This is a genomic window from Pseudomonas weihenstephanensis, assembly GCF_001043055.1.
Taxonomy (GTDB): Bacteria; Pseudomonadota; Gammaproteobacteria; order Pseudomonadales; family Pseudomonadaceae; genus Aquipseudomonas; species Aquipseudomonas weihenstephanensis.
This window is the reverse complement of sequence record NZ_JYLF01000003.1, coordinates 459908-574291: the sequence shown is the minus strand read 5'-3', so window position 1 is coordinate 574291 and position 114384 is coordinate 459908. Positions and strand designations below refer to the sequence as shown.

Here is a 114384-nt window from a genome sequence, read left to right as displayed (position 1 = left end):
CCGACGAATGCGGCGCGCCCGAGTTTTTTTCCAACGGCTCAAAACTGCTGATCGCACGCACTGAAAACGGCAAGATCACCCCCGAGTCCATCCGCGAAATCGCCCTCAAGCGCAAAGACATCCACTACCCCAAGCCACGCGTGGTGACCATTACCCAGGCCACAGAAGTGGGCAGTGTCTACCACCCCGAAGAAATCCGCGCCATCAGCGCCACCTGTAAAGAACTGGGCTTACTGCTGCACATGGACGGCGCGCGTTTCTCCAACGCCTGCGCGTTCCTCGGTTGCTCGCCTGCCGAGCTGTCGTGGAAAGCCGGGGTCGATGTGCTGTGCTTTGGTGGCACTAAAAACGGCATGGCGGTGGGCGAAGCGATTCTGTTCTTCGATCACAACCTGGCTGTGGACTTTGACTACCGCTGCAAACAGGCCGGGCAACTGGCGTCGAAAATGCGCTTTCTGTCAGCGCCGTGGGTCGGCCTGCTGGAAAACGACGCCTGGCTTAAACACGCGCGCCACGCCAACCACTGCGCACAGCTGCTCAGCGAGCTGGTGAGTGACATTGCAGGGGTGGAGTTGATGTTCCCGGTAGAAGCCAACGGTGTGTTTTTGCAACTGTCGGAACCGGCGGTTGCCGCGCTGACCGCCAAGGGCTGGCGTTTCTACACCTTTATTGGCAAAGGTGGCGCACGGTTCATGTGCTCATGGGACACCGACGAAGCCCGCGTGCGGGAATTGGCAGCCGATATTCGCGAAGTCATGGCAGGCTAAGCCCCCCGTAGCCGCTGCCGCCAGGCTGCGGCTACGCAGAGCGTGGCGAATTCTCAGGACTGCCCGAGCGTTCGCTCTATCACATCGACCGTGGCGCTGACTTGCTCTTGATAACGGTCGAGTTCCTGCTTGTGGCTCAGTTGCAGTTCAATCTGTTGCGAACACAGATTCAATGCTGCCAGCACCAACAGCTTGTCCCCGATCAGGCTCGGGTACTTTCTTTTCGTTTCGGCCAGGGCGGCTTTCAACATGACTGTGGCGGCCATCAGGGTCTTTTGCTCCCCCTCCGGTGCCTTGATCGTGTAGTCGTTACCCAGAATCGAGACGACATTTACACCGTCTCTGTCCACGCTCATGCGTTGACAGGGCTCACGCTTACGCGCTCAACCAATGCCTGAATGCGGGCTGCGGTGGCGCCTTGCTTCTCTTCCTGTTCCATCAGGCTCAATTGCAGGCTTTCGTTTTCGTCTTTGGCCTGGGCCAGTTCGGCGCTCAGCTGCGTGTTGGTGTCCAGCAGCTCTTGCTTTTGCTGAACCAGGTCGCTGACCAGTTGTTCCAGTTTGCTAAGGGATGACTCAATCATGGGGAAGATCTCAAGCAGTTTCAGAGGGCGCGTACGATAAAGAAAAGTCACCTTCTAAGCTAGGGTTATTCAGGCCCAAAGGCCCGATTTAGCGCGGGGCGACCTTCCTTTGCCCCTTAAAGACTGTGCTTTGTGAACTAGGTTCCCGCCCCCGGTCGCCCAAGGTCTGTGTGCGACAAAATCGCACATGGCATTCAAGACTTTAGTCTTATGACCGATAGGTCATATACACCCCGCATTGACGCCGCACGGATTGCGCCTCTTCCCCCAGGAAACATCATGTCTTTACGCAATATGAATATCGCCCCGCGCGCCTTTTTAGGGTTTGCGTTGATCGGCACACTGATGCTGATTCTGGGTGCAGGCGCACTCCTTCAAATGAGCCAAATCCGTTCTGCCGCCGAAGAGATCAGCACCAGCAGCGTGCCGAGCATTCAAAACCTGGACGAGTTCACTCAACTGGCCCTGCGCCTGCGGGTGTTGTCGTACCGCTTGCTGATTAACCGTGAGCCGGAAGTTCAGCAAAAAACCATGGAGTTGCTGGACCAGCGCAATCAGCAAATCCGCGATGCCCAGAATGAGTACGAAAAGTACATCAGCGGTCCTGATGAACAGGCGGTATACGACCACTACCAGACGCTGATGAGCCAGTACCGCCAACTGGAAGACCGCATGCGCAGCTTGTCGCGCAACGGCGAAGTCGACAAATTGCGTGATTTGCTCAACACCGACCTGTTGAACAACTCCGAAGCTATCAACAAAGAACTCAACGACCTGATGCGCATCAATGGTCAGCAGATCAGCGATGCCAATCAACACGCCAGCGACATGTACGCAGCGGCCATCAAACTGGTGGTATTCCTGCTGCTCCTGGCCACCGCTCTGACCGTTCTGTGCGCGTTGCTGCTGACCCGCAGCATCACGCAACCTATCGCCCAGGCGCTGGAAGCTGCCGAAGCCATTGCTGAAGGCAACCTCACGCGGCCGATTAAAGTGGACGGCAGCGATGAAGCCGGGCGCTTGCTGCAAGCGATGGCCAAGATGCAAAGTAAGCTGCGCGACACTTTGCAGCGTATTTCGGGCTCGGCCACTCAACTGGCCTCGGCGGCGGAAGAGCTGAACTGCGTGACCGAAGAAAGCGCCAAAGGGCTGACCCAGCAAAACAACGAAATCGAACAGGCCGCCACCGCCGTCAACGAAATGACCAGCGCCGTGGAAGAAGTCGCGCGTAATGCCGTCAGCACCTCCGAAGCCTCGAAAAGTGCAACGGCGTCTGCCGGTGATGGTCGCGACCTGGTACTGGAAACCGTCAGCGCCATCGAACGCATGAGCGGCGATGTGCAAAGCACTGCCACCTTGATTGGTAACCTGGCGGCCGAGTCGCGGGACATCGGCAAAGTGCTGGATGTGATTCGCGGCCTGGCCGACCAAACCAACCTGCTGGCCCTGAACGCAGCCATCGAAGCCGCACGCGCTGGTGAAGCGGGCCGTGGTTTTGCCGTGGTTGCAGACGAAGTACGCGCCCTGGCCCATCGTACTCAGCAGTCGACCAGCGAGATTGAACGCATGATCGGTAGCATTCAGGGCGGCACCGAACATGCCGTGGACTCGATGCGCAACAGCACTGAGCGCGCTGAATCGACATTGAACATCGCCAAAGGCGCCGGGTTGGCGCTGGAGACCATCAACACCGCGATTGTGGAAATCAACGAGCGCAACCTGGTGATCGCCAGCGCGGCCGAAGAGCAGGCGCAAGTGGCACGCGAAGTGGACCGCAACCTGGTCAACATCCGCGACTTGTCTGTGCAATCGGCGACCGGTGCCAGCCAGACCAGCTCCGCCAGCAATGAGCTGTCGCGTTTGGCCGTTGACCTGAACAGCATGGTTTCGCGGTTCAGCCTGTAAGGCCAAAGCCCCTCACCCTCACCCTCCGGGAGAGGGTGAGGGCAAACAGGCGCCCTAAAACTCAATCCGCACGTCGCCCTTGGGCACGCTGCAACACGACAAAATGTAGCCCTCTGCCACGTCCTCATCGGTTATCCCGCCGTTGTGCTCCATGTCCACCTCCCCCCCCAGCTTCAACACTTTGCAGGTCCCGCAGATGCCCATGCCGCAGGCTTTGGGAATCATCAGCCCCAGTTTGGCCGCCGCTGCATGCACGGTTTCTGCGGGGCCCACGCGAATGCTTTTGCCTGACGCCGTGAACTCCACCTGGTTCAAGTCCGCCACATCCAGCTGCGGCGCATCGGCGGCTTGTTCGGCTTGCTCCACGGCATCGGCCCGCACTTCAGGGGGTGTCGCGCCAAACGATTCTTCGTGGTAACGGCTCATGTCGAAACCATTGGCTTGGAGCAGGCGCTTGACCGCGCTCATGTACGGCGTCGGCCCGCAACAAAACACCTCGCGCTCAAGAAAGTCGGGCGCCATCAGCTCCAGCATTTTGTGATTCAAATAGCCGCGATAGCCCGCCCACGGCTCGCCCAGCCCGTGCTTTTCGCAGATCAAGTGCAGGCTGAAGTTATCGATGCGTGAAGCCATGTGCTCCAGTTCACGGTGGTAAATGATGTCTTTGGGCGAGCGGGCACTGTGGATAAACACCATGTCGACATTGGCGTTGGTGTCGTAAAACCAGCGCGCCATCGACATCACGGGGGTAATGCCCACACCACCGCTGAGGTACAACACTTTGGGGCTGGGGGCGTCGATGGCATTGAACAGCCCGACCGGGCCGTGCACCGCCACCTCCTGACCTTCGGCCAAGGTGTCATGCAACCAGTTCGACACGCGCCCGCCCGGCACGCGCTTGATGGTCACCGAAAAACTGTACGGCACCGATGGCGCGCTGGAGATGGTGTACGAGCGCATCACTTGTTCGCCGTCGATCTCAAGTTCCAGGGTCACAAACTGCCCCGGTTTGAAAAAGAACAGGATCGGCTGCTCGGCCATAAAGCAGAAGGTGCGCACATCCCAGGTTTCCTGAATCACTTTCACGCAGCGAACGGTGTGGCGGCCGTTGGCCCACGTCTGGGTGGTAACCGGGTTCAGAAAGCTATTGGACATGCGCTTCTCCACGGCCGACTGCCAGCCTCTTATGGGCGATTCTGCGCACGGGCCGGGGCGGGCATTTATCTATTCACGACATTCACATGCTTATCGCGACCAGCCCCTGAAAACAGGCGCTCAAGCGTCGGGAACAGATGGGGCCATGTCGCCCGCAGATATGGCCTCGCAGCACTTGGAACGCACACTCAGCGTCAATGGCTTTACCTTGCGTCGCACCCTTGATCAGCCACTTGAAGGCCGCACCCCATGGCCATGAGGACTACACGATGGACGTCACCGCAACCTTGAGCCTGGGCGATCCACTGGAACCTGCACGCAAGGCCACCGCCCAGATGTTGCAGAACCGCGAGCGCACCTTTTCGTTGCCACAGCCGTTCTACAACGACGAACGGCTGTTCGCCATCGACATGCAGGAAATCTTCCAGAAGGAGTGGCTGATTGCAGGCATGACCTGTGAGATACCGACCAAGGGCAACTTCATGACCCTGCAAGTGGGCAACAACCCGATCATCGTCATTCGCGGGGCAGAGGGGCAGGTGCATGCGTTTCATAACGTCTGTCGCCATCGCGGCTCGCGGCTTTGCACCACGGTCAAAGGCAAAGTCGCCAAACTGGTGTGCCATTACCACCAGTGGACCTATGAACTGGACGGGCGACTGTTGTTCGCGGGCACTGAAATGGGCGCAGGCTTTGACATGGCGCAGTACGGCCTCAAACCGGTGAACGTTAAAACCGCTGGCGGCTACGTGTTTATCAGCCTGGCCGAGCACCCACCGGCCATCGACGAGTTCCTCGCCACACTGAACCACTACATGGAACCCTACGACATGGAAAACACCAAGGTGGCAATCCAGACCACCCTGGTGGAGAAAGCCAATTGGAAACTGGTGCTGGAAAACAACCGCGAGTGCTACCACTGCAACGCCTCGCACCCCGAGCTGTTGAAAACGTTGCTGGAGTGGGATGACGTCACCGACCCGCGTGCCGATCAGGCGTTCAAGGACCACGTTGCCGCCAGCGCGGCGGCGTGGGACGCCGAAAAAATCCCTTACGCGCACGCCAGTTTCGGCCTGCGCAACCGCATCGTGCGCATGCCGTTGCTCAAGGGCACCGTGTCGATGACCCTGGATGGCAAACAGGGCTGTGCAAAACTCATGGGGCGGATCAAAAACCCGGACCTGGGTTCGATGCGCATCCTGCACCTGCCGCACTCGTGGAACCACTGCATGGGCGACCACATCATCGTCTTCACGGTGTGGCCGATCAGCGCACAAGAAACGCTGGTGAGCACCAAATGGCTGGTGCACAAAGACGCGGTAGAAGGCGTGGATTACGACGTGGAGCGCATGCGCAAGGTATGGGACGCCACCAACGATCAAGACCGTCGACTGGCCGAAGAAAACCAGCGCGGCATCAACTCCAGCGCCTACCAGCCGGGTCCGTACTCCACCACCTATGAATTCGGCGTGGTCAATTTTGTGGATTGGTACAGCGAAAGGTTGCTCAATAATTTGGGGGCAGCGCCTGCGCCCTACCTCAAAGGGGTGGTCGCGCAGTAGTGCGGACCTCACCCTGAGCGCCCCTGATCATTTTTTAACCAAAACCGTACAGAGCACGCAGTGAGTGGCCCGCAGCCACTCACGAACACGTTATCCACAGGCACACCCACAGCAATTGTGGGGAAGTGGATAAATCATCCCTGAAACGTCAATTGGTTGTTTTTCATACAACGAAGCCAAAGCCACGTTCTACATGGCCTGTAGCCAACCGCGAACATGTTATCCACATATCCGCCAACAGAGAATGTGTGCAACTTATTCACCGGACCTTCGTGCTGTGGAAAAGCGGCGCAAAGCACTGGATTTCAAGGCTTTAGTGACGCATCAGTGGATAACCACAGCATTTGATCGTTTTTTAGCCAAAAGCTTGAAAGGCCCGTTTTATATAGCGCTTAGCCGACAACGAACATGTTATCCACATAAGCGCTAACAGACTTTGTGGGCAACTCTCAGCGCAGCACACCCTCTTCAATCAGCAGGTTCAAAATAGCCTGTGCACTGTCTTCGGCGCAGATCCCTTGCAGCACCTGCCCTTGCCCGCTTGTCGCCTTGGCGGTAGCGGCTTTCATGCGCTCGGCGCCGCTTTTAGCTTTGATCACCTTGAGGCGCTTGGGCCTAGGTTTTGCCGGTTGCAAAACGGGCGATGTGGATAAGTCCCCGTCCGTTACCTCAACCGCCTGAGCGTCGACCGATCCGCGAATCGCAGGGCCATACGCGCTTTGCCGTGCTTTGGGGGCCGCGTTATCCACAGTGGCCATGAACGGCAGGCGCACACAAAGCCGACGACGCTGGCCACGGGGCAACGCTTGCAGCACATGGGCCATGCCGTTGTGCACAGATTCAATTTGCGCCACGCCCACCAGGAGCGGCCAGCCCAGTTGCTCGGCCAACAGATACGGGAGCATGCCCGAGCCTTCACCGGTTTCGGCCTGGCTACCGGTCAGCACCAGTTGCACGCCGGCTTCGCGCAGGTATTCGCGCAAAACCGGCAACGCATCGGCGCCAGCGGGCTGTTCAAGGACGTGAAGCTCGTCCAGGCCCATGCCCAGATAGGCGCGCAAAGCCGGTTCCTGAGGGTTGCCTGCATGCAGCACATGCAGGTTATCCCCAGCCAGTTGCAGGCCCATTTCGACCGCACGGGCATCTTGTTCAGCCCGCCGGGGGCGACCCGAGGCAGGGTGGACACCGATTGAAACCAATACCACGGTGGGAATGCTCATCCACTCTTCTCCCAATCAAAAGCCCCTCACCCCAACCCTCTCCCACCGGGATGGCGTTGGGGTGAGGGCGTCATTAAGCTGCATCACGTTTAACACCCCGGCGCCACTTATCCACAGCCGCAATCAAGGCTTCAAGAACCGCCGTACTGTCGCCCACCACCGACAAGTCCGCGCGCTTCACCATGTCGCAGGCTGGGTCTAAATTGATCGCCACCACCTTGTCGCACGCAGCAATCCCTTGCAGGTGCTGGATTGCGCCACTGATACCGACCGCCACGTAAACTCGCGCCGTGACCCACGTACCACTGGCGCCCACCTGCCGCTCACGGCCCATAAAGCCGTCGTCCACCGCCACACGCGAGGCGCCTTCTGTTGCGCCCAACGCGAGCGCCGCTCTGTGGAAAAGCCCCCAGTCTTTCACCCCGTTGCCGCCGCTGAGGATAAAAGGCGCCTCGGCCATCACAATCGCGGACGGGTCGACCTCGACAGCGCCCATGTCTTCAATCCGCGGCAGGCACGTGGTAACGGCTGTGGATAACTCAACCGCTTGCACCTCATGCCGGGTTTCGCTCACAGGCTCGGCGCATTCAGCCGCGGCCAGAATCAGCCGGGGAAGCGCTTGCTCCACGTCGTGCAAGCCCGCACCCGCACGCCCGACGCAGCGACCCTCGCGGATTTGCCATACCCGTGTAGCAGGCCGCTCGCCGACACAGGCGGCAAAACGTCGACCGCGCTCGGCACCCGCGTCCCGGCTGTCGGGGAACAACCAATGGCGCGGAGCAAATTGGTTATCCACAGCCCGTAGGGCCAGCATCTGGCGCTCCGGTGCATAACCGTGGTGGTCGAGCACCAACACGCGGTCAACCCCCGCCGTACTCAGCGTCGTGTCTTTGTGTTCACCCAACACCACCGCCAACACCGCGCCCTCGCTGCCCGCCAACTGGTGCGCCAACCCGAGCACATCGCGGTCATGGCGGCTCAAACGACCGCCCACCATGTCCGGCACCACAGCGATGTAGAACGCAGGCGACGCCACCTGATGCAGCGGCAATTGCACCTCAGCCCGGGCTGTGCGCCCACGGGCGCCCCCTTGCTGCGCACCGCTGCGATCAATGCGTTTAAGGCCATTGGGGCCAATGAAACCGACACCGTGCACGTTTTTACGCAGAACACCGCCCGGCCCCAGCCAACGCTGCAAAACGGGCTGCACGGCGGCATGCAGTGGGTGCAGGCGGTTGCGGGCAATCCACTCGGCACGCGGATCGCGGCGGATCAAGTCACTCATGCGATCACCTCAGGCGCTGCTCTTTTCAACGGTTTGAGACGGTTGGGTGCGTCAATCAAGGCATCCGCCACCAGCTCCGCGAGGTCTTTGACCAACGGCCGGGGTTCAACCACACCTTCAAGCATGGCGGTGCATTGCGGACATCCGACAGCCACCCGCTCAGCGCCGGTTTCGCGGATGTCAGCCATGCGCATGTCAGGGATACGTTGCTTGCCGGGGATGTCGGTAATCGGCGCACCGCCACCGCCGCCGCAACAACGGGAGCGCAACCCCGAGCGCTGCATCTCGATGACCTCAAGCCCCAAGGCGCGCAGCACCGACCGCGGCGCGTCATATTCGCCGTTGTAACGGCCCAGATAACACGGGTCGTGGTAGGTGACGCGGCCCCCGCTATCGGGCGCGAGGGTGAGTAATCCGGCCTCAATCAACTCGGCCATACAGGTGCTGTGATGCTGCACCCGGTAGTCACCGCCAAAGGCTGTGTATTCGTTTTTCAACACATGCAAGCTGTGCGGGTCGCAGGTGACGATGCGTGTAAAGGTGTACTGCGCCAGCGTCTGAATGTTGCGCCTGGCCAGGGCCTGGAACGTTGCCTCATCACCCAGGCGTCGGGCCACATCGCCCGTGTCGCGCTCCTCCAGCCCCAGCACGGCAAAATCGACCCCGGCCGCTTGCAGCACTTTGACGAAGGCGCGCAGGGTGCGTTGGTTGCGCATATCGAACGCGCCATCGCCGACCCAAAACAATACGTCCACCGACAGCTTGTCGCGCATCAGGTCCAGGTTCAGGTCGGCCGCCCAGTGCATGCGTCCACCGGGGGCGAAACCGCCGGGGTTGTCGGTGGCGATCAGGTTGTCCAGCACCTGCGCGCCGGTGTTGGGCGTCGCGCCTTTTTCCAACGTGAGGAAGCGGCGCATGTCGACGATGGCGTCAACGTGTTCAATCATCATCGGGCATTCTTCGACACAGGCACGGCAGGTGGTACAGGCCCATAACGTATCAGCGTCAACCAGGCCATTGACGATGGGTTGATGCGCGTTGCCGCCATGTTCGCCAAGCGGTTTGCCGGGGTAAGGGCTGCCCGCGAAGTGCGCATCAGTACCGCCTGCAAGCCCGACCACCATGTCCTGAATCAGTTTCTTCGGGTTTAACGGCTGGCCCGCCGCAAAGGCCGGGCACGCGGCTTCGCACTTGCCGCATTGCACGCAAGCGTCAAACCCCAGCAGTTGGTTCCAGGTGAAGTCTTTGGGTTTTTCCACCCCCAGTGGCGCGCTGCGATCACTCAGGTCCAGCGCTTTCAGACCGGTGGAACGCCCGCCGCCAAAGCGTTCGGGGCGGCGGTGCCAAGCCAGATGCAGCGCCCCTGCAAACGCGTGTTTCATGGGACCGCCCCACGTCATGCCGAAAAACAACTCAGCCACACCCCAGGCCACGCCGGCGCTTAACAGCGTGGCCAGCAGCCAGCCGCCAGTACCTTGCGGTAGCAGGCCTGCCACGGGCAGGGTCAGCATGAAAAAACTGGCGGCGAACACCATCAGACTTTTGGGCAGGCGCATCCACGGGCCTTTTGACAGACGGCTGGGCGGGTTCACACGCCGCATGAACACGCACACGGCCCCGATAAACATCAGCAGCGTGGCGCACAGCAAGGCATAGCCAAGGATGCGCTGATGCACCCCCAGCCCGTGGACCAAAATCGCCAGCAGGGCGGCCAGGACAAAGCCGCCAGCGGTGGCGACATGGGTGTTGGCCATGTATTTATCGCGCGCGACGACGTGGTGCAGGTCGACCGTGTAGCGGCGGGGCATGGCCAGCAGGCCGCCGAGCAGGTCAACCTTGGCAGGGCGGCCCTGGCGCCACAGGCGCAGGCGGCGAAAGGCGCCGATGAAGGCCAGCCCCAGCGCGGCGAAGATCAGGACGGGAAGCAGAACGTTCAGCATGGGAAGCTCCCGACAACAATGATTGTGAACACATACCCCTCACCCCAGCCCTCTCCCGGAGGGAGAGGGGGCTAAGTGCGGTGGCCTTGAGCACGCACTCGGCCCCCCCTCACCCACTGGTCAGACGAAGAAGCCGAATGACGGCACATCAATCCCCTCTCCCTTCGGGAGAGGGCTAGGGTGAGGACCGGGGTTCACCTCAAAAGTCCTTGCACAGCCGCAGCGCGTCATAGATCGCCGCGTGCACGTTGCGTTGCGCCACACAGTCACCGATGCGGAACAATAAATACCCATCCCCCGCCCCACTCAGGCATGGCTGCGGCTGGATCGCGAACAACGCTTCAACGTCGATCTGCCCTTTGTTACGCGAGTCAGGCTTGAGCGCGTAATACAAGGCTTCGTCCGGGCGCACGCCGTTTTCCACCACCACCTGGTCCACCACGCGTTCTTCCTTGGCCCCGGTGTATTCGTTCTCCAGCACCGCAATCAGCTTGTCGCCCTCGCGGTAGACCTTCTCCAGCATCATGTCGCCGGTCATGATCACGTCTTTGGGGTACAGGCTGCGGTAGTACGTGGGGAAAGACGTGCCGCCAATTGCCACGCCCGGCTTGGTGTCGTCGGTGACAATTTCGACCTGTGCGCCTTTGTCGGCCATGAAGTCCGCCACCGACATGCCGGTAAACTCGCAAATGGTGTCGTACACCAGCACGTTTTTACCGGGCGCAACCTTGCCGTCGAGCACGTCCCAACTGCTGACCACCAACCCCTGCGCTGCGCCCCAGTGTTCGTTTTGTTCGAGATAGGCATGCCCACCCACCGCCAGCACCACGATGTCAGGCCGCAAGTCGAGAATCGTGGCCGTATCGGCCGCCACGCCCACACGTAAATCAACCTTCAGGCGCGCCAGCTCCAACTGAAACCAGCGGGTGATACCGGCCATCTGGTCACGCTGCGGGGCTTTGGCTGCCAGGCTGATTTGCCCGCCAATAGCCTCACGCTTCTCGAACAGGGTGACGTCATGCCCGCGCTCGGCCGCGACTCGCGCCGCTTCCATGCCTGCAGGGCCTGCGCCCACGACCACCACTTTGCGCGTTGGCCCAATGGACTTCTGAATCAGGTGCGGCACACCCATGTATTCGCGCGAGGTGGCAGCGTTTTGGATGCACAACACGTCCAGCCCCTGATATTGACGGTCGATGCAGTAATTGGCGCCCACGCATTGTTTGATCTGATCGACCTGGCCCATTTTGATTTTCGCGATCAAATGCGGGTCGGCAATGTGCGCGCGGGTCATGCCCACCATGTCCACGTACCCGCCCTCAAGAATGCGCGTGGCTTGCGTCGGGTCTTTGATGTTTTGCGCGTGCAACACCGGCGCCTTGACCACCTCTTTAATACCGGCCGCCAAGTGCAGAAACGGCTCCGGCGGGTAGCTCATGTTCGGGATCACGTTGGCCAGTGTGTTATGGGTGTCGCACCCCGAGCCGACCACGCCAATGAAGTCGAGCATGCCGGTGTCGTCGTAGTACTTGGCGATCTGCTTCATGTCTTCGTGGCTCAAGCCATCGGGGTGAAATTCGTCACCACACAGGCGAATGCCCACGCAGAAGTCCGGGCCGACCTGCGCGCGCACCGCTTTAAGCACTTCGAGGCCAAAACGCATGCGGTTTTCAAAACTGCCGCCCCACTCATCCGTGCGCTTGTTAACCCGTGGGCTCCAGAACTGGTCGATCATGTGCTGATGCACCGCCGACAGTTCCACCCCGTCCAGCCCCCCCGCCTTGGCCCGGCCTGCGGCGCTGGCGTAGTTGCCGATGATGCGCCAGATCTCTTCAGGCTCGATGGTTTTGCAAGTGGCGCGGTGCACCGGCTCGCGTACGCCCGAGGGCGACATCAAGGTGGGCCAGTTGAACCCGTCCCAACGTGAGCGACGCCCCATGTGGGTAATTTGGATCATGATTTTGGCGCCGTGCTTGTGCATCGCATCGGCCAGGTTCTGAAAATGCGGGATGATGCGGTCGGTGCTGAGGTTGACCGAACTCCACCACTCTTGCGGGCTGTCGATGGCCACCACGGATGAGCCGCCACAGATCGCCAGGCCAATGCCGCCTTTGGCCTTTTCTTCGTAATACCGCACGTAGCGCTCGGTGGTCATGCCACCGTCGGTGGCATACACCTCGGCGTGGGCCGTACTGAGCACACGGTTGCGGATGGTCAACTTGCCGATTTGGATCGGCTCAAACATCGCTTCGAACGCCATATCCCGCTCCTCGTTTTACAACGGCTTGACGCTAAACAGGCCGTGCTCGTGGCCCTCTTCCGATGCGCTATACACTTGCTGCGCCACGGTGCGGATTTGACTGCCGCGCGCGCTCAAAATCTGATCGATAGCCCCCGCGAACCAGCCCGTGAACATGTAGTCGACCTTGCGCCCGACCTTGCCGTACACGTAGACAAAACAGGAGTGTTCGAGCTTGACCGTGGCCGTACCGGCGTCCAGGTCAATGTCCTGAATGTGAAACAGGCCCCAGCCACGTTGCGACAGACGTTTCATGTAGTGCTCGAACACCGCGACCCCTTCAAGAGCGTGGCATTCGGCTTCTTTTTCGCACCAGTGCCAAGCCGATTTGTAGCCCGCTTTGTAGAGGATGTCGGCGTAGGCCTGCGCGCCGATTACGGCTTCAATGCCCATATGGTTGTTGACGAAAAAATGCCGCGGCACATACAGCATCGGTAACGCGTCAGAGGTCCAGACGCCGGTTTCACTGTCGACTTCGATGGGCAATTGCGGGGCGATTGTTGCCATTGGGCATACCTCTAAAAAATGAGTCACTGCGTAGTCGCTGCGAAAGGCTGCGGGCCGTACCGCTACTCGCCCCACACGTCTTTGAGCACGTTGACCCAGTTTTCACCCATGATTTTGCGCACCACGCGTTCGCTGTGGCCGCGTTTGAGCAACGTCTCAGTGAGGTTGGGGAACTCACCCACGGTGCGAATGCCCAGCGGGTTGATGATCGTGCCGAAGCGGGTCAGACGCCGTGCATAGCCTTTGTCGTGGGTCAGCATGTCGAAGAACGCCTGACCGTGGCCCTGGGTGAAGTCGGTGCCAATGCCGATGGCGTCTTCGCCCACCAGGTTCATGGTGTATTCGATGGCCTCGGCGTAGTCGTCAATGGTGGCGTCAATGCCTTTGGCCAGAAACGGCGCGAACATAGTCACGCCCACAAAGCCGCCATGCTCGGCGATGAATCTAAGCTCGGCGTCGGATTTATTGCGCGGGTGCTCTTTGAGGCCCGAGGGCAGACAGTGCGAATAACAGACCGGTTTTTTCGACGTCAAAATGACTTCTTCGGAAGTTTTAGCGCCTACGTGGGACAGGTCGCACATGATCCCCACACGGTTCATTTCAGCCACTACTTCGTGGCCAAACCCCGACAACCCGCCATCACGCTCGTAACAGCCGGTGCCCACCAGGTTTTGCGTGTTGTAGCACAGCTGCACCACCCCCACGCCAAGCTGCTTGAAGATGTCGATGTAGCCCAACTGGTCCTCGAATGCATGGGCATTTTGAAAGCCCAGGATGATCCCCGTCTTGCCCTGCTTCTTGGCGCGGCGAATGTCTGCCGTGGTCTTGACCGGGAGCACCAGGTCACTGTTTTCACGCATCAGGGTTTGGCTGGCGACGATGTTATTGATGGTGGCCTGGAACCCCTCCCACACCGACACCGTGCAGTTGGCCGCCGTGAGGCCGCCCTTGCGCATGTCTTCGAACAGTTCGCGGTTCCATTTGGCAATGATCAGCCCGTCGATAACGATGCTGTCGGCGTGCAACTCGGCTGGGCTCATCAGGCGTCCCCTTATGGCGAATGCTGCGCCGAATCGTCTGCCGGCGCTTTGGGCCAGCATAGGCTTGGGGTTAAAAGCAGCCGGGTGCAAAAGCGACAGCGCGATTGCAGAAAGCGTCAAGCACAGTCAAAGCGCTCAGCAGGTAGGCAATTGGCCGATGTTGCGTGGCTTTTGACGCACGCTTAAGCCAGAATCCGTCCCAACTCTGGATTAGGAAGCCGCAATGAAATCGATTCTCCTGGCCTTGGCGTTGATCACAAGCGGCGCATACGCGGCCGATGATGCCGACTTCAACCCGTGTGATGCCGTCGAAAACGACCAGCAAACCCTCGCGTGTTCGGTGTACAGCCGCAACGCTGCCGAGCAGTTGTTGACTGAAAACTACGAAGCCTTGCAAGCGCGCATGACCTCGCTGTACGGCAGCAACGCGACCCAGCTCAACAACATCACCAGCAAAATCAAAACCGCCCAGTCGCTGTGGTTGCACCAGCGGGATGCCGATTGCTCGGTGGTGGTCTTCCCGGCCACAGCGGGGACAGAGGCGTTCAACATTGCGCAAAACGACTGCATTGCTGCCGTGAGCGATGACCGGTCGGAGTTTTTGGAGTCGATCGGCCAGCAATAACGTTCGCAGGCGTACTTCATTTACGCAGCATCAGCGCATTAATGACGGATTGGGGATTTATGACTATTTGCGGTATCGACATCAAAGGCAGCGAAGCCATCTTCGCCTTGGCCCGTCAAGGCCAGGCCGGCCTTGAGCACGTCACCATCAGCACCAAAAAAATCGCCCTCGACGACGATGAAGACGCCGCGAACGTCAAAGCCTTCGCCGCTCAGGTGGCAGCATTTGTCGCGGCCAATGGCATCACCCGCATCGCCATTAAAAAGCGCAGCAAAAAAGGCGAGTTCGCCGGTGGCCCTACCACGTTCAAGATCGAGGGCATCCTGCAACTGCTCGATGAATGCGAGGTGCAGTTGCTGTCACCGCAAACCCTGACGGCGCAATTCAAGAAATATGCATTCGAGCTACCGGCGTCGCTGAACAAGTATCAACATGACGCTTATAAAGCCGCGTGTGCGGCCTTGTTAAAGAAGGGCTGAATGTGCCGAGGGCAATGCGCACGCCTGGCGCTCGAACGCTGGGGGAATAGACAGGTCTTGTTCAAAGAACGCCTGCACGCTGTCGATGCTCACCGGGTGAGGATCAATCAACACAACATTCTGGCTGGAGCCAATAAAGACCACCGCATCGGCAGAAGGAATGTTGGCGCACAGATGCCGGTTATTAAAGTCCAGAATATGCGCCAATTTGTACGCGACTTCTGGCAAGCGCTCGTCACTCAGACGAGTGCCTCCCCATCCCCAATAAAACCCCATGACCAAAATCGAAAAAATAAAAAAGACTGCCGAACTCACCAAAGGCCCGGTCGGGAAATCTCCTTTGGCGACCGCCTTGAGCCACACCGCGATGATGAGGACGTGGACCAACGCCAGCAAACCAATCAAGAAAACGAACGGAGACAGGTATTTGAAAAATACAAAACCGGTCATGAACGTCAAACTCAGCGGTAATGCGGTTGAATCAACCCCGAAAACGCCATTGATAACCCCGGCGGCCTTGCCTGTAGAAAAAACCAGCAACGCTGAGGCACCGATAGACACTATGAGCTTGGTGAAGCCATACCCCCACAGCACTTTGAAAAAGGCCATTCGCTCGATCTGAATCATTAGAAAAATGAATGCCAGCAGGGTGCCCGTCAATTTGAAAGAAAAGCGTTTTTTATCCAGCCAAGCCCAGCCGCCGGCCTCTTGATTACCGAGAACAATCAGGGCTAAAGCAGCAACCCCCAATAGAATCAGCGCCCGCCAAAACTCCCCCTCTTTTTCCTCTACCTCATCCCGTGTCTTGTTCTTGGCGCCTCGCAGGTGCTCGACGATTTCAAGGACATAGGCTTTAAGGGTTTTTTGCATGACGGCAGAATCTTTCTCAGCGCCGCTGGCTAGCTCTTCATACAACGCCTCGACATGCTCTTTGGTATCGCCCGGTTTTTTGAACTGGTATTTGCGCTTGTGGCCTGATTTTTCTGAGAACACACTAATATCCTTATTTGGCGGACCGAATGTTTAGCATCCATCGACACATCACTGTTAGCCACCGCAATGTAGACGCGAGCTGGACTGTGGTGGCTTTATACGAAGGTCGAATGCAACAGGTGCCTGCACGCGAACAGGCTCGCACCCACAGAGTCGTGCCGAGTCACACCCTCACGCTGGCAAACGTTGACTCGTTGCGTGCCTGGTTCAACGCTGACATCGGCCCCGCAAGCGGACTTAACAGCACCGATTGCGCGATTGGCACCAGGCGGGTGTGTTGCGCAGTGTTGGAACCCACGCGTTCATCGCGTGGCGGTATGCCGAAATACTCGCGGTAGCATTTTGAAAAGTGTGGGGTGGACACGAACCCGCACACCGCCGCCACTTCTATAATCGACATCGGCGTTTGCTTGAGCAGTTGCCGCGCTCGTACCAGTCGCAGCTTGAGGTAGTAGCGCGACGGCGAACAGTGCAGGTATTTCTGAAACAGCCGCTCCAGCTGACGGCGCGACACGGTGACGTACACCGCCAGCTCATCGAGGTCGATGGGTTCTTCGAGGTTGGCCTCCATCAGCGCCACGATTTCCTGCAACTTGGGCTGGTTGGTGCCGAGCATGTGCTTAAGCGGCACGCGCTGATGGTCTTGCTCGTTACGAATGCGCTCGTACACAAACATTTCTGAAATGGCTGCCGACAACTCGCGGCCATGATCGCGGCTGATCAAGTGCAGCATCATGTCCAGCGGGGCTGTGCCGCCCGAGCTGGTGAAACGGCAGCGATCAAGGGTAAATAAACGCGTGCTCATCGACACCCGCGGAAAGGCTTCCTGCATCGACGCCAGGCACTCCCAGTGCACGCTGCAATCAAAGCCGTCGAGCAAACCTGCGTATGCCAGCGCCCAACTGCCGGTGCATACCGCACCCAAACGCCGGGATTGGCGCGCCTGCGTTTGCAGCCACGACACATGTTCGCGGGTGACGGTGCGTTGAATGCCGATGCCGCCGCACACCATCACCATGTCCAGCGCCGGGGCCTTATGCATGCTGGCGTCGGGGGTCACTTGCAAGCCGTCACTGGCCCACACCTGGCTGCCATCTGCACTGAGGGTGCTCCAGCGGTACAACTCGCGGCCGGACAATTGATTGGCCATGCGCAAGGGTTCTATCGCGGAAGCCAGGGAAATGAGCGTGAAATTGTCCAGCAGCAAAAAGCCGATGGATTGAGGCGCACGGTTCTGGGGTTGGGCCCCGGAGTTGAACGACGTCATCGCGGTATCTCCTCACACAATGCTGAGAATGGCCCAGGCGCAGGCTCTTGTTATTGCCCGCTTGGCTAGGGGCTTTATGATCACAACGCAAATGCCATGCCCAAACTTGAATGGCCATTCAATAAAACCTGAAAACGACGTCGCAAAGTGTCTGGGCGGGTCATGGCAAAACGCTGTTCAAAGACCCTTTAAACAGGCCGTTGGCGAGTCGCCAGGCACGGTTGAGCAAATAGGTAGCACTTGTGGGAAGCGTGTAGGAACGAAGGCAAGATGAAGTGTCACGAAAGGCACAAATGCGCCAAACAGGGTCGGCGTGCGCTTAAAAAGTGCTGGGGTTAAAGACGGCTCAGACGCATCAAAAACCGGCTATTGGCCCAGAAAATCTCCAGATACGACCTCTCCGGTATCAGATACGACCCTCCCTGTACTGGATGCGACGCCCCCTGTAGGCGTTTGATTTTGACTGTTACATGATCGGTGTCGACTCGATTGCAAGATGCTCGGTCAGCCCGTCGGCCCGGCATCGTCCAACCGCCACTGATACGTACGGTTTTACCCGCCAAAACCGCCCACCGAACTCCAGGAGTCGCCCCATGAGACATTCCCGATCAGTGTTGTTGGCTGCCCTGCTGAGTCTGCCGGTCATCGTCCAGGCAGCCGAACCCGCGCAATGCGCCACGGTTAATTTTTCGGATGTCGGCTGGACCGACATCACCGTGACCACCGCCGTGGCCAGCACCTTGCTGAACGCCTTGGGTTACAAAACCAAAACCACGATGATTTCCGTACCGGTCACCTACAAGTCGCTGGCCGATGGCAAGAACATGGACGTGTTTCTGGGCAACTGGATGCCGACCATGGAAAACGACATCAAGCCTTACCGTGAGGCTGGCACCGTCGACACCGTGCGCGCCAATCTGGAGAACGCCAAATACACCCTCGCCGTGCCCGAAGCCCTCTACAACAAGGGTTTGAAAGACTTTGCCGACCTGCCCAAATTCAAACAGGAACTGGACGGCAAAATCTACGGCATTGAGCCGGGCAACGATGGCAATCGCATGATCCAGACCATGATCGACAAGAACGCATTCGGCTTGAAAGACGCGGGCTTCAAAGTGGTGGAGTCCAGTGAGGCCGGGATGCTGTCGCAGGTGGAGCGCGCCCAGCGGCGTGGCACTGACGTGGTGTTTCTGGGCTGGGAGCCACACCCGATGAACACGCGTTTCAAGATGAAATACCTCACCGGCGGCGATGACTTCTTTGGTCCCAACTACGGGCAAGCCACCATCTACACCAACACCCGCAAAGGCTACGTCGAGCAATGCAGCAACGTGGGCCAGCTCCTGAAAAACCTGGTGTTCAGCCTGGACATGGAAAGCAGCCTGATGGGCGAGGTGCTGGACAAAAAAATCAAACCCGACGTTGCCGCCAAAGCCTGGCTTAAACAACACCCGCAGGTGCTCGACACCTGGCTGGCGGGCGTGACGACGATTGACGGCAAACCGGGTCTGGAGGCCGTGAAAGCCAGCCTCGCGCAGTAATTGCGGGCGCCGTACGGCCTCCCCGTGCGGCTCCGTTTCACTCCTCCTGCATGCGGATGTTCACTACCATGCTGATCGATCAAAAAATCCCTTTAGGCCAGTACATTGCAGGCTTCGTTGAATGGCTGACGCAACACGGCGCCAGCACGTTCGATGCCATTGCAATGACGCTGGAAACGATGATCCACGGCGTGACGTTTGCGCTGACCTGGTTCAACCCCTTTGTGTTTATCGGCTTGATCGCCCTGCTCGCCCACGCCATTCAACGCAAATGGGGACTGACGGTGTTTGTGGCGTTTTCTTTTCTGCTTATTTTGAACCTGGGTTATTGGCAAGAAACCATGGAGACCCTGGCTCAGGTGCTGTTTGCCACCTTTGTGTGCGTGATCATTGGCGTGCCGCTAGGGATACTCGCGGCGCACAAACCGATGTTCTACACCTTCATGCGCCCGGTGCTGGACCTGATGCAGACCGTGCCAACCTTCGTTTACCTGATCCCCACCTTGACCCTGTTCGGGCTGGGGGTGGTACCGGGGCTGATTTCAACCGTGGTGTTCGCCATTGCGGCGCCCATTCGCCTGACATATTTGGGCATCCGTGACGTACCGCACGAGCTGCTCGACGCAGGCAAAGCCTTTGGCTGCTCGCGGCGTCAGTTGCTCACGCGCATCGAACTGCCCCACGCCATGCCCAGCATCGCGGCGGGCATCACGCAGTGCATCATGTTGTCGTTGTCGATGGTGGTGATCGCCGCTCTGGTCGGCGCCGATGGCCTGGGCAAACCGGTGGTCAACGCGCTCAACACCGCCGACATCGCCCTGGGCTTTGAAGCCGGGCTGGCGATTGTGTTGTTGGCCATCATGCTCGACCGGATCTGCAAGCAGCCGGACGCCAAGAAAGGAGCTGACGCATGAGCATTGTCCGTTTCGATAACGTCGACGTGATTTTTGCCAAAGACCCGCGCGCGGCCCTTGGCCTGTTGGACCAAGGCATGAGCCGCGATCAGATCCTGAAAAAAACCGGGCAGATTGTGGGCGTTGAAAAGGCCAGCCTGGACATCGACAAAGGCGAAATCTGCGTATTGATGGGGTTGTCCGGCTCGGGCAAGTCCAGTTTGCTTCGCTGCATCAACGGCCTGAACACGGTGAGCCGTGGCCATCTGTACGTGGAGCATGAAGGCAAGCAGATCGACATCGCCGCGTGCACGGCGGCCGAGCTGAAAATGATGCGCACCCGGCGCATCGCTATGGTGTTTCAAAAATTCGCCTTGATGCCGTGGCTGACCGTGCGCGAAAACATCAGCTTCGGCCTCGAAATGCAGGGCCGCCCCGAAAAGGAGCGGCGTACGCTGGTGGACGAAAAACTGGAACTGGTGGGGCTGACCCAATGGCGCAACAAAAAGCCCGATGAGCTGAGCGGTGGCATGCAGCAGCGTGTAGGGCTGGCGCGGGCATTGGCGATGGACGCCGATATTTTGCTGATGGATGAACCGTTCTCGGCCCTCGACCCGTTGATCCGTCAGGGCTTGCAGGACGAACTGCTGGCGCTGCAACGCAAGCTGAACAAGACCATTGTGTTCGTCAGCCATGACCTGGATGAAGCGCTGAAACTGGGCAGCCGCATCGCGATCATGAAGGACGGGCGCATCATTCAATACAGCAAGCCGGAAGACATCGTGCTCAACCCGGCCGATGACTATGTGCGCACCTTCGTCGCGCACACCAACCCGCTGAACGTGCTGTGCGGGCGCAGCCTGATGCGTCCGTTAGGCAACTGCAAACGGGTGAGGGGTTCGGTGTGCATTGATCCTGGGGATGACTCCTGGATTGATCTGGCTGAAGGCAACACCGTACACGCTACGCAACAGACTGACTTGCAGAGCTGGACGCGGGGCCAAGCGGTTGAAAGCCTGGGCCGCAGGCCTACGTTGGTGGATGCAGGGATCGGGATGCGGGATGCGTTGCAGATTCGCTACCAGACCGGCAACAAACTGGTGCTGCACGACAATCAGCAGGTGGTAGGCATTTTGGGAGATACAGAGCTGTATCACGCGTTATTGGGCAAAAATCTGGGCTAGACGCGGCCCTCGCCCCAACCCTCTCCCAAAGGGAGAGGGAGCTGATCACACGCAAATTCAAGAACACCTCAAGTCAGTTCCCTCTCCCAAAGGGAGAGGGTTAGGGAGAGGGTGCCCTGAACCGCAATCAGCTATAAACCCGGCCAAGGAGTTGGCGATGGCTTTCAAACTGATCGAGCACGTCACGGGTGATTTGCTCATCCGTGAAGCCCATCAAGTCGTACTCCTGGCTGCCGTTGTGCAAGTACACTTCGGCACGGTAGTAACGACTGCGCACTTCTTCATCCGTCGCCGCGTCTTGCGTCGACTCGCTTGGCGCGGCCAGGTAACCGTCCAGGCTGACTTCGTAAACGAACGGGTTGCCCTCGTCCATTTCAACCCGCACACCCATGCAACGTTTGGCCTTGCCCAGCAGGGTCTGCACGCTCATGCCTTGGCTGCGCAGTTGCACGGCCGCTTCTTCCAGTGCAGGTGTGACGTGTTTGTCCATGAAGCGCTGCACCACCGCCTGGGTCGGTTGCAACTCCTGGGCGGTCAAACGCTCGCTGAAGAAACCACGACGACCACGCGCCGCCAACTCCGCTTGTTCCAGCTCCATTTGGGTGTCCTGACGCATTGCTTTGTGCAGGCCAAACATAAACAGAACCAGCACCACCGAGAACGGCAGCCCCGCCAACACCACCATGGTTTGCATCGCCGCAAAGTTACCGGCAAACAGCAGACCAATGGTCACCAGAGTGATCACGACCGACCAGAAGATACGCAACCAGTGCGGGGCATCTTCGTCCACATCACCGCCTTTGCACGACAGGTTGGCCATCATCACCGCGCCAGAATCCGCAGGGGTCAGGAACAACACAAAACCGACAAAGATCGACACGCCAATCACGATTTTCGACGCCGGGTAATGCTCAAGCAGTTGGTAGATCGCCATCGACGGCTGTTCCAGCGCCGTCTTGCCCAGCTCCACCGCACCGTGGTTAACCACCAGATCCAGTGCCGAGTTACCGAAGATCGACAACCAGACCAAGGTAAAGCCCAGCGGGATCAGCAACACCCCAGCCACCAGCTCACGCACGGTACGGCCACGGGAAATACGCGCAATGAACATGCCTACGAATGGGGCCCAGGAAATCCACCACGCCCAGTAGAACAGGGTCCACAGACCCAACCAGCCTTCGGTTTTTTGGGTGTCGCCTTCGTACACGTACAGGTCGAAGGTTTTCATGACGATACCGTTGAGGTAATCGCCGGTGTTCTGCACAAAGCCGTTGAGCAGGTGCAAGGTGGGGCCAAACAACAACACGAAAATCAGCAAGCCACTGAACAGCACGATGTTCAGGTTGGACAGGCGACGGATGCCGTTTTCAACGCCCGAAACGGCAGCGATGGTGGCCACGGTGCTCATCACGATGATGACGATCAGCAAATTGGTATTGCTGTGTTCCATACCGAACAGGTTTTCCAGCCCGGACGACACTTGCATCGAGCCAATCCCCAGGTTGGTCACCAGGCCGAGCAAGGTCACGAACATGCCGAAACCATCCACCGCATGGCCCGCAGCGCCTTTCACCCAACGCTCGCCCATCAAGGGGTACAACGCCGAACGCAGCGCCAGCGGCTGGTTATGACGGTAGGCAAAATAGGCCACGGCCAAACCGACCAGCGCGTAAATCGCCCAGCCGTGCAGGCCCCAATGCAGGAACGTCAGTTGCAGCGCCTGACGCGCGGCTTCATGGCTGCCCGACACGCCTTCTGGCGGATTGAAGTAGTGGTCCAGCGGCTCGGACGCGCCGAAATACAGCAACGAGATGCCGATACCCGACGAGAACAGCATCCCGGCCCACGCGCCATAGCTGAAGTCCGGGGTGTCTTGCTTGGTCCCCAGTTTCAGTTTGCCGTACGAAGAAAACGCCAGACCGACCACAAAGATCAGGTACGCGGCAATCACCACCATGTAGTACCAGCCAAAGGAGCGCGACAGCCACTCTTGGGCAATGCCCAGCAGGCGGCCGGCTTCTTGTGGCGCGGCAATCAAAATGGCAGTCAACAACAAGATCAAGGCAGTGGAGGTGTAAAACACCCAACCGTTGACCGTCACCTTTTGCGGTGGGGTCTTTATAAGAGAAGCAGAACTCATTGCACGGATGCTCCAGGCAGCGCGAGAGAAGAACTTGATGCAAAGCAACACCCGACCAAACGCTTAGATAGCGACCAACGGTCGAGTGATATAAAGGCACCGCAAAAAAACTGGACCCGTTCGTATGTTCAGCCAACGCACCGTGTGCAGGCGTGAGCTTGCTCGCGATCGTCCCAACAGCACCGTGCCTGCTCGGCTACCGCGCGTATCGGTAAAGACCTTCGCGACCACGTTCGCTCCTACAGACGTAAGGGATTCAGAAGAAATTACAGTGTCGTTTGGCGCCATTCATGCGTAGGGAAACGGCATCAATCGCGACGAATTGTCGCAGATAGTATTCTTTGTTGATTGAACGTTCAATCAAAACAAAATAGACTGGCCGCCGTTCAGTGATCTTTCCTGCACTGTCCGCCGGCCCAAGGAGATGAGCAAAAATGCCCAAGGTCGGTATGCAACCCATACGCCGTCAACAGTTGATCGAAGCCACCTTACAGGCCGTCGATCAGGTTGGCATGGCGGATGCCAGCATTGCGCTGATTGCCCGTTTGGCCGGTGTGTCGAACGGCATCATCAGCCACTATTTTCGAGACAAGAACGGTCTGATTGCCGCCACCATGCGGTACTTGATGAACGTCTTGATCGACAACGTCACCGAGCGCCGCCAAGCGCTGGACGACGACAGCCCGAGGGCTCACTTGCAGGTCATCGTTGAAGGCAACTTTGACGCCAGCCAAGTCAGTGGCCCGGCAATGAAAACCTGGCTCGCCTTCTGGGCTGCCAGCATGCACCAACCGTCGTTGCACAGATTGCAGCGGATCAACGATCACCGCCTGTATTCCAATCTGTGCTGCCAGTTTCGTCGTGTGTTGCCGCAGGCCGAAGCCCGCTCGGCAGCGCGCGGCCTGGCGGCCCTCATCGATGGACTATGGCTGCGTGGCGCCCTGTCGGGAGATGCTTTCGACACAGAACAGGCGCAACGCATCTGCTACGAATACATGGATCTACAACTGGCGAAACAGGTGAGTTAAGCCTCAATTAACGCTTAACCCCTGAACTGTCGTGAATCTGAGTTGCCCCAGTTAGATGGCATCCCGCTCCACGATCAACGCCAACCACTTATGCACTTGCGAGGATTTTATGGCCCGTTTCGAACTGCAAAAACTTTACATCGACGGCGGTTACACAGACGCCAGCAGCGATGCAACCTTCGATGCCATCAACCCGGCTAACGGCGAAGTCCTCGCACAAGTGCAACGTGCGACCAAGGAAGACGTTGAGCGCGCGGTTGTCAGCGCTGAAAAAGGCCAGAAAATCTGGGCTGCCATGACCTCCATGGCGCGTTCGCGCATCCTGCGCCGCGCGGTGGACATCCTGCGCGAGCGCAACGATGAACTGGCCGCGCTGGAAACCCTGGACACCGGCAAGTCGTACTCCGAAACCCGCTACGTTGACATCGTCACCGGTGCTGACGTGCTGGAGTACTACGCTGGCCTGGCGCCTGCGATTGAAGGCGAGCAAATCCCGCTGCGCGACACCTCGTTCGTCTACACCCGTCGCGAGCCGCTGGGCGTTGTGGCCGGTATCGGCGCGTGGAACTACCCGATCCAGATCGCCCTGTGGAAATCCGCACCGGCGCTGGCAGCGGGCAACGCAATGATCTTCAAGCCAAGCGAAGTCACCTCGCTGACCACCTTGAAACTGGCTGAAATCTTCACGGCTGCGGGCCTGCCAGACGGCGTGTTCAACGTACTGACCGGCAGCGGCCGTGAAGTCGGCACCTGGCTGACCGAACACCCGCGCATCGAAAAAATCTCGTTCACCGGCGGCACCGACACCGGCAAAAAAGTCACCGCCAGCGCCACCAGCTCTTCCTTGAAGGACGTGACGATGGAGTTGGGCGGCAAGTCGCCACTGATCATTTTTGACGACGCCGACCTGGACCGCGCGGCTGACACCGCGATGATGGCCAACTTCTACAGCTCGGGCCAGGTGTGCACCAACGGCACCCGCGTGTTCGTGCCGACTGCACTCAAAGCCGCATTCGAAGCCAAGATTCTGGAGCGCGTTGCGCGCATCCGCATCGGCAACCCGGAAGACGAAAACACCAACTTCGGCCCGTTGGTCAGCTTTGCCCACATGGAAAGCGTGCTTGGCTACATTGCCAAGGGTAAAGAGCAAGGCGCCCGCGTACTGTGCGGCGGCGAACGCCTGACCGAAGGCGACCTGGCCAAAGGCGCATTCGTGGCACCGACCGTGTTCACCGACTGCACCGACGACATGACCATTGTTAAAGAAGAAATCTTCGGCCCGGTGATGAGCATCCTCACCTATGACACCGAAGAAGAAGTGATCCGCCGCGCCAATGACACCGAGTTCGGTCTGGCTGCGGGCCTGGTGACCAAAGACCTGAACCGCGCTCACCGCGTGATTCATCAATTGGAAGCGGGTATTTGCTGGATCAACGCCTGGGGCGAATCCGACGCAAAAATGCCGGTGGGCGGCTACAAGCAGTCGGGCATTGGCCGTGAAAACGGTATCAGCTCGCTGGCTCAGTACACCCAGATCAAATCGGTACAGGTAGAGCTGGGCGATTACGTCTCGGTGTTCTAAACCCACCTGACAGCCGATTACTGGTCGTCGCTGCCGCAGGTTGCGAAGGGTTGCACAGCAATCCTTCGCAGCAGCCTTGGGCAGCGACTACAGCGTTCTTTATTTATACGAGGGTGCATTTTATGTCCCAAGAATTCGACTACATCATCATTGGTGCCGGTTCTGCCGGTAACACCCTGGCGACCCGTCTGACTGAAGACCAAGGCGTCACCGTGCTGCTGCTTGAAGCTGGCGGCCCGGACTACCGTTTCGACTTCCGCACGCAAATGCCTGCGGCACTGGCATTCCCGCTGCAAGGCCGCCGCTACAACTGGGCCTTCGAAACCGATCCAGAGCCACACATGGATAACCGCCGCATGGAATGTGGCCGTGGCAAAGGTCTGGGCGGCTCGTCCCTGATCAACGGCATGTGCTACATCCGCGGTAACGCAATGGACTACGACGGCTGGGCGAAAAACCCGGGCCTCGAAGACTGGACGTACCTGGACTGCCTGCCGTACTTCCGCAAGGCTGAAACCCGTGACATCGGCCCGAACGACTACCACGGTGGCGACGGTCCGGTCAGCGTGACCACGCCTAAAGCCGGGAACAACGTGCTGTTCCACGCCATGGTTGAAGCCGGTGTACAAGCGGGCTACCCGCGCACCGAAGACTTGAACGGCTACCAGCAGGAAGGTTTCGGCCCGATGGACCGTACCGTGACGCCGAACGGCCGTCGCGCCAGCACCGCCCGCGGTTACTTGGACACGGCCAAGCAGCGTTCGACGTTGAAAATCGTCACCCACGCCTTGACCGACAAAATCCTGTTTGAAGGCAAGCGTGCCGTTGGCGTGTCCTACATGGTCGGCGACAGCGACACCCGCATTCAGGCCAAGGCCCGTAAAGAAGTGCTGCTGTGCAGCGGCGCCATCGGTTCGCCGACCGTGCTGCAACGCTCCGGCGTCGGCCCGGCCGAGTTGCTTAACAGCCTCGACATCCCGGTGGTTCATGACCTGCCAGGCGTGGGCCGGAACCTGCAAGACCACCTTGAGCTGTACCTGCAATACGCCTGCACCCAGCCGGTGTCGCTGTACCCGTCACTGTTGTGGTGGAACCAGCCGGCAATTGGCGCTGAGTGGATGTTCCTGGGCAAAGGCATTGGCGCGAGCAACCAGTTCGAAGCCGGTGGTTTTATCCGCACCCGCGAAGAGTTCGAGTGGCCAAACATTCAGTATCACTTCCTGCCAGTCGCGATTAACTACAACGGCAGCAACGGCGTGAAAGAACACGGTTTCCAGGCGCACATGGGTTCCATGCGTTCGCCGAGCCGTGGCCGGATCAACGTGAAGTCCAAAGACCCGCGTGAATACCCAAGCATCTTGTTTAACTACATGGCAGCCGAGCAAGACTGGCAAGAGTTCCGTGACGGCATCCGCCTGACCCGTGAAATCATGCAGCAGCCTGCGCTGGACGCTTACCGTGGCCGTGAAATCAGCCCCGGTATCGACAAACAGACAGACGAAGAGCTGGACACGTTTATCCGCGAACATGCCGAGACCGCGTTCCACCCCTCTTGCTCGTGCAAAATGGGCACCGACGAGATGGCCGTGGTAGACGGCGAAGGCCGTGTGCATGGCATGCAGGGTCTGCGTGTGGTCGATGCCTCGATCATGCCGCTGATCACCACCGGTAACCTGAACGCCCCAACGATCATGATCGCCGAGAAAATCGCCGACAAGATCCGTGGTCGCCAGCCGTTGCCGCGCAGCACCGCTGACTACTACGTGGCAGGTGATGCACCGGTACGCGGCAAGCCGCTGCGTGACGTGAGCCGTACCGCGCAGTAACAGCGATCAATCGGTAGTCGCTGCCGCAGGCTGCGAAGGGGGGGTTGCCCCCCCGTATTCTTGAACCCGCCACACCCCTCATCGCAGCCTTCGGCAGCGACTACGGGGTGGGTGTCGTTCATTGTTTCATCTTCCCCCCGCTTGCCCCGGCCTCAACGCAGGCCTAATCTAGTGCCTCGTTTCGCGCCTCACCCCCCCGCCCCACCCGACACGCCAGCACCTGCCTGGCCAAGAGGTTTTCTATGTTTGATGTTGTCTCTTCGAGCAAATGGCCAACCGGCTTCCTGATTAATCCAAACGCAGAACCTCTCGATCCAAAATGGCTGACCGAGTTCAGCAAGATCCCTGCCGCCGCTGTCAGCGACTGCCTGGGCCGCAACGTTGGCGGCCTGGGTCTCAAGTCGTTCCACGGCAACCGCCCGATGCTCGGCAGCGCACTGACCGTGCGCGTGCGTCCCGGCGACAACCTGATGATTCTCAAAGCCATGCAAATGGCCCGCCCCGGCGATGTGCTGGTGATCGACGGCAGCGCCGACCTGACCCGCGCTGTATTTGGCGGCATCATGCGCGCCATGGCCCTTAAAGCCGGCATCGTCGGCGTCGTGATCAACGGTGCCCTGCGCGACCTTGACGAGTGGCAAACAGGCGAGCTGCCGGCTTACGCCATCGGCGGCGTACACCGTGGCCCGAGCACAGACGGCGGCGGCGAAATCAACGTGCCGATCTCGTGCGCGGGCATGTTGGTCATGCCTGGCGACCTGATGATTGGCGATGGCGATGGCGTGGTTGCCGCATCACGCACTGAGCTGCCAGAGTTGCTGATCCGCTGCCATGATCTGTTGGCGCGTGAACAAGCGACCCTCAAGGCCATTGAAGAAGGCACGCTGGACCCGGACCGTTTTGACGCCATCCTGCGCGCCAAGGGTTGCCCGGTTTAAATCGCTGCCCTGAGTAACCCTCACCCCAACCCTCTCCCTGCGGGAGAGGGTTGGGGTGAGGCCGCTTTCGCTCTCAACAAGGAGGTCTGTGCATGTTTGATTTCTACCCTCAGCTCAAGCAGCGCTTCGACGCGCTGCGCACCCGGGCCGAGTTCTTTTCGTTACGTTATGTGCGCGAGTCCGGGCAATACCTGTCGGTACGCAAGCATGTCGCAGAGCCGCCTTCTTTCAATCACGACCAAGGCGCAATGCTGACCGTGCGCATCAACGGTGTCGAAGCTTATGCCGCCACCAATGACCTGTCGCAAGCCGGCTTGCAAGCCGCGCTGGAGCGGGCCGAAGCGCAGGCCGGCCTGATCGCTGCCCACACGCTGCTCGACCTGAGCCAAGAGCCGGTGTCGGGCGAACGCGCCGATTACTGTTCGCCCAACCTCGACCAACCTTTCCCTTCGCTCAGCGAGTGCTTTGAGCTGCTGAGCGCCGAATCTGCCGCTGTGCCCAACGATGAGCGGCTGGTGAGCTGGGAGGTGGGCCTGGGCCTGAATCTCGTCGAACAGATTTACCTCAACAACGCAGGCGCCGAGTTACGTCAGGCGCAGCGCTTTGTTTATCCGGGTATGTCAGTCACCGCGTACGACGGCCACGACAGCCAGACCCGCAGTTTGGGCCGCGACAATTTTGGCCAACAAGGCGGTGCCGATGTCATCAGCCGCTGCGGGCTGATCGGCGCAGCCCCGCACGTCGCCGACCAAGCCTTGCAATTACTGCTGGCGGCCAACGCCCCCCAAGGCAAACGCGACCTGTTGCTGATGCCGGACCAGATGATTCTGCAAATCCACGAGTCCATCGGCCACCCGCTGGAACTGGACCGCATTCTGGGTGATGAGCGTAATTACGCGGGCACCAGTTTCGTTAAGACCAGCGACTTCGGGCACCTGCAATACGGTTCGAAATTGCTCAATGTGACGTTCGACCCCACCCTCCCTGAAGAGCTTGCCAGCTACAGCCATGACGATGACGGCACGCCCGCGCGTAAGGAATACCTGATTCGCGAAGGCTTGCTGTTGCGCCCATTGGGCGGTGCCTTGTCGCAATTTCGCTCCGGCCTCGAGGGCGTGGCCAACAGCCGGGCCTGTGGCTGGAATCGTCCGCCGATTGATCGCATGGCTAACCTCAACGTCGAGCCAGGCGAGCAATCGATGCAACAACTGATTGGCGGTATCGAAAGCGGCATTCTGATGGCGACCAACCGTTCGTGGTCGATTGATGATGCGCGCAATAAATTCCAGTTCGGCTGCGAATGGGGTCAACTGATCGAGAATGGCGAACTCAAGGGCGTGGTGAAAAACCCCAACTACCGGGGCATTTCCGAACAGTTTTGGCGCAGCCTGAGCGCCGTGGGCGACGCCAGCACCTTTAAAGTGCTGGGCACGCCGAACTGCGGCAAGGGCGAGCCCAACCAAGTGATTCGCGTGGGGCATGCATCGCCCGCGTGCGTGTTCCGTGACATTGATGTGTTTGGAGGTGACGCCTGATGAGCACCCGACTGAGTCAGGCCGAGCAGTTCCAAGCGCTGGTTGCGTGGCTGCGCACAGCGATCAACAGCCCTGAGCAATTCACCGTGAGCTATGACGCTGAAGCCTCGCAGTTCATTCGTTTCAACAAGGGCCGGGTACGTCAGGCCGGACAGGTACAGCAGGCCAGCCTGAGCCTGAAACTGATCCACGAAGGGCGTCACGCCGATGTCAGCATGACGCTTGCCGGGGCCACCGAAGAGGATCAACGCCGGTTGGCCAGCGCCTTGCAGCAACTGCGCGACACCCTGCCCTTGCTGGCGCCAGACCCCTATTTGCTGCTCAATCCGCAGCCGTGGCACAGCCATCATGTGCAAGAACCGCCGCTGCCCGACACGGCGCAGGTGCTGGCAGACATTCGCCGTGCCAGCGAGGGCGTCGACTTGGTGGGGTTTTATGCCTGTGGACCGATCAGTGTGGGCTACGCCAGTTCTGAAGGTGCGTTTGGCTGGCATCAGGCCAACAGTTTCAACTTCGACTGGAGCCTGTTCCACAGCGACGGCCAAGCGGTAAAAGCCAGCTACGCGGGGACCGACTGGAACAGCCAGCGCTTCGCCCACCGCATGCAGCAGGCCCGCGAGCAGCTTGAGTTTCTCGGGCGCCCGGTGCAGGTGCTGGCACCCGGTGAATACCGCGCCTATCTGGCCCCGGCGGCCCTGGAAGAAGTCATGAGCATGCTGACTTGGGGCGGGTTCTCGGCGCAGGCGCTGGCCAGCAAATCCAGCCCGCTGCAAAAGCTCTACGCAGGCGACGCCCACCTAAGCCCGCTGGTGTCGCTGGATGAACACGTCAGCCAATCGTTAAGCCCTGCGTTTTCGGGTGAAGGCTACCCGCGTCAGGACTTGTCGCTGGTCAAACACGGCAAGGCCAATCAGCAACTGGTGGGTTCACGCAGTGCCGCCGAATACAGCCTTGAAGTCAACGGCGCGCCGGGGGGCGAGGCCCCGAGCGCCCTGGCGATGGCGCCCGGTACGCTGGCGCAGGCCGACATTCTCAAGCAACTGGGCACCGGGCTGTACATCAGCAACCTGTGGTATTTGAACTACTCTGACCAACCGGCAGCCCGTCTGACCGGCATGACGCGTTTTGCGACGTTCTGGGTGGAAAACGGCGAGATCAAGGCCCCGGTCAATACCATGCGCTTTGATGACAGCATCTACAGTTTGCTGGGTTCACAGCTAGAAGCACTGACCGTAGAGCGCGAGCTGCTGCTGTCGGCCAGCACCTATGACCAACGGCAAACGGCGTCGAATTTATTGCCGGGGGCACTGGTCAAAAAACTTACGTTGACGCTGTAACCCACCTGTAGTCGCTGCCAAAGGCTGCGAAGGTTGCTCGCTAAGGACCTCATCGCAGCCTGCGACAGCCACTACACAGAGTTTTGATCAGAAAAAGAGGTCCTATGCCCGCACGCCCGGTTCTGAGTCCTGAAACGCTGCGCTGGTTGCCGTGGGTGGTGGCCATCGCGTTTTTCATGCAGTCGCTTGACGGCACCATCCTCAACACCGCGCTGCCCGACATGGCCAGCGACCTGAAAGAAAACCCGCTGCGCATGCAAGGCGTGATCGTCGCTTATATGCTCACGGTCGCGCTGCTGATACCGGCCTCGGGCTGGATCGCTGACCGCTTCGGCACTAAAAAAATCTTCTTTACCGCCATTCTGTTGTTCAGCTTCGGATCGTTGCTGTGCGCGCTGTCAGGCACCCTCAACGAGTTGATCGGCGCCCGTATCATTCAGGGCCTTGGCGGTGCGCTGATGCTGCCCATCGGGCGGCTGGTGGTGCTCAAGGCCTACCCGCGCTCGGAGCTGGTGCGCATCATGGGGTTTATCACCATCCCCGGCCTGCTCGGGCCGTTGATCGGTCCCACCATGGGCGGCTGGATGGTGCAGTACCTGAGCTGGCACTGGATATTTTTGATCAACTTGCCCGTGGGCGCATTTGGCTGCTGGGCGGTGTGGCACTTTATCCCGGACCTGCGCGGCGATGAGCGCACACGGTTCGACGGCCTGGGCTTTGTGCTGTTTGGCGCAGCGATGGTGTTTATCACCATTGCGATGGAAGGCTTGGGCGAGTTGCACATGCCGCACCTGCGGGTCATGTTGCTGCTGTTTGCGGGCATGGCGTGCCTGGCGGCGTACTGGCTGCGCGCCGGTAACATCGCCAACCCGCTGTTTTCGCCCAAGCTGTTCAAGACCAAAACGTTTGCCGTGGGCATCCTGGGTAATCTGTTCGCCCGCTTGGGCAGCGGCGCACTGCCTTTTTTGGTACCGCTGCTGCTGCAAGTGGCGCTGGGCTACTCACCGTCCCAGGCCGGGATGAGCATGCTGCCGCTGGCCGCCGCGGCCATGTTGGCCAAATGGATTGCACGGCCGCTGATCGAGCGTCTGGGCTACCGCAAAGTGCTGACGATCAACACCTTTGCGCTGGGCATCATGCTGGCCAGTATGGGGCTGGTGACGGCGCACACGCCGTACCCGCTGCTGCTCGCGATGCTGGCCGTGCTCGGCGCGATCAACTCGCTGCAATTCACGGCGATGAACACCGTCACCCTGATCGACCTCGATGACGCCAGCGCCAGCAGCGGCAACAGTTTGCTGTCAGTGGTGGCGCAACTGTCGCTGAGCCTGGGCGTGGCCTGTGCGGGCGCCTTGCTTGGCGGGTTCACCGGGGATGGCGGCAGCGACGGGGTCGACACCGTACTTGGCGCGTTCCAGCTGACCTTCCTCACCGTGGGCATCATGGCCATGCTGGCAGCGGCGATCTTCCTGCAACTGTCGCCTCAGGACGGGCGCAAACCCAAAGCCAACTCGGAGCATGAGCTGGAGCATTGATCCCGGCTGTAGGCGCCAGCGTGCTGGCGCCTACAGGTTCTGCACCGCAACTCGTCCAGAATCTTCAGGCAAAGGGCGCTGGGCTGTTACACTGCGCGACATTTTGTTTTGCAGGCCAGTCCCGTGACCACCATTGCCACCGCTTTTAACACTCTGCCTTTGTCCGCCGCCATGTTGGCTAACCTCGACTCACTCGGTTATGCCCAGATGACGCCGATTCAGGCGCAGAGCTTGCCGGTGATCCTCAAGGGTATGGACCTGATCGCTCAGGCCAAGACCGGCAGCGGCAAGACCGCCGCCTTCGGTATCGGCCTGTTGAACCCGATCAATCCGCGCTTCTTCGGCTGCCAGGCGCTGGTGATTTGCCCAACCCGCGAACTGGCTGACCAGGTGGCTAAAGAAATCCGCCGTCTGGCCCGCGCCGAAGACAACATCAAAGTGCTGACCCTGTGTGGCGGCGTGTCGTTCGGCCCGCAGATCGGCTCGCTGGAGCACGGTGCGCACATCATCGTTGGCACGCCAGGCCGCATTCAGCAGCACTTGCGCAAAGGCTCGCTGGTACTCGACGGTTTGAACACGCTGGTGCTCGACGAAGCTGACCGCATGCTGGACATGGGCTTTTACGACGCCATCGAAGACATCATTGTCAAAACCCCGGAACGTCGCCAGACCCTGCTGTTCTCGGCCACCTACCCGACGGGCATCAAGCAGTTGTCGTCCAAGTTCATGCGTAACCCGCAGCAGGTTAAGGCCGAAGCCCTGCACACCGACAGCCAGATCGAGCAGCGTTTCTACGAGATCTCCCCTGAAGAGCGCATGAGTGCCGTGACCAAGGTGCTGGGCCATTTCCGTCCACAATCCTGCGTGGCGTTCTGCTTCACCAAGCAGCAGGTTCAGGAAACCGTAGATCACCTGACCTCCAAAGGTATTTCGGCCGTTGGCCTGCACGGCGATCTGGAACAGCGCGACCGTGATCAAGTCCTGGCGATGTTTGCCAACCGCTCTACCTCGGTACTGGTGGCCACTGACGTGGCAGCCCGTGGCCTGGACATCGACGCACTGGACATGGTGCTCAACGTTGAGTTGGCCCGCGACAGCGAGATCCACATTCACCGTGTAGGCCGTACCGGTCGTGCGGGAGAGAAAGGTATCGCCATCAGCCTGGTTGCCCCGTCTGAAGCGCACCGCGCCCAAGCCATCGAGCAACTGCAAAAGGCCCCGCTGAACTGGGAAAACCTGGACAGCCTGACCTCGCAGGGTGGCGCTCCGTTGCTACCCGCCATGAGCACGCTGGTGATCGGTGCCGGTCGTAAAGACAAAGTGCGTCCGGGTGACATTTTGGGCGCACTGACTGGCGATGCCGGCATTCCGGGCGCTCAGGTGGGCAAGATTGCCATCTTTGACTTCCAGGCCTATGTCGCCGTCGACCGCACCATCGCCAAGCAAGCGGCACAGCGTTTGAGCGAAGGCAAAATCAAAGGCCGCGTGTTGCGCGTGCGCGTGTTGTAACACCGCGGTATCGGCTCCCTCACCCCTCTGCCTGAGGGGAAGGGGGCTGATCTGTACAGAATTCAAGATCACCTCAATCAAGCGCCCTCTGCCTTCGGGCGAGGGTTGGGGTGAGGGCCGTTTTTAATGAGGATTCAGTTTTGCGCTCTACCGACGTTGTAATTATTGGCGCTGGCGCCGCAGGTTTGATGTGCGCGCTGACCGCTGCCGGACGTGGGCGCAAGGTGATGCTGATTGACCACGCCAACAAGGCGGGCAAAAAAATCCTCATGTCCGGCGGTGGCCGCTGCAACTTCACCAATATGTACGCCGAACCCAACCATTTCCTGTCGCAGAACCCGCACTTCTGCAAGTCGGCACTGGCCCGTTACACCCAATGGGATTTCATCGCGATGGTGGCCAAACATGGCGTGCCGTATCACGAGAAAAAACTCGGCCAGCTGTTCTGCGATAACAAATCCAGCGACATCCTCGACATGCTCCTCGACGAGTGCAAACAGGCGGGCGTGAGCCTGCACCTGGACACCTCGGTGGAGCAGATCGAAAAAACCGACACCGGTTACAGCCTCAACACTACGCTGGGCCCGATCAACGGCCAGTCGTTGGTGATTGCCACCGGCGGGCTGTCGATTCCGACCCTCGGCGCGACCGGTTTCGGTTATCAAGTGGCCAAGCAATTCGGTCATACGCTGCTACCGACCCGCGCCGGGCTGGTGCCGTTTACCATCACCGACCAGCTCAAAGCACTGTGCACGGAGCTGTCGGGGACTTCGGTGGACTGCCTGGTGAGCTGCAATGATCAAAGTTTTCGCGAAAACATCCTGTTCACTCACCGGGGGCTGAGCGGGCCGGCGATCTTGCAGATTTCATCGTTCTGGCTCCCTGGTGACACGGTTGAGATCAACCTGCTGCCCGACGCCGACGCGCTGGACTGGCTGCACACCCAACAAGCCGAACGCCCCAACAGTGAGCTGAAAACCCTGCTTGGCGAAATCTTCACCAAGAAGATGGCCAATCTGTTGGCCGAGCACTGGTTTGTGTCCAAGCCGATGAAGCAGTACACCCCGAATGAACTGGCAGACGTGGCCGACAAACTGGCGTGCTGGAAGGTTGTACCGGCAGGCACCGAAGGTTACCGCACGGCGGAAGTGACACTGGGCGGGGTGGATACCCGCGAGGTGTCGTCCAAAACCATGGAGTCGCTGAAAAGCCCCGGCCTGTACTTTGTCGGCGAAGTGCTGGATGTGAGCGGCCATCTGGGTGGGTTTAACTTCCAGTGGGCGTGGGCATCGGGTTACGCAGCCGCGCAGTACGTCTGACCCTCGCCTAAAGCGGCGAGCGTTTAAACATCAACGCGCGCCGCCTTCGCCTTCATGGGCGCAAAAATAATTTGAGCGCGATGTGAACAGTGTCATTGCACTGTCGTCTTAACTGGCTCAATTTAGCGAAACGACTCGCAAGGCCACGCCACTTCATGTCATCGAAAACTTTTCAGCAGTCTTTGCGCCGCCTGTGGGCGCGGGACAAGTTCAGTTACAGCGTTCGGGTGTTTATCGCCCTGACCGGCAGCATGGCTTTTTGCTGGTATCAAGATGAGATGAAGCTGCTGATCCCGCTGTTTCTGGGGATCATCGCCAGCGCCCTTTCCGAAACCGATGACAGCTGGCAAGGCCGTCTCAACGCCTTGCTGGTGACATTGGTGTGCTTCACCGCCGCCGCGACCACCGTCGAGTTGTTGTTCCCCTATCCGTTGCTCATGGTCTGCGCACTGGCGCTGGCCGCGTTCGGCCTGACCATGCTCGGTGCGTTGGGCGAACGCTATGGTGCCATTGCCTCTGCCACGCTGATCCTGGCGGTGTACACCATGATCGGCGTCGATCAGCGCGGCGGCGAAGTCACCGATTTTTGGCACGAGCCTCTGCTGCTGGTGGCTGGCGCGGCCTGGTACGGGCTGCTGTCGGTGCTGTGGCAAGCGCTGTTTTCCCATCAGCCGGTGCAGCAAAGCCTGGCCCGGCTGTTCTGGGAGTTGGGGCTGTACCTCAAGCTCAAGTCCTCATTATTCGAACCGATCCGCACGCTGGATGTAGAAGCCGGGCGTCTGGACCTTGCGCGGCAAAATGGCAAGGTCGTCGCCGCACTGAACACGGCCAAAGAAATCATTCTGCACCGCGTCGGTAACTCGCGGCCCGGGTCCAAACTCAGCCGATACCTGAAGCTGTATTTCCTCGCCCAAGATATCCACGAGCGCGCCAGTTCTTCGCACTACCCGTACAACGCTTTGGCCGACGCCTTCTTTCACAGCGATGTGATGTTCCGCTGCCAGCGCCTGCTGCGCCAACAAGGCGTGGCCTGTCAGCGCCTGTCGGACTCGATCAAACTGCGCCAACCGTTTGTCTACGACGACAGTTTTGCTGAAGCCCTGAGCGACTTGCACGCCTCTCTCGAACATCTGCGCATTCAGAGCAACCCGGCCTGGCGCGGCTTGCTGCGCTCGCTGCGCGCGCTGGCTGCCAACCTCGGTACGCTCGACCGGTTGTTGAGTGACGCCAGCAACCCCGACACCCTGGCCGACGCCACCGACAGCAGCTTGCTGGATCGCTCGCCGCGCAACCTCAAAGACGTCTGGTCGCGGCTGCGCCAGCACCTGACGCCGACCTCGCTGATCTTCCGCCACGCCCTGCGCCTGCCTTTGGCCTTGTGTATCGGTTTTGCGATGGTGCACTGGATTCACCCGACGCAAGGTTACTGGATCATCCTCACCACGCTGTTTGTCTGTTCGCCCAGCTATGGCGCCACACGGCGCAAGTTCAGTCAGCGCATTATCGGCACGGCGATTGGTTTGGCCGTGGGTTGGGCGCTGTTCGACCTGTTCCCCAACCCGCTGATTCAATCCATGTTCGCGGTGGCCGCAGGCGTGGTGTTCTTTATCAACCGCACCACGCGCTACACCTTGAGCACCGCCGCGATCACCCTGATGGTGCTGTTCTGCTTCAATCAAGTGGGCGATGGCTACGGGCTGTTCCTGCCGCGCCTGTTCGACACGCTGGTGGGCAGTGTGATTGCAGCGGCGGCGGTGTTCCTGTTCTTGCCCGACTGGCAAGGCCGCCGTCTGAACAAGGTGCTGGCCAATACCTTGAGCTGTAACAGCCAATACTTGCGGCAGATTTTGCAGCAGTACGCGCAGGGTAAAACGGATGATCTGGCGTACCGGTTGGCGCGACGCAATGCGCACAACGCCGATGCGGCGCTTTCGACCACACTGGCCAACATGCTGATGGAACCGGGGCATTTCCGTAAGGATGCCGACATGGGTTTCCGCTTTTTGGTGCTGTCGCACACCCTGCTCAGCTACTTGTCAGGCTTGGGCGCGCACCGCGACACCCCACTGCCGGGGGACATACGTGAGCAGTTGATTGAGGGCGCGGGGCGGCAGATTGCCGACAGCATTGACCTGATCGCCCAAGGGTTGGCCGCCAAACAACCGGTGGCGGTGCAAAGTGATGAAGAAGAAGCGCTGGCCAATGAACTGGAGCAGATGCCGGACGAACTGGACGAAAGCCAGCGACTGGTGCAAACCCAACTGGCACTGATTTGCCGCCAGCTTGGGCCGTTGCGCACGCTGGCGGCGCATTTGATCAAGACTGCGTAGCGCTGCTCGTGAGCAACCGCTGCGTGTATTCATGTGCCGTAGTCGCTGATCAGGGACGAGGCTGCGATCGAGCGCAAAGCGCCCGTGAGCCCAGGCACCTCGCTGAGGATGGATCACATCCCATGCGCTTTGATCAACCGATCAAAGCTGCCATCGGCTTTCATGGCGATGATTTCGCGGTCAAAGTCCGAGACGATTTTGGCGTGGTCCGGGTTCTGTAGGCTGACCAGAATATGCAGCTGGTTTTCGCTCAACACCTTGGGCATAAACTCCACCGCATTGCGCACCCGCGCCGACTCACGCGCCAGCCGATACCGCGCCACGTACTCGTCTTCCAGGGTCAGGCTGACACGTCCGGCCACCAGCATGCGCACGGCCATCGCGAAGTTATGCACAGGTATTTTTTTGAGCTGGGTGTGGGTGTCAAATTCGGCTGTGTAGGCGTAACCCGGCACATAGGCAATGCCATAGCCGGATAACTGCGCGAGCGTAGTGAAGTCCACCGGGGAGTCTTTGCGCCGAATAAAGCGCAGACGATTTTGCAGGTAAGGGGCCGAAAACTCGCCAATCTTCATGCGGTCTTCGTCGTACCAGGCGTTGACCAGAATGTCGTAGCGCCCGTTGCGCAAGCCCATCATGGCCCTGGCCCACGGCACCTGTTCGAAACCGCTGCTATAACCCGCGCGAGCCAGGGCGGTACTGACCAGATCGGTGGCCAGCCCGCCATTGACCAGCGTGCCATCCGTAAAGGGGGGCCACAGGTCTCCCACCAGACGCAGCGGTTCAGCACTCGCATGCTGTGCCCACAAGGTCAATCCCGACACAATCAAAGCCCGACGCAAGCGAGACATGCAAGATCCTTAATGGGTAGCTGCTTATTGTTATTTAGCTAGCATTTAGCCTGGGGCATGCTGATCGCGGTCAAGGCACACATTCGCGACCTGATCAAAGATAACCGGCAACGGCCTTAAGTTGATATCAAAAAGCCGCATCCGTTGACACTTTTACGCTTGGCGCCCATCGGTATCACGCCTAGTATCAGGCCATCGTCTCTCTCTCAGGACAACACCGTGACCACCGACTGGATCTGTAAACACCACAGCGACTTGGGCAAAGAACAGCTGTACGCCCTGTTGAAACTGCGTTGCGACGTCTTCATTGTTGAGCAGAAATGCGCCTACCCCGACATCGACGGTCAGGATCTGGAGGGCGATACCCTGCATGTAATGGGTTGGCAAAACGATGAACTGGTGGCCTATGCGCGATTACTGGATCCGGCTTCACACGCGGGGGATGTGATCATCGGCCGCGTAATCGTTGCCGCACAAGCCCGAGGAAAAAGCCTGGGCCACGATTTGATGGACTGCGTACTGGAGAACATCAAAGAGAACTGGCCGGGTGAACCCATCTTTTTGTCGGCGCAAGCGCACCTGCAATCGCTGTACGCCAAACACGGCTTTGTCGTCGCGGGCGAGCAGTACCTGGAAGACAACATCCCCCATATCGGCATGCGCCTGACCCCAGGCGATCAGGGATAACCCAGTACCTGCTTGATCTGTTCCACATGCTGGCCAACCCACGCACTGTCGATAGGGCCCCAGCTGTGGATCTGATAACGCCCCGCATGGTTGCGGGCACCGTCCTGTTGCTCGAACTCACACACGATGTCCAGATCGGCCAGTGCGGCAAGGGTGTCCTGCGCGGTGCGGCGCGGCATGCCCGTCATTTCGGTCAAGGCCGGGACGCTACTGGCCAGCTGGCTGTCAATCAGCCAGGCCACGTACAGACGCCGATAAAAGCTGCTTTTGGTTTTGCTGACTTCCATTCAACACTCCTGCTACAGGTTAGATTGCCGCGCTGGCGAGCACGCTCGCAGCGTCAACTGTTCGTCAGGGTTTACCCTGCAAATCGCGCCACGTCAGGTACACCCGCAGGTCGAACTCCAACTGGTGATACCCCGGCTGCATGTACTCGCACAACTTGTAAAAAGCCTTGTTGTGATCGGACTCTTTGAGGTGCGCCAGCTCATGCACCACGATCATGTTCAGAAACTCGGGGGCGGCATCCTTGAACAGCGAAGCCACACGCAGTTCTTTCTTGGATTTGAGCTTGGCACCCTGCACCCGTGAAATCGTGGTGTGCAAACCCAATGCGCGGTGGGTCAAATCCAGTCGGTTATCAAACAGCACTTTGTCAAAAGACGGTGCGTTGCGCAGGTACTCCTGTTTGAGTTCCAGCGCATAGGCATACAGCGCTTTGTCGCTTTGTACCGCATGTTTGGCGGGGTAGCGCTCACTCAGGTAAGCACCCAGTTGATCGCGCTCGATCAGGTGGCGCACTTGATCCTGCAACGTCTGAGGGTAAGCCTGAAGGTATTTGAGAACGGTCATAGGGGCCAACGCACAGCGTAAAAGTGCGCCAGTGTAGCGGCGCCACGGCGATTACTTCCAGTGAATGGGGTTCTGGAGCGTGTCGGCACTCAGTTGCGCCTCATAAAAACGGTACTGTTGACGTCCGGCGCGCTTGGCCTCGTACATCGCCGCGTCGGCTGAACGCAGCAACGTTTCGAGATGGGCATCACCGCCCAGACAGACCGCAATTCCGATGCTGACACCCAGGCTGACGTCCAGCCCCTGGAGGTGCTGGCGTACCGCAATCTTGTCGATCAGTTGCTCCGCGAGCTGCGCGGCCTCACGGGGATCATCCACATTCAAAAGCAGGGTGAATTCATCCCCGCCGATACGCCCCAGAATGTCGCCAGGCCGCGCACAGTGCGTCAATTGGTCAGCGACCCAACTCAAGGCCCGGTCTCCCACTTCATGCCCCAGCGAATCATTAATACGCTTGAAACCATCCAGGTCCAGGTACAACAGCGCCCGCAACTGCGTGCTCGTGTCATCCCGCTCCAGCACTTGCTCAACGGCCCGCTGAAAGCCCCGACGGTTGAGTAACCCCGTCAACGAGTCGGTCACGGCTTGCAACTCAAGCTGATGGTGCAGCAGGCAGACTTCAGACATGTCCAGCACCGTGACGACCATCGCCTGTTGCTGGCCGCTCAACGGCGCGCAGGATAGCGTCACAGGCAACAATTGAGCGTCAACGCAGCGCAAAATGGCGTCGTGAACGCGATAGATTTCCCCTCTTAGGTACCCGCGATAAATGGCGGACTCAAACCAGTCAGGTACATGGGGCTTTTGCAGAAAGTCCAGTAGTGGCACCCCCTTCAGTGCTGCCACCGGCACTTTGAGCAACCGCGAAATAGCAGGATTGGCAAAGCGGATACGGCCGTCTTCATTGACCACCAAAATCCCCTCTGCAGCGTTCTCCAAAACTGAGGCGTTGAACGCTTGGGCAATCTCCAGATCGTGGCTCAAGCGACGCAATGCGCGGGTATTACTCTGCTGCTCAAGCAGTGCCTGCACTTTGGGTTTGAGGATCTGCGCGTCAAACGGCTTGAGCAGGTAGTCCACCGCGCCACAGGCGTAGCCCTCAAGCACGGCATCACGCGATTGCGCATTGCCCGTCAAAAAAATAATCGGTGTAAAGCGAGTGCGCTGGCTGCCACGCATCAGCCGGGCGACTTCGAACCCGTCCATGCCTGGCATGTGCACGTCCAGCAGCACCAGGTCGACCTCATTGCGCAGCAAGATATCCAACGCTGCCACGCCGGATACAGCGGTGAGAATTTGCCAATCTTCACGCTGCAACAACGCCTGCATGCTGACCAGATTTTCGGGGTAATCATCCACTACCAAAAGAACAGAGCCAGTGTCGACTGACTTCGTGTGCACGCATTCCATGCTGCTTCTCTATTTGACTGTCCTGAACTCAGGTGAAAACCGGACAAAACTGAGGGTTAACTCTAAACCCGAGCCTCACAAAGCAGAAGTGATACGCACCTACACATGTGGACATAAATGGATCCAACCGACTAACGGTATAGCTGTTTAACCCCGCTTGTAATGCTGGCTTTACGCTTGCGTGACCATTCGTTGTCGCCCATAAAAAAGTGCCATCACTTTAACTGGCCATACCGTTCGTCCTATAAAGACCGCCCTTCAAAGCCATGGACCAATCGCCTCAACCGCGTTTGATGCCTGTAAGTGCAGCTGCCCAAGGCCTGAAACATGATCGATCTGGCAACCTGGAACCTGAGTGTTCCTGTCGGCACCACGCCGACGACCATCGACACCCCTCGCCTGCTTAAAGGTTTCAAGAATGTGTATTTTCACGCCGACACCGGCACCCTGTTTTTTTGGGCACCCGTCACCGGCAGTACCACCGTCAACGCCATCTACCCTCGCAGCGAACTGCGCGAGACCCGCGCCGATGGCTCCCTGCGCAACTGGCTATACCCCAGCGCCAACCATTTTTTGAATGCCACCCTCGCGGTCAATCAAGTGCCGTCATCGGGCAAGATCGTGATCGGGCAGATCCACGCGTTTCAAAGCCAACAGCCCATGCTCAAGCTTGAGTATCAGTACAAGACCAGCAAGCTCAGTGGCAACCTGGTGGCCAAGGTGCGCATACGGCCCAATGACACCACCATAAAAACCGTCACCGTTGCCGAAAATGTGCCGCTGGCAAAAAGCTTCACCTATGTGATCAACCTGACACCCGACGGTACGCTGAACATCAAGGGCGCCAATAAGGAGTGGCACAGCCCCATCAGCGCCACTTGGCGCGACAAACCGCTGTATTTCAAGGCGGGCGCCTACGTGCAGGACAACACCGGCAATAGCAAGGAAGGCGCTCAGGTCACGTTCAGCAAGCTGGACATCGACCACGACGCGCCGTGAGTCAAACGCAGAGCCGCACTGGCGGCTCTGCGATCAGCGCATCACTGACCGAATGGCACGGGATGCGGGGTTTGCGGGGAGGAAGGTGGCAGCTGCGGCAACTTGAAATCCGGCTGATCGCCGGTCAGGGTTTTAAGAAAGGCCACGATCTGGCCGACTTCTTCCTGGCTCAACTTGCGACCTAATTGCAGGCGGGCCATCACATCCACTGCCTCGTCCAGATTCCAGTACGCGCCATCATGGAAGTAGGGGTAGGTCAGTTCCACGTTACGCAAGGTTGGGACCTTGAACAGCATGCGGTCGGTGTCTTTACCCGTCAGACCTGCCACACCCTGCGAGGGGTTTTGGGTGACATAAGGTTCGATCATGCCCATCTTCTGCATCGAAGCACCGCCCACCGCTTCGCCGTTATGGCACGCAATGCAGCCCGTGCTTTTGAACAGCTCATAACCTTTGAGCGCGGTTGGGCTGAGGGCGTCTTTCTCGCCCTTCAACCAGCGATCGAACGGCGCATTGGGCGTGACCAGGGTTTCTTCAAACGCCGCCAGCGCATCGGTGATGTGGTCGATGCTGACCGTGTCGTCGCCATACACCGCCTTGAAAGAGTCGCGGTATTGCGGGATCGAACGCACCACATCGGACGCCAGGTTATGGGTAAAGCCCATCTCACCGGGGTTGGCGATAGGCCCACCGGCCTGCTCCTTGAGCGTCTTGGCGCGCCCGTCCCAGAACTGCACCACGTTCAGGCTGGAATTGAGCACGGTCGGTGAGTTGATCGGCCCTTGATGCCAGTTGTGCCCGATTGAGGTGGGCAAGTTATCGCTGCCGCCCATGCTCAGGTTGTGGCACGAGTTACAGGAAATAAACCCGGACTTGGACAAGCGCGGGTCAAACCACAACTGCTTACCCAGCTCCACCTTCGCCGGGTCGGTGATGTTCGCCGGTTGTATCGGCTGTATCGGTTCATTCATGGGCGCAGCGGCCCACGCCTGCGCCCCCAGCATCAAACTACAGAGTGCGACCCACGGTTTAATCACGGTTGTTCTCCATCACGTTATGGTTTTTTGATCACTATGGGTCAGTTGCCGTGATGGCCAGATGATACGGGTCAAGGGATGCGGCCCCGGCAAAAAGTCGGATGTTTCCATATGTAAATGAAGGGCGTTTCCGAGAAGGTGTTTTCACCTCAGCCACTGCTTGCGGGCCGGAAAGTCAGCGGACTATCTTCTTGAGTCGCCGAGTGCCTTGGCTCAATTGATGATCCCAGTGGAACAACCATGAAAAAAAAGCGCGACGATCACCAGCACGACGAATCGACCCGGCGCATTGTGGATGAGCTTGATGCCGAGCCTGCGCCGCTCGACAGCCTGAACCCAACCCGCAACGATGACGTTTCCCCGGCCTCGCCTTTCGCCGTGCGGGGCAACGTGCGGGCGCTGGAGGCGTTGAAGCATGTGTCGATGCTGCTCAAAAGCGCCGAAGAAGTCTCGGATGAAATCACCGAGCGGGCCAGTGGCATTGAGCGCGGCTTGGTGTGGTCGCTGGTGCACTCGGTCGAAATGTCACGCGCGCTGGTGGATGCGCTGCTCAAGGGCAACGGCGTCGACCCCGAGTCGCTGTAGGCACAAAACCTGTAGCCGCTGACGCGTAATGCGAGATTGGATACGTCAGATACAGACCCACCAGCGCAACGCGCCCGATCGCAGCCTCGTTCCTCGACAGCGACTACAAAACGCGAATACACCTCTCCTTACGTGACCGTCTGCTGCGCGCATTCATGCAGCCAGTCGATAAATACCTGCACGCGTTTTGGCACGGCGCTGAGCGGTGGATGCACCAGGTAATAGTCGTAGTGGCCGCACACACTGAAGTCGGCAAAAGGCAGGATCAGTTCGCCGCTATCGACGCGCTTTTGCACCAGTTGCTGACGACCCATGGCAATACCCGCGTGGTTCATCGCGGCTGTCACGCTCAAGTCTGAGCGATCAAAGGTCAAGGTGCGTTTGGGCAAGGCATCGAGCAGGTTGTGCTGCTGCGCCCATAACGTCCACTCGGCATCGAACGCCGCATGGTCCCAGGCCAGAGAGTCGTGCAACGTGGTGCACAACTTCAAGTTTTGCGGGTTATTGAGCAAGTCGTGGCGTTGCGCATACGCAGGGCTGCACACCGGGGCCAGGCGTTCTTGCATCAAACACTGGCTGGCCAGGCCCGGAAACTCACCATTGGCGTAGTACAAGGCCAAATCGAATTTGCGGGTGCGAAAGTCGACGTTGTCATTGCCCACGCGCAGGTCCAGTGAGACCGAAGGGTATCGCTCTAGAAAGTCGGCCAGCCGGGGGACGAGCCAGCACTGCGCGACCGAGGGCCTGACATACAGCGCAATCGAGCCAGCAATGTCGGCCTGTGACGAATGCTCAAGGGCCTCGGACAACTCGCCCATCGCCTGCTGCAAAATGTCAAAAATGCGTTCGCCTTCATCAGTCAGGTTGACCTGACGGGTCAGACGCAGGAACAACTTCATCTCCAGTGCCGTTTCAAGCCGACTGATCCGGTGGCTGACCGCACTGGCGGTCAAGCACAGTTCTTGCGCAGCCCGCGCGAAACTCAAATGCCGGGCAGCCACCAGAAACGTATGCAGGTGGGCAAACTGGTTACTGTTGAGCCTGGCACTGATGCGCGGGGGAAGGTTGAGCATGGTGATGTGAGTGAGCCAAAAAGGGTGATCAGGCCGGATATGGCCGGGTTGCATAGTGCCATATCCGGTGTGATGCCTGAATCGAGTATCGGCTCAACCTTGGGCCAGCAACGCGCGGCCCTTGCTGATGTAAGCATCCATCTCGTCTGCGGGCACCCGATTGCCGCCCGTGGCCCAGATCAGGTGGGTGGCGTTTAGCAGGTGTTGCGCATCCAGCCCCAGGCGGGCCAGGTAGCCTTGCCGATCGGCCTGCACCCTGGCAATACCGGGTACGCCCGCCAGCGCAGAGGGTTCAAGGCGCAGGCCTTGATTGCGCTCCATCAGGGCCAGCAGGCTGTACATTTCTTCGTCGCTGACGGTGTAAAAACCATCGAGCAGACGCTGCATGGCCTTGCCCACAAACCCGGAAGCACGGCCCACGGCCAGACCGTCGGCGGCCGTCACGTTATCAATCCCGAAATCCTGAACACTGACCTGATCATGCAGCCCGGTGTACACGCCCAGCAGCATGCAGGGCGAATGGGTAGGCTCGGCGAAAATGCAATGCACGGCATCGCCAAAGGCCAGCTTGAGGCCGAACGCTACCCCGCCAGGGGCGCCACCCACACCACACGGTAAGTACACAAACAACGGATGTTGCGCGTCGACGGTGATGTGCTCATCCGCCAATTGTTGTTTCAGGCGTTCGCCGGCCACGGCATAGCCGAGGAACAAATTGACCGAGTTTTCATCGTCGACAAAATGGCAGCCCGGATCGGCTTCAGCCTGTTGTCGCCCTTGAGCCACAGCCGCGCTGTAATCACTGGCGTACTCAATCACGCTCACCCCATGGGCGCGCAAAGTGTCCTTTTTCCACTGCCGCGCATCGGCTGACATGTGCACCGTCACCTGAAAGCCCAAGGCAGCGCCCATGATGCCAATCGACATGCCAAGGTTGCCGGTGGAGCCGACGGCGATTTTGTATTGACCAAAAAACGCCCGCGCCTGATCGCTGTGCAACACGGCGTAATCATCATCGAGGCTCATCAATTTAGCGGCCAGCGCGAGGTCTTCGGCATGCTTGAGCACTTCATAAATCCCCCCTCGCGCCTTGATCGACCCCGAAATGGGCAAGTGGCTGTCGCGCTTGAGCCACAGCGCGCCTGACAAAGCCTGCCCATAGCGCTCTGCGAGCACGGTTTGCAATTGCGCGACCGGCACCACATCCGATTCAACAATGCCGTTGCTGGCCGCGGTTTCAGGAAATGCACGACACAGGTAGGGAGCAAACCGTGCGAGCCGGGCACTGGCATCGGCCACGTCCGCAGCACCCAGCCCTACATCGCCAAGCGCCTGCGCTGCGGGTGCCAGGCCGGGGTTGAACCAGCTGGTCTCGTGCAGGGCGACCAGATCGCTAATCAGTGGATAGCTGGCGCACCAGCTTTCAAGTGTTCTGCCCAAAATCATGATGGAGTCCCTTAAACAGTCAGACTAAAAGACGGATTGGATCGATCGCCGAGGCGCTCTTTGCTTCGCGCAATTAAACGTGACATCCGCGGAGGCTGACAAAGGATGGATGTTCAGGGGACAGGTGATAAGGGGTCATGTGTCGTGACTGACTTGACCCCTTTTTTACCGGCACCGACTGCTCAGGCAGAACAGTCAGGCGTTTGCAGGCAGAGTCAGAAGTCCCAGCGCGTGGTCACCATCACGTTACGCGGCTCACCATAAATGGCCGAGTTATAGAAGCCGATGTTGGTGTAGTAATACTTGTCGAACACGTTATTGACGTTAACGGTGGTCGACAGGTTTTCCGTGAATTGATAACGGGTCATCAAATCAACTACCCAGTACGGCTTTTGCGAGAAGTCTTCGTAGCGGTCTTTGGGGCCGTTATACATCTCTTGCCAGGCCGTGCTCTGCCAGCGTGCGCCACCGCCCACAGAAACTTTGTCGAGGGCGCCCTTGAGTTTGTAAATGGTGTAGAAACTGAGCTGGTCTTCAGGCTCAAACGTCGAAATCTTCTTACCCGTGTCATCGCGCACCACCTTGTGCGTATAACCGCCCTGCACGCTCCAACCCGGGCTGAGCTCACCGGATATTTCCAGTTCATAGCCCTTGGTGCGCGCGGCCGTGCCCTTGAAGGCATAGTTGGGCGGGGTGGGCACCAGGTTGTTCCAGGCATCGTCCGGGATAGGGCGATTGCTTTCCTTGACTTCAAAATACGCGAGGCTGGCGTTCAAGCGACCGTCGAACATTTCGCTCTTGAGGCCGATTTCATAGTTTTCACCCTGGTCCGGGTCAAGCATCTTGCTGTGGCGATCCAGGTTGTAGAACTCCTGCGGCATGAACACATCGGTGTAGCTGGCATAGGCTGTCAGGTAATCGGTCAGGTCATAGGTGATGCCCGCGTAGGGAATCACCCGTCCCGACTCACGATACGTATTGGTGGTGCCGGTCAGGGTGTAATCGACGACCCGGGCGCCCAGAAAGACGTTCAGCTCATCGGTGACATTGAGCCGCGTCGTGGCGTACACACCGGTCTGGCGCACCGTGTCATCGCTGATTTGCGACGCTTTGCCCCAATCAGGTTTGGCCAGGTGGCCCTTCCAGTTGAAGTAATCGACCAGATTGGGCGTGCCAAACGTGACATCCCAATAGCCTTTGCCTTGCCAGTTGGCTTTGCTGATCGAGCCGCCCAGTACCAGTTCGTGTTCACGACCCAAAAAATTGTAGGGGCCGCTGACATAGATGTCGGCCGCATCGCTGGTGGTTTCGCCTTTGTAGCGCTGTGCGTTGATGGTGGCAGTGCCGTCCATCGCCGGCTGGTTGAACTGGATGGCCCCCAACTGGGCATCGTAGCCATTGAGCTTGTGATCCAGTTGCAGTTTGCCGACCCAACCGCCACCCAGATCCTGTTCCAGCGTTGCAAACACGGTGCGGGTGTATTGCTGCCAACTGCTCCAGTCGGTGGCGTTGCTGAATGAGCGTTTGGCGCTGTTGATCTCGCCTGCATAGTTGTACAGCGGAAAGCTCCCCGACCAGGTTGAGCCTTGGGGCTTGTTGTCCTGATAGTCGGCGCCCACGGTCAGCAACGTGTCCGGCGTGAGGTCGGCTTCGAGGATGCCGTAGAACACCGAACTCTGGTTGGAGTAGCGGTCGATGTACGACTGGCGGTCCTGATAGGCCGCCACGGCACGCCCCCGCACATGACCGCTTTCGGTCAACGGGCCGCTGACATCGGCTTCCGTGCGGTAGTTGTCCCAAGAACCCGCGCCGGTGGTGATATGGCCATGAAACTCGCGGGTAGGTTTTTTACGCACCAGGTTGATGGTGCCGCCCAGCGAACCGGCGCCGCTGAGCAGCCCCGACGCCCCCTTGAGCACCTCGATCCGGTCATAGATCGCCATGTCACTCAGCGTATTGCCCGCCGAATAGGCCACGTTGCGCACCGCCGAGGGAATACCGTCGTACTGGAAGTTGTTGATCGAAAAACCGCGCGAGTAATAGTTGGTGCGGTCTGTGTCATACGCCGACACAGTGATGCCCGGTGTATGGCGCATCACGTCATCAACGTTATCGAGCGCGAAGTCATCCATGTGCTGACGGGTGATGACACTGATCGATTGCGGTGTCTCGCGGGGTTTGAGCACCATGCGCGTGGCGGTGGCGATATAGCCCGGCGTGTACGAGCCAGTGCCCTCGGTCACCGTGCCCAACTGGTTGGTCACAACCTCGGTGGCGCCCAACTCCAGAGCGGACTGAATACGGCTGGCGACCAACACATAGCCCCCATTGCGTTGACGCTCGGCTTGCAGCCCGCTGTTGGCCAGCAAGCGGTCCAGCCCTTCCTCAATGCTGTAGGACCCTTCAAGCCCGCCCGTGGTGAGATCACGCGCCTGTTGGGTATCGAACGAAATCGTCACCCCGGCTTGCACGCCAAATTGAGTCAGGGCGCTGCCCAGCGGGCCGGGGGCTATCTGGTACACCGCCTGGTTTTGGGCATACCCCACAGCCGGAGTCAACGCCAATGCAGACAGGCTGGCGAGGGACGCGCCCAATACCGTCAGGCGCACAGCGCGGGTTATTTTATGAGTGGCACTGAGGGGGAGCGGGAGCATTCGGAGATCCTTGCGTTGTCATGGCACAAACTCGCTATGAGCGTGGCTTATGTCATTGACGGATGAGAATCGAAATCAGCAAGGTTAAAACTCAAACCTTTTGCATCGGCGCTCAGACCGGTTCGATGCTGGCCCAATAGCGGGTCATGAAACGAACCTTTACCGGCAGGGTTTTGCTGAGATTCTCCAGCACTGTTTCTGTGTCATCGATACGAAACGCCCCTGAAATGCGTAAGTCTTGAACTGCTGCCGCACAGTGCAGAACCCCCGGACGATAGCGACTCAACTCATCCACAAAGTCGCCCAGCCGCCAGTCGTCCACACTCAACATGCCGTGTACCCAAGCCGTCGAGCCTGCGGATAAAGGGCGAATGGCATCGACACCCTCGCGGTCGAACGTGACTTGCTGCCCCGCCTCCAGTCGCACGGGCTGACCGGCAAAGCGGTAGGCCGACACTTCGACAGCGGCCTGCAGCACCCCGACCCGAGTGTGTCCGGACAGTTGACGCACGCTGAACTGCGTACCCAGTGCGCGAACGCGACCTTGGGCGGTGTCCACGATAAAGGGACGTTGGGCCGGGTCCTTGGCGGTCTGAATCAAAATTTCACCCCGGTACAGCTGGATCAGCCGTTGGTGTGAGTCAAAACGCACATCCAGCGCCGTGTCGGTATTGAGTTCCAGCTGCGACCCATCCGCAAGCGCAAGCGTGCGCCGTTCGCGACTGCCCGTGCGTTGCTGGGCCAGCATCGAGCGGTACGGCACCTCTTCAACCGCCAGCCAGCCACACGCGCCTGCGGCCAGCAGTACACTGAGTATTTTCAACACTTCACGGCGCTGTGCCTTGGCGGCACTGAGGCTGGACAAAGCCGACTGGCGGGGCACCCTGGCCCATTGTTGCTGAAGTTTCTCGACACGCGACCACGCAGCCGCATGCTGGGGACTGGCGTCCAGCCAGGTTTGCCACGCACGGGATGTGGCCTCGCACTGCGCGCCGTCATTCAATTGCACGAACCACGTCGCCGCGGCCTCAAGCGTCTTGAGGTCAGGCGCGCGGCTCATTCGTCCTCCATCAGCAACAGGCAGCGGGTCATGGCGCGAATCAAATGGTTTTTCACGGTGGTGACGGACACACCGAACCGTTCGGCTGCCGCCACGTAACTCAGCCCTTCAAGCTGCACGGCGAGGAAGATCTCGCGGGTGCGGCTGCCCAATTCATCGAGCAGCGTATCGATCGAGACCAGCATTTCGATGATCGACAGACGCGTCTCGGGCGACACATCCACCGGCTCTGGACGTAGCGACAGCGTGTGCAGATAGGCTTGCTCAATGGTGCGGCGGCGCGATTTATCGATCATCAGCGAACGCGCAATCGCGCTCAGATAGCCCCGCGGTTCGCGGATCGGCGTGTCGATACGCGCCGTCATGACGCGCACAAACGTATCCTGGGCCAAGTCCGATGCATCGGCCGCATTGCCCAATCGCACCCGCAACCAGCCCTTCAGCCAACTGTTGTGGTCGCTGTACAACTGATGAAGAGCTGAACGTTCAAGCGCCGACATGAGCATGCCACCAATGCGTAAATGGTAATCGCTCGCATTGTCGTGATGGCACGCTGATTATGCAAGGGGGATTCGACAGCAGGGGTGGGCCGAGGAACAGGCATAAAAAAATCCGCAGTCCCTGAAGACTCCGGATTTTCGGGTTGCGTGCGGCGGGTCGCTCAAGATTGAGCTATTTACCGGGCAACACTTTCTGCCTTTTTACAGGAGCCAGCGAGGGCTGCGAGCTTTTGATCTCGAAAGCCCACAGCCTTCACCAGCGCCTACCAACAGGTCTTAGTTGACCTTGGCGTTCAGTTCACCCTTGAGGTAACGCTGGTACATGGCTTCCAGGGAGATCGGCTTGATCTTCGAAGCGTTGCCAGCGGTACCGAAGGCTTCGTAACGGGCGATGCACACGTCACGCATGGCCGTCACGGTCGCGCCGAAGAACTTGCGCGGGTCAAACTCGCTTGGGTTGGTCGCCATCAGGCGACGCATGGCGCCCGTCGATGCCAGACGCAAGTCGGTGTCGATGTTGACCTTGCGCACGCCGTGCTTGATGCCTTCAACGATTTCTTCAACCGGCACACCGTAGGTTTCCTTGATGTCGCCGCCGTACTCGTTGATGATTTTCAGCCACTCTTGCGGCACCGAAGACGAACCGTGCATCACCAGGTGAGTGTTCGGAATACGTTTGTGGATTTCTTTGATGCGGTCAATCGCCAACACGTCGCCGGTCGGTGGCTTGGTGAACTTGTACGCGCCGTGGGACGTACCAATGGCAATGGCCAGGGCGTCCACTTGGGTGCGCTTCACAAAGTCAGCCGCTTCTTCCGGGTCGGTCAGCATTTGGCTGTGATCCAGCACGCCTTCAGCACCGATACCGTCTTCTTCGCCGGCCATACCGGTTTCCAGCGAACCCAGGCAGCCCAGCTCGCCTTCTACCGACACACCACACGCATGCGCCAGCGCAACTGTCTGCTGGGTGACACGCACGTTGTAATCGTAGTCAGTCGGGGTCTTGCCGTCTTCGCCGAGCGAGCCGTCCATCATCACCGAGCTGAAACCCAGCTGGATCGAACGTTGGCACACGTCAGGGCTGGTGCCGTGGTCCTGGTGCATGCACACCGGGATATGCGGGAACTCTTCGATTGCAGCCAGAATCAGGTGACGCAGGAACGGAGCGCCTGCGTACTTGCGCGCACCGGCCGAAGCCTGAACGATCACCGGGGAGTCAGTCTTGTCAGCGGCTTCCATAATGGCGCGCATCTGCTCAAGGTTGTTGACGTTAAAAGCTGGAACGCCGTAGCCGAATTCGGCGGCGTGGTCCAGCATCTGACGCATGCTGATAAGTGCCATTGTGTGTCTCTCTCCCGGACGAGGGTCGTTAATCGTGCAAGCCTGCCGTAGCGGCAGCTGCTATTCAAGTTTTTGCAGATCGGGGGTTTAGCCCTTTACTGCGAATTCGTTTTCGCTGAAACGTTACAGCTCCAGCCATAGCTACACGCCGCTCTGTAGGAGCTGGCGTGTTCAAATCATGGGCACCCGCGTACTTTTGAAGGCGTGGGTGACTCGTATTTTTCCAGCGCTTGCGGCCCTGATCGTTTATTGACCAATGGCAAGCTCTGCGCCTGCCAGTCGGCCTGATAGCAGCCGCTCTCTTCAGGCGTAGCCGCTTCAGGTACTGACTCGCTTGAACCGGCGCAACCGGCCAACAAGCCCGCGATCATCAACAGCGGTAACAACTTGACCATGTCCATGCTTCCTTTCAGGGCCTGAATCATTTTCAGGCTTTGGCGCGGCTTTCCAGCACTTCTACAGCAGGCAGCACTTTGCCTTCAACGAACTCAAGGAATGCACCGCCACCGGTGGAGATGTAGGAAATTTGATCGGCCACACCGTACTTGTCGATGGCCGCCAATGTGTCGCCGCCGCCTGCAATAGAAAATGCAGCGCTGTCGGCGATGGCCTTGGCCAGCACTTTGGTACCGTTGCCGAACTGATCGAACTCGAACACGCCGACAGGTCCGTTCCACAGGATAGTCTTCGAGGTCTTCAACAGCTGCGCGAAGTGCTCGGCTGTTTGTGGGCCGATATCCAGAATCATGTCGTCTGCTGCCACATCAGCAATCAGCTTGACGGTGGCTTCGGCGCTTTCAGCAAATTCCTTGGCCACGACCACATCGGTAGGCAACGGCACGTTGACCTTGGCGGCGATGGCACGCGCGGTGTCCAGCAAATCAGGCTCGTACAGCGATTTGCCCACCGGATGACCGGCCGCCGCGAGGAACGTGTTGGCAATGCCACCGCCAACGATCAGCAGGTCGCAGATCTGGCTCAGGCTGTTGAGTACGTCAAGTTTGGTCGACACCTTGGAGCCTGCAACAATCGCAGCCATTGGCTTGGCCGGAGCACCCAGGGCTTTGCCCAGTGCGTCCAGTTCCGCCGCCAGCAACGGGCCCGCGGCCGCCACTTTGGCGAACTTGGCCACGCCGTGGGTCGAGCCTTCGGCGCGGTGTGCAGTGCCAAAGGCATCCATCACAAACACGTCGCACAGGGCCGCGTATTGCTTGGCCAATTCGTCAGCGTTTTTCTTTTCGCCTTTGTTGAAGCGCACGTTTTCGAACAGCACGATGTCGCCGGCTTTAACGTCCACGCCATTGAGGTAGTCGCTCACCAGCGGCACTTCACGGCCCAGCGCCTTGCTCAAGTAATCAGCAACAGGCTTGAGGCTGTTTTCTGCTGAAAACTCGCCTTCAGTCGGACGGCCCAGGTGCGAGCAGACCATGACTGCCGCGCCTTTTTCCAACGCCAGCTTGATGGTCGGCAGCGAAGCAAGGATGCGCGCATCGCTGGTGACAACACCGTCCTTGACTGGGACGTTGAGGTCTTCGCGGATCAGCACGCGCTTACCTTGCAGATCGAGGTCGGTCATCTTCAACACGGTCATGGGTCGCAGTTCCTGAGTTTCTAATGTTAGAGAGCGGGTTTTGGGTGAGTTACGTGCAGATAGTGCTCAGCCACATCGATCATTCGATTGGCAAACCCCCATTCGTTGTCGAACCACGCCAGCAGGTTCACCAGCCGGGGGCCGGAAACGCGGGTCTGGCTGGCGTCAACAATCGCCGAATGCGGGTCATGGTTGAAATCACAGCTGGCGTGCGGCAACTCGGTGTATGCCAACAAGCCTTTGAGCGGGCCGCTGGTGGCAGCCTCGCGCAGCATATCGTTCACTTCCTGCGCGGTTGTGTCGCGCGCAGTGGTCAACGTGATATCCAGGCACGACACATTCAAGGTCGGCACCCGTACGGCTTTGGCTTGAATTCGGCCAGCAAGTTCCGGCAACAAACGTTCGATGCCTTTAGCCAGACCGGTGGACACCGGAATCACGGACTGAAACGCCGAACGTGTACGACGAAGGTCTTCGTCGTGGTAAGCGTCAATCACCGGCTGATCGTTCATCGCCGAGTGAATGGTGGTGATCGACACGTATTCCAGACCAAACGCTTTATCCAGCAAGCGCAGCAGCGGCACGCCGCAGTTGGTGGTGCAAGAAGCGTTGGAAATCAGGCGTTCGGTACCGCTCAGGCTGTGCTGGTTCACGCCGTACACGATGGTGGCGTCAGCATCTGCCTCGCTGGCCATCGGTTGCGAAAACAGCACCGCCGGTGCGCCGGCATCCAGAAAACGTTGGCCGTCAGCGCGCGTGTTGTAGGCACCGGAGCATTCCAGCACAAGATCTACGCCCAATGCGGCCCAGTCGATGCCTTCCGGAGTGGCACTGCGGAACACTTTCACGCAGTCGCCATTGATATGCAGGCAGTCGCCTTCGATCCGTATCTCGCCGGGAAACCGGCCATGTGTGGAGTCGAAGCGCGTCAAATATTCGAGACTGGCCATGTCGGCCAAATCATTAAGTGCAACAATTTCAAACCCGGCAGCCGCGCCTCGTTCAAACAACGCCCGCAAGACACAACGACCAATGCGGCCGTAGCCGTTGAGTGCAACTTTGTAAGGACGCAGTTCAGGCATGGGGTTCTCTTATTCAAAACCTGTAGTCGCTGCCCAAGGCTGCGACAAGGACCGCAGGGCCTTCAAGAAACGGGTTGCAGAGCAACCCTTCGCAGCCTGCGGCAGCGACTACGGGGAGCGCGGCAGCCAAGGGCCACCGCGTTGTGATTTAGTCTTCCAGCAGTTCTTGGGCCTGATCCAGGATGTTTTCCAGGGTGAAACCGAACTCCTCGAACAAGGCAGGCGCAGGCGCCGACTCGCCGTAGGTGGTCATGCCGATGACGCGACCTTCCAGACCCACGTACTTGTACCAGTAGTCCGCGTGGGACGCTTCGATGGCAATACGCGCGCTGACTTGCAACGGCAGAACCGACTGCTTGTAGCCTGCGTCCTGAGCTTCATACACGCTGGTGCACGGCATCGACACCACACGGACCTTGCGGCCTTGCTCGGTCAGCTTCTCGTATGCCTGAACGGTCAGGCCAATTTCAGAACCGGCGGAGATCAGGATCAGCTCAGGCTCGCCTGCGCAATCTTTGAGCACGTAACCGCCTCGGTTGATGTCGGCAATTTGCGCGGCATCACGGGTTTGGTGGTTCAGGTTCTGACGCGAGAAGATCAGCGCCGACGGGCCGTCTTTACGCTCAAGGGCGAATTTCCAGGCCGCTGCGGATTCAACCGCGTCGGCAGGGCGCCAGGTGTCCAGGTTCGGCGTGGTACGCAGGCTGGTCAGTTGCTCGACCGGCTGGTGCGTCGGGCCGTCTTCGCCCAGACCGATGGAGTCGTGGGTGAACACGTAGATCACACGCTGCTTCATCAAAGCCGACATGCGGATCGCGTTGCGGGCGTATTCCATGAACATCAGGAAGGTCGCGCCGTAAGGCACCAGGCCGCCATGCACGGCAACGCCGTTCATGATCGCGCTCATGCCGAACTCACGCACACCGTAGTACATGTAGTTACCGCTGGCGTCCTCAGCCGACACACCTTTGCAACCTTTCCACAGGGTCAGGTTGGAACCGGCCAGGTCAGCCGAACCGCCGAGCAGTTCCGGCAACAGCGGGCCGAAAGCGTTCAGGGTGTTCTGGCTGGCTTTACGGCTGGCGATGGTCTCGCCTTTGGCGGCCACTTCATTGATGTAGGCCGTCGCCTTGGCATCGAAGTCGGCAGGCAGGTCGCCCTTAAGACGACGGGACAGCTCAGACGCCAGTTCCGGGAATGCGGCAGCATAGGCTGCGAAGCGCTTGTCCCACTCGGATTCAACCGCGGCACCGGCCTGCTTGGCATCCCATTCGGCGTAAATATCGGCCGGGATTTCAAACGGCGCGTGGTTCCAGTTCAGCGCGGTGCGGGTCAAGGCGATTTCGTCGTTACCCAGTGGGGCACCGTGGCAATCTTCCTTGCCCTGCTTGTTTGGCGAGCCAAAACCGATGGTGGTTTTGCAGCAGATCAGGGTTGGCTGATCGCTTTTGCGCGCGGTTTCGATCGCGGTTTTGATTTCTTCCGGGTCGTGACCGTCAACGTTGCGGATCACTTGCCAGTTGTAGGCTTCGAAACGCTTTGGCGTGTCGTCGGTGAACCAGCCTTCAACTTCGCCATCGATGGAGATGCCGTTGTCGTCGTAGAAGGCGATCAGTTTGCCCAGGCCCAAGGTACCGGCCAGTGAGCCAACTTCGTGGGAAATGCCTTCCATCATGCAGCCATCACCCAGGAACACGTAGGTGTGGTGATCAACAATGTCGTGGCCAGGACGGTTGAACTGCGCGCCCATGACTTTTTCTGCCAGGGCAAAACCCACGGCGTTGGCCAAACCCTGACCCAATGGACCGGTCGTGGTTTCAACGCCCGGCGTGTAGCCCAGCTCCGGGTGACCGGGGGTGCGGCTGTGCAACTGGCGGAAGTTTTTCAGGTCATCGATCGACAGGTCGTAACCGGTCAGGTGCAGCAACGAGTAGATCAGCATCGAACCGTGGCCGTTGGACAGCACGAAGCGGTCACGGTCAGCGAACGACGGGTTGCTCGGGTTGTGCTTCAGATAATCGCGCCACAGAACTTCGGCGATATCCGCCATGCCCATAGGGGCACCTGGATGGCCGCTGTTGGCTTTTTGCACGGCATCCATGCTGAGTGCACGAATGGCGTTGGCACGCTCACGACGGCTGGGCATCGCTGTTCTCCTGGGTATTGATAAATAAAACGAAACGGAAAAAAGGCGAGCATTTTCCCTCAGGCAGCGCCCTCGGGCAATGACAGATAGTCACTTGAGCGGTTTTTCCTGCGCTTAACCGTTCAATCTGCTGAGGATTGGCCCGCTTCGCTCGTCCATTCACAGAACCCGTCCGACAAACGCACCACTTATCGACCAATATCAAAAAGTTTTGATATTGAACTTGCGACGACACAAACGGGTAACTAGACTGCCACCCCATGAACTTACGCGTGCCTTCAATTCGCCATGACGATTGCGACGAGCTCTCCGCCCTGTGCAAGGCTGGAGGTGATCCGCTGCGACTCAATGTGCTGCGCGCGTTGGCCAATGATTCATTTGGTGTGCTGGAGCTGACGCAGATTTTTGCAACCGGCCAGTCGGGCATGAGCCATCACCTCAAGGTGCTGTCCCAGGCCAGGCTGGTGGCCACCCGCCGCGAGGGCAATGCGATTTTTTATCGCCGCGCCCTGCCCCACACCGAGCAACTGGGCGGCACGTTACACGCCGCGCTGCTGGAGGAGGTCGACAACCTGACCTTGCCCGCAGAGGTACAAGCACGCATCAGCGCCGTACACCGGCAGCGTGCTGCCGCTAGCCAAGATTTTTTCTCACGCATTGCCGAGAAGTTTCGCGCCCAGCAAGACCTGATTGCAGGCTTGCCGCAGTACCGGGACAGCGTACTGGCACTGCTCGACAAACTGAGTTTTAGCCCTGCGGCCACGGCCCTTGAAGTCGGCCCCGGCGACGGCAGCTTTTTGCCTGATCTGGCCCGCCGCTTTCATCAGGTCACGGCACTGGACAACAGCCCGGCGATGCTCGAACTGGCGCGCCAGGTGTGTGAGCGAGAAGCGCTGAGCAACGTCAGCCTGACCTTGGCAGACGCGCTCAACGGTTCGCAAATCCAGGTCGATTGCGTGGTGGTGAACATGGTCTTGCACCATTTCGCCGCACCGGCCGACGCATTAAAGCAACTGGCCACCCTGCTGCAACCTGGCGGTAGCCTGCTGGTAACAGAGTTGTGTAGCCATAATCAGGCGTGGGCCCGCGAGGCGTGCGGTGATTTATGGTTAGGTTTTGAACAAGATGATCTGGCCCGTTGGGCCACCGCTGCGGGACTGGTTCCCGGGGAAAGCCTCTATGTAGGCTTACGTAATGGTTTCCAGATTCAGGTCCGCCACTTTCAGCGACCCTCTGGCAACACTCACCATCGGTAAATATTAGGAAACCGTCGAGATGAGCGAATACTCCCTTTTCACCTCCGAGTCCGTGTCTGAAGGGCATCCGGACAAAATCGCCGACCAGATTTCTGACGCGGTGCTGGACGCCATCATTGCTGAAGACAAGTTCGCCCGTGTGGCGTGCGAGACTCTGGTGAAAACCGGCGTAGCGATCATCGCAGGCGAAGTCACCACCTCGGCCTGGGTTGACCTGGAGCAGATCGTTCGTGACGTGATCACCGACATCGGTTACACCAGCTCCGACGTCGGTTTCGACGGCGCGACCTGCGGCGTGATGAACATCATCGGCAAGCAGTCCCCTGACATCAACCAGGGCGTTGACCGCGCCAAGCCTGAAGATCAGGGCGCTGGCGACCAGGGGCTGATGTTCGGCTACGCCAGCAACGAAACCGAGGTGCTGATGCCAGCACCGATCACCTTCTCGCATCAGTTGGTACAGCGCCAGGCTGAAGCCCGCAAGTCCGGCCTGCTGCCGTGGCTGCGCCCGGATGCCAAATCCCAGGTTACGTGCCGTTACGACAACGGCAAAGTGGTGGGCATCGACGCCATCGTGCTGTCGACCCAGCACAGCCCGGACGTCAGCGCTGCTGACCTGCGCGAAGGCGTGATGGAGCTGATCGTCAAGCACGTGTTGCCTGCCGAACTGCTGCACAAAGACACCCAGTTCCACATCAACCCGACTGGCCAGTTCATCATCGGTGGCCCGGTGGGCGACTGCGGCCTGACCGGTCGAAAGATCATCGTTGACACCTACGGCGGCATGGCGCGCCACGGCGGCGGCGCATTCTCGGGTAAAGATCCGTCCAAAGTAGACCGCTCGGCTGCTTACGCCGGCCGTTATGTGGCTAAAAACATTGTGGCTGCCGGCCTGGCTGAGCGTTGCGAAATTCAGGTTTCCTACGCAATTGGCGTCGCTCAACCGACTTCGATTTCGTTGAACACCTTCGGCACCGGCAAAATTTCCGACGAGAAAATCATCAAGCTGGTGCGTGACGTGTTCGACCTGCGTCCTTACGCGATCACCAAGATGCTCGACCTGCTGCACCCGATGTACCAGGAAACCGCAGCCTACGGCCACTTCGGCCGCACGCCGCAGACCAAAACAGTAGGCGACGATACCTTCACCACGTTCACGTGGGAGCGTACCGACCGCGCTGAAGAGCTGCGCGCTGCTGCTGGCATTTAACGACGCCCGCTGCACCCAAAAGCCCCGGACAGGTGACTGCCCGGGGCTTTTTTTTGGGCAAAAAAAAACTGTGCCGCAGATTGGCTAAGCCGCAACACCCTGTAAACGTCCTGATGCGCCTGCAAAAAAACCTGCGCTAGCCTTAAGCATTCATTCCGGGCAAGGACGCTCATGATGCTGGCCACACTCCGTTTTATCGGCACTTTTATAGTCGCACTGCTCACGCTCAACGCACACGCGGACACTTGCCCTGACTGGCCGTCCATACGCGCGCAGCAGCACCTCGCCACGCTGAGCCAGCAATTGAAAACCTGGGACGACAGCTACCACCGCCGCGGAGTCTCACTCGTCACTGACGCGGTTTACGATAAGTCGCGCGCTCGCCTGGAGCACTGGCGACGCTGCTTTGACGCTACGCCTGTGGATAACCCTCTGCACACAGCTCGCGGCAAGGTCTGGCACCCGATAGCCCAGACCGGACTGCAAAAACTGCCCGACGAGCAGGCCGTCAACCATTGGCTAAAAAACCGTCAGGGGGTGTGGATACAACCCAAAGTCGATGGCGTCGCAGTAACCCTGGTTTATGAGCAAGGCCATTTGCAGCAGGTCATCAGTCGCGGTGACGGTGAGAAAGGGCAAGACTGGACGCCCGGCGCACGCTTGATCAGCGCCATTCCAAAACAACTGCCCCTGGCGGTAAATGCCGTGCTGCAAGGTGAGTTGTACTGGCGCATGTCCGGGCACGTGCAAGCCACATCCGGCAGCCTCAATGCGCGCAGCACCGTGGCGGGGTTAATGGCCCGTCATGACCTGCCAGCGGAACACGCCCATGACATTGGCTTGTTTGTATGGGACTGGCCCGATGGCCCGGACACCCAAACCGAACGGTTGCAGCAACTGAGCGCGCTGGGCTTTATTGACAGCCTGACCTACAGCCACCCCGTCGAGCAGCTTGAGCACGCGCAACACTGGCGCCAGCACTGGCATAACAGCCCCCTGCCCTTTGCCACAGACGGCGTGGTCTTGCGCCAAAGCCAGCGCCCTGCCGCGAAGCGGTGGCAAGCCAAACCGCCGAACTGGGCCGCCGCCTGGAAATACCCCCATGCGCAGGCCATCAGCGAGGTGCGCAAGGTAACGTTCAAGATTGGCCGCACCGGGCGTATCACACCCCTGCTGGAACTCACCCCGGTTCGGCTCGACGACCGACAAATCCAGCGCATCAGCCTTGGCTCGCTACAACGCTGGCAAACCCTAGACATTCGCCCCGGCGATCACGTAGCCATCAGCCTGGCGGGCATGACGATCCCGCGCTTTGATCACGTCGTTTTTCGCGCTCCCGAGCGTATTGAAGTACAGGCACCTGACCCCCATGACTTCCACGCACTGAGTTGTTGGCAAGCGAAACCGGGCTGCGAAAGCCAGTTTTTGGCGCGCTTGAACTGGCTGAGTGGCAAAAAAGGTCTGGACCTGCCGTTTGTCGGCCCTGGCACGTGGGAGAAGTTGATCCAGGCCGGCAAAATCAGCCGCTTGCTGGATTGGTTGACCCTCAATCCTGCTCAGCTTGCTAGTATTACGGGCTTGGGCGAACGCAGCAGCGCACGTTTATTGAAGAGTTTGCACACCGCTCGGCAACAATCATTCGAACGCTGGGTCAAAGCACTCGGGTTGCCGCCCACCGGTGACAGCGCCTTGGGCCAGTCTTGGCAGGCGTTGGTTGCACGCGACACCAAGGACTGGATGGCGGAACCGGGCATTGGCCCGCGTCGCGCCGAACAGCTGAGTGCGTTCCTGCGCGACCCTGACGTACGGGCCTTGAGCCAAGAATTACAAGCTGTCGGGATTGCCGGTTTCGACTGATCCCACCAGCGTTTACCCAAGCGCATGCTGCGCCTGGGATCTAACGAACTGTGTGTATTGTTACTTTTTGTTATGGAGCTTTTTTATGAAACTTCTTTCACCGCTCGCCCTGTTCACTGTTTGCGGCCTGCTGGCTGCCCCACTGATGGCTGCGCAACAAGCGCCTGAATTGACCGGTTGCGCTGCCAAAGTCAAAAATATCGAAACTCAACTTGAGTACGCACGCGCCCACAACAACCCCTTCCAGGTGGCGGGTCTGGAAAAAGCACTGAAGGAAGTCAAAGCCAATTGCACAGAGGCTGGCCTGAAAAAAGAACGCGAAAAAAAGGTACTCGACGCCAAGCATGAGGTTAGCCAGCGTCAGGCGGATCTGGACAAAGCCATGAAGAAAGGCGACCCGGAGAAAATCGACAAGCGTAAAAACAAACTGGCTGAATCGCGCAAAGAATTGCAGGAAGCGCTGGATCAGTTGGACCAGTAAGCCCACTACACCCTCAACCCCACCCTCTGCCGCAAGATGAGGGCGCCGATGCGCGGCTTAACGGGGGATTGCATGCATTCAGTCTGTCTGGCGAATGAAGCGCTCAGGCTGTAGGCATTCAGTCCCCTCTCCCTCAGGGAGAGGGTGAGGGTCTGTTGATTCAACACTGACTCAGTGGTTGCGAAATTCCTTGTGGCACGCGCTGCACGTGTCTTCAACTTTCTGCACCGCAGGCGCCAGGTTGCTGGCTTTATACGGCTGCACCTGACTGGCAATCACCAGCTCACCAGTCGCTGCTTCCAATTGACGCGCCAAGTCCTGAAAACGGGCCTGTTTTTGCCAGACATCATCAGTCGCGCTGGTTTGATCAGACTCTTTAACTTGTGGGAAATGCTTCCACGGCTCGTGAGCCAATGCATCAAGTTTGACCGCACCTTCAGTAAAACGCGGGCCATCGAACGGAATTCGACCACGCAGCATGCCGCCCAGGTCTTCACTGGTCTTGAGCATCTGCTTGAAAATCGCTTTACGCTGTCCCAATGGCGAGTTGGGATCAACCCCACCACACGCCGACAGCGTCAGGCAGGCCAGCAGTACAACAGTCAATCGTTTCAAAGTCATGGTCGCTTCACATCACGAAAATCGGTCGCCAGTATCCTCGTGTCACCTGCAAAGACCAATACCCCTATTGAATATAAGGATTGCCTTGACGGTCATCAGACCTCGGCAACCGCAAAGGAACATCGCAGATGAGTCGTTTTTTAAAGCCTCTGGCTTGGGCGCTGCCCGTCGTCATGTTGCTGGCAGGGTGCAATGGCACCGACAACGAAGCCAAACAGCCGGAACCCCCTCACACCACTTACAGCAAAGCCGACTGGAGTGCGCTGCCAGAGGTCACAGGGGCGGATTTGCAAGGCGGTTTCACATCATGGCGCAGCGCCTGTACCCGGCTCAAAGCCGACCCTAACTGGGGCAACCTGTGCAGCGAAGCCGCCAAACTGCCTGCCAACCCCGATGTGGCCCAGATCAGCAGCTTTCTGCAAACCCATCTCGACGTGTACAGCCTGCGTTCCGCCGAAGGCAGCAGTGACGGCCTGATCACCGGCTATTACGAACCGGTCTACCCCGGCAGCCTCACCGCCACCGACGTGGCCCACGTTCCGGTTTACGGGGTGCCAGCGGATTTGATTGTGGTCAATCTGGACAGCCTCTACCCCGAACTCAAGGGCAAGCGTTTACGCGGACGCCTTGAAGGCCGTGTGATCAAACCCTACGACACAGCTGCCACCATCAACGCCCAGGGCCTGAACGCCCCGGTGATCGCCTGGCTGACCGATCCGATGGACCTGCAATTTCTGCAAATCCAGGGATCGGGCCGCGTGCAACTCGATAACGGCCGCCAACTGCGTATTGGCTACGCCGACCAGAATGGCCACCCGTACAAGCCAATAGGCCGCTGGCTGGTTGAACAAGGCGAGTTGAAAAAAGAAGACGTGACCATGGGCACCATTCACGCGTGGGCGATGGCGCACCCGCACCGGGTCAATGAACTGTTGGCCAGCAACCCCAGCTACGTGTTTTTCACCCAGAACCCCGACAGCAACGAAGGCCCTCGCGGCTCGTTGAATGTGCCACTGACCGCAGGCTATAGCGTGGCGGTGGATCGCAAGGTGATTCCATTGGGCAGCCTGCTGTGGCTGTCGACCACGCACGCTGACGGGCAACCCATCGTGCGTCCGGTGGCGGCACAAGACACCGGCGGCGCAATTGCAGGTGAAGTGCGCGCCGACTTCTTTGTCGGTACCGGCCCCGAAGCCGGCGCGCTGGCGGGCGACATGAAGCAAAAGGGCAATATCTGGTTGCTGTGGCCTAAAGGGATGCCGTTACCGCAATAAAGCCGATAAGCCGCTACGCGAGGTAAAGGCTCAGGTCATCGCCGCAAAATGCAGCCGAAACTGCTGCGGCGAAACCCCGAGAGCACCGCGTTGAATCCCTTTACGTCCGCGAGGCTGAAACAGACCTTAACGGTGCGAAGTGCCTGCACAGGATCAGGAGTATGGCCACGGCGATGGCCATACCCACCCACGCCAGTCGAAGCGAGGCCAGTTCATCACGCAAAACGCCCGCCAAAAAGGGCATGGTTCCGGCGATTAAATAACCGCCCCCCTGGACAAACGCCAGCAACGACCCCGCTTCGGCGGGTGAACTGGCATGATCCAGGGTCACGATCAACGACAGCGGGAAAAGAGCCCCGATGCCCAGCCCAAGCAAAATCGTCGCTGGCACGACCAGTGCGAGCGGCGCCGCAATCAAACAGCCCAGCCCGGCAATGACCAGGATAATCACCAGCGCGAGCGGACCTCTACGGTCCGGGAACCGATGAATGATTGCTGATACAAAAAGCCCGGCCAGCACCTCTGTGAGCGTGAGCGCTCCCAACAGATACCCGGCATTGGACGCTGGCCAACCCAGCTCGATGTAATACGGCGGCAACCAGGCCAACACCAAGGTGTAGGCGCCGGTGCCTATCCCGAAAAACGCCATAAGCAGCCAGGCACGGCTGCTTTTGATGGGCAAGCGGGCCTTATTGGCTTGGGGACGATGGTCATTGACGCTTATCACCCATACACCGAAGGCGATGATTGCCGGGAATGCAGCCATCCCGAGCGTCATTCGCCAGCCAAGCACATCGGCACTGGGCGCCGCTGACGCGGAAGCGATGGCCGCCCCGGCCATGATCCCCGTCGTAAACAAGCCCATCAAGGTGCCTGCACTCTGGGGATAATTGCGCTTAAGGAAGGCAGGCATCAGCGCCTGGGTCACCGCGATCCCGATACCGCCCAGGGCCGCCGTGGCGATCAAACTGGACGAGCCGTCAATGTACGCACGCGCGCCACTGGCCACGGCAATGAGCAACAGGCCCATTGCAATCCCTTTGTTTTCACCGATCCAACCCTGTAGCCAAGGCCCGGCCAGCGCAAACAGGCCCATCATCATGACCGGCAGCGTGGTCAGCAGACTTGCCTGAGCACTGCTCAGTGCCAAGTCAGTTTGCAGGACGCCCAGCAAAGGCCCAATTGAAGCCATGATGGGCCGCAAGTTGATGCCAACCAGCACAGCCAGAATGCCAATCATCGTTTTTGAGAGGCGACTATCCATGCCGATGTCCTTGCAAAAAATCAGTGACCAGACGGTTGAATTCAGCAGCACAAGGGACATTGAAAACGTGCCCTTCACCCGCCACCACTTCAACTACGGCCGACGGGATCAGGTCGCCAATTGCCTGAGCTTCTGCAACAGAACTCATAGGATCGGCCTGACCGGCCAGAACCAGGGTCGGAGCGGTTATCAGCCCCAACCGGGGGCCGACATCGTAACGCTTCATCCCCTCACACCAGTTAACAGGGTTACGTGCATCTTGCGCCGCCGCCTGTGCATGCCAGGCCTGATAACACATCATCCCGGCCGAGGTGTCGGCAAAGGCCTGACCCACCAGGTCAGTCCAGCTCGATTTAAAACGCTTCAGGCAGCCGTCGGGCTGCGTCAGCGCCTCTATCCAGCTATCGAGCATCTGTTGTCGATGCGGCGTGGCCATTGTTTTAAACGTCCCGGCGACCACCAGTTTGTCGACCGCGTCGGGGTACTGCGCTGCCACTTCCAGAGCGACCATACCGCCGAGCGATAAACCGATAAAAATGGCACTTTCCAAGCCAAGAAACTCAAGCAGGGCCACTATCGCCTGTGCTTGCTCATGTGCGGTGAACGCCCGGCCCACATTTGCGGATGCACCATGCCCCAATAAATCAGGGATAATCACCCGGTGGCCTAAACGCAGCATGTCCACGACCTGCGGTGCCCAGACCCTTCCTGTGTTCCCCAGCCCATGCAGAAGTACTATTGGAGTCCCGGCCCCTGCATCGAAATAGTAATAGCGGTCTTCACTGTGATCGAAAAATGCCATACGTCCTCCCTCGTAAACTGCGTTCGATGACAAAGATATCTTAACGTTAAGACATCTGGAAGCCGATAATGTTCGTTATCCTGCCAACGCCGATGCGTTTACGAATAAAAAGGAGCAGCTTTGAAAGACCATGTAGATTTTGTGGTGGCCCAGTGGGCTGAAGCAATGCCCGGTATAGACGCCTCCTCAATGGAGATTTTTGGCCGAATGGCCCGCATCCAAAAACACCTGGATCGCCTTCGCGCTGAAGCCTTGGCTCAATATGGATTTAAAGAAGGTGAGTTCGACGTCCTGGCCACTCTTCGTCGCTCAGGGGCACCCTATTGCCTCACGCCAACCGAACTTTATCGTTCACTGTTGATAACTTCGGGGGCCATGACCAACCGTTTGACCCGACTGGAAAGCGCCGGGATGATCGAGCGCATAGTGGATGAGCAAGACAGACGCAGCGTGCAGGTGTGTCTGTCTGAACGGGGCAAGGCCTTGATTGAACAGGCGGTAAACACACATACAGAAATCCAGAATTGCGTGCTTGCACCGCTCAAGGCCGAGCAGCGGCAAACCCTGGCCGGAATTCTGAAAAGCGTACTGTCACATCTGCCCGGCGAGTGCGCTCCCACCGAGTGATCAGCATAATTTAGAGGGAACTTTCTATGCTACACAGCAACTATCTCAAGCAACTGGATCTGCAAGACATCGTCGTGTTTTTGAACTTGCTTGAACAACGCAGCGCCAAGCGCACCGCCGAGCTGATGAGCATCAGTCAGCCAACCGTCAGTTACTGCTTGAAAAGGCTGCGCGGGTGTTTCGACGACACGCTGTTCGCCTCGTCACAGGGCGCATTACTCCCCACAACGAAAGCAGAAAAAATCGCGCCGTATCTGCGCGTGGTCGTGGAATCAGTCAACCGCTGTGCAGAGGAGGAAGCCGGTTGGCCCTCGGCTGCCGTGACCAAAGTCTGGCAAATATGTGCACCCGAGCATTTCGAGTTGTCTGTCTTGCCGCAGGCCCTGCAGTCGTTGGCCAAAGAGCAGACCGCTGTCTCGTTGCACCTGGAACGCCTGAGCCGTGACCTGCCCATTGATCGGCTCATCTCCGGGGACGTCGACATTGCCATCGGGTTTGGCCCGGGTTATCACCAACTTCACCCGGAACTGGAATGGCAATCCATCTTGAATGATCAATTTGTGTGCCTCACCAGTTATCTAAGACAGGACGCTGGCAAGACCATGAGCCTGGATGAGTTTTGTGCATCGCCGCATGTATACCCCACGCCCTGGCTCTCTGAAAAAAACATGGTCGACAGTTGGCTCGATAAAATAGGCCGTGCGCGCAAAGTATTAGTCAAAGCAAACGGGTACCAGGCGTGCGTCAATATTATTGCCGCTGTTCCGGCCACCTTGGCACTTCCCGCAAAACTGCTACCGTTACTTCGTATTCCTGAAAGTGTGGTCATCTGTGAACCGCCGATGGGGTTCCCACAATTCACGCTGGACATGATCTGGTCAAAAGACCGCAGTCGCAGCCTTGATATTGGCAACCTTAGAAGGTTAATCCACAGTGCCTCCGAAGAAATCATGAACAAGTAAGATAAGTAAAATTTAAATTTTCCGAGCGCATTTCTAATTCTTAAAACCCGCACCAATCAAGTTTCTCTTACTGTGTGTTCACCGGTAGCAGCCATGGCTACCAGAGCTCACCCTCCAGGAGGAACGTTCGATGCTGGCTCAAGCGCAGTCGTTAGATTTCCCGTTTTATCGCCAACCTACACCAGGCTTTGGATTTGAGTGCCTTTATGCAGTAGAACCTGACGTCAAGGCACTCACGTCAGTCAGCACTGAGGAGTTGTACGGTGACCTCGCCCACAGCGGCGTGGTGATTTACCGCGATTTTAGCGACACACTTCAAGATTTTAACGATTTTGTCAGCGCCCACTCGTCGAGAGTCACGTTCGATCCTGCGCGCACCACATCGACTGCCAACACCGCCGAGATTATTGCTGGCTTGCATGAGATGGGCCTGCATCGGGAAAACGGAAACCTGCCGTTCAACCCTGATATCCAATGGTTCTTCTGCCTTGAAGCCGCTTCGGTGGGCTCTGAAACAACAATGTGTGACGGCCAAAAGGTGCTCTTTGACCTGTCTTCTAAAACACGCAAACAGTTTGAAAACACACCGATAAAATATTCGCGCCGTATTCCATGGAATAACGTAAAGCGTTTTCTGAGTGTTGAACTTGAGCTGCCTCTCGAAGACATCACCGATGAGCACTTGGAACTCGTTAACCAAAAAGTGACCGGCCAAACTTATCGCCGAATTGACCAGAACTTAATCCACTCGCAATTAATCATTTCAGCAGTAGAAACAAGCTGCTTTGGTGGCAAACAAGCCTTCTGCAATTCCATGCTTGGCCCAAGTGTTAACTATGAGCCACCCCGCATTACATGGGAAAACGGCGACGATATATCCCTCGATATATGGGATGAGTTGAAAGACGTTACCGAGCGCAACACCTACAGCCACTTCTGGAAGAAAGGCGATATCGTCGTGATTGATAACACCCGCGTCATGCACGGCCGTCGCCGCCTCGACGATCAGTCCCGCCGTATTTTTGGTGCTCAAAGTTATCGTGTAGGAGGGATTGATCAATGATCACGAAAAAAATGCAGGACTATTTGACCGGCACCCCTGACCGGGTTGTTATCAAAGAAATGAACGGTCGCAGCTATACCTTGTATGAACTGCGCAACGATGTGAACCGTCTGGCCAGCGCGCTTGAAGAACGTGTGGGTCGCTGTGAGCGCAAGGTGTTCGGCATTGCCATGCGCTCTTGCTACGAATGGGTCTATACGCTGCTGGCGATCCAGAAAGTGGGCGGTGTGCTGCTGCCCGTGCCTATCGAGTTCTCCGACGATCAAATCGAGAGCCTGCTCGGCAAAGCCAGCGCTGTATTTGTCAGCGATGAAAAGACCAAAAGCCGGATGGGCCACATCCTGCCGTCCAAGCCATGTTTCATACCTGCCCAATTAGTGACAGGCCAGACGCATGAAGCCTGGAGCCACGAGGATGAACGCCTGGCTGAAGGTATCGTGTCGGTTATCCACACCTCGGGCACTACGTCTAAGCCAAAAGGGGTCTTGATCCGGGACGAGGCCGTCGGGCTGCTCGTTGACAATGTAATGAAGCGACTGCCGCAGCAGCCCCTCCATTACTTCTCCATTGTTCCCATGAGCCTGCTCATCGAACAGGTGCTCGGCGTGTTCATCCCGATCCTCTCGGGCGGCACCTTGACACTGATGCCAAAAGGCATCGCAGAGTACGGTTCGGCGAGCGGCAATGCGCGGCATTACCTGGAATTGATCGCGCCAAACGAGCCGAACTTCCTGTACCTCCCACCAAAATTGCTGGAAGAAGCCAACCTGCTTCTGGAAACCCACACCCGCGAGCAGTTGTTCGGCAATAACCAGCCGCACATCATTACCGGTGGCGCCAAAATACCGGCCAGCGTGCTCCACGAACTGGACGCCAAAGGCGTGCAGGTATTCGAAGCCTATGGCCTGAGCGAAAACTCATCGATCATTTCCCTGAACTCACCCGCTGAACGCCAACTGGGTTCAGCCGGCAAGCTGCTGGACGGGATCGAGCCCAAGTTCGTGGACGGTGAATTGCTGGTCAAAACACCCACCCTGTGTGCCGGTTACTACAACTCGGATGACACCTCCTGCGATCTGTCCGATGGCTATCTGCACACCGGCGACATTGCCGATTTGCGCGACGGTTTTTTGTATATCACCGGACGAAAAAAGCACGTCATCATCCTGTCCACCGCACGCAACATCTCGCCCGAGTGGGTTGAAAACGTCTACAAAGAAAGCCCGCTGATCGACGACATGATCGTGATGGGTGAGGGCAAGGATGAACCTTGTGCACTGGTGCTCTCGTCCGCAGACGAGCCAACCGTGCGGGCCGAAATGGCCAAACTGGAACATCGCCTGGCGGACTTTGCGCGGATTAACCGGATGAAAGTGATCAATGATATTTCCGGTTTCAGAGAGCAGTTCTACACCGTCACCGGGCGTCCACGTCGCGCTGAAATTGAAGCTCGCTTCCTTGACTCGTTGTACGCATAAGCGAAAGGAAGCCTTATGTACTTAGTACGCAATTTCTACCGCGACCGACCGGGCTATCGCTGCGTTCAGGAGGCCGTGCGCGATAACTACTTGAAGCATTACGGCGCGACGCCTGAGCCAAAACCGGACCTGTTCGTCTGCCTGACCCAAGCCGATGGCGCAGCACCAGGGTTTGCCTGCCTGGGCATCACCTATGGTGATTCCGGGACGCTGTTCAGCGAGCAATACCTCGATGAATCGCTCGACACCTCCTATGCCATTGGCCGTGCGCGCATTGCAGAAATCGGGGCGTTTGCTTCTTTTCAAAGCGGCAGCGGTGCTGGCAGATACCTGCTCAACACGGTCCTCAAAACGCTGGCCCTGCATAACTACGGCCTCGTCGTGCTGACAGCCACTGAACAGGTTCGACAGATTCTGGGCCAGATCGACGTCAGCCTGGATGATCTGGGGCAGGCCGACCATAGCCGCGTGAAAGATCAGCAGGTCAACTGGGGCACCTACTACAGCCAGGCCCCCCGCGTAGTTGCTTCACGACTCAGCCCGCCGATGTCGTGGGAGCACAAGCCGCTGGGCTTAGTGCGACCTCAAAACTATGCCCTTGCGGCATCCGCTTAACGTATCCCGGCCCGGGTGACGCTCGTCACCCGGGCCTTTGAGGCTTATCTATGGTTACTAATAAGCGTTACGAAAACTTCATCGTCTTTCTGGCCCCGCTGATCAACAGCGTCGGCGGCATCGCCATTGACCTCTACGCGCCAAGCATCCCCTCCATTGGGCGGGAGCTGGACGCCAGCCCGTCGCTCATGCAGAACACCATCACCATCACCCTGCTGTGCTACGCCATCGGGCAACTGTTCTTCGGCATTCTGGCGGATGCGTGGGGACGCAGACCGGCCGTGTTGCTGGGGCTTGGCCTGTTCCTGGCCGGGAGCGTCATGGCGGCCACATCGTCCTCCATTGAAATGCTACTCGTCGCCAGGGCTTTGCAAGGGTTTGCCATTGGCGCGTGTCAGGTCGTAGCGCGAGCGGTACTGGTCGACACGGTCAAAGGTCCTCGATTTACGGTGGCGATTATTTACCTGAGCCTGGCGTTCGGCTTGGGCCCCGTGATCGCACCCTATATTGGGGGCGCCATTGAGGTGCATTTTGGCTGGAGATATAACTTCGTTCTCTACGCCGTCTATGGCCTCGTGGTGTTGGCGTTCGTCATGGCGGGCCTGAAGGAATCGCTGCCCGTTGAGCGCAGAAGAAGCCCGCTTCAGACAGTGGCTGGCTATGGCGCAATTCTGGCCGATAGCAATTTCCGCGCGTCAGTGATTATTCTGGGCGCCAGTTTTTCTGCCTTTTTGTTGTGGAACGTTATCGGTCCCTACATCGTGCAGGACCGCCTGGGGTACAGCGCCCAATTCTTCGGGACCACGGCATTAGGCGTAGGCGCGTGCTACCTGACAGGCACGTTGATCAACCGCTTTTTAATCAAGTTCATCGCCCCCGCAAAATTAATGTGGGCAGGCGCCGCACTCTTCGTGACGGGCGCCGCCGTTATCGCCTCAACCCCCAATGAACTGCGCCTGGCGACTGCGCTGGCGGGCATCATGCTGATTGCATTTGGTCAGGGGTTCATTTTCTCCAATGCACTGGCCCGCTCCATGTCGCTGTTCCCTGACCGGGCAGGTGTTGCTGCCAGCCTTCAAGGGTGCCTGATGCTTGCGTTTGGTTCTGCGGCTTGCGCGGCGGCCAGCGCCTTGCCGTTGCAGACTAACGTCGCTATCGCGGGTCTGTTCTTCGCCTTGTTTGTGGTCACCCTGATCGGGATGCTGTCGCTGGGCCTGTCCCGCAGAACGGCCATCGCATGACGCCGCTCATTTGGGGCTTTCGCGCTGTACTGGGCGGGTTCTGGCTATGGGCCGGGCTGAGTAAGTGGCTCTACGGGTTCGATGCCACGGCATTTTTGCAGGGTGCGCTCGGCAACCCCGCTGTCCAGGCCGCGCCTTACGCAGGGCTGACGGTTGCGGTGGTTGAGTGGCTGGTTAAAACGGGGATGCCCGTCGTCAACGCTGTCATCCCGCTGCTGGAGGTGGCCCTGGGGGTCTGGTTTGTGTCTGGCAAAGTGCTGCGCGGCGCAGCCCTTGGGCAGGCCGGTATGAGCCTGATGTTTGTGGTGTGCGGCGCTATCAGCTGGAACCCGCTGCTGTTGGCGAGTTCATGCGTATTGCTGGCGCTGCCACTTCCTAAAAAACCGTAGCCTCTGCCGAAGGCTGCGTCAGGTCACTCACCTCGAGTGGCCTGACGCAGCTTCGCGGTGCTCGGCTGCTACAGGCCCTCAACAGGTCAGTGGCGGTTTACTCCACAGGATCGCTTACGGGCTTGGCAATGATTTGCTTGAGTTCGGCCGTCATCGGGAACTCCAGGTTCAAGCCATTGGGCGGGATCGGCTGTTCGAACCAGCGCTGGTAAATACCCGTGATTTCACCTGAGCGGTACAGGTCGGCCAGGGTCTGGTTCACCACTGCCAAGAACTGCGGATCGTCTTTGCGCACCATGCAGCTGTAGATTTCACGCGATTGTTCATCCCCCACCACCACCCAGTGATGCGGGTCACGGGCCTTGGCGCGTTCGCCATAGAGCAGCGCGTCATCCATGTAAAACGCCACTGCTCGCCCCGTTTCGAGCATTTTGAACGCCTCACCGTGGTCTTTGGCGCTGATCACATTCATGCCCATTTTGTGATCGGCACTGTAGCTTTTGATGAAACGCTCATTGGTGGTGCCCGCCGTGGTCACGACGTTTTTCTCGCGCAGGTCATCAAAGCCTTTGATGCCGCTGTCCTTGGCGGTCAACAACTGGCCTTTGACGTAAATAAAACCATAAGAGAACGCCACCTGCTTTTGCCGTTCCGCCGTGACACCCGTGGAACCGCATTCCAGATCCACCGTGCCGTTTTGCACCAGAGGAATACGGGTTTGCGACGTCACCAGGTTGTATTTGATTTTCAGCGGTTTATCGCCCAGCTTCTTCTGCACGTTTTCGACGATTTTATTCGCCAGATCGACGGAGTAACCCATCGGTTTGCCCGTGTTATCGCCCACATAGGAAAACGGCACCGAAGCATCGCGGTAGCCCAGCGTGATGCTGCCCGAGTCGGCAATTTTCTTCAGTGCGCCCTGCAATGGCGCCTCTGTGGCGGATGCTGCCTGACTGATCAACAGGCCCAACGTGCAACTGATCAAGGTGAGTTTTTTCATCTTCTTATTTCCCCTTTAAAACAGATTAACGACGTGCAGCAATCACGCTGATTTCAACCAGCACCTGGGGCCGCGCCAGTTCGGCTTGCAGCGTGGTTCGGGTCGGCGCCTTACCGGCTGACAACCAGGCAGACCACACCGTGTTCATGGCGGCGAAGTCGCGCTGGATGTTTTGCAGGTAAATCGTGGCATTGAGAATGTGGTCCTTGTCGCTGCCGGTCTCGGCCAATAAGGCGTCGATTTTGCCAAGGACTTCCGCGGTTTGCGCAGCAATATCCACGGTTTGAGTCGGCACCTGACCGGACAAAAACACCAGTGCCTCAAACGTCACGGCGGCGCTCAATCGCTCATTGCTGTTAATGCGGTGAAGGGTCATCGGGCTTTCCTTGTGGTGAACTACAGATTCAAGCGGCATGCGGCGTAAGGCCGTGCATGTCGATAGACGTTTGACGTTGCGCGATCAGCTCGGCCAGTAAACGGCCGCTGCCACAGGCCAGGGTGAAACCCAGTGCGCCATGACCCAGATTGAGCCACAGGTTGCGATAACCACTGGCGCCCAGAATCGGCACACCGGTGGGTGTTGCAGGGCGCATGCCAGCCCACTCAGTGGCCTGGGCATAGTCGCCCGCCTCAGGGAAGGTGCTGCGCGCCAGTTGGCGCATTTGTGCGAGGCGTTTGGGGTCCGGGGCCGGGTCAAAACCCACGATGTCGACCATTGCCGCGATACGCAGTTGCTCGCCAATCCTTGCGTAAACAATTTTGCGGTCGTAGTCGGTGATGCTCACGTGCGGGGCTTTTTCCACATCGGCCAGCGGCAAGCTCAGGCTGTAGCCTTTAAGCGGATACAACGGCAGGTTCAGACCGGGCAAGCGCAGCGCCGGGCTGTTGTGGCCCGCCGCGAGGACCAGTTGATCGACCTGCAAACGCTCATCACCCATGTCCACGGCCGACACGGCACCGTGACTGTGCACCACACCCGTCACGGGCTTGCCAAGCACAAAGGTGCAGCGGCCAGAAGCCTCTAAGCGCGCGACCAACTGCTGGCAAAACGCGTGGCAATCGCCCACTTCTTCATCCGGCGTGTAAATGCCACCCACAAAACTTGACCCTTGCAGACCCGGCGTAAGCGTTGCGCATTCACTGGCCGACAGCGCGTGTTGGAAAGGGCTGTGGATAACGTTTTGCCGGGCTTTATCGAAATGGCCCTGCTCACGAAAAGCCACGAGCTTGCCGTTTCGTCGCCAGCCAAACCCGCTCAGTTGGTCTTCTTCGCGCCACTGTTGCAACGTTGCCTGGCTCAATAGCGCCAAACGCAGCAAATGTGCACCGTTACGCTGATTCACCGAACCACGGCAGGCGCCGACAAACGCGGCCAGCCAGCGCCATTGGGCCGGGTCCATGCGCGGGCGCAGCTTGAGCGGTGAGTCGGCGCGCAACAGCCAGCCCATGGCCTGCCACGGCACGCCAGCATCTGCCAACGGTGCCACGTAGCGATAGGACAATTGGCCGCCATTGGCAAAGCTGGTCTGGCTGCCCAGCGTGGGCTGGGCTTCGATCAGCGTCACTACAAAGCCGTCACGCACCAGCGCATACGCCGTTGCCAGCCCAATGACGCCACCGCCGATGATGCAAACCCGCTGTGCCATGTCAGTCCTTAACCCAAAGTTATGCGAACCTCAGATTAGGGGCAGGTGACAGGCGCCGAACAATGAATAAAGATGCTTAACCCATAAACAAAGGTTATGGACTACAGCCATGCGCTTGCGACATATCGAAGTTTTCCAGGCTATTCGTCAAACCGGCTCGGTGAGCGCGGCGGCGCAGTTACTGCACGTCTCGCAACCGGCGGTGAGCAAGGTGTTGCAGCACGCCGAGTTGCAGTTGGGGTTTGCGCTGTTTTTACGGGTACGCGGCAAACTCCAGCCCACGCCCGAAGCCTTGCTGCTGGAGCGCGAAGTCGACAAGGTCACTGAAAGCCTGCAAGGGGTGCAGCGTCTGGCTGAAAGCTTGCGCCGCCAACCCGGTCACCGGTTGCGCATTGGCAGCACGCCCGCCCTGGCCTTGTCACTGATGCCGCCGGTGATCAGCGAATGGACGCAGCGTTATCCCGATACCCAGTGCGAGCTGGCCAGCGCGCACACCCGTGAACTGGTGCAAAACCTGTTGATGCGCGAACTGGACGTGGCCCTCACTTTCAAGCAACCCGAACACCCAGGGCTCAAGGCACAGGCGTTGGCTCATGGGGTTTTAGTGGCGCTGGCACCCAGGGACTACTGGGCCGAAAAAGACCTTGGTGTACCCTTGGCACTGGATGAACTGGCCAACGCACCGTTAATCGGTCTGAGCAGTGCCGACCCGCTGTTTGCGCGGTTTGAAAGTTACCTGAACACCGTCGAACCGCCGCCGCGCATCAACATCGCGGTGCAAACCTATTCGCTGGCCAGAGCCATGGTGGAGTCAGGTGCCGGATTGGCAGTGATTGATCCGTTTACCGCGCTGGGGGCCTCACGTGAGAGCACGCGGATACGGCCTTTGACACCGGCATTGCCGATCACGCTGTACGCCTTGACCCGTGCCGACGAACCGGGGCCGCATACACTCGACGGGTTGCTGCAACTGTTTGCGCTACGCGCCAGCGAACAGTTGCAGCGATTGTCCTCGTAACCGTAGTCGATGCCGCAGGCTGCGAGCTTTTAAAATCAAAGGCTCGCAGCCTGCGGGTGGTTCAGGTGCCACGCATTATTTGGGCAATGCGTAGACCACCACCTGATCGCCCACCTGGTCTTTCATGATCGAGTTACCGCCCGCCACAAACGCTACGTATTGCCGACCCTTGTACTCATACACCGCAGGGTTGGCCACGGCAGGCGCCATGACGATGTCCGACCACAGCTCTTTGCCGTCCTCCAGTGCGTAAGCACGCACCTTGGCGTCCATCGAAGCACCGATGAAAATCACCCCGCCCGCAGTCACGGCCGGGCCACCAATGGTCGGCGAGCCCATGTCTTCAGGCATGTACCAGCCCCACTGTTGCACTGCACCCATCGGACGACGCCATTTCACGTCACCGGTGCGCATGTCCAGGGCCACGATCTCACCGAACGGCGGCGCCCAGCACGGCATGCCGGCCCAGTTCTGCGCGTTCAGCAACGACATGCCATACGGCGCGCCGATTTGCGGGTAGAAGCCGTTTTCGTTACCTGCCTCTTTCGGTTGTTTGTCATACGCGGCGCGGTCCCACAGCTTGATCATCTGCACGATGTGCGACGTGTTGACGATTGCCACCTGGCTCACCGGATCGAACGCAACGCCGCCCCACTGCACGCCACCCGCACTGTCCGGGTACGCCAGCACGCCGTTGCCTTTGGTGGAGGGTGGCGAGTACATGCCGTTGTATTCCAGGCCGTCCCACATCTTCGAGCACTGCCCCAGGCCCACGATGTCGGCGACCTTCCAGATCGCCGGTTTTTTCGACTGATCCATCAACGGCGCTGGTTTGGTCGGGAACGGTTGCGTCGGCGAATACACCTCGCCCTCAGCATCACCTTGCGGCACCGCACGCTCTTCAATCGGCCACACGTCCTCGCCCGTGCGGCGGTCAACGGTAAACAGGAAGCCCATTTTGGTCGCCTGTACCAGCGCGGCTACCGGCTTGCCATTGACCGTGATGTCCATCAACGTCGGGGCCGAGTTGATGTCGTAGTCCCAAATGTCATGGTGAACCCACTGCCGCGACCAGACCACCTTGCCGGTGTTGATGTCCAGTGCGGTGGTTGAAGTGCCGAGCGGAATCGGCTTGGTGCGGTTGCCACCCCAATAATTGGGCGATGGCGAAGAGACCGGGATGTACAGCAAGCCCAGCGCCGGGTCATAGGACATGGCGGTCCAGATATTGGCGGTGCCGGTTTTGCCTGCCTCTTCTTCCGGGATCGGCTTGAACTCCCACTCCAGCTCACCGGTGCGGGCGTTGAGTGCGAACAATGAACCTGGCGATTCAACTTCGTACTCCCAGTCCTTACCGGCCCAACCGACGATCAGTTTGTCGCCGATGACCGTAGGCGGTTGCAGCACCGACAGCGGCCATTTGGCGTTAACGGTGTTCCATTGGTTGACGTCCACCACACCGTTTTTACCGAACTTCTCGCACGGTTTTCCGGTGTCCGCATCGACGGCGTACAACTGGGCGGTCATGTTGCCCAGATACACGACTTTTTGGCAGGCAACACCCGCTTGCGGGGTTTTCTCCTGCCAATAGGCCACGCCACGCGACTTCAACGCAGGCTGGGTTTCGGCCACCAAGGGCGACTGGGTATCAAAGACCCACTTCTCTTTGCCGGTCTCGGGTTCGAGGGCAATGATGCGATAAAAAGGCGTGCCGACGTACAACGTGTCATTGGCAAAAATCGGCGTGGCCGACCAGACCGACGGCGGAATCTTGCCGGTGCCGGTGGACATGTCGCCGGTGAAATATTGCCAGACCTTGGTCAACTGCCCGACGTTGTCTTTATTGATTTGCGTCAGAGGCGAGTATTTCTGCGAACTCAACTGGCCGTGAAAGCTGTCCCATTCTTTGCCGTCAGGTATCGCCAGCCTGGCGCTTTCGGCCGACACGCTGGAAGGTGCCAGCAACGGCGGCGGTACGGTATAGGTCTGGGCGTGAGCGGTGCTAATGCCCGCCAGAATGCACAGGGCCGGTGCACCCAACAGGTGCTTTTTCAGTCCATTCATGTCACGCGCTCCTGGCCGGTTGAGTGAAGGTTTCGATCACAACGCCTATCGCGCCCACAGCCAGCACCGCCGCGGTCAACCAACCATGCAAAAACAGTGCAGCGACAAAGGTCCCGACGATCCCGACCCAGCTCAAAAACAGCAGAAAACCGCGCAGCCCGCCTGTATGACTTTTAACCAGTAATAGGCCCAGAACCACCATCACCACTTCAGCGAACATCGCTGTCATCGCCCCGCCGGAGCCATCAATACCTGACAACGGCGTAAAGAATCGCCAGGCCGTGATGGCCAGGGCCACCAAGGCCGCAATGATCAAAATATAGGCACCGGTATGGCGCCTGGGCGCTCCCGATGGCGGTGCGTAAGTCGCAGATGTACTCATCCCTTTCCCCTTTTTCGTTATAGGCACACTCAGCCCATCGCTGAAAGCCCCTTCAGCCAAACGAATTCAGTGTAGTCAAGGTAAGACGAGTCGCACTACAGCGTAGGATTAGGCGCAGGCTGCGGTCTTTTGATCGTTCAATCCAAAAGCTCGCAGCCTGCCGGGAGTGGGCTTAATGCGCGTTGTCGGCCTCAGCCGAAACAGAGGTGTCTTTGGTCACATGCTTGACCAGTTTGCCGATGGTCAGGCCCTGGAACAGGATCGACGACAACACCACGATGTAGGTGATACTCAGGATCAAGTCACGCTCCGGCCCCAGCGGCAAGGCCAGTGCCAGCGCTACCGAAACCCCGCCGCGCAAACCACCCCACGTCAGGATGCGAATGGTGCCACGCGGCACCGCACGCCAGCGGCGCAGCAGCACAATGGCCGGGGCCACGGTCAGCAAACGCGACAACAGGATCGCCACCGCCAACGCACTGGCGGCCAGCAAATGCAACCACGAGAACGGCAGCAGCAACAGCTCCATACCGATCAACGCAAACAGCAGCGCGTTGAGCATGTCATCCAGCAGCTCCCAAAAGCCGTCCAGGTAGCGACGGGTCATCTCGTTCATCGCCTTGTTGCGGCCCAGGTTGCCAATGATCAAACCGGCCACCACCATCGCAATCGGTGCCGAGACGTGCAGCTCACTGGCCATCGCCGAGCCGCCAATCACCAGCGCCAACGTGAGCATCACTTCGATCTGATACTGCTCGATGCTCTTGATCATCCGGTACACCAGATAACCGATCAGCCCGCCGAACACCACGCCGCCAATGGCTTCGTGGGCAAACATCATGGCCGTGGCGCTGACGCTGGGGGTTTCACCCAGTTGCACAATACCCAGCAACACGGTGAACACCACCACCGCGGTGCCGTCGTTGAACAGCGACTCGCCCACGATGGTGGTTTTCAGCGGTTTGGACGCGTTGGCGGTCCGCAACACGCCGAGCACGGCAATCGGGTCGGTGGGCGAAATCAACGCACCAAACAACAAGCAGTACAAAAAGCTGATGTGCCAGCCGAACAGGCCGAAAATCCAGTACGCCAGACTGCCGATCACCGTGGTGGCGATCAGCACACCCACCGTGGCGAGCAGCCCAATCGGCCAACGGTAACTGCGCACGTCATTGAAGTTAACGTGCAAGGCACCTGCAAACAGCAGAAAGCCCAGCATCCAGTTCATCAACAGATCGCCAAAATCAATTTGGCCGATCAACTGTTGCACACGGTCTTCGAGACCCGGATAACCGAGCACGCTCAAGCCTTGCAACAGCAGGGAAAACATAAGGGCTGTGACCATCACGCCAATCGTGGGCGGCAGGCCGATAAAACGGTAATTCACGTACGTCAGCAATGACGTCAGGCAGATAAACGCAGCAACAAGCTCAAGCATCCGAGTTCCTGTGGTGGCGAGAGTGGGGGGAAGGCCCGATCAGGCCGGGCAATGGTTTGATGCAAAAAACCACATCAGCGACACATTGCCAGACGTTACAAAGCCGAACTCAGGTTGCCTCTCTGTGCAGGTCCGCCAACCAGCGCAACACCTCTGCCGTGGGTTCAATCAAGTCGGCCGGAATGTATTGATCCACGTGTCCGCCCTGATACAACGCGCGGGCCAAAGGGATGCGTTGCAGCACCGGGATGCCCTCTTCTTCGGCCATGCGCCGCACCCGTAATGCCTGCGCGTCGGTGTATTTGAGGGTGATCAGCGGCAGCGGCGTTTCACCGCGCACATAACGAATACCAATGGCGATATGCGTCGGGTTGGCGACGATCACCGAGGAGCGTTTCACATCGGCCCGCAGGTTGCTGGTTTGCAACTCCTGATGAAACTGACGGCGCTTGCTCTTGATCTCGGGGCTGCCTTCCATCTCCTTGTACTCGCGCTTGATCTCGTCCTTGCTCATGCGCAGTTGCTTGTTGTGCTGGTAACGCTCGAAGGCATAGTCGGCCGCCGAAATCAGCACAAACCCGACCCCGCACACCAGCATCAGCTGTTCGAGCATCAGCCCGACAATCGGCGCAATGCAGCCCAAGCCACACGCAGGCAGACGGATCAGCGCATTGAGATTGCCTTCCAGCGTGACCCACACCAGCAACGACAGCAGCGCAACCTTGAGCGCAGACTTGAGAAACTCCACCAGGCTGCGGATCGAGAATATTTTCTTCGCGCCTTCCACCGGGTTGATCTTTTTCAGGTCCGGCATGATCGACTCGCCACTGAGCAAAAAACCGTACTGCGCCAAGTGCGACACGATCACCACCAGGGCGGCGACCACCAAGATGGGCAGGCACAGGTACACCAACTCCTGCATCAGGTTTTCCAGCACCAGCTCAAAGGCCTGACCGAACGGCAGGTTCAGGTAGTTGGCGGGCATCAGCATCAAGCCGCCCAGATGCTCCATGTAGTATTCCGAGCAGGTCATGAACAGCGTGACCAAGGCCAGAATCAACGCCGTGGACACCACCTCCTTGCTTTTGACCACCTGCCCTTTATCCCGCGCATCGCGCAGTTTCTTGGCCGTGGGCTGCTCGGTTTTTTCGCCGCTCATTGGCCACCCAGAATCGGCGTCAACAGGGCCACCGGGTCCAGCGCCAGCAAGAGGCTGTCATAGGCGTGCGTCATCAGCACGTTGAGGTAAATCACCAGCAGGAAGCTGGCGATGATGCTTTTGATCGGCATCGCCAAAATGAACACGTTCAAGGACGGCGCAAAACGACTGATGAGCGCCAGCCCGAACTCTGCCAAAAACATGGCAATCAGCAACGGCGCAGCCAGCAATACGCAAAGGCTCAGCAACTGGCTGAACTGGCTGTAGAAAAAAACCACCCATTGCTCACCCACCTGCGGGAAGAATGTCGCCACCGGCCAACTCACGTAACTCTGGAACAGCGCCCCGAGCAGCATCAAAAAGGCCCCGCCGGAGAAGAACAGCGTGATCAGCGTCTGCGTCAGCAACAGCCCGGTGGGGCTGGTCTGGCTGCCCAGCGTCGGGTTCAGGGTGGAGGCAATCGAAGCACCGCGCTGGTTGTCGATGATAAAACCGGTGGCCTCAATCGCCCAAAACGGAATGGTCGCGACAAAGCCGATCAACAGGCCGAGGAGAATTTCCTTGCCGATCATCAGCGCCAGGTCCAGCCCGGTGATGGTCAGCGGCAACGTGCCCGCCACCGCCGGGTAGATAAACAGCGCCAGCGAACAGGCCACGCCGTTGCGCACCAGCCCGCCACCCAGCATCTGTTTGCTCAGGATCGGCATCACCACAAAACAACAGAGGATGCGCGGCAACAACAGCGTGTAGGCCAACAACAACTGTTGCAGGTCCTGAATGCTCATCGAACCAGCGCGACTTTGTGCAAGGTCATGTCTGCGAAGGTAAACAGCTCATTGCCCATCCAGCCCGCCGTGGCAAACAACGTCACCACCACCGCCACCAACTTGGCGACGAAGCCCAGCGTCTGCTCCTGAATTTGCGTCAGCGCTTGCAGCAGCGACACCAGGGTGCCGACCGCCGCCGCAATCAGCACCGTGGGCATAGACAGCACCAGCACCAGCCACAGGCTCTGGCTGGTGAAGTGCAGAATGTCGGCGTTGTTCACGGCCACACCCCGTAACTGATCACCAGCCCGTGGGTGAGGCGCGCCCAGCCGTCAAGCAACACAAACAGCAGCAACTTGAAGGGCAGGGAAATGGTCATCGGCGAGACCATCATCATGCCCATCGCCAGCAGGATGTTGGAAATGATCAAGTCGATGGCAATGAACGGCAGGTAGATCAGAAACCCGATCTCAAAGGCCCGTGTCAGCTCGCTGACCGTAAACGCGGGCAACAGAATCAGCAGGCTGTCAGGTTCCAGGCGATCGGCGTATTCAGCGGGCCAGATCTGGCGCGTGCTGTCGACAAAAAACGCGTGCTCGCGCGCCTGGATCTGGCGTTTTAGAAAGTCGCGATACGGCTGCATGCCTTCATCGAGAAACAACTCCACCGACTCAGTTTTGCTCAAGCTCACGTCATGGGTTTTCAGGTAGTCGCGGGTAGCAAAACCCACGGGCGCCATCACGTACACGCTCAAAATGATCGCCAACCCGTACATCGCCATGTTTGGCGGAATTTGCTGCACGCCCAGCGCGTTGCGCAGCAGCGAAAACACCACGGTCATCTTGATAAACGAAGTCGCCATCACCGCGATAAACGGCAACAGGGCCAACAATGCCAACCCCATGATCAGACTGAGTTCGTCTGGCAGTTGAATCATGTTGCGCTGCTCGCCAGCAGGCGGGTTACGCGTACGCCCAAGCGGTCCTGGATACGCACCAGTTCCCCCGTGCCCACGTAGCGCTGATTGGCCAGAATCCGCACTTCACCTTCCAGCCCGCACGCCAGGTCGATCAACGACCCCGGCTCCAGTGCTGCCAGGCTTTGCAGGTCGAGGGTCTGGCGGCCCACCTCGAAACTGACCTGCACTTGCAGTTGTTCAAGGCCGGCCAGCGCGTGCTCGGGCTCAGTGGGGGCTGGGGTGTGCATGGCAAGTACCTTAAGGTGGTTTTCTTCGGGGAGAACGTGCGCCCACGGGCGACCTTCGACATAGACCAACAGCGGGCTTTGCACCTGTTGGCGAGACGGCAACAGCAACAGGTCACCGGTGCAGACTGAATTGAGCAGCGCCGGAGTCAATTGCACCGGCCCCCATTGCAACGACAACACCAGCGCAATCGGGCGCATTTCGCGCAGCGGGCGGGCGGGCAACAACGCCAGCAAGGCCCGGGGATCACCCTCGATCCAGAACACCAGTTGCTCGCCGCCGCGTGACAGGCTGAGGCTCAAACACACCGCGGCGGCGCTGGCGCAATAAGGTTCGATGGCGTCCCACACCAATCCGGTGAACGGCGCGCCTTCGACTTCCAGCAGGGCCAGTTGCAATGCGGCGGGCAAGCGGGCAAAAGCGGCCTCTTGCAAACGTGGCGCCAGCCATTGCGCCAGGCAGGCGCAATGACACAACAAACGCAACGGCACGCCGCGCCAATGCACATGCAACGCGAGGTCCAACCCCGCAGGTGGCTGGCTCACCCCCAACTGCGCATGCCCGTCATTGACCGGGAAGCGACTGCGGCAAGACGCCAGGCGTTGTTGCAACGCCCATTCCTGCGGCTCGACGGTATTTAAGGGCAATGCCTTCACGGCTGCGCCTCCCACTCGTCATAGACACTGCGGCGTTGGCGCGAACGCTGATCGCTGTCTTGCGAGTTGCTGAATGACAGTTGCACCGGTTGTTCGGGATTAAGCCGTTGCAGGCGTTCCAGCAGATCCTGGCGGGCCAGTTGCAACTGCAACAGGCTGCCGGGACTGGCCTGAATGTCGACTTGCAACTGACCGTGAACCGTCACCAACTGCACCTCAACGTGGCCCAGGTGCGGCAAGTGCACCTGCACCACACTGGCGCTGCCCAGGTGCGTGGCGGCGGACTGAATGTGTGGCTGCAAGGCACTGAGCAACTGCTGTAGATCGCGGGTCAAGACTGGCGCTTCACTGCTCGGCTGCAAGCGGGCGAGCAGCTTGTCGCCGGGGGTCATCAACGGGGCAATGGCCTCAGGCAGATCATCCACGGGGGCCATAAAACGTGCAGGTTCATCGTGGGGTTGATCGTCGTGGCTGGCGCTGTCACCGGTGGAGGGCGCGGGCGCAGTTCGCGGGGCCTCGACGGCGGGTATTTCAGGGGCCGGACGCTGCGCCGAGGGGGCAAGGGGCCGCGCGCTGTCTTCTGCTTTGCACGCCATCCAAGGCGCTTCGCCCCTTTCGGCGGCGACGGCAGGCGCGATGGCAGGCGGCAATGCACTGCTTTCAGGTTTGGTGGGCACTTGCGGTTTTTCAACGCTGTCGCCAACCACAACCGGGGCGCAGGCGGGTGGCAGGGGCAGTGGCTGCGCGCTGGCTACGTGTGGCCGCGCACCGTCTTCTGGCTTAAAAGGGGGCTGCGGTTTTTCACCGGTTTGGCTCGCGACGACTGGGGCCTGAGGCCGCGGCGCAAGAGCTGCGGGGTTAAAAGGCGGCGTCAGGTTTTCGCGAGGCACAGAGGCGTGTTGAAGCCCTTGCGCGGTGTCCAGCGGCGCCGTCTCACTCTTGGTGTGAGCGTGCTCGCGAGGCGGCGTTTCAGGCGGGTGCATCGACCCCAACGGCGACGTTTGCTCATCGCCCTTTGGTGCCACTTCACGCGGCTCCACCGCCGGGTTAGTGCCCTCTGCGCCCCTGATCAACTCGGCAAAGGCGGCATGGGCTTTTTGAAACGAAGCGCCCAACGCCGACAATGTCGGGCGCAGCGGTTTCACCTCCTGCGTCATGGGCACCTGCATCACCTGTTCGAAGTGGTGTTGCAAGGCTTTGTCCGGGATGTTCGGCCCGCTCCGCTCAGCAGGTACTGCGGGTTCAACCGGCGTGATGCGGGTCATAGCGCGATGTCCGGGCGACGGAATTCATCGAGTTCCATTTCTTCTTTCAACTCATTCATAAGGCGCTCTTCATCTAACGCGTGACGGCTCAACTCGGTGAATTTTTCGACTTGCTGCTGCGCGGCCACCCATTTGCGCTGGCTCAAGCGCCACAGTTCGCGCTCTTGCACCAGCACCTGCGCGCGCTCAGCAATGGCTTGTTCGAGCCGGGCTTCTTCTTCACGCAGCAGGGCCACTTGCTGTTGCCACTGCTCCAGTTTTTGACGGTTGAGCGGTTGCTCTTTGCACTGCTCAAAGAGCCGCGCTTCTTCAGCCTGACGCCACTGCTGATACTGCTGATGTTCAGTCACGCTCAACGCTTGCGCGCTGCGACTGGCCAGCACCCGCAGTTGATGGCGATGTTGTTCCTGCTCGGCACGCTGGGCGCGCAAAGACTTAATGCTTAACAAGGTGTGCAAGGTCACAGGGCAAGGGCCTCCAATTGGGCAAGGCTTTGCGCCAAGTGGCTGAGTTCGTGGGTGCCCTGACGCAACCAGTCACGAATCGCGGGCATCTTGTCGATGGCGCGGTCGGCAACCGGGTCCTGGCCCTTCTGGTACTCACCAATCTTGAGCAGCAATTCCACTTCTTCGTATTTGGCCATCCATTCGCGCACCTGGCTGGCAGCGTGCCGGTGGCCGGGCGCAACAATCTGGTTCATCACCCGGCTCACTGAACGCAGCACGTCAATGGCCGGGTAATGATTGGCCGCGGCCAACTTGCGCGACAGGATGATGTGCCCGTCGAGGATGGAGCGGGTTTCGTCCGCCACCGGCTCGGTCATGTCGTCGCCTTCCACCAGCACGGTGTACAGCGCGGTGATCGAGCCTTTGTCCGATTGCCCCGCGCGCTCCATCAGGCGCGGCAAGGCGGCAAAGACCGACGGCGGATAACCGCGACGGGTGGGCGGTTCACCAGCGGCCAGGCCGATTTCGCGTTGGGCGCGGGCAAAGCGGGTGACCGAATCCATCAGCAGCAACACCCGCTTGCCCTGGTCGCGGAAATACTCGGCAATGCTGGTGGCGACAAACCCGGCCTTGGCCCGCTCCATCGCCGGACGGTCAGAGGTGGCGACCACCAACACCGAGCGGCGCAACCCTTCCTCGCCCAGATCGGACTCAATAAATTCGCGCACCTCACGCCCACGCTCACCGACCAGCGCCAGCACAATTACATCGACGTCGGCATTGCGCATCAGCGTGGCCAGCAACGTACTTTTACCGCCACCCGCTGCGGCAAAAATGCCCATGCGCTGGCCTTCGCCGCAGCACAGCAGGCCATCGAGCGTACGCACACCCAGCGAGATGGGTTGGCTGATCAGTTTGCGGCTCATGGGCGGCGGCGCATCGCGATACACCGGGTACCACGCAGCGGGTTCGCCCAACGGCGGGCCTTGCAAGGGTTGGCCCAGGCCGTCGAGCACCTGCCCGAGCAAGTGATCGCCCACGCCCACCTGATGCATGGTCCCGGTGGGGCTAACCTCCGTATTAGAGGAAATACCGTGCATTTCACCCAACGGCGTCAGCAGTGCTTGATGCTGCTGAAAGCCAATGACTTCGGCCATCAACGACAACGAGTGATCCGGGTTACGCAAATGGCACAACTCACCGATCCGCACGCCAGGCACCACGGCTTTGAGCAATGTGCCGGTGACCTGAGTCACACGGCCACGAATTTGAATCAGCCGACATTGCTCGATGACGTGCTGCATCTGATCGGTGACGTGTTCGAGGGAGAGGTGCATGGTCGGCTTGGGTCTGGGGCTGACCATCATTCTAAAGAGAAGCACCTGTAGGAAATTTCAACCTTGGTCGCGAGTTTTTATAAATTGGTTGGGGTTTAAGCCCGCTCGCCGACCGTGGCAAACGTGGCCCCCTCTCGATTGCTCCTTACAGACACAATGCGTTGCCTGCCTGAAACCCAAAGCCCGCCGCCTGCGCCAACTTCTGCGCGGGGTGGTGGTGTATTGGGGTGGTTGCCTAAAAAAATGCGACGGATTTTGGCAGCCGCCCCACCCCGCACATTTTTACAATGGCGCTCTTCTTCAAAGCTGCACGAGAGTGAGTACCTCTATGGCCAACATCCAGAACCTGCTGGCGCCAACCGCACAGCCGGATCGCGAGGTCGAGCCATCGCGCAACCCCGATCCACGCCTGAGCGGCAGCTTTCAAGGCGAACGCGTGCAGTACATTTCCACCAGCCAATCAATGGCCGATGCCGCAGAAGAACTGACGTTTGCGTTTTCCGAACGCGTGGAAAAATCACTCGCAAAACGCAAGATCAGCGACGGCCAGGCCCGCCTGAGCGAAGTGCAGGAGATGCTCGAAGAGTATCTGCACAAGGTGCCTGACCTCGAACGCCAGCAAAAACTTGAAACCCTGGTGGCGCAACTGGCGAGCGGGCAATTGACCAACATGGCGCAGCTCAAGGCGTACCTCAAAGGCTTTTCAGGCGAGGTGAGCCATCAGTTCGTGGCGCTGTCGTTTGCACGCCAGACCCTGGCCACTAAAACCGATGCCCGTGCTCTGCTGGCGCTGATCGATCAAGCCTTGTTGCAGATGGCGGACGAGCATGGCGCAGCCATTGAAACCGGCCTGAGTATCGGCCCGCTGGCGCTGCACGCCGAACAGCAAGGCGTGGGCGATGTGCAAGCGTTGCGCGACACCTACCGTGATGCGGTGCTCGATTACAAAGGCCTGTCGGCCGCCTGGAATGACATTCAGGCCCGCTTCGCCAGCTCGGCCATCGAAGGGGTGACCTCCTTCATGATGAAAGCGTTGAGTGCCGACCTGGACAGCCAGCAAACGCGCCTCGACCCGATCAAGCTGGAGCGCGTGATGAGCGACATGTCCAAGCTCAGAATCCTGGCCGGTTTATCCGATCAGGTTCACGCGCTCTGGAAAGCACTGGTCACAGGAGAACAAGGGCATGGCATACGGGCCTTCTGACTTGATGGGCGACCTGGTGGCCGTGGTGGATAAACGCTGGGTCACCGTGCAAGACATTCAGCGCATGGGCCAGTCAATGGCGCTCAACAACGTGGCCGAAGTGATCACCTTTTATCGCGAAATAAAGCGCTTGTTGCGCCTGCTGCCGATCGAAATCTTTGCCGATGAGGAGCAGCGGCACAATCTGCTCAATGCCTGTCAGTTGGCCATGGATTTGGCCATCGACCAGGAAGAGGACGAATGGCAAGCCCAATGAGTAAACAGCATGCAGTGGATTGATCAGGCGCTGGCCCAGTTCTGTCAGGACATGGGCGTGGCGCTGCCCTCGCCCTTGAGTGATCTGATCCAGCTGGAATTCGAGCACATGGGCACCCTGCAACTGGAGCGACACGCCAACGGCCTGACCGTGTGGCTGGCGCTGGAGTTGCCGTGGCATCAGGCGCACCAAGGGATGCTGCGTGCCATGTCGCGCAGTTACAGCCGCGCAGCCCCCGAGTTGCCACTGCGCTGTGGCTGGTCGGGTGACACACGCTTGCTGTTACTCATCACCCTGGATGCACGCCGTGTCACGGCGCCGGTGTTGCACCAGGCGCTGCGGACCCTGATCAGGGTGCGCGACGAAGTCATCGCACCGTGAGTCGCATCAGCGGCCTGCATATCGGGATCGAACAGCTCAGCGAAATCGGCAGCGAACACGAACTGGCCGGGCTGCCCGAACGCTATGTGTTACCGCCGGACGGCCACAGTGTCGAGGCACATTTCGATGCCTTGTACCCGGCCCGTCGCGCCGAGCAGCAATGGCTCAGCCTGGCGCGCCCCACCGGCCAATTCCATGAGCTGCTGCGCCCGCAGGCGTTTCGCCAGGCACTGAACGGGTTACGCCACACACTCCAGGCCTCTGACAGCGCACCGTTACAGGCCGCTGCGGGGTTAATCGCGCAACGCAGTGACGATGAACATCTGCTGCGCATGGCCCTGAATTTGTTGCACAAGGTATGAGTGACATGACGTTAAAACCGGTTGAGCAAAAGCTGCTGTTGCTACTCGGATGGGTGCAACTGCAATGCGCTCAACCGGCACACGCACGCACTTTTTTTGAAGCAGTGCTGAGTGCCGATCCGCAGCAGCCTGCGGCGCGCAAGGCGTTGGTGGTGGCATTGCTGCAATTGGAACAGGGCGCACAGGCCGAGCAACACTGCGAGCATTTGCTCGCGCAGGGCGAAAACGACCCCGCCTTGTGGGCGTGCCTGAGCCGGGCGCAACAGGTGCAAGGCCAGCTTGAGCGGGCGCGTCGCACTTACGATCATTTCCTTGGCCTGCGGGACACCCATGCCTGAAGTCACGGAGTTTCTGACCCGCCTGGGTGCGCGCAAAGACATCATGCTGGCAGTCATGTTGCTAGCCGTGGTGTTCATGATGGTGCTGCCGCTGCCGCCCTTTCTGCTGGACATCCTGATTGCGATCAACATCACCATTTCAGTGGTGCTGATGATGATGTCGGTCTATATCAACTCGCCGCTGCAATTTTCGGTGTTCCCGGCGGTACTGCTGATTACCACCCTGTTTCGCCTGGCGCTGTCGGTCAGCACCACACGCATGATTCTGCTCGAAGCCGACGCGGGCAAAATCGTCGAAACCTTCGGCAACTTTGTGGTCGGCGGCAATCTGGTCGTAGGCTGCATTTTGTTTTTGATCATCACCATCGTGCAGTTTTTGGTGATCACCAAAGGGGCCGAACGGGTCGCGGAGGTCAGTGCGCGGTTCTCGCTGGACGCCATGCCCGGCAAGCAGATGAGCATCGACGGCGACATGCGCGCAGGCGTGATTGACGTCAACGAAGCGCGTGATCGGCGCTCGATGATCGAGAAAGAAAGCCAGATGTTCGGCTCGATGGACGGCGCGATGAAGTTCGTCAAAGGCGACGCCATCGCCGGGCTGATCATCATCTTCGTGAACATTCTGGCGGGCATCACCATCGGCGTGACGCAAAAAGGCATGACCGCCGCCGACGCCTTGCAGCTCTATTCGGTGCTGACGGTGGGCGACGGCATGGTCACGCAAATACCGGCGCTGCTGATCGCGATCACTGCGGGCATCATCGTGACCCGCGACTCTTCGGACAGCTCTACTGATCTGGGCAGCGACATCGGCGACCAGGTGGTGGCTCAACCCAAAGCGCTGATGATTGGCGGCGTATTGCTGGTGCTGTTCGGCCTGATTCCGGGCTTCCCGACCGTGACCTTTTTTGCCCTCGCGCTGTTGGTCGGTGGCGGCGGTTACTGGATGGTACTGCGCCAGCGCGGCGTGGCAGCCGCCGACGAATCGCACGACTTGCCCACCCTGTTGGCGCAGGGCGCAGGCGCGCCGTCCGTCAAACCCCGCAGCAAACCGTCCTCGGGCAAGACCAAGGGCGGGCGCCTGAGCGACAAGGAAGAGTTCGCCATGACCGTGCCGCTGCTGATCGACGTCGATGCGAGCATGCAGCAAAGTCTTGAGGGTTTCTCGCTGAACGAGGAACTGATACGGGTGCGGCGCGCCCTGTACCTGGATTTCGGCGTGCCGTTTCCGGGGATTCACCTGCGTTTCAATGAAGGACTAAAGGAAGGCGAATACCTGATCCAGTTGCAGGAAGTGCCCGTGGCGCGAGGGCGCTTGCGAGCGGCGCAATTGCTGGTGCAAGAACGCAGCAGCCAGTTGGAGTTGCTCGGCGTGCCCTTCGAAGAGGGCGACCCGGTGCTGCCGGGTCAACCCGCGTTGTGGGTCAGCGAGGAACACAAGCCGCGACTGGAGCGCTCGGGGTGCAGCGTGTTGAGCATGGATCAGGTACTGACCTGGCACTTGTCGCATGTGCTGCGCGAGTACGCCGAAGACTTTATCGGCATCCAGGAAACCCGCTACCTGCTGGAGCAGATGGAACACAGCTACGCCGAGCTGGTGAAAGAAGCGCTGCGCATTATCCCCCTGCAACGCATGACCGAAATCCTTCAGCGGCTGGTAGGCGAAGACATCTCCATCCGTAACCTGCGGGCCATTCTGGAGGCGATGGTGGAATGGGGCCAGAAGGAAAAGGACGTGGTGCAACTCACCGAATACATCCGCAGCAGCCTCAAACGCTATATCTGCCACAAGTATTCAAGCGGCAATAACATCCTGCCCGCGTACTTGCTCGACCAGCAGGTTGAAGAGCAGATTCGCGGCGGCATCCGCCAGACCAGCGCAGGCAGTTATCTGGCGCTGGACCCCAGCGTGACGCAGGCGTTTTTACAGCAAGTGCGCCACACCGTAGGCGACCTGTCACAGATGCAAAGCAAGCCGGTGCTGATCGTCTCGATGGACATTCGCCGCTACGTGCGCAAGTTGATTGAAAGCGATTACTACGGCCTGCCAGTGCTGTCGTATCAGGAGCTGACGCAGCAAATCAACATCCAGCCACTGGGACGCATTGCCCTGTGAAACGAGACCCGATAAGCGAGTGGTTTGAGCAGCACGGTTACGAGGTGCGCGCGCATTTTTTGCGTAAAACGGGCATTCAACTGGGCTGGCGATTTGTCGACAGCGGCTGCGAAGTCGCGTGGCGCTGCGAAGGCCAGCGGGTGTGGATTGTGATGTTTCGCAGGCTCGATACACGCCTCGGGCTGGCCAACCCGTTTGCCGCGCTGTACGTGTTGGCCGAAGCGGCGCGCAGCGTGCTGCCAGCACCTGCCTGGTTGTACGGCAATGTCCAAGTGCTGGCCGACAGCCCGTTGGCCGGTGCGCGCCTGGGCCGTTTCTATCAACGCTGGGCCGGTGCCCGCGAGCCACAACCCGGCTGGTTCGAGCTGGACGCCAACCGCGTGTGCTCATTACAAGACATGCGAAAACGACAAAAACTCGACCGTGCCTGACAGGAAGCCCCGTGCGCTATCCCTACTATAGGGCGCATGAACAAAGACCCTTCCACCCATGCAAATACCGTCCAGGCGGCAAAACTTGCCATTGAAAACAATGCACAGCGCAGCCGTTTGCTCTCGGAAATGTGGGAGGGCCTGGGGCTCTCTCCCGAGGTGCGCGACCGGGTGTTTCGCCCAGGTCCGAATCGTTTGATTGAAGCCGCCGAGCAAGAATTGCTCAAGGAAGTCGAGCGCATGCGCGCCGCCCAACGTCCCGCCGCCGAAGAAGGTAGCCGCATGCGGCGCCCTGCCCGGATGCGCGGCCTTATGGTTTAAGGACTCAGCATGAGCATCAGCCACTACACCCACACCACTCAATTTCTCAGCGATGTGACCAGCACTGCGCTGGACCAACTGCGCGGTCACAATGCGTCGGCGCTGACCGAGCTTCAAAGCCTGCTCGCAACGCTCAAGATCCGCGTGTCCCACGAAGGCACCGAGTTGACTTCGGCACAGATGAACAAAGTGTTGGCCTTTTTACTGCCACCCGACGCCAAACTTGCCAAGGGCGGGTATGCGAGCCAGCTGCAAAACGGCCTTGAGGGGGTGAAAAAAAACCTCACCGACTATGCCAAAGCCCACCCCCGCACCGCGTGGCCACTGAGCGACTTTTTGGCGCTCAACCATTACGGCCTCACGGCGGATCGACTCGATGATGACGTGATTAATGTGTATGTCGGAGTGTTGGAGAAGCAAGATGCCAAGCGCCTCAAGCTGCGCGATGAGCTAAAAGACCTGACCGGTGAGCTGTCGATTTACAGCGTGGTGCAGGCGCAAATCAATGCCAAGTTATCGTCCAAATCCGATATCGACATCAGCAAGACCGACGCGGGCGGCCTCAACTTGCTCGACAAAGCGCTGTATGGCTACAGCGAAGAGCAACCCTGGCTAAAGAGCGCGGAGTACGCCCTGCTGACCGGGCTGGACACCGGCAAGAACAAGTCGCAGATCAGTATCAAGGACTTTTTGAGCGGCGTGCCCAAGGAAAGCGGCGCAATCAAGGCCGCTGATTTGAAAAACAGTTACGCCTTCGAAAAAGACAACAACCCGGTCGCCAATCTGGCCACCACCGTGGGGGATCGCTCGCGCCCGCTCAATGACAAAGTGAGCGAGAAAACCACCCTGCTCAACGATGTCAGCTCGCGTTACAACGCGGCCATCGAAGCACTCAATCGCTTTGTGCAAAAACACGACAGCCTGCTGCGCGACATTCTCAATGCCATTTAAGGAACGCCCCATGACCCAACCCACTCAAGACGCCTGCGAGCAGGAAATGGAAGCGTTTTTGCGCGACGGCGGCACGCTCGCCATGCTGCGCGATGTGTCTGCCGACAGCCTGGAACAGCTGTATTCACTGGCATTCAATGATTATCAAGCGGGCAAATGGGAGACCGCGCACAAGGTGTTTCAGGCGCTGTGCATGCTTGACCATTACGACGTGCGCTTCTTCCTGGGGTTGGGCGCTTGCCGCCAGTCCATGGGGCAATTTGAGCAAGCGGTACAGAGCTACAGCTACGGCGCGGTGATTGATGTCAACGAGCCGCGCTTCCCGTTTCACGCTGCTGAATGTCACCTGCAATTGGGTGATCTCGACGGTGCCGAAAGTGGCTTCTATTCGGCCCGGGCCTTGGCCACAGCGCACCCTGAACACGCGGCGTTAGCCGAGCGTGCAGGCGCTTTATTGGAAGCCGTACTCATCAGAAAGGATCAACAACATGATTCCAACAGCGATTGATCGCGTTGGGCTCAACCCGGCGGCAGTGTCATCTGCCGAACCGGTTGCGCCCAAACGTACAGCGCGCGAGCAGGATGTCACCGTCAGTCGGGTTCAGGCTAACGCGTCATCTGCCGTGGCGTCACAAGGGGTGCAGTTACCTGCCCCGGCGCCCGGCGTTGCCCACAGTTTGAAACCTCAGACTCTGGCCAACATCAACCAATTGGTCAGCTCGGTGATTCAGAGCACCGGCATCACGCAACAGCTGATCACTGAAGTCCCGCGCCTGGCCTTGGCGCGCTTGAGTTCACCGCAAGCGTTCGAGATTGAATTGGCGCGCATTACGGGCGAGCTGGAAAGCGCGCAAAAAGCCAACAAGCTGGAAGACATCAAGCGGGCGCGCGAGCAAAACCTGCAAAAGATGGATGAAAACCAGAAGAAGATTCAAGAGTCGCAAGACGCTGCCAAGGAGGCCCAGAAGTCGGGTCTTGCAGCCAAAGTTTTCGGTTGGATCAGTGCTGTGGCCTCGATCATCGTGGGCGCAATCATGGTCGCCACCGGCGCGGGCGCAGTCGCCGGTGCCTTGATGATCGCCGGCGGCGTGATGGGCATCGTGTCCCAGTCCGTGCAGGCAGCTGCGGCTGCGGGCTTGATCAGTAAAGAGGTGATGGAAAAGCTCGGCCCGGCATTGATGGGCATTGAAATCGCTGTCGCCTTGCTCGCCGCAGTCGCCAGCTTCGGCGGCTCCGCAGCCGCGGGCATTGCCAAGCTCGGGGCGAAGATGGGCACCAAGGTGGCCGACCTGACCGCCAGCCTGGCCAGCAAAGTTGCAGACCTGGGCAGCAAGTTCGGCACCGCGGCCAGTATGTCCATGTCCCATGGCGCCAAGCTGGGCGTGCAAGTGGCCGACGTAACGCTGGACGTTGCCAATGGCGCGTCCCAGGCGGTGAATAACGGTTATCAGGCACATGCCGCACTGCGCCAGGCCGACGTGCTGGAAAACCGTGCCGAGTTGACCGCGTTCCAGACCGTCATGGACACACTCAGGGAAGAACTGAGCCGGATGGTCGAGGCATTTACCCACGTCATGGAACAGATCTTCCAGATGATCAATGCCAAAGGCGACCTGCTGCATAACCTGTCCAGCCGTCCTGCGGCGATTTGAGGAGCCACAACATGATGATTGATATGAGTGTCAGCCCTCGGGCGCTGGGCGAAGTCGGCGCAGCCGCTGCTGTTGAAAAAAGCCCGGCACCGGTCAGCCGTGAAACAGCCCACGGCGCAGCCGCTTTGGCGGCGCCTGCCACCAGCCCGGCCGGTAGCATCGAACTGGTGAAACCGACGCAAAACTTCAACCCCGTCAGCCTGGGCAAAGTCACCAGCGAGCTGGATACCACGGTTGAGCTGATGGTGCTGCTGTTTCGCATCGCACAAAAAGCCCGCGAGATGGGCGTGCTGCAACGTGATAGCGAAAACACCGCGATTATCGAGGCGCAAAAATCCCAGGTGGCTGAAATGCGCTCGGGCGCCAGCCTGATGATTGCGATGGCGGTCATCTCCGGGATCATGGCGGTGGGTACGGCGATTATTGGCGCGGTGGGCGCCAGCAAAAATGGCAAAGCCATCAAGCAGGAAGGCCAACTGGAAAAGTCCATTGCCGGACGCAATGAATTAATCGACGCCAAGATGCAATCGTTGGGTAAAACCACTGACGCAGAGCGCAAAACTGTCGCGGCACCGTGGGCGCAAGCGCAAGAATTCGATAGCAGCCTACTTAATAGGACAGGAAAGAAGATAGACACGCGCAATACCACTTTCCAGGCCATCAATAGTGTTAACCAATCACTGGGGCAAATGGCCAATACTTCGGTGCAAGTGCGCCAAGGTGAAGTTCAGGCCAACGCCAAAGAAGATGAAGTGGATGCGTCAATTGCACAAAGCCGCAAACAGATAGTTGATGAACAACTGAGTTATAACTCTAATTCCATGAAAGAGCTGATCCAGACACTTCATGAACTCTCACAAAACTACGTGGCCGCGTGGAGAGCCGCTGCTGCAGTTGTTTGATTCAGCGTCATAAGTAAGAAAAGAGCCACAGAGATGTGGCTTTTTTCTTAAAAGATAAGTCTACCAGTGACAAAATCAGGTTGTGACCTGGTGCTAGCATTCGCCTAGTCCGAGGAGACAAGCATGGATTTAACGATCAGGGTTAATCGGCTGCTGGCCGAATTTGCCAATCGCAGTGGGTTGCCCACCTTGTCGCTCGACGCTGACGGGGTCGCGACGTTGCTGTTTGATGAGCAGTTACACGTGACGCTGGTGCTTTTGGGTGGCCGTCACCGGCTGGTCATGGAAGCCAATGTGGCCGGGCTGGAGGCATTGGGTGAAGGTATTTTTCGCCAGTTGGCGAGCTTCAACCGTCGCTGGTATCGCTTCGATCTGCATTTCGGTTTTGATGAAACCAGCGGCCAGGTGCAGTTGTATGCCCAGTTGCCAGCCGCAGAATTGACGCTGGAAAACTTCGAGAAAACGCTGGCCAATTTGCTGGACCATGCCGAGTTCTGGCAGCAGTTATTGCCTGAACAAGCGTGTGTCACACCGCAGGCCGCCAAGCCTGCGGGCATGAGGGTGTGAACCTGTCATGAAGATCGAAAGCGCGGGGGTTTCACCTTTATCCGTGAGTGAAGCCCCGACAGAGGCGGGGACATTCCACGGGCGTACGCTGAACGCGGGGGCCAACCCCTCAGCTGCACCCGTCACGCTGGCCGAACTGCTGGACTGGCTGGGCACTGAATTGCCCACCAGCCCCAAGAGCGAACAGCACTTGCAGCGATTGCTGGACGGCGATATCACGCCTTTGTATGAACGCCGGGTTCGGCGGCCATGAGGCGCGCGGCGACCTGCGCACTGGTCGCCAGTGCGCTGCTGGGCTGTGTCAGCCAACCCGCCGCCCCCGAACACACGCTTGACCTCACAGGGACAGTGAGCAGCCGCCTGGTCTTGACCCAGGCGGCCTATGTGCGTGTTCGCGTGTATGAAGTCAGTCAAGGGCAACCTCGCCAGGTCGCGACGTCCGACTATCGGGTGTCAGCCTTACCGCTGGGTGTGCAGTTCAAAGTACCTGCGACGAAGGATCGCCAGTGGCTGATTAAAAGTGAACTGGCGTGGTCACAGGCAGGTTCGGTTCAAGCACGCGGGTGGCAACAGGGGGTACCGGGCCAAGCGGTGCACCTGCAACTGAGCCCTTTAACGTGTTACCCCAATTGCCGTATTAACCGCCCGCAGTAATACCGTGTTGCACGTCTGGTTATAAATAATTAAACGATTTCGGATTGCAGCCGAAACACCGAACAGTTCGACTCATATTGAGCGGTTCATTGAATAAGAGTAATTATTCTAAATTTGAATAATTACTCTTATTCATGACCTGGCTTGCTTTCTAGAATCAGCAATATGCGAATTTACGCATGTGCATGGAGATAGAGTGTGCTCATACGTCTGTCAGTAATGACGCGTCGATACGCCGCACACGTTCAGGATCACTACCTATGCAAGGTGCCAGTTTACGTGGCCAACGAATAACGCAGTGCCGATGGTGTATACCCGCCTTCGAGTTCATGTCCAACACCGAAGAAGGAATTGTTGTACTCATTGAAGGCAGCCTGACGGTTCAAGATGTCAATACAACGCTTAGTTTGGCGCCGGGTGAATTGATCTTTGCCAGACGTGGTAATTACGTGGTAAGTACGGGCGGGCAAGAAACGCGCGTACTTTGGATCCCTTTATCGGTCACGCGTTTGCAAAGTTTTGTACAGCGCTTTGGCGCGTTGCTCAGCGAAGTGGAGCGCTGTGAAGAACCGGGGAGCGGGATGATTGCATTTGCCAGCACACCGTTGCTGGCCGACTGCATAAAAGGGCTCAAAGGCTTGCTGATGCATGAGCACCCGCCCGCGCTGGCGGTGTTGCGCACGGAAGAGTTGCTTATGTTGCTGGCATTCAGCCCGCAAGGACCCGCGTTGATGGCGGTGTTGCGCCAGCAGGGCAATCGCCATGTGGAGCGCCTGCAAGCGTTTATGGAAACCCATTACCTGCAAGAGTGGCGTTTGAGTGAGTTCGCGCGCGAGTTTGGGATGGGCCTGACCACGTTCAAAGAGTTGTTCGGCTCGGTCTACGGCGTATCACCCAGGGCCTGGATCAGCGAACGGCGGATTTTGTATGCGCATCATCTGCTGCTCAACACCGAAATGAGCATTGTCGACATCGCGATGGAAAGCGGTTTTTCCAGCCAGTCGTATTTCACCCAGAGTTACCGCCGCCGGTTTGCCTGCACACCCAGCCGTTCGCGGCAGGGCAAAGAATAGCCCCGGACTAAAAAAAACGGACGTTTATTGCAAGTCACTCGCGCCCCTCATCAGTAAGATTGCCACGCAACGCAAGCCCCTGATGTGCGTGTCACGAAACAAAACAGTCAAGGCAGAGAATGAGCCAGGAAGACCCAAATCAAAGTCCCCGCCAAGGGATGTTCGCCGGCCGGCGCGTCTCTGTCGTGAGCCAGGAGGCGCGCGCGCGGGGAAATGTTGCCGGTTGTATTTCGGGCAAGGTGTACCGCGACGGCGACATCATCAGCGCCCGGCAACTGATGCTCATGCAGCGCCTGTTACCCCGCGAGCAACTGGAGCAGCTGTTTCAATCCAATTGGTTGCAACAGCGTCTGGCACGCGGCATGGCGCTGGAGCGCGGTGACGTGCAATTGGTGCTGAGCAAGGCCCGCGAGCAAGGGGCTAACTGGTGTGAATGGTTGGGCGACCGAATCAATCTGGCCAACCCTCAAACCTTGATTGACTGGGTACTGTTGCCGGTCTACAGCTGGTGGGAAAGCCTGTTTGACGAGGCGATCCCGAGCTGGCGAGCCTCGTTGATCGAGTTCGAAACGCAGGCCCGGCAGTTGCGCATCAAGGCGCAGTTCTGGCGCCAGGCCAACGATGCCGATCCGCAATTGGTCGCACATGAACTGGCAGAAGTGGCACGCCGTCAGGTCGACACTGAAATCGCAATGGCCGAGCTGGCACGCAAACTGGGCGTTATCTCCGAGCAGGCCCGACACGCGTGGCCCAACTGGCATCAAGGCGTGGCGGTACTGTTGGCCGATGGCAAGCTGGATGGTTTTTCACCGGTGCCACTGGCGCTTATCTCCTTGTGGGAGCCGCTGATCAAACTGGACGAAGACGCGAGCGCTGCCGACGCCGTTCAGCACTGGCTGCACGAACGCAGCCTGTGTCAGGCCCAGGATCACTTTTACTGGCAAGGCTCCTGACCGCCCGCTGCACTGAGGACTCATGGAACGTTTATTGACTGGATTGGCCGCACGTACCGGCCAAGGGCCTTTTGTTGCCGATCGAACGGGGGTGTATCACCTGCGTATCGATGGCCACAGCCTGTTTATTGCGCGCCAGGGTGGCGATCTGATCGTTCACAGCCCTCTGAATTGGCAGGCCCGCGCCGACGCCGCCAACCAGCGTGACGTGCTGCGCTCGCTGTTGGAACACGTCACACGCTGGAGCCGCCGCTACCCGCAGGCACTGGTGCTGGATGACAAAGGCCACTTGCTGCTTGAAGCCCGCCTTGAATTGGCTGCCCTTGAGCTGGATGAACTTGAGCGGGTGGTGGCCGCGCAAGTAGGCATTGTGGAGTCGATCACCCCCGATTTGCAGCAGGCTGCACTGGCCCCTCAATGGACCCAAACCTTATGGCGTCCCTGAACTGGCTGCGCGCTGCGGCATGGCTGCTGATGGGCGCGGCGCTCCCGGCCGCCGCGCAAGAGCTGGACTGGGCACCGCTGCCTTACCACTACGTCGCCCAGGGTGAAAACCTGCGCGATGTGTTGATCAACTTTGGCGCCAACTACGACAGCCCGGTCATTGTCAGTGACAAGGTCAACGATCAGGTCAGCGGCCGTTTCGACCTGCCCACGCCGCAAGACTTCCTGCAACAAATGACCTCGCTGTACAACCTGATCTGGTACTACGACGGCGCCGTGCTGTACGTGTTTAAAAGCACCGAAATGCAGTCGCGACTGATCAAGCTCGAACAAGTCACCGAGTCTGACCTGCAAGAGGCTTTGCAGGCCGCAGGTGTATGGGAGCCGAGTTTTGGTTGGCGCTCAGGCGGCGACGGGCGGCTGGTGTATGTCTCTGGCCCGGCTCGTTATCTGGATGTGATCGAACAAACCGCGCAGGCCCTTGAACAGCAATCCACCCTGCGCAGCGAAAAGACGGGTGACTTGTCGGTGGAAATTTTCCCGCTCAAATACGCCTCGGCCGAAGACCGTCAAATCAAATACCGCGAAGACGATATTCAAGCACCGGGTGTCGCCACGATCCTGTCCAAAGTGCTGGGCGATGCCAATGTGGTGTCGGTTGACGGTCAAACCAGCGGCGCCCGCCCGCCTGCCCGCTCCGGGCGCGCGGTGATTCAGGCAGAGCCTTCGCTCAACGCGATTGTGGTGCGTGACAGCGCTGAACGCATGCCGATGTACAAACGCTTGATCGAGGCACTCGACCGGCCTTCGGCACGCATCGAAGTGGCGCTGTCGATTGTGGACATCAACGCCGAAAACCTCGCCGAACTGGGCGTGGACTGGCATGTGGGCATCGGTCTGGGGCCAAAAAAACTGATTGATATTCGCACCAGCGGCTCTGGCGCCCAAGGGCAGCAAGCCCCCGGCGCCAGCCTGGTCGACAGCCGTGGCCTGGACTTTTTGATGGCTCGCGTCACCTTGCTCGAAAGCCAGGGCCGCGCGCAGGTGGGGTCGCGCCCGACTCTGCTCACCCAGGAAAACACCTTGGCGGTGATCGATCACAGCGAAACCTATTACGTGAAAGTGACCGGTGAACGGGTCGCGGAACTGAAGTCCATCACCTACGGCACCATGCTGAAAATGACCCCGCGGGTGATTCAGCTTGGCGACAAACCTGAAATCAGCTTGAGCCTGCACATCGAAGACGGCAGCCAAAAACCCAACAGCTCCGGCCCCGAGGGTATCCCGACCATCAACCGCACCGTGGTCGACACCGTGGCCCGCGTCGGGCACGGCCAAAGCCTGTTGATTGGCGGTATCCACCGCGACGAACTGAGCGAAGGTGTGCGCAAAGTGCCACTGCTCGGTGACATCCCTTATGTGGGTGCGCTGTTTCGCTTCAAGTCCAACTCGGTTCGACGCTCGGTGCGTTTGTTTTTGATCGAACCGCGCCTGATTGACGATGGGCTGGCGCATTACGCCGCGCTGGGCAGCCAGCGGGGTTATCTCGATGACTTGCTTAATGTCGACCAACTGTCCAATCAGAGCCTGGACTTGGCCAGCGCCCTCGGCGCGACCCAATGTCAGGCACTAAGCAGCGCCCGGTTGCTGCAACAAAAACTGCAACAGGCGGCTAAAAGCTCGCATTTGTCGGCCTGCCGCATGGACGGCGAAAGCCGTGGCTGGCGTGTGATTGAAGGCGCCTGTGATGACTCGGTGGCGCACTGCGTTCGCCCGCTGAAGCAGCCCTGACATGAGCTGGAAGATCCGTTTCTACAGCGGCCTGAATCAGGGGGTCGACGTCCCGCTGAGCACCGGTCGGCTGGTGATCGGTTCAGACCCGCTGAACGCCGATCTGGTGCTGGTGGATGACGGTATCGCAGCCCGCCACCTGGTGCTTGAGGTCGACCCTCAAGGCGTACGCCTACTGGAATGGGAGGCCACACACGAACCCACCCAGGACGGCGAGCCCGTGCAGCCCGGCACCGTGCTGCAAGCGTTGGCCGCGCAGCAATGCGGGCCTTTGAGCTGGGCTTACTGCGCTCAAGAGCGCGCCTTTGCCCCGCTGCAACCGATCGCCAGCCGTGCGCAAGAGCGGCGTACCGTGCGCCGCAGCGCGCATTGGGGCGGGCGTTTGATGGCCGTTTTCAGTGTGTTGTTGCTGCTGCTTTTGATTGGTTTGCTGAGCGATCCGTGGTCCAGCGTCAAGAGAGGCATGGCCGATGAAGACCGGCTGATGGCCGTACAGCTGTTCCTGGCTGACAAACCCTACCAACACCTACAGATCGACACCACGCAAGCCGATGGCACTGTGGTGTTGAGCGGTTATCTGGACGATAACCGCAGCCGTTTGCTGCTGACCCAATACCTGGAAAAAACCGGCCTGAATTATCGACTGGACGTGCGCAGTATGGAAGAAGTGCGCCAGGGCGTGGATTTCATCCTGCAAAAGTTTGGTTACGTGCGGGTACGCAGCACACCCTCGCCCAATGCCGGCTGGATCATGCTCGAAGGTGAGCTGGCGCAGCAAGACGAGCACTGGCTCAACATCGAGGCGCTGCTGATGGCCGACGTGCCCGGTTTGCTGGGCGTGGACAATCGCGTGCGCCTGGCCGGCTCCCACATCAAGCGACTGGAACAATTGCTCAGTGACGCGCAGTTGACCTCAGCCCTGAGTTACACCGATCAAGGCGAGCGCATCGAACTGCGCGGCCAGCTCGACGAACGTCAATTGGGCGCGTTCACCCACTTGCAGCGCGAATTCAGCCGTGAGTTTGGCACCCGCCCAACCCTGGAGCTGGTCAACCGTTCACGCCGGGGCAACGTCGAAGAACTCGCGTTCGTGGTGCGCGGCGTGTCGTTGGGCAAGGTGCCCTATGTCGTCCTCAACGACAGCCAGAAATACCCGGTCAACGCCTCGACCGCTAACGGCGTACGCGTGCTGTCGATCACAGACGAGGCCATTGTGGTCAGTCGCGGCAAACAGCAATTCATCATCCACCTCAAAGGACAAACACCCTGATGACCGCATTGGAGCAACGCCTGCGCCGCGAAGGCGCGGGTTATCACACGCAGCTGTGCAACCGGCTGGAGCAGGCACAGAACGACTGCAAACGACGCTTGCAGCAGGGCGCCAACCCGACGCAATACCAACAATGGCAACAGGAGGCGCAAGCAATTGATGCTGCCCTCAGCATCCTCAACACCCTTAAAGGAGCTTTGTGATGGCCGCTATTTTCACCAACAGCACCACCAACACCCTCGATCAGGTCGCCGAACAGCTCAAGGCCCAGGCCAATACCGCCAACACCGATGTAACGGCCGCGATTACCGCCCTTAATACCGATAACGGGGACAACCCGGCGGTGCTGGCAGACCTGCAACACAAGCTCAACAAATGGTCGGTGATCTACAACATCAACTCCACGGTGACCCGCTCCATGAGAGATCTCATGCAGAGCATTTTGCAGAAGATCTGAGCATGGAGAGTTCATTGAAAGGGCTTTTGGCCGAAGTGGCGCTGGCTGGCACGGGGCATCATTGTCACGCCTACGCCGAACAAATCGCCGACTGGCTGGAGCAGGTTGAACACCAGGACGAAGCCGCGTGCCTGATTCGTCTCTCCAGCCTGATGAATCGCGGCGACTACCAACAGGCGCTGATTGCAGCACAAGGCAAAGAGTGGCCGTCGCTGACGCCCTGGCTGGCCTTGTGCGAGTGGCGGCTGGGGATGGGCGCGGCGCTGGACCGGCGTTTGGCACAGTTGGCGCAGAGCGACGACCCGCGACTGGTGCAGTTTGCCGAAGGCATGCGCCACCCGGAGGGGCCATGAACCCTGTGGACCCGCTGGCGTTCAACCGTGAGCGGGTGCCAGGCACGCTGAACCCCACCGCGCCCGCCAGACCGGCCGACACCCACGCCTTTGAACAGGCGATGCAAACGCCTGTCGAGGCAACCAAACCGGTGAGCGCCGTCACCTTGCAGGCGCTCAAAACCCTGCAAGCCAACGCGGGCAACGATGAACAGGCACGCCTTGCGCTCAAACACCTGATCAAGCAAGACGCGCCTTTTGCCAAGCAGCAGCAAGACGCGCTGCTGCGCGTGCTGGGCGAGATAAAACCCTTGCCGGACACCACCGACGCAAGCCGCGTGATCAACACGGAACTCAGGCACCTGATCCCCCTGGCCGGGATGATCGACCACCTGATGCGCCATACCCACAAACCCGACCTGGAGTCGTAATGGACATCAGCCAGATCAGTCAATCGGTGGTCACCAGCCTTGAAGAACTCAAGCCGAGCGATGCCAGCGCACAGCACGTGGCCGATTTCGATCACGCAATGGGCAACGGTTCCAGCAGTTTGGGCGGTAGCTTCTTGAGCGAAATCGGGCAGATCAAAGAGAACTTCACCCAAGCCAAAAACGAGCTGAAAGTGCAGTTATCGACCCCCGGTGACGACCCCAACAGCCTGATGCAAATGCAGTGGTCGCTGATGCGCATCAGCATGCAGGAAGAACTGATCGCCAAGACCGTCGGCCGCATGAGCCAAAACGTCGAAACCTTGATGAAGACCCAATGATGCGCGGCGTTAAAACGAAGGTGAAATACCTGCACCGTACCCTGCTGCTGGCGGCCTTGTTGGCGCTTGCCGGATGCAAGATCGAGCTGTACGCCGGGGTCAGCCAGAAGGAAGGTAACGAGATGCTCGCCTTGCTGCGATCCGAAGGTATTTCGGCCGATAAACAGCCGGACAAGGAAGGCAAAATCAAGTTGTTGGTGGAAGAGTCGGACATCGCCCAGGCGGTGGACGCCCTTAAGCGCAAAGGTTACCCGCGCGAGAGCTTTTCAACGCTCAAAGATGTGTTCCCCAAGGACGGATTGATCTCGTCCCCCGTTGAAGAGCGGGCACGGCTGAACTACGCCAAGGCTCAGGAAATTTCCCGCACCCTGTCTGAAATCGACGGTGTGCTGGTGGCGCGGGTGCATGTGGTACTGCCTGAAGAACGCGACGGGCTGGGCAAAAAATCCTCCCCCGCATCAGCCTCGGTGTTTATCAAACATGCGGCGGATATCCAGCTCGATGCCTACATCCCGCAGATCAAACAACTGGTCAACAACGGCATTGAGGGTTTGAATTACGACCGCATCAGCGTGGTGCTGGTGCCCTCGGCCGATGTGCGTCAGGTGCCCTTGGCGCCGCACTATGAAACCTTCTTCTCGATTCAGGTCACAGAAGATTCGCGCGGACGTTTAATCGGTTTGTTTGGCGTGCTCATCACGTTGCTGCTGGTGAGCAATGCCGCGCAGTTTATGTGGCACCGGACCAAGGCATGACCCGCAGTTTGACCCCTTACCAGCTCAGGTTTTGCCCGGCGCGCTACATTGACGACGCGCACCTGCCGCACGCCTTGCTCGCCGTGTGCGACGCCCTGCCCGACTGGCGTCAACGCAGTGCGATCAATGCCTGGCTGCTCGATGAGCTGGCATTGACCATTGACTACCCACTGCCCCCCCAGCTCGGCGGGCTGGCGTTGTTTGGACACGCTGCGTTGCAACACACCCTGCGGTGCCTGGGGGGCTTGCTGCATGGGCATGCATTGCGTCATGCACTGACGGCGCGTGAATCACAACGCGTGCAGGCCGCGCTGGGCGACGCCGGGCATCGCTACTGCCTGCAACAGGTGGACATGATCATCGGCCTGTGGCCTGCGGGGTGGCAAAGCGCCTTGCCCGACGGCGATTTGAGCGTGTACCTGCAAACCAGCGGCCTGGAGTTTTGGTTGAGCGCCGCCGGTGAAGCGGACGGCGGATTTGCCCGCCGCTTACGCCTGCGCTTGCCGCCCGGCCCACCTTCTCGCTCAGCCGCATTACCGGCTGAAAACCCCGCATTGGCACGGGCGCTATGCCTCAAAGTTGCCCGACAGGTGAGTCCCGAATGTTGCCATTTATTGAAATAAAAAGTGATCAGGTACTCCTCGCCCCCGATCAAGTGGTGCTGCGCAGCACGGACTATCAGGGCTACCTGACAGCCAACCAACTGGTGGAGCTGGCACGCGAGCGCGCGCAAGCCATCGAGCAAGGCGCGCATGATGTCTACGAACAGCAGAAGGCACTCGGCTGGCAGGCGGGCGTCGAAGAAGCGCGCATCCAGCAAGCCACGTTGATCCAGGAAACCCTGGTGCAATGCAACCAGTATTACCGCCAGGTTGAGCAGCAGATGAGCGAGGTGGTGCTGCAAGCGGTGCGTAAAATCCTCAAGCAATACGACAACACTGAACTGGCGCTGAGCGTGACCCGCGAAGCGTTGTCGCTGGTGAGCAATCAAAAGCACGTAATCCTGCACGTTCAGCCTGAGCAAGTCGTGGCAATGCGCGAGCAAGTGTCGCAAGTGCTCAAGGACTTCCCCGAAGTGGGGTACGTCGAAGTGGTGGCTGATGCACGCCTGGACCAGGGCGGCTGCATTCTGGAAACTGAAATCGGCATCATCGATGCCAGTGTCGACGGGCAATTGGCAGCACTGGGCCTGGCCCTGAAAAAGCCCCTTTGAGCGCATAAATACTTCGGTCAGGGCGCGTAGCGTTCGTAAAACCCTTCAAAACGGTGCCTCACAGACACTGCTGTCATTGGGTTTACGTTTGCTGCGCAATCGGACGTCGCCGTCGGCAACTGCTACGCCAACCCTGGGCAATTCGCAAAGTGACAAAAATGCGCCTGATACTAAAAAAGCCGTTGAAACGATTCACTTAAGCTTTGCGCCATCAAGGACCTCAGGTTCTCTAAGGAGCGCATATGAAAATTCAGTCCACCCCGCCCGCCGGTCTCAATCCGGCTATCGCCGATACCCCGCCGCCTGCCGCGCAAACCCCGAAAGCCAAGTTATCCACAGACCCGATCGGCCAAAGCCTGAGCAGCGCGCTGAAAAGCGCCTCGGCGATTGTGATCAAAGATCAACTGCCCGACGTGGGCCGTATCAAGCTGGTGACGCCACAGCCGCAAGGGGCCGCACACACCGTGGCCGAGCAGGCGGGCCAGCGCCAGCTGACCTTGCGCCGTTTCGACAACGGCGTGGCGCAACTGGAACTCAGCCGCCCGCCTTTGACCAGCCTGGTGTTGAGCGGTGGTGGTGCCAAAGGTGCCGCTTACCCTGGGGCGATCAAGGCTCTGGAAGACAACGGCGCACTGGACGGTATCCGCAGCATGTCGGGGTCTTCCGCTGGCGGCATCACCGCTGCACTGCTGGCATCGGGCATGGGCGCGTCCGAATTCAAAACCCTGTCCGATGGCATGGACCTGATCGGCTTGCTCGACAGCACCCACAAAAAACACAAGTTGTTCCAGCGCATTTGCACCGAGATCGGCAATCTGGCGCAAAAGTATTTACCCAAAGTCGGCAGCTTCACGCAGTTGATTCTCAACGTGTTGCCGCGAGTTCAGTCCGAAGCCATACCGCTGGAAAAAGTGCTGCGCGACGAATCGTCCAAAGCCGTGCTGGGGCAGATCAACGCTCACCCGCAGTTGGCCAATCAACCCGCGATTGCCGCCATCGCCAGCAAGCTGGAACAAGGCGGGGTTGTCACGTTCGGGGATCTGGCGCTGCTGAGCAGGCACATCCCGCAGATCAAGGAGCTGAACATCACCGGCACCGCGATGTTCGAAGGTCGCCCGCAGATGGTGATGTTTAACGCCAGCCTCACGCCGGACATGAGCATTGCCCGGGCGGCGCATATTTCGGGTTCGTTCCCGGTCGTGTTCAAACCGGTGGATGAGCAGGCACAGCCGTTTCAGGCCGAAGGCGAGCACACTCAATTCAAGGACGGCGGTGTGATGCTCAACGTGCCCGTGCCGCAGATGGTCGACATGTCGTTCAACACCAGCCCGCTGCGCCAGTCGGACAATCTGATCCTCAAGTTCGAGGAGGAAGAAGGCGTGGCGCCTGACCGTGGCGGCCGTATCGGCGGCGCCTTCACTGACTGGTTAGTGGGCGCGCCTGTGGCCGCGCGGGTGATCCTGCAAAACGAAGCGCTGAGCGGGCATGACGACCAAACCGTGACCGTGCCGCTGAAAACCGAGAAGGGCGATTTCAGTACCACGTTTGGCGGCACGCTGAATTTCAGCATGCCGGACGACATCAAGAACCATCTGCAAGAACGCCTCGATCAGGCCGTCAGCGGCCACCTTGAAAACCGCAGCCAGTCTCGTGAGCAATACACCTTTGCCTCGATGGAAGAGGCGCTGATGGCACTGGATGACGAGATGCTCACCAGCTTGAGTGCACAAGACCCGGCCAGCGCCGGTGAAGTGTTGCAGTTCCGCCAGCAGGCACGCGATGCGTTCAGCCAATTGACCGTGGCGATTGTGGCGCAAAACGAGACACCGGCCGGTCTGAAGCTCAACGACGTCATGCGCGGCGCGTTCACCCAACTGGACGCATTGGCCTCCACGCCCGAACGCAAGGAGTGGCTGGCCAAGGAACTCAATCACGCCGATAACGCCGATCACCAGCAATTGCTCAGTGCTGTGCGTGGTCAGGCCATTGAGTCGCCGGTGCTCAAAGCCGCGGTCGCTGAGATGCAACTGCGTACCGTCGCCGTGGTGGCCGACAACATCCGCAAGGAAGTCATCTTCCCGTCGCTGTACCGTGCCGGTCAGCCTGACGCCAACGTCGCCCTGTTGCGTCGCGCCGAACACAGTCTGGCCCGTGCCACGACGCCTGCGCAGGTGAACAAGGCGCTTGACGACATTATTGAGAACTATGGCGCGCGCAATAAACCGTGGAACAAGCCCATCAGTTCCACCACGATTGACATGGCCAAGGCCTGGCGGATGGCGGGGTAAGCACACATGAGCCTACAGAAATGGTTGGACCAATGGGGCATCTGCCTGCCCGCTCACGACGCCGAGACCTGCCGCCTGCAAGTGGCCGATGACCCGGAGTTGGTGCTGGAAAAGATCCAGGGCGGCTGGTTGATGGCGATGCGTCTGGGCAGCGTCCCCAGCCCGATGCTTTTAGGGGTGCAGTTACAACTGCTGCAAGCCAATGGCCCGTTTTCTGCCTTGGCACCGGTGCATCTGGCGGCCGACAGCGCAGGGGACCTGGTGCTGTGGGTGGAGGTGCAGGAAGGGGCGGTGGACGTGCCAACCTTGAACCAGTGGTACGCCAAGCTGTGTCAGGGCCACGCGCACTTCAGCCCGCTGCTTGAAGCCGTGGTGGATCGACCACAGCCGGTGTCAGGCGCACGTTTGTTCGTTTGACCGCACAAACAGTACCCGCGCAGACGGCTGTTTGACGTATAAACAGCCGTCATCCCCTAAAAAAAGGAAGTTCCAATGACGGTTGCCTTCTGGTGTGTGCTGATTGCCTTGTGTCTGCCGTACGTGTGTACCGCGGTTGCCAAGTTCAGTGGCGGTCGATTCGGGCCTCGGCAAAACCATGATCCGCGGGCGTTTCTGGCCACCCTCGACGGTTTTGCCAAACGCGCCCACAGCGCGCAACTCAACAGCTTCGAAGTGACACCGGCGTTTGCCGCAGCGGTGATCATTGCCGACATCGTTGGCAACGCCCAGCCCGTCACCATTGATGTGCTGGCAGTGCTGTTTATCACCAGCCGCCTGCTTTACATCATTTGCTACCTGGCCGACTGGGCTCTGTTGCGTTCACTGGTGTGGTTCATCGGCATGGGGCTGATTGTCAGCTTCTTTTTCGTGTCGATGTAAGCACCCGCGCTTAGAAATCGCCCCACAGCTGTTGCGCCACGGCCAGCGCGACGACGGGGGCGGTTTCTGTGCGCAGCACCCGAGGCCCGAGACGTGCCGGTTGATAACCGGCGGCTTGGGCCTGCTCGATTTCGGGGTCGGTCAAACCGCCCTCAGGGCCGATCAGGAACGCCAGCCGTGAAGGTTTGGCGTGACTGGCCCATGGCTCGGCCACCGGATGCAGCACCAGCTTGAGATCCGCCTCGGTGGTTTTGATCCAGTCGTTGAGCACTACCGGCGGATGAATCACCGGCACTCGCGAACGGCCACATTGCTCGCAAGCGCTGATCGCCACTTGTCGCCAATGCGCCAGGCGCTTGTCGGCACGTTCGTCCTTGAGCCGCACTTCGCAACGTTCGCTCATGATCGGCGTGATTTCATTGACCCCAAGCTCGGTGGCCTTCTGAATCGCCCAGTCCATACGTTCACCCCGGGACAAACCCTGGCCGAGGTGGATGACCAGCGGGGATTCGATCTGCCCGGCCAAGGTTTCGTCCAACAGCACGCGCACGCGCTTTTTGCCGACCTCCAGCAAACGCCCCAAAAATTCGTGGCCCGAGCCATCGAACACTTGCAAGGCGTCACCTTCAGCCATGCGCAGTACGCGGCCAATGTAATGCGCCTGTGCTTCAGGCAACTCATGCTCACCGAGGCTCAAGGGCGCATCAATGAAGAAACGGGACAATCTCATGTCAATACTCTGGAAAAAATGCGCTTTGTAGGGGCGAACTCGCCCCTACGCAAAATAGGCGTTAGCCCGGATCACGAAAATCCGGGTGAAAGTTCGACGGGACCGCCACGCGGATGTCGCTGCGGGTCGCAATGTCGATGCCTTCAGTGGCCACCTCAGCCAAAAAGTCGATCTGCTCTGGCGTGATCACGTAGGGCGGCAAGAAATACACCACGCTGCCCAAGGGACGCAACAGCGCGCCGCGCTCCAGTGCATGCTGAAAAACCTTAAGCCCACGGCGCTCTTGCCACGGATACGCCGTTTTAGTGGCTTTGTCCTGCACCATTTCAATGGCCAGCACCATCCCGGTCTGGCGCACTTCTGACACATGCGGGTGATCCACCAGATGCGCGGTCGAGCTGGCCATGCGCTGCGCGAGGGCCTGGTTGTTCTCAATGACGTTGTCTTGTTCGAAGATGTCCAGGGTCGCCAGCGCCGCCGCACACGCCAGCGGGTTGCCGGTGTAGCTGTGGGAATGGAGGAAGGCGCGCAAGGTCGGGTAGTCGTCGTAGAACGCGCTGTACACCTCATCAGTGGTCACACACGCGGCCAGCGGTAAATAACCGCCGGTCAACGCTTTGGACAGGCACAGGAAGTCCGGGGTGATACCGGCCTGCTCACAGGCGAACATGGTGCCGGTGCGGCCGAAGCCCACGGCGATTTCGTCATGGATCAGGTGTACGCCATACCGGTCGCAGGCTTCGCGCAGCAGCTTGAGGTACACCGGGTGATACATGCGCATGCCGCCCGCGCCTTGTATCAGTGGCTCGACAATCACCGCGGCCACCGTGTCGTGGTGGTCGGCCAGGGTCTGTTCCATCGCCATGAACATATTGCGCGAATGCTCTTCCCAGCCCATGCCTTCAGGGCGCAAGTAGCAATCGGGGCTGGGCACCTTGATGGTGTCGAGCAGCAGCGCCTTGTAGGTTTCGGTGAACAAAGGCACATCACCCACCGACATCGCTGCCATCGTCTCGCCGTGATAGCTATTGGTCAGCGTGACGAAACGCTTTTTGTTTGGCTGGCCACGGTTGAGCCAATAGTGAAAGCTCATCTTCAGTGCAACTTCAATGCACGACGAACCGTTGTCGGCGTAAAAGCAACGGGTCAGACCTTCGGGGGTCATCTTGACCAGGCGCTCGGACAACTCGATCACCGGTTGATGACTGAAGCCCGCCAGAATCACGTGCTCCAGTTGATCGACCTGATCTTTGATGCGCTGGTTGATGCGCGGGTTGGCATGGCCAAACACGTTGACCCACCAGGAACTCACGGCATCCAGGTAACGCTTGCCCTCGAAGTCTTCCAACCACACGCCTTCACCGCGCTTGATCGGGATAAGCGGCAATTGCTCGTGATCTTTCATTTGGGTGCAGGGGTGCCACAAAACGGCTAAGTCGCGCTGCATCCACTGATTATTCAAGCCCATTTCCACTCTCCTGGCGCTGGCTCCCGGCGTGTGCGGGCAAACAATCGCGCAAGCCTATGCAATGCGCGAGCGTGTCACAAGCCATTGCGCACTCGCTGCGTGCCTCAACCACTCGAAGGCAAACCCTGGCTGCGCTATTGCGTATTGAGAAACCAGGTGCGTAAACGCTCAAACACACAGACCAGCACGCCATCGTTGTGCACCAAGGCAATGCGCACATAGCCTTTGCCAGCAGGGCCGAAGGCACTCCCCGGCGTGACGAGCAGCCCTGTTTCGTCGAGAAGTGATTGAGTAAACACCACATCACACGCGCACAGCACATGCCCAGGCAACTGAGCCCACAGAAAGAACCCGCCCTCAGGGGCTTCAACCTTCCAGCCCAAGGCGTTAAACGCTTCAACGGCAAGGGTGATCCGGTGTACATAACGTTCGCGGATAGGGCCTGACACAGATTCGAGCTGAGTCAGTATTTCGGTGGCCACGCGCTGAAAAGGCAAAAACATCCCAAAGTCGCTATTGAATTTAAGACGCTTCATTGCCTCAATCATTGACGGCGCCCCCAGTGCAAACCCCATACGCCAACCCGCAAGCCCGCATGACTTGCTCATGCTGTGAAGTTCAATCATGCAGGCCATGGCACCCTCCAGGTGTAAACCGCCGCCACGCAACATTCCCTCATCCGGGGCAACCTGCAACTCCGCATAGGCCCTGTCCAAAATCACGCGAAGCGAGTGCTGCCGGGCAAATACCACGGTGCGTTGCAGAGTTTGTTGCGTGAGTATTGTTCCGGTCGGATTATTGGGCGAACACAGCACCACTAACCGTGCACGCGTCAGTTGCTGCGGCGTAATCAGACAGACATCCGGCTGGCCGTGTTCGTCGCACGGAAAGTACGCCACACGCGCACCGACCTGCTCTGCACAGGCGTGATAAACGCTGTATGAAGGCGCAGGCAGCAATACCGTGTCACCGGGTTTTAAGAAGGCGAACAGGGCGTAAAAGATTCCCTCTTTGCTGCCCAGCAGATCCAGTACGTGATGCCCGACATCCAGCGGCACAGCGCTTGCACCTTCAAATCGGCGCTGATGGTAAGCAATCACTTGTTGACGCAATGCTTGATTGATATCCGGCCTGAACTCAGCGTAACCATGCAGTTGCGGGTCTTTTATGTGATGAATCAAGCGCTCTTGCCAATACCCGGCAGGCAGCACATCGGGGTTACCCACAGACAGGTCTATCAACTCAGGTAAAGCCCCGCCACTGCTTAACTGACGCTGTCGATACTGCTCAGTCATGGTTTTGAGCAGGGCAAAGCCCTCGGCGGGAGGGCGTTGGGAGTGAGTCATCTGATGGGCTTTTCAAAATCACACATCGACTCACCCACCAGGCGTTGGCGATACGCTGTTTCGAACACCTCTTTTTGCTGTGCAATTTGCGCCAACACCCAGTCCCAATCGTCGGGGGTCATCTCGGTGTTGCAAGGCGTCAGCAGAAAGGCGGTCGTGATGCGAGCCGGATCATTATTGATTCTGTAGTGAGGCACGATGCTGAACAACGGAAACATCTCACCGGCATTGGTGATGTCCCAGCAATGCTGCATGAACTGTTTGGCCACAGACTCATGGCTGTCACTGTCGCGCAGTAAGTCTGGCGAGAAAGGAATCAAAAAAACTACTTCATGCCCCAACGTCAGGTCATTGACCTGAGTAAACAGCCCCTGCCTTTTAATGGCCTCAGTCAGCGCATCGCGCGCGTGTTGCAGCTGCAATGCATACCCCGACACACCTAACCGACCATATTTTTTTAATACCACCCAACTGGCAAGAATCGCACCCGCAGATCGGGAATTTTCAAACGTATAGCGATACGCTCGAAACTGTCCTTTGTCGAAGTCCTTGTCACTGAACGTATAGTGACCATCACCCAACTCATCCATAAAACGACGGTCTTGGCTGATGAAGTAACTGTTGTTATAGGGGCACATACCCGTCTTATGAAAATCAACACCGAAGGAATCAAAGTGTTCAATACCTGCAAAACGTTCACAGAGGGTCCTGAGACGATGCATCGCTGGTGCACTAATAGCGCACGTGGCCGCCAGCCGCTCCAGACCTCCCTTCAACAAGGTGAAGTAGACCCAGCCAATGACGCTGTCCAGGTGCAGATACGGTCGGTAGCTCAAGCCTTGCATGGCAACAAAATGGTCCACCGTTGCCTTGACCTCACGCGTGTCATCACAGTTGAAATTGATCGTTGTACCGCCGCAGCAAATGACCGCGGCTACTTTTTTACCCTGCCCATGCGCTTTGCTCAGCGCTTGTAACAATGCCTGTGGACACATCTGCCCCTGTGCATTAGTCGATACACGCCAGCAGTTGGCAGAGCCCAAACCTAATTGGCTGGCAATATGTTCTACGCAGTAATGCCCGCCTTCACTGCACAAAATGACCGTGTCGCCTGGCAGGCCGTTAATCAGAGAGTGCGGCGTTATTCGACTCAGGGCCGTGCGGATAGCGTACATGAGGGTTATTTTTCCACCGCTGCATGCGATCCCCATTGCACTGTCCCAGCCCACCCATTTACCCACGCTGCGCGCCACCTGTTGCTCGACCAACAAGCTCTCGCCTGCGAACCCTTCCATCAAACAGTTGATGTTGTAAGCCGTGG

The 114384-nt window shown here is 58.9% G+C and carries 112 protein-coding genes and 2 pseudogenes (2 of these 114 only partly in view); 66 read left to right on the top strand and 48 right to left on the bottom strand.

Annotated features, from left to right (window positions below; genetic code table 11):
- On the top strand, positions 1–767 hold the 3' portion of the coding sequence (locus tag TU86_RS10255) for a threonine aldolase family protein (RefSeq protein WP_048364174.1). The gene continues 274 nt to the left of window position 1, outside the view; the window shows 767 of its 1041 coding nt (coding positions 275–1041); the start codon falls outside the window, past its left edge; its stop codon occupies positions 765–767.
- A gap of 53 nt (positions 768–820) precedes the next feature.
- Here the strand turns inward: TU86_RS10255 and TU86_RS10250 are convergent, their stop codons facing one another.
- Complete coding sequence (locus TU86_RS10250; RefSeq protein ID WP_048364173.1) at positions 821–1123, bottom strand: cell division protein ZapA; 303 nt, start codon at positions 1121–1123, stop codon at positions 821–823.
- Positions 1120–1350: a hypothetical protein gene (locus tag TU86_RS10245; protein ID WP_048364172.1), complete on the bottom strand. Its 231-nt coding sequence runs from the start codon at positions 1348–1350 to the stop codon at positions 1120–1122. The genes TU86_RS10250 and TU86_RS10245 overlap by 4 nt, the downstream gene beginning before the upstream one ends.
- Positions 1351–1560: 210 nt before the next feature.
- On the opposite strand from TU86_RS10245, the pseudogene TU86_RS23660 reads away from it, so the two are divergent.
- Together TU86_RS23660 and TU86_RS23655 are read left to right on the top strand one after the other, a co-directional pair.
- A pseudogene (locus TU86_RS23660) lies at positions 1561–2400 on the top strand (MCP four helix bundle domain-containing protein); the annotation flags it as partial.
- Positions 2383–3255 (top strand): methyl-accepting chemotaxis protein, encoded by an 873-nt coding sequence (locus tag TU86_RS23655; protein WP_420876365.1) that lies wholly within the window; start codon positions 2383–2385, stop codon positions 3253–3255. The pseudogene TU86_RS23660 and the gene TU86_RS23655, both read left to right, overlap by 18 nt.
- Before the next feature lie 54 nt (positions 3256–3309).
- Here the strand turns inward: TU86_RS23655 and gbcB are convergent, their stop codons facing one another.
- Positions 3310–4410: a glycine-betaine demethylase subunit GbcB gene (gene gbcB, locus TU86_RS10235; protein WP_048364170.1), complete on the bottom strand. Its 1101-nt coding sequence runs from the start codon at positions 4408–4410 to the stop codon at positions 3310–3312.
- 269 nt (positions 4411–4679) lie between these two features.
- On the opposite strand from gbcB, the gene gbcA reads away from it, so the two are divergent.
- Positions 4680–5972 carry a glycine-betaine demethylase subunit GbcA gene (gene gbcA, locus TU86_RS10230; RefSeq protein ID WP_048364169.1) on the top strand — a complete coding sequence of 431 codons (1293 nt, stop codon included), beginning with the start codon at positions 4680–4682 and terminating at the stop codon, positions 5970–5972.
- 449 nt (positions 5973–6421) lie between these two features.
- Here the strand turns inward: gbcA and etfB are convergent, their stop codons facing one another.
- The 6 genes from etfB to TU86_RS10200 all read right to left on the bottom strand — a co-directional run bounded on the left by etfB (position 6422) and on the right by TU86_RS10200 (position 14263).
- Entirely contained in the window at positions 6422–7192 is a 771-nt protein-coding gene (etfB, locus tag TU86_RS10225; protein WP_048364168.1) for an electron transfer flavoprotein subunit beta, read from the bottom strand.
- Between the two features lie 73 nt (positions 7193–7265).
- A complete protein-coding gene (etfA, locus tag TU86_RS10220) occupies positions 7266–8477 on the bottom strand; it encodes an electron transfer flavoprotein subunit alpha (RefSeq protein ID WP_048364167.1) in 1212 nt (403 codons plus the stop codon).
- Positions 8474–10417: a dimethylglycine demethylation protein DgcB gene (gene dgcB / locus TU86_RS10215; protein WP_048364166.1), complete on the bottom strand. Its 1944-nt coding sequence runs from the start codon at positions 10415–10417 to the stop codon at positions 8474–8476. The genes etfA and dgcB overlap by 4 nt, the downstream gene beginning before the upstream one ends.
- A gap of 199 nt (positions 10418–10616) precedes the next feature.
- Entirely contained in the window at positions 10617–12677 is a 2061-nt protein-coding gene (dgcA, locus tag TU86_RS10210; protein WP_048364165.1) for a dimethylglycine demethylation protein DgcA, read from the bottom strand.
- 15 nt (positions 12678–12692) lie between these two features.
- Complete coding sequence (locus TU86_RS10205) at positions 12693–13223, bottom strand: DUF5943 domain-containing protein (protein WP_048364164.1); 531 nt, start codon at positions 13221–13223, stop codon at positions 12693–12695.
- 62 nt (positions 13224–13285) lie between these two features.
- Positions 13286–14263: a dipeptidase gene (locus TU86_RS10200; RefSeq protein ID WP_048364163.1), complete on the bottom strand. Its 978-nt coding sequence runs from the start codon at positions 14261–14263 to the stop codon at positions 13286–13288.
- Positions 14264–14486: 223 nt separating this feature from the next.
- Between TU86_RS10200 and TU86_RS10195 the strand changes: the two genes are divergently transcribed.
- Positions 14487–14888: a lysozyme inhibitor LprI family protein gene (locus tag TU86_RS10195; RefSeq protein ID WP_048364162.1), complete on the top strand. Its 402-nt coding sequence runs from the start codon at positions 14487–14489 to the stop codon at positions 14886–14888.
- A gap of 59 nt (positions 14889–14947) precedes the next feature.
- Positions 14948–15367 carry a DUF3010 family protein gene (locus TU86_RS10190; protein ID WP_048364161.1) on the top strand — a complete coding sequence of 140 codons (420 nt, stop codon included), beginning with the start codon at positions 14948–14950 and terminating at the stop codon, positions 15365–15367.
- On the opposite strand, the gene TU86_RS10185 is transcribed toward TU86_RS10190, so the two are convergent.
- Positions 15353–16360: a hypothetical protein gene (locus tag TU86_RS10185; RefSeq protein WP_048364160.1), complete on the bottom strand. Its 1008-nt coding sequence runs from the start codon at positions 16358–16360 to the stop codon at positions 15353–15355. The two genes, TU86_RS10190 and TU86_RS10185, sit on opposite strands and share 15 nt — an antisense overlap.
- Positions 16361–16523: 163 nt before the next feature.
- Positions 16524–17627, bottom strand: coding sequence for a choline metabolism transcriptional regulator GbdR (gene gbdR / locus TU86_RS10180; protein WP_048364159.1), 1104 nt, complete (start codon positions 17625–17627; stop codon positions 16524–16526).
- Positions 17628–18220: 593 nt separating this feature from the next.
- Between gbdR and TU86_RS10175 the strand changes: the two genes are divergently transcribed.
- The 3 genes from TU86_RS10175 (at position 18221) to choV (ending at position 21245) form a co-directional block, all read left to right on the top strand.
- Positions 18221–19168 (top strand): choline ABC transporter substrate-binding protein, encoded by a 948-nt coding sequence (locus tag TU86_RS10175; protein ID WP_048364158.1) that lies wholly within the window; start codon positions 18221–18223, stop codon positions 19166–19168.
- Between the two features lie 68 nt (positions 19169–19236).
- Positions 19237–20082, top strand: a complete 846-nt coding sequence (gene choW / locus TU86_RS10170) for a choline ABC transporter permease subunit (protein ID WP_048364157.1) — start codon at positions 19237–19239, stop codon at positions 20080–20082.
- Positions 20079–21245 (top strand): choline ABC transporter ATP-binding protein, encoded by a 1167-nt coding sequence (gene choV, locus TU86_RS10165; RefSeq protein ID WP_048364156.1) that lies wholly within the window; start codon positions 20079–20081, stop codon positions 21243–21245. Before choW ends, choV begins: the two co-directional genes overlap by 4 nt.
- Before the next feature lie 127 nt (positions 21246–21372).
- On the opposite strand, the gene TU86_RS10160 is transcribed toward choV, so the two are convergent.
- On the bottom strand, positions 21373–23328 hold the full coding sequence (locus TU86_RS10160; RefSeq protein ID WP_239658780.1) for a BCCT family transporter: 1956 nt from the start codon (positions 23326–23328) through the stop codon (positions 21373–21375).
- 491 nt (positions 23329–23819) lie between these two features.
- Between TU86_RS10160 and betI the strand changes: the two genes are divergently transcribed.
- The 10 genes from betI (at position 23820) to yccS (ending at position 38324) form a co-directional block, all read left to right on the top strand.
- Entirely contained in the window at positions 23820–24413 is a 594-nt protein-coding gene (gene betI, locus TU86_RS10155; protein WP_048364154.1) for a transcriptional regulator BetI, read from the top strand.
- A 109-nt stretch (positions 24414–24522) separates the two neighbouring features.
- The gene (gene betB, locus TU86_RS10150) at positions 24523–25995 is read left to right on the top strand and encodes a betaine-aldehyde dehydrogenase (RefSeq protein WP_048364153.1); all 1473 of its coding nucleotides are present in this window, start codon (positions 24523–24525) and stop codon (positions 25993–25995) included.
- Between the two features lie 122 nt (positions 25996–26117).
- Positions 26118–27821 carry a choline dehydrogenase gene (gene betA, locus TU86_RS10145; RefSeq protein ID WP_048364152.1) on the top strand — a complete coding sequence of 568 codons (1704 nt, stop codon included), beginning with the start codon at positions 26118–26120 and terminating at the stop codon, positions 27819–27821.
- A gap of 242 nt (positions 27822–28063) precedes the next feature.
- Positions 28064–28759, top strand: coding sequence for an RraA family protein (locus TU86_RS10140; protein WP_048364151.1), 696 nt, complete (start codon positions 28064–28066; stop codon positions 28757–28759).
- A 92-nt stretch (positions 28760–28851) separates the two neighbouring features.
- The gene (locus TU86_RS10135; RefSeq protein WP_048364150.1) at positions 28852–30294 is read left to right on the top strand and encodes a TldD/PmbA family protein; all 1443 of its coding nucleotides are present in this window, start codon (positions 28852–28854) and stop codon (positions 30292–30294) included.
- Entirely contained in the window at positions 30294–31631 is a 1338-nt protein-coding gene (locus TU86_RS10130; RefSeq protein ID WP_048364149.1) for a TldD/PmbA family protein, read from the top strand. The genes TU86_RS10135 and TU86_RS10130 overlap by 1 nt, the downstream gene beginning before the upstream one ends.
- Before the next feature lie 104 nt (positions 31632–31735).
- Positions 31736–33166 carry a multidrug transporter subunit MdtD gene (mdtD, locus tag TU86_RS10125; protein WP_048364148.1) on the top strand — a complete coding sequence of 477 codons (1431 nt, stop codon included), beginning with the start codon at positions 31736–31738 and terminating at the stop codon, positions 33164–33166.
- Between the two features lie 171 nt (positions 33167–33337).
- Entirely contained in the window at positions 33338–34675 is a 1338-nt protein-coding gene (gene dbpA, locus TU86_RS10120) for an ATP-dependent RNA helicase DbpA (protein WP_238936195.1), read from the top strand.
- Positions 34676–34815: 140 nt separating this feature from the next.
- The gene (locus TU86_RS10115; protein WP_048364146.1) at positions 34816–35994 is read left to right on the top strand and encodes a BaiN/RdsA family NAD(P)/FAD-dependent oxidoreductase; all 1179 of its coding nucleotides are present in this window, start codon (positions 34816–34818) and stop codon (positions 35992–35994) included.
- A gap of 155 nt (positions 35995–36149) precedes the next feature.
- Positions 36150–38324, top strand: a complete 2175-nt coding sequence (gene yccS, locus TU86_RS10110) for a YccS family putative transporter (protein ID WP_048364145.1) — start codon at positions 36150–36152, stop codon at positions 38322–38324.
- A gap of 113 nt (positions 38325–38437) precedes the next feature.
- On the opposite strand, the gene TU86_RS10105 is transcribed toward yccS, so the two are convergent.
- Positions 38438–39175 (bottom strand): substrate-binding periplasmic protein, encoded by a 738-nt coding sequence (locus TU86_RS10105; RefSeq protein WP_048364144.1) that lies wholly within the window; start codon positions 39173–39175, stop codon positions 38438–38440.
- Between the two features lie 219 nt (positions 39176–39394).
- Between TU86_RS10105 and TU86_RS10100 the strand changes: the two genes are divergently transcribed.
- The gene (locus TU86_RS10100; RefSeq protein WP_048364143.1) at positions 39395–39862 is read left to right on the top strand and encodes a GNAT family N-acetyltransferase; all 468 of its coding nucleotides are present in this window, start codon (positions 39395–39397) and stop codon (positions 39860–39862) included.
- Here TU86_RS10100 and TU86_RS10095 read toward each other — a convergent pair.
- The 3 genes and pseudogenes from TU86_RS10095 to TU86_RS10085 all read right to left on the bottom strand — a co-directional run.
- Positions 39853–40149 (bottom strand): winged helix-turn-helix domain-containing protein, encoded by a 297-nt coding sequence (locus TU86_RS10095; RefSeq protein WP_048364142.1) that lies wholly within the window; start codon positions 40147–40149, stop codon positions 39853–39855. The genes TU86_RS10100 and TU86_RS10095 overlap by 10 nt on opposite strands.
- A gap of 64 nt (positions 40150–40213) precedes the next feature.
- Positions 40214–40714 (bottom strand): YgjP-like metallopeptidase domain-containing protein, encoded by a 501-nt coding sequence (locus TU86_RS10090; RefSeq protein WP_048364141.1) that lies wholly within the window; start codon positions 40712–40714, stop codon positions 40214–40216.
- A gap of 87 nt (positions 40715–40801) precedes the next feature.
- Positions 40802–42124 (bottom strand): annotated as a pseudogene (locus tag TU86_RS10085) (diguanylate cyclase domain-containing protein); the annotation flags it as partial.
- Positions 42125–42451: 327 nt separating this feature from the next.
- Between TU86_RS10085 and TU86_RS10080 the strand changes: the two are divergent.
- Positions 42452–43123: a polysaccharide lyase family 7 protein gene (locus TU86_RS10080; protein ID WP_048364140.1), complete on the top strand. Its 672-nt coding sequence runs from the start codon at positions 42452–42454 to the stop codon at positions 43121–43123.
- A 41-nt stretch (positions 43124–43164) separates the two neighbouring features.
- On the opposite strand, the gene TU86_RS10075 is transcribed toward TU86_RS10080, so the two are convergent.
- Positions 43165–44160, bottom strand: coding sequence for a cytochrome-c peroxidase (locus TU86_RS10075; RefSeq protein WP_275575746.1), 996 nt, complete (start codon positions 44158–44160; stop codon positions 43165–43167).
- Positions 44161–44400: 240 nt separating this feature from the next.
- On the opposite strand from TU86_RS10075, the gene TU86_RS10070 reads away from it, so the two are divergent.
- Entirely contained in the window at positions 44401–44745 is a 345-nt protein-coding gene (locus TU86_RS10070) for a hypothetical protein (RefSeq protein ID WP_048364139.1), read from the top strand.
- Between the two features lie 128 nt (positions 44746–44873).
- Here the strand turns inward: TU86_RS10070 and dsdC are convergent, their stop codons facing one another.
- The 10 genes from dsdC to tkt form a co-directional block, all read right to left on the bottom strand.
- Positions 44874–45818, bottom strand: a complete 945-nt coding sequence (gene dsdC / locus TU86_RS10065; RefSeq protein WP_048364302.1) for a DNA-binding transcriptional regulator DsdC — start codon at positions 45816–45818, stop codon at positions 44874–44876.
- 93 nt (positions 45819–45911) lie between these two features.
- Positions 45912–47264: a D-serine ammonia-lyase gene (dsdA, locus tag TU86_RS10060; protein WP_048364138.1), complete on the bottom strand. Its 1353-nt coding sequence runs from the start codon at positions 47262–47264 to the stop codon at positions 45912–45914.
- A 215-nt stretch (positions 47265–47479) separates the two neighbouring features.
- The gene (locus tag TU86_RS10055) at positions 47480–49918 is read right to left on the bottom strand and encodes a TonB-dependent siderophore receptor (RefSeq protein ID WP_048364137.1); all 2439 of its coding nucleotides are present in this window, start codon (positions 49916–49918) and stop codon (positions 47480–47482) included.
- A 112-nt stretch (positions 49919–50030) separates the two neighbouring features.
- Positions 50031–50978 carry a FecR domain-containing protein gene (locus TU86_RS10050; RefSeq protein WP_048364136.1) on the bottom strand — a complete coding sequence of 316 codons (948 nt, stop codon included), beginning with the start codon at positions 50976–50978 and terminating at the stop codon, positions 50031–50033.
- Positions 50975–51478 carry a sigma-70 family RNA polymerase sigma factor gene (locus TU86_RS10045; RefSeq protein ID WP_048364135.1) on the bottom strand — a complete coding sequence of 168 codons (504 nt, stop codon included), beginning with the start codon at positions 51476–51478 and terminating at the stop codon, positions 50975–50977. Before TU86_RS10045 ends, TU86_RS10050 begins: the two co-directional genes overlap by 4 nt.
- Before the next feature lie 276 nt (positions 51479–51754).
- The gene (gene fba, locus TU86_RS10040; protein WP_047278209.1) at positions 51755–52819 is read right to left on the bottom strand and encodes a class II fructose-bisphosphate aldolase; all 1065 of its coding nucleotides are present in this window, start codon (positions 52817–52819) and stop codon (positions 51755–51757) included.
- A 176-nt stretch (positions 52820–52995) separates the two neighbouring features.
- Positions 52996–53214, bottom strand: a complete 219-nt coding sequence (locus TU86_RS10035) for a lipoprotein (RefSeq protein ID WP_048364301.1) — start codon at positions 53212–53214, stop codon at positions 52996–52998.
- Positions 53215–53246: 32 nt separating this feature from the next.
- Complete coding sequence (locus TU86_RS10030) at positions 53247–54410, bottom strand: phosphoglycerate kinase (protein WP_048364134.1); 1164 nt, start codon at positions 54408–54410, stop codon at positions 53247–53249.
- A gap of 26 nt (positions 54411–54436) precedes the next feature.
- The gene (gene epd / locus TU86_RS10025; RefSeq protein ID WP_048364133.1) at positions 54437–55492 is read right to left on the bottom strand and encodes an erythrose-4-phosphate dehydrogenase; all 1056 of its coding nucleotides are present in this window, start codon (positions 55490–55492) and stop codon (positions 54437–54439) included.
- 148 nt (positions 55493–55640) lie between these two features.
- Positions 55641–57638 (bottom strand): transketolase, encoded by a 1998-nt coding sequence (tkt, locus tag TU86_RS10020; RefSeq protein WP_048364132.1) that lies wholly within the window; start codon positions 57636–57638, stop codon positions 55641–55643.
- Between the two features lie 260 nt (positions 57639–57898).
- Between tkt and TU86_RS10015 the strand changes: the two genes are divergently transcribed.
- The 4 genes from TU86_RS10015 (at position 57899) to TU86_RS10000 (ending at position 62442) form a co-directional block, all read left to right on the top strand.
- The gene (locus TU86_RS10015; protein WP_048364131.1) at positions 57899–58894 is read left to right on the top strand and encodes an ArsR/SmtB family transcription factor; all 996 of its coding nucleotides are present in this window, start codon (positions 57899–57901) and stop codon (positions 58892–58894) included.
- Between the two features lie 19 nt (positions 58895–58913).
- On the top strand, positions 58914–60104 hold the full coding sequence (gene metK, locus TU86_RS10010; RefSeq protein WP_048364130.1) for a methionine adenosyltransferase: 1191 nt from the start codon (positions 58914–58916) through the stop codon (positions 60102–60104).
- A 174-nt stretch (positions 60105–60278) separates the two neighbouring features.
- Positions 60279–61961 (top strand): NAD-dependent DNA ligase LigB, encoded by a 1683-nt coding sequence (ligB, locus tag TU86_RS10005; protein WP_048364129.1) that lies wholly within the window; start codon positions 60279–60281, stop codon positions 61959–61961.
- 85 nt (positions 61962–62046) lie between these two features.
- Positions 62047–62442, top strand: coding sequence for a DUF1090 domain-containing protein (locus tag TU86_RS10000; RefSeq protein WP_048364128.1), 396 nt, complete (start codon positions 62047–62049; stop codon positions 62440–62442).
- Positions 62443–62613: 171 nt separating this feature from the next.
- Here TU86_RS10000 and TU86_RS09995 read toward each other — a convergent pair whose 3' ends face one another.
- Positions 62614–63063 (bottom strand): c-type cytochrome, encoded by a 450-nt coding sequence (locus TU86_RS09995; protein WP_048364127.1) that lies wholly within the window; start codon positions 63061–63063, stop codon positions 62614–62616.
- 128 nt (positions 63064–63191) lie between these two features.
- Here TU86_RS09995 and mltA point away from each other — a divergent pair, with 128 nt between their 5' ends.
- Positions 63192–64337, top strand: coding sequence for a murein transglycosylase A (gene mltA / locus TU86_RS09990; RefSeq protein WP_048364126.1), 1146 nt, complete (start codon positions 63192–63194; stop codon positions 64335–64337).
- A gap of 100 nt (positions 64338–64437) precedes the next feature.
- On the opposite strand, the gene TU86_RS09985 is transcribed toward mltA, so the two are convergent.
- Positions 64438–65601, bottom strand: a complete 1164-nt coding sequence (locus TU86_RS09985; RefSeq protein ID WP_048364125.1) for an MFS transporter — start codon at positions 65599–65601, stop codon at positions 64438–64440.
- Complete coding sequence (locus TU86_RS09980; RefSeq protein WP_048364124.1) at positions 65594–66403, bottom strand: alpha/beta fold hydrolase; 810 nt, start codon at positions 66401–66403, stop codon at positions 65594–65596. The genes TU86_RS09985 and TU86_RS09980 overlap by 8 nt, the downstream gene beginning before the upstream one ends.
- Positions 66404–66523: 120 nt before the next feature.
- Here TU86_RS09980 and TU86_RS09975 point away from each other — a divergent pair, with 120 nt between their 5' ends.
- The 7 genes from TU86_RS09975 (at position 66524) to TU86_RS09945 (ending at position 72778) form a co-directional block, all read left to right on the top strand.
- Positions 66524–67030 (top strand): MarR family winged helix-turn-helix transcriptional regulator, encoded by a 507-nt coding sequence (locus TU86_RS09975; RefSeq protein ID WP_048364123.1) that lies wholly within the window; start codon positions 66524–66526, stop codon positions 67028–67030.
- Positions 67031–67056: 26 nt separating this feature from the next.
- The gene (locus TU86_RS09970) at positions 67057–67992 is read left to right on the top strand and encodes a LysR family transcriptional regulator (RefSeq protein WP_048364122.1); all 936 of its coding nucleotides are present in this window, start codon (positions 67057–67059) and stop codon (positions 67990–67992) included.
- A gap of 130 nt (positions 67993–68122) precedes the next feature.
- Positions 68123–69055, top strand: a complete 933-nt coding sequence (locus TU86_RS09965; RefSeq protein WP_048364121.1) for a TauD/TfdA family dioxygenase — start codon at positions 68123–68125, stop codon at positions 69053–69055.
- Positions 69052–70533, top strand: coding sequence for an AMP-binding protein (locus TU86_RS09960; protein ID WP_048364120.1), 1482 nt, complete (start codon positions 69052–69054; stop codon positions 70531–70533). The genes TU86_RS09965 and TU86_RS09960 overlap by 4 nt, the downstream gene beginning before the upstream one ends.
- A gap of 15 nt (positions 70534–70548) precedes the next feature.
- The gene (locus TU86_RS09955; protein ID WP_048364119.1) at positions 70549–71148 is read left to right on the top strand and encodes a thermostable hemolysin; all 600 of its coding nucleotides are present in this window, start codon (positions 70549–70551) and stop codon (positions 71146–71148) included.
- 50 nt (positions 71149–71198) lie between these two features.
- Positions 71199–72389, top strand: a complete 1191-nt coding sequence (locus TU86_RS09950) for a multidrug effflux MFS transporter (protein WP_048364118.1) — start codon at positions 71199–71201, stop codon at positions 72387–72389.
- Positions 72386–72778 carry a hypothetical protein gene (locus TU86_RS09945; RefSeq protein WP_048364117.1) on the top strand — a complete coding sequence of 131 codons (393 nt, stop codon included), beginning with the start codon at positions 72386–72388 and terminating at the stop codon, positions 72776–72778. Before TU86_RS09950 ends, TU86_RS09945 begins: the two co-directional genes overlap by 4 nt.
- A 97-nt stretch (positions 72779–72875) precedes the next feature.
- Here TU86_RS09945 and TU86_RS09940 read toward each other — a convergent pair whose 3' ends face one another.
- Genes TU86_RS09940 through TU86_RS09930 form a run of 3 tightly spaced genes read right to left on the bottom strand, consistent with a single transcriptional unit; the run spans position 72876 to position 75424 of the window.
- The gene (locus TU86_RS09940; protein ID WP_048364116.1) at positions 72876–73778 is read right to left on the bottom strand and encodes a transporter substrate-binding domain-containing protein; all 903 of its coding nucleotides are present in this window, start codon (positions 73776–73778) and stop codon (positions 72876–72878) included.
- A gap of 25 nt (positions 73779–73803) precedes the next feature.
- On the bottom strand, positions 73804–74154 hold the full coding sequence (locus tag TU86_RS09935) for a RidA family protein (RefSeq protein ID WP_048364115.1): 351 nt from the start codon (positions 74152–74154) through the stop codon (positions 73804–73806).
- Positions 74155–74182: 28 nt separating this feature from the next.
- Positions 74183–75424 (bottom strand): D-amino acid dehydrogenase, encoded by a 1242-nt coding sequence (locus tag TU86_RS09930; RefSeq protein ID WP_048364114.1) that lies wholly within the window; start codon positions 75422–75424, stop codon positions 74183–74185.
- 109 nt (positions 75425–75533) lie between these two features.
- On the opposite strand from TU86_RS09930, the gene TU86_RS09925 reads away from it, so the two are divergent.
- On the top strand, positions 75534–76442 hold the full coding sequence (locus TU86_RS09925) for a LysR family transcriptional regulator (protein ID WP_048364113.1): 909 nt from the start codon (positions 75534–75536) through the stop codon (positions 76440–76442).
- Between the two features lie 75 nt (positions 76443–76517).
- Here the strand turns inward: TU86_RS09925 and TU86_RS09920 are convergent, their stop codons facing one another.
- The 11 genes from TU86_RS09920 to sctN form a co-directional block, all read right to left on the bottom strand.
- A complete protein-coding gene (locus TU86_RS09920) occupies positions 76518–78506 on the bottom strand; it encodes a pyrroloquinoline quinone-dependent dehydrogenase (protein WP_048364112.1) in 1989 nt (662 codons plus the stop codon).
- Between the two features lies 1 nt (position 78507).
- Complete coding sequence (locus TU86_RS09915; RefSeq protein ID WP_048364111.1) at positions 78508–78888, bottom strand: hypothetical protein; 381 nt, start codon at positions 78886–78888, stop codon at positions 78508–78510.
- Positions 78889–79060: 172 nt separating this feature from the next.
- Positions 79061–80326, bottom strand: coding sequence for a cation:proton antiporter (locus TU86_RS09910; RefSeq protein ID WP_048364110.1), 1266 nt, complete (start codon positions 80324–80326; stop codon positions 79061–79063).
- A 109-nt stretch (positions 80327–80435) separates the two neighbouring features.
- Positions 80436–81485: a type III secretion system export apparatus subunit SctU gene (gene sctU / locus TU86_RS09905; RefSeq protein WP_048364109.1), complete on the bottom strand. Its 1050-nt coding sequence runs from the start codon at positions 81483–81485 to the stop codon at positions 80436–80438.
- On the bottom strand, positions 81482–82270 hold the full coding sequence (sctT, locus tag TU86_RS09900; protein ID WP_048364108.1) for a type III secretion system export apparatus subunit SctT: 789 nt from the start codon (positions 82268–82270) through the stop codon (positions 81482–81484). Before sctT ends, sctU begins: the two co-directional genes overlap by 4 nt.
- Positions 82267–82533, bottom strand: coding sequence for a type III secretion system export apparatus subunit SctS (gene sctS, locus TU86_RS09895; RefSeq protein WP_048364300.1), 267 nt, complete (start codon positions 82531–82533; stop codon positions 82267–82269). Before sctS ends, sctT begins: the two co-directional genes overlap by 4 nt.
- Positions 82530–83189, bottom strand: coding sequence for a type III secretion system export apparatus subunit SctR (sctR, locus tag TU86_RS09890; protein WP_048364107.1), 660 nt, complete (start codon positions 83187–83189; stop codon positions 82530–82532). Before sctR ends, sctS begins: the two co-directional genes overlap by 4 nt.
- Entirely contained in the window at positions 83186–84112 is a 927-nt protein-coding gene (gene sctQ, locus TU86_RS09885; RefSeq protein WP_087148777.1) for a type III secretion system cytoplasmic ring protein SctQ, read from the bottom strand. Before sctQ ends, sctR begins: the two co-directional genes overlap by 4 nt.
- On the bottom strand, positions 84109–85377 hold the full coding sequence (locus TU86_RS23135) for a type III secretion system needle length determinant (RefSeq protein WP_193387775.1): 1269 nt from the start codon (positions 85375–85377) through the stop codon (positions 84109–84111). The genes sctQ and TU86_RS23135 overlap by 4 nt, the downstream gene beginning before the upstream one ends.
- Entirely contained in the window at positions 85374–85841 is a 468-nt protein-coding gene (gene sctO / locus TU86_RS09875) for a type III secretion system stalk subunit SctO (protein WP_048364105.1), read from the bottom strand. The genes TU86_RS23135 and sctO overlap by 4 nt, the downstream gene beginning before the upstream one ends.
- Positions 85838–87160 carry a type III secretion system ATPase SctN gene (gene sctN, locus TU86_RS09870; RefSeq protein WP_048364298.1) on the bottom strand — a complete coding sequence of 441 codons (1323 nt, stop codon included), beginning with the start codon at positions 87158–87160 and terminating at the stop codon, positions 85838–85840. Before sctN ends, sctO begins: the two co-directional genes overlap by 4 nt.
- A 328-nt stretch (positions 87161–87488) precedes the next feature.
- Between sctN and sctW the strand changes: the two genes are divergently transcribed.
- From sctW to TU86_RS09715, 31 genes are all read left to right on the top strand, one after another.
- Positions 87489–88364: a type III secretion system gatekeeper subunit SctW gene (sctW, locus tag TU86_RS09865; protein ID WP_048364104.1), complete on the top strand. Its 876-nt coding sequence runs from the start codon at positions 87489–87491 to the stop codon at positions 88362–88364.
- The gene (locus TU86_RS09860; protein ID WP_048364103.1) at positions 88345–88620 is read left to right on the top strand and encodes a TyeA family type III secretion system gatekeeper subunit; all 276 of its coding nucleotides are present in this window, start codon (positions 88345–88347) and stop codon (positions 88618–88620) included. Before sctW ends, TU86_RS09860 begins: the two co-directional genes overlap by 20 nt.
- Positions 88621–88629: 9 nt before the next feature.
- Positions 88630–89001: a type III secretion chaperone SycN gene (gene sycN, locus TU86_RS09855; RefSeq protein WP_048364102.1), complete on the top strand. Its 372-nt coding sequence runs from the start codon at positions 88630–88632 to the stop codon at positions 88999–89001.
- Positions 88998–89363: a type III secretion apparatus assembly protein SctX gene (gene sctX / locus TU86_RS09850; RefSeq protein ID WP_048364101.1), complete on the top strand. Its 366-nt coding sequence runs from the start codon at positions 88998–89000 to the stop codon at positions 89361–89363. Before sycN ends, sctX begins: the two co-directional genes overlap by 4 nt.
- 5 nt (positions 89364–89368) lie before the next feature.
- Positions 89369–89701 (top strand): type III secretion apparatus assembly chaperone SctY, encoded by a 333-nt coding sequence (gene sctY / locus TU86_RS09845; RefSeq protein WP_048364100.1) that lies wholly within the window; start codon positions 89369–89371, stop codon positions 89699–89701.
- Entirely contained in the window at positions 89694–91817 is a 2124-nt protein-coding gene (gene sctV / locus TU86_RS09840) for a type III secretion system export apparatus subunit SctV (RefSeq protein WP_048364099.1), read from the top strand. The genes sctY and sctV overlap by 8 nt, the downstream gene beginning before the upstream one ends.
- The gene (locus TU86_RS09835) at positions 91814–92248 is read left to right on the top strand and encodes an LcrR family type III secretion system chaperone (protein WP_048364098.1); all 435 of its coding nucleotides are present in this window, start codon (positions 91814–91816) and stop codon (positions 92246–92248) included. Before sctV ends, TU86_RS09835 begins: the two co-directional genes overlap by 4 nt.
- A gap of 36 nt (positions 92249–92284) precedes the next feature.
- Complete coding sequence (locus tag TU86_RS09830) at positions 92285–92569, top strand: LcrG family type III secretion system chaperone (protein WP_053076006.1); 285 nt, start codon at positions 92285–92287, stop codon at positions 92567–92569.
- 9 nt (positions 92570–92578) lie between these two features.
- Positions 92579–93520, top strand: coding sequence for a virulence-associated V antigen (locus TU86_RS09825; protein WP_048364096.1), 942 nt, complete (start codon positions 92579–92581; stop codon positions 93518–93520).
- A gap of 10 nt (positions 93521–93530) precedes the next feature.
- Positions 93531–94028 (top strand): SycD/LcrH family type III secretion system chaperone, encoded by a 498-nt coding sequence (locus TU86_RS09820; protein WP_048364095.1) that lies wholly within the window; start codon positions 93531–93533, stop codon positions 94026–94028.
- Positions 94009–95172 (top strand): type III secretion system translocon subunit SseC family protein, encoded by a 1164-nt coding sequence (gene sctE, locus TU86_RS09815; RefSeq protein ID WP_048364094.1) that lies wholly within the window; start codon positions 94009–94011, stop codon positions 95170–95172. The genes TU86_RS09820 and sctE overlap by 20 nt, the downstream gene beginning before the upstream one ends.
- A gap of 11 nt (positions 95173–95183) precedes the next feature.
- Positions 95184–96074 (top strand): YopD family type III secretion system translocon subunit, encoded by an 891-nt coding sequence (locus tag TU86_RS09810; protein WP_053076005.1) that lies wholly within the window; start codon positions 95184–95186, stop codon positions 96072–96074.
- A gap of 123 nt (positions 96075–96197) precedes the next feature.
- Positions 96198–96641, top strand: coding sequence for a type III secretion system chaperone (locus tag TU86_RS09805; RefSeq protein ID WP_048364093.1), 444 nt, complete (start codon positions 96198–96200; stop codon positions 96639–96641).
- Positions 96642–96648: 7 nt separating this feature from the next.
- Positions 96649–96894: a T3SS regulon translocated regulator ExsE family protein gene (locus TU86_RS09800; protein ID WP_048364092.1), complete on the top strand. Its 246-nt coding sequence runs from the start codon at positions 96649–96651 to the stop codon at positions 96892–96894.
- On the top strand, positions 96891–97295 hold the full coding sequence (locus TU86_RS09795) for a YscW family type III secretion system pilotin (RefSeq protein WP_048364091.1): 405 nt from the start codon (positions 96891–96893) through the stop codon (positions 97293–97295). The genes TU86_RS09800 and TU86_RS09795 overlap by 4 nt, the downstream gene beginning before the upstream one ends.
- A gap of 260 nt (positions 97296–97555) precedes the next feature.
- The gene (locus TU86_RS09790; RefSeq protein ID WP_048364090.1) at positions 97556–98368 is read left to right on the top strand and encodes a helix-turn-helix transcriptional regulator; all 813 of its coding nucleotides are present in this window, start codon (positions 97556–97558) and stop codon (positions 98366–98368) included.
- A 185-nt stretch (positions 98369–98553) separates the two neighbouring features.
- The gene (locus tag TU86_RS09785) at positions 98554–99321 is read left to right on the top strand and encodes a T3SS regulon anti-activator ExsD domain-containing protein (RefSeq protein ID WP_275575744.1); all 768 of its coding nucleotides are present in this window, start codon (positions 98554–98556) and stop codon (positions 99319–99321) included.
- Between the two features lie 22 nt (positions 99322–99343).
- A complete protein-coding gene (locus tag TU86_RS09780; protein WP_048364088.1) occupies positions 99344–99766 on the top strand; it encodes a YscB family type III secretion system chaperone in 423 nt (140 codons plus the stop codon).
- On the top strand, positions 99754–101556 hold the full coding sequence (gene sctC, locus TU86_RS09775) for a type III secretion system outer membrane ring subunit SctC (protein WP_048364087.1): 1803 nt from the start codon (positions 99754–99756) through the stop codon (positions 101554–101556). Before TU86_RS09780 ends, sctC begins: the two co-directional genes overlap by 13 nt.
- A gap of 1 nt (position 101557) precedes the next feature.
- On the top strand, positions 101558–102826 hold the full coding sequence (gene sctD / locus TU86_RS09770; protein WP_048364086.1) for a type III secretion system inner membrane ring subunit SctD: 1269 nt from the start codon (positions 101558–101560) through the stop codon (positions 102824–102826).
- The gene (locus TU86_RS09765) at positions 102826–103029 is read left to right on the top strand and encodes an EscE/YscE/SsaE family type III secretion system needle protein co-chaperone (RefSeq protein ID WP_053076004.1); all 204 of its coding nucleotides are present in this window, start codon (positions 102826–102828) and stop codon (positions 103027–103029) included. Before sctD ends, TU86_RS09765 begins: the two co-directional genes overlap by 1 nt.
- Positions 103029–103283 (top strand): type III secretion system needle filament subunit SctF, encoded by a 255-nt coding sequence (sctF, locus tag TU86_RS09760; RefSeq protein ID WP_048364084.1) that lies wholly within the window; start codon positions 103029–103031, stop codon positions 103281–103283. The genes TU86_RS09765 and sctF overlap by 1 nt, the downstream gene beginning before the upstream one ends.
- Before the next feature lie 2 nt (positions 103284–103285).
- Positions 103286–103636, top strand: a complete 351-nt coding sequence (locus TU86_RS09755; protein WP_048364083.1) for a YscG family type III secretion system chaperone — start codon at positions 103286–103288, stop codon at positions 103634–103636.
- Positions 103633–104046, top strand: a complete 414-nt coding sequence (locus TU86_RS22125) for a YopR/YscH family type III secretion effector (protein WP_053076003.1) — start codon at positions 103633–103635, stop codon at positions 104044–104046. Before TU86_RS09755 ends, TU86_RS22125 begins: the two co-directional genes overlap by 4 nt.
- Positions 104046–104384 carry a type III secretion system inner rod subunit SctI gene (gene sctI, locus TU86_RS09745; RefSeq protein WP_048364082.1) on the top strand — a complete coding sequence of 113 codons (339 nt, stop codon included), beginning with the start codon at positions 104046–104048 and terminating at the stop codon, positions 104382–104384. The genes TU86_RS22125 and sctI overlap by 1 nt, the downstream gene beginning before the upstream one ends.
- Positions 104384–105139 (top strand): type III secretion system inner membrane ring lipoprotein SctJ, encoded by a 756-nt coding sequence (sctJ, locus tag TU86_RS09740; RefSeq protein ID WP_087148778.1) that lies wholly within the window; start codon positions 104384–104386, stop codon positions 105137–105139. Before sctI ends, sctJ begins: the two co-directional genes overlap by 1 nt.
- Positions 105136–105762: a SctK family type III secretion system sorting platform protein gene (locus tag TU86_RS09735; RefSeq protein WP_048364081.1), complete on the top strand. Its 627-nt coding sequence runs from the start codon at positions 105136–105138 to the stop codon at positions 105760–105762. Before sctJ ends, TU86_RS09735 begins: the two co-directional genes overlap by 4 nt.
- Positions 105741–106352: an HrpE/YscL family type III secretion apparatus protein gene (locus tag TU86_RS09730; RefSeq protein ID WP_048364080.1), complete on the top strand. Its 612-nt coding sequence runs from the start codon at positions 105741–105743 to the stop codon at positions 106350–106352. Before TU86_RS09735 ends, TU86_RS09730 begins: the two co-directional genes overlap by 22 nt.
- 242 nt (positions 106353–106594) lie before the next feature.
- The gene (locus tag TU86_RS09725) at positions 106595–108640 is read left to right on the top strand and encodes a patatin-like phospholipase family protein (RefSeq protein ID WP_082152875.1); all 2046 of its coding nucleotides are present in this window, start codon (positions 106595–106597) and stop codon (positions 108638–108640) included.
- A 6-nt stretch (positions 108641–108646) separates the two neighbouring features.
- Complete coding sequence (locus TU86_RS09720) at positions 108647–109057, top strand: CesT family type III secretion system chaperone (protein ID WP_048364079.1); 411 nt, start codon at positions 108647–108649, stop codon at positions 109055–109057.
- Positions 109058–109132: 75 nt separating this feature from the next.
- Positions 109133–109519: an MAPEG family protein gene (locus TU86_RS09715; RefSeq protein WP_048364078.1), complete on the top strand. Its 387-nt coding sequence runs from the start codon at positions 109133–109135 to the stop codon at positions 109517–109519.
- 10 nt (positions 109520–109529) lie between these two features.
- On the opposite strand, the gene TU86_RS09710 is transcribed toward TU86_RS09715, so the two are convergent.
- The 4 genes from TU86_RS09710 to TU86_RS09695 all read right to left on the bottom strand — a co-directional run.
- A complete protein-coding gene (locus tag TU86_RS09710) occupies positions 109530–110249 on the bottom strand; it encodes a 16S rRNA (uracil(1498)-N(3))-methyltransferase (RefSeq protein WP_048364077.1) in 720 nt (239 codons plus the stop codon).
- A gap of 61 nt (positions 110250–110310) precedes the next feature.
- Positions 110311–111717, bottom strand: coding sequence for an adenosylmethionine--8-amino-7-oxononanoate transaminase (locus tag TU86_RS09705; protein ID WP_048364076.1), 1407 nt, complete (start codon positions 111715–111717; stop codon positions 110311–110313).
- Positions 111718–111851: 134 nt separating this feature from the next.
- Positions 111852–113063 (bottom strand): pyridoxal phosphate-dependent aminotransferase, encoded by a 1212-nt coding sequence (locus TU86_RS09700; protein WP_053076002.1) that lies wholly within the window; start codon positions 113061–113063, stop codon positions 111852–111854.
- Positions 113060–114384 carry the 3' portion of a pyridoxal-dependent decarboxylase gene (locus TU86_RS09695; RefSeq protein WP_053076001.1) on the bottom strand. It continues 364 nt past the right edge of the window, so the window shows 1325 of its 1689 coding nt (coding positions 365–1689); the start codon falls outside the window, past its right edge; its stop codon occupies positions 113060–113062. Before TU86_RS09695 ends, TU86_RS09700 begins: the two co-directional genes overlap by 4 nt.

Bases quoted from the DNA above. Each gene is read 5' to 3' on its own strand.
- TU86_RS10250 (WP_048364173.1), bottom strand. From the start codon at position 1,123: ATGAGCGTGGACAGAGACGGTGTAAATGTCGTCTCGATTCTGGGTAAC.
- TU86_RS10245 (WP_048364172.1), bottom strand. From the start codon at position 1,350: ATGATTGAGTCATCCCTTAGCAAACTGGAACAACTGGTCAGCGACCTG.
- TU86_RS23655 (WP_420876365.1), top strand. From the start codon at position 2,383: ATGGCCAAGATGCAAAGTAAGCTGCGCGACACTTTGCAGCGTATTTCG.
- gbcB (WP_048364170.1), bottom strand. From the start codon at position 4,410: ATGTCCAATAGCTTTCTGAACCCGGTTACCACCCAGACGTGGGCCAAC.
- gbcA (WP_048364169.1), top strand. From the start codon at position 4,680: ATGGACGTCACCGCAACCTTGAGCCTGGGCGATCCACTGGAACCTGCA.
- etfB (WP_048364168.1), bottom strand. From the start codon at position 7,192: ATGAGCATTCCCACCGTGGTATTGGTTTCAATCGGTGTCCACCCTGCC.
- etfA (WP_048364167.1), bottom strand. From the start codon at position 8,477: ATGAGTGACTTGATCCGCCGCGATCCGCGTGCCGAGTGGATTGCCCGC.
- dgcB (WP_048364166.1), bottom strand. From the start codon at position 10,417: ATGCTGAACGTTCTGCTTCCCGTCCTGATCTTCGCCGCGCTGGGGCTG.
- dgcA (WP_048364165.1), bottom strand. From the start codon at position 12,677: ATGGCGTTCGAAGCGATGTTTGAGCCGATCCAAATCGGCAAGTTGACC.
- TU86_RS10205 (WP_048364164.1), bottom strand. From the start codon at position 13,223: ATGGCAACAATCGCCCCGCAATTGCCCATCGAAGTCGACAGTGAAACC.
- TU86_RS10200 (WP_048364163.1), bottom strand. From the start codon at position 14,263: ATGAGCCCAGCCGAGTTGCACGCCGACAGCATCGTTATCGACGGGCTG.
- TU86_RS10195 (WP_048364162.1), top strand. From the start codon at position 14,487: ATGAAATCGATTCTCCTGGCCTTGGCGTTGATCACAAGCGGCGCATAC.
- TU86_RS10190 (WP_048364161.1), top strand. From the start codon at position 14,948: ATGACTATTTGCGGTATCGACATCAAAGGCAGCGAAGCCATCTTCGCC.
- gbdR (WP_048364159.1), bottom strand. From the start codon at position 17,627: ATGACGTCGTTCAACTCCGGGGCCCAACCCCAGAACCGTGCGCCTCAA.
- TU86_RS10175 (WP_048364158.1), top strand. From the start codon at position 18,221: ATGAGACATTCCCGATCAGTGTTGTTGGCTGCCCTGCTGAGTCTGCCG.
- choW (WP_048364157.1), top strand. From the start codon at position 19,237: ATGCTGATCGATCAAAAAATCCCTTTAGGCCAGTACATTGCAGGCTTC.
- choV (WP_048364156.1), top strand. From the start codon at position 20,079: ATGAGCATTGTCCGTTTCGATAACGTCGACGTGATTTTTGCCAAAGAC.
- betI (WP_048364154.1), top strand. From the start codon at position 23,820: ATGCCCAAGGTCGGTATGCAACCCATACGCCGTCAACAGTTGATCGAA.
- betB (WP_048364153.1), top strand. From the start codon at position 24,523: ATGGCCCGTTTCGAACTGCAAAAACTTTACATCGACGGCGGTTACACA.
- betA (WP_048364152.1), top strand. From the start codon at position 26,118: ATGTCCCAAGAATTCGACTACATCATCATTGGTGCCGGTTCTGCCGGT.
- TU86_RS10140 (WP_048364151.1), top strand. From the start codon at position 28,064: ATGTTTGATGTTGTCTCTTCGAGCAAATGGCCAACCGGCTTCCTGATT.
- TU86_RS10135 (WP_048364150.1), top strand. From the start codon at position 28,852: ATGTTTGATTTCTACCCTCAGCTCAAGCAGCGCTTCGACGCGCTGCGC.
- TU86_RS10130 (WP_048364149.1), top strand. From the start codon at position 30,294: ATGAGCACCCGACTGAGTCAGGCCGAGCAGTTCCAAGCGCTGGTTGCG.
- mdtD (WP_048364148.1), top strand. From the start codon at position 31,736: ATGCCCGCACGCCCGGTTCTGAGTCCTGAAACGCTGCGCTGGTTGCCG.
- dbpA (WP_238936195.1), top strand. From the start codon at position 33,338: ATGTTGGCTAACCTCGACTCACTCGGTTATGCCCAGATGACGCCGATT.
- yccS (WP_048364145.1), top strand. From the start codon at position 36,150: ATGTCATCGAAAACTTTTCAGCAGTCTTTGCGCCGCCTGTGGGCGCGG.
- TU86_RS10105 (WP_048364144.1), bottom strand. From the start codon at position 39,175: ATGTCTCGCTTGCGTCGGGCTTTGATTGTGTCGGGATTGACCTTGTGG.
- TU86_RS10095 (WP_048364142.1), bottom strand. From the start codon at position 40,149: ATGGAAGTCAGCAAAACCAAAAGCAGCTTTTATCGGCGTCTGTACGTG.
- TU86_RS10090 (WP_048364141.1), bottom strand. From the start codon at position 40,714: ATGACCGTTCTCAAATACCTTCAGGCTTACCCTCAGACGTTGCAGGAT.
- TU86_RS10080 (WP_048364140.1), top strand. From the start codon at position 42,452: ATGATCGATCTGGCAACCTGGAACCTGAGTGTTCCTGTCGGCACCACG.
- TU86_RS10070 (WP_048364139.1), top strand. From the start codon at position 44,401: ATGAAAAAAAAGCGCGACGATCACCAGCACGACGAATCGACCCGGCGC.
- dsdC (WP_048364302.1), bottom strand. From the start codon at position 45,818: ATGCTCAACCTTCCCCCGCGCATCAGTGCCAGGCTCAACAGTAACCAG.
- dsdA (WP_048364138.1), bottom strand. From the start codon at position 47,264: ATGATTTTGGGCAGAACACTTGAAAGCTGGTGCGCCAGCTATCCACTG.
- TU86_RS10055 (WP_048364137.1), bottom strand. From the start codon at position 49,918: ATGCTCCCGCTCCCCCTCAGTGCCACTCATAAAATAACCCGCGCTGTG.
- TU86_RS10050 (WP_048364136.1), bottom strand. From the start codon at position 50,978: ATGAGCCGCGCGCCTGACCTCAAGACGCTTGAGGCCGCGGCGACGTGG.
- TU86_RS10045 (WP_048364135.1), bottom strand. From the start codon at position 51,478: ATGTCGGCGCTTGAACGTTCAGCTCTTCATCAGTTGTACAGCGACCAC.
- fba (WP_047278209.1), bottom strand. From the start codon at position 52,819: ATGGCACTTATCAGCATGCGTCAGATGCTGGACCACGCCGCCGAATTC.
- TU86_RS10035 (WP_048364301.1), bottom strand. From the start codon at position 53,214: ATGGTCAAGTTGTTACCGCTGTTGATGATCGCGGGCTTGTTGGCCGGT.
- TU86_RS10030 (WP_048364134.1), bottom strand. From the start codon at position 54,410: ATGACCGTGTTGAAGATGACCGACCTCGATCTGCAAGGTAAGCGCGTG.
- epd (WP_048364133.1), bottom strand. From the start codon at position 55,492: ATGCCTGAACTGCGTCCTTACAAAGTTGCACTCAACGGCTACGGCCGC.
- tkt (WP_048364132.1), bottom strand. From the start codon at position 57,638: ATGCCCAGCCGTCGTGAGCGTGCCAACGCCATTCGTGCACTCAGCATG.
- TU86_RS10015 (WP_048364131.1), top strand. From the start codon at position 57,899: ATGAACTTACGCGTGCCTTCAATTCGCCATGACGATTGCGACGAGCTC.
- metK (WP_048364130.1), top strand. From the start codon at position 58,914: ATGAGCGAATACTCCCTTTTCACCTCCGAGTCCGTGTCTGAAGGGCAT.
- ligB (WP_048364129.1), top strand. From the start codon at position 60,279: ATGCTGGCCACACTCCGTTTTATCGGCACTTTTATAGTCGCACTGCTC.
- TU86_RS10000 (WP_048364128.1), top strand. From the start codon at position 62,047: ATGAAACTTCTTTCACCGCTCGCCCTGTTCACTGTTTGCGGCCTGCTG.
- TU86_RS09995 (WP_048364127.1), bottom strand. From the start codon at position 63,063: ATGACTTTGAAACGATTGACTGTTGTACTGCTGGCCTGCCTGACGCTG.
- mltA (WP_048364126.1), top strand. From the start codon at position 63,192: ATGAGTCGTTTTTTAAAGCCTCTGGCTTGGGCGCTGCCCGTCGTCATG.
- TU86_RS09985 (WP_048364125.1), bottom strand. From the start codon at position 65,601: ATGGATAGTCGCCTCTCAAAAACGATGATTGGCATTCTGGCTGTGCTG.
- TU86_RS09980 (WP_048364124.1), bottom strand. From the start codon at position 66,403: ATGGCATTTTTCGATCACAGTGAAGACCGCTATTACTATTTCGATGCA.
- TU86_RS09970 (WP_048364122.1), top strand. From the start codon at position 67,057: ATGCTACACAGCAACTATCTCAAGCAACTGGATCTGCAAGACATCGTC.
- TU86_RS09965 (WP_048364121.1), top strand. From the start codon at position 68,123: ATGCTGGCTCAAGCGCAGTCGTTAGATTTCCCGTTTTATCGCCAACCT.
- TU86_RS09960 (WP_048364120.1), top strand. From the start codon at position 69,052: ATGATCACGAAAAAAATGCAGGACTATTTGACCGGCACCCCTGACCGG.
- TU86_RS09955 (WP_048364119.1), top strand. From the start codon at position 70,549: ATGTACTTAGTACGCAATTTCTACCGCGACCGACCGGGCTATCGCTGC.
- TU86_RS09950 (WP_048364118.1), top strand. From the start codon at position 71,199: ATGGTTACTAATAAGCGTTACGAAAACTTCATCGTCTTTCTGGCCCCG.
- TU86_RS09945 (WP_048364117.1), top strand. From the start codon at position 72,386: ATGACGCCGCTCATTTGGGGCTTTCGCGCTGTACTGGGCGGGTTCTGG.
- TU86_RS09940 (WP_048364116.1), bottom strand. From the start codon at position 73,778: ATGAAAAAACTCACCTTGATCAGTTGCACGTTGGGCCTGTTGATCAGT.
- TU86_RS09935 (WP_048364115.1), bottom strand. From the start codon at position 74,154: ATGACCCTTCACCGCATTAACAGCAATGAGCGATTGAGCGCCGCCGTG.
- TU86_RS09930 (WP_048364114.1), bottom strand. From the start codon at position 75,424: ATGGCACAGCGGGTTTGCATCATCGGCGGTGGCGTCATTGGGCTGGCA.
- TU86_RS09925 (WP_048364113.1), top strand. From the start codon at position 75,534: ATGCGCTTGCGACATATCGAAGTTTTCCAGGCTATTCGTCAAACCGGC.
- TU86_RS09920 (WP_048364112.1), bottom strand. From the start codon at position 78,506: ATGAATGGACTGAAAAAGCACCTGTTGGGTGCACCGGCCCTGTGCATT.
- TU86_RS09915 (WP_048364111.1), bottom strand. From the start codon at position 78,888: ATGAGTACATCTGCGACTTACGCACCGCCATCGGGAGCGCCCAGGCGC.
- TU86_RS09910 (WP_048364110.1), bottom strand. From the start codon at position 80,326: ATGCTTGAGCTTGTTGCTGCGTTTATCTGCCTGACGTCATTGCTGACG.
- sctU (WP_048364109.1), bottom strand. From the start codon at position 81,485: ATGAGCGGCGAAAAAACCGAGCAGCCCACGGCCAAGAAACTGCGCGAT.
- sctT (WP_048364108.1), bottom strand. From the start codon at position 82,270: ATGAGCATTCAGGACCTGCAACAGTTGTTGTTGGCCTACACGCTGTTG.
- sctR (WP_048364107.1), bottom strand. From the start codon at position 83,189: ATGATTCAACTGCCAGACGAACTCAGTCTGATCATGGGGTTGGCATTG.
- TU86_RS23135 (WP_193387775.1), bottom strand. From the start codon at position 85,377: ATGACCCGCATCACGCCGGTTGAACCCGCAGTACCTGCTGAGCGGAGC.
- sctN (WP_048364298.1), bottom strand. From the start codon at position 87,160: ATGCACCTCTCCCTCGAACACGTCACCGATCAGATGCAGCACGTCATC.
- sctW (WP_048364104.1), top strand. From the start codon at position 87,489: ATGGCCAACATCCAGAACCTGCTGGCGCCAACCGCACAGCCGGATCGC.
- TU86_RS09860 (WP_048364103.1), top strand. From the start codon at position 88,345: ATGGCATACGGGCCTTCTGACTTGATGGGCGACCTGGTGGCCGTGGTG.
- sycN (WP_048364102.1), top strand. From the start codon at position 88,630: ATGCAGTGGATTGATCAGGCGCTGGCCCAGTTCTGTCAGGACATGGGC.
- sctY (WP_048364100.1), top strand. From the start codon at position 89,369: ATGACGTTAAAACCGGTTGAGCAAAAGCTGCTGTTGCTACTCGGATGG.
- sctV (WP_048364099.1), top strand. From the start codon at position 89,694: ATGCCTGAAGTCACGGAGTTTCTGACCCGCCTGGGTGCGCGCAAAGAC.
- TU86_RS09830 (WP_053076006.1), top strand. From the start codon at position 92,285: ATGAACAAAGACCCTTCCACCCATGCAAATACCGTCCAGGCGGCAAAA.
- TU86_RS09825 (WP_048364096.1), top strand. From the start codon at position 92,579: ATGAGCATCAGCCACTACACCCACACCACTCAATTTCTCAGCGATGTG.
- TU86_RS09820 (WP_048364095.1), top strand. From the start codon at position 93,531: ATGACCCAACCCACTCAAGACGCCTGCGAGCAGGAAATGGAAGCGTTT.
- sctE (WP_048364094.1), top strand. From the start codon at position 94,009: ATGATTCCAACAGCGATTGATCGCGTTGGGCTCAACCCGGCGGCAGTG.
- TU86_RS09810 (WP_053076005.1), top strand. From the start codon at position 95,184: ATGATGATTGATATGAGTGTCAGCCCTCGGGCGCTGGGCGAAGTCGGC.
- TU86_RS09805 (WP_048364093.1), top strand. From the start codon at position 96,198: ATGGATTTAACGATCAGGGTTAATCGGCTGCTGGCCGAATTTGCCAAT.
- TU86_RS09800 (WP_048364092.1), top strand. From the start codon at position 96,649: ATGAAGATCGAAAGCGCGGGGGTTTCACCTTTATCCGTGAGTGAAGCC.
- TU86_RS09795 (WP_048364091.1), top strand. From the start codon at position 96,891: ATGAGGCGCGCGGCGACCTGCGCACTGGTCGCCAGTGCGCTGCTGGGC.
- TU86_RS09790 (WP_048364090.1), top strand. From the start codon at position 97,556: ATGCAAGGTGCCAGTTTACGTGGCCAACGAATAACGCAGTGCCGATGG.
- TU86_RS09780 (WP_048364088.1), top strand. From the start codon at position 99,344: ATGGAACGTTTATTGACTGGATTGGCCGCACGTACCGGCCAAGGGCCT.
- sctC (WP_048364087.1), top strand. From the start codon at position 99,754: ATGGCGTCCCTGAACTGGCTGCGCGCTGCGGCATGGCTGCTGATGGGC.
- sctD (WP_048364086.1), top strand. From the start codon at position 101,558: ATGAGCTGGAAGATCCGTTTCTACAGCGGCCTGAATCAGGGGGTCGAC.
- TU86_RS09765 (WP_053076004.1), top strand. From the start codon at position 102,826: ATGACCGCATTGGAGCAACGCCTGCGCCGCGAAGGCGCGGGTTATCAC.
- sctF (WP_048364084.1), top strand. From the start codon at position 103,029: ATGGCCGCTATTTTCACCAACAGCACCACCAACACCCTCGATCAGGTC.
- TU86_RS09755 (WP_048364083.1), top strand. From the start codon at position 103,286: ATGGAGAGTTCATTGAAAGGGCTTTTGGCCGAAGTGGCGCTGGCTGGC.
- TU86_RS22125 (WP_053076003.1), top strand. From the start codon at position 103,633: ATGAACCCTGTGGACCCGCTGGCGTTCAACCGTGAGCGGGTGCCAGGC.
- sctI (WP_048364082.1), top strand. From the start codon at position 104,046: ATGGACATCAGCCAGATCAGTCAATCGGTGGTCACCAGCCTTGAAGAA.
- sctJ (WP_087148778.1), top strand. From the start codon at position 104,384: ATGCGCGGCGTTAAAACGAAGGTGAAATACCTGCACCGTACCCTGCTG.
- TU86_RS09735 (WP_048364081.1), top strand. From the start codon at position 105,136: ATGACCCGCAGTTTGACCCCTTACCAGCTCAGGTTTTGCCCGGCGCGC.
- TU86_RS09730 (WP_048364080.1), top strand. From the start codon at position 105,741: ATGTTGCCATTTATTGAAATAAAAAGTGATCAGGTACTCCTCGCCCCC.
- TU86_RS09725 (WP_082152875.1), top strand. From the start codon at position 106,595: ATGAAAATTCAGTCCACCCCGCCCGCCGGTCTCAATCCGGCTATCGCC.
- TU86_RS09720 (WP_048364079.1), top strand. From the start codon at position 108,647: ATGAGCCTACAGAAATGGTTGGACCAATGGGGCATCTGCCTGCCCGCT.
- TU86_RS09715 (WP_048364078.1), top strand. From the start codon at position 109,133: ATGACGGTTGCCTTCTGGTGTGTGCTGATTGCCTTGTGTCTGCCGTAC.
- TU86_RS09710 (WP_048364077.1), bottom strand. From the start codon at position 110,249: ATGAGATTGTCCCGTTTCTTCATTGATGCGCCCTTGAGCCTCGGTGAG.
- TU86_RS09705 (WP_048364076.1), bottom strand. From the start codon at position 111,717: ATGGGCTTGAATAATCAGTGGATGCAGCGCGACTTAGCCGTTTTGTGG.
- TU86_RS09700 (WP_053076002.1), bottom strand. From the start codon at position 113,063: ATGACTCACTCCCAACGCCCTCCCGCCGAGGGCTTTGCCCTGCTCAAA.